We start from the raw sequence: 113,363 nt of genomic DNA, 5'->3' as shown, positions 1-113,363 counted from the left end.
TGGCCTCTCAGTCGCCATGGACGAAGCCAGCGAGGTGGACCGCCCGGACGGCGCCCGTTCACACCGCTGGCCGGGCCGTGGTCATGACGTCCGTTGGTGCAGATCGCCCGGCCGTTTTCAGGCGGCGTCGGTCGGCGCAGGGTTCAGGGGGAGCCGCCAGTTGCCGCCGCGGTCCTCCTTCGACAGGCGCGCGGCGAGGTCAGGGACGTGCAGGAAGCAGGCCAGCGCGGTGGTGGCCTGGAAGACATCGATCGCACGCTGGGTCATGGGCATGCCCAGGCGCAACAGGCGTGGGTTGACGTCGCCCTGGATCTCGTTGACGAAGGGCCGCAGCACGCGGTCGTAGTTCGCCAGCGCGGTGGGCAGGTCGCCCGGGTGCCGGTTGATCTCGCCGGCCAGGACGTGGGCGCCGACCAGGGCGCCGGAGATGCCCATGCCGCTGTAGGGGGAGGCGCAGTGCGCGGCGTCGCCGGCCAGGACCACGAGGCCTTTGGACCAGGTGTCGGTGCGGACCTGGACGATCTCCTGGGAGTAGAAGAACGGGCTGGTCTTCATGCCCTCGATGAAGCGCCCGGTCTGCCATCCGGCGTCGCGGAATCTGCTCGCCCAGAACTCCTGCTGGCGATCGACGGGCGCGCGGTGGATCGCGGAGGCTTCCTCGGAGTCCTCCCGCATCACGAAGTACACCTGGGTCTCGGTTGCATTGTGGCTGCGGCGCATGATCTGACGGCCGCCCGGGACCATGTAGGTGTCCCGGATGGCGCTGTCGGACGCGATGTGCGGAACGAACCAGTAGGCCATATGAATGCCGACGCGCCAGTACGGGTCGGAGCTCTGCGGCAGAAGCGCTCGCCGGATGCGTGATCCCTGCCCGTCCGCGCCGATCAGAAGGTCGAATGCGCCGGACGAGCCGTCGGAGAAGTGCGCGACGACGTTGTGTGCGTCCTGCTCGAAGCTGTCCACGCTCTTGCCGAAAACGTACTCGGTGTCGTCCCTCGTCGCGTCGTGCAGGATGCGCACCAGGTCCCCACGCATGATCTCGTACTCGGACGTGAGGGTCTGCCGGCCCTGCCCCGAGGTGTTGGCCATGATCGTCGCCTTGGCCTTGCCGCGGGAGTCGACGAAGGCGACGCCCTTCTCGTCCACGAGTTTGCCCCGGACGGCGTCGAGAAGCCCCATGCGCTCGACGGCTTCGATGCCCTGCCCTCGCAGATCGACCTGAGCCCCGGCGGCCCGCAGCGCCGGAAAGCGTTCGGCGACGCTCACCCGGTGGCCGCCCCGCGTGAGCCAGAAGGCCAGAGCCTGCCCCGCGACCCCACCACCGGCGACGAGGACCCGCAGGGGCTGCGCTCCCGATCCCTTTGTCATGCCCATCCCATCCCTTCAGAATCTATCAGTGAAAGATTCCTTTCCAGATTCATCTATCAGCGATAGATTGTCAACGTGGCCAAGATGAACCGTGAGACCGTCATCGCTGAGGCGCTCGGCCTGCTCGACGAGGTCGGGTTGGACGCCGTCAGCACGAGACGGCTGGCGAAGCGACTGAACGTGGAACAGCCCTCGCTCTACTGGTACTTCCGCACCAAGAAGGACCTCCTCGCCGCCATGGCGGAGGCGGCGATGGAACCCCATGCGACCGCGCCCCTGCCGACGCCCGACGACGACTGGCGCGACTGGTTCGCGGACAACACGCGCAGCTTCAGGCGCACCCTGCTGATGCGCCGGGACGGCGCCCGGCTCCACGCCGGCAGCACCCCCACCGGCGACCTCGACCGGATCCGCCGCAAGATGGACTTCCTCGTCGCCTCCGGCCTCCCCGAGCGGGAAGCGCAGATGGCGATGCTGGCCGCCGGCCGCTTCACGGTCGGCAGCGTCCTGGAGGAGCAGGCAGACACCGGCCCCGGTGACAGCGCGGATCTACCGGCCGACGTGCCGGTGATCGATCACGAGTCGGCGTTCGAAGCGGGCCTCGCCCTCATTCTGAACGGCCTGGTGCACCGAACCGGGGTGTAGGGAGTCGACTGCGCACCGGGCCGTCGAAGATTCGCCAGCCACATCCCCAGCGGCCGGTCCAGCACCGTGGGCGTGCGCGGAGCACGGTGCCGTCGAGCGCGTGCACCGACCCACCCGCACGCCTCGCCGGAACCGCTCGCCCCCTGCGCTCGTCTTGTGCGCTGACTGTGTACGAAACGGGCAAGTGGGGGACGACGTGACGCGGAATGTGACGAAGGCCGGTCTCATCGCGGTGGCCATGGTGACGGTGTTCGGGGCCTCGGCCTGCGGCGGGGAAGCCGGCGCTGCGGCCTCCGGGGGCGGGGCGCCGTCAAACTCGGCGGCGGTGCCCGACGCCGACCTGGAGAAGCTGGCCGCGGCGGCGCGAGTCACCCGGAACGTGCCGTGGAACCTGGACATCCTGGACCAGCGGTCGCGTCCACTGAACGGGAAGCTCACCACCACCGCCACGGGCAAGGGCGTGCACGTCTATGTGATCGACACGGGGATGGACATCGCCCACAAGGAGTTCGGCGGACGCGCCCACCTCGGCGCCGACTTCGTGGGCCCGAAAGACTCCGGTGACTGCTTCAGCGAGGAGGGGACCGGCCACGGCACGTTCGTCGCCGGCGTCATCGGCGGGACGAAGTACGGGGTGGCGCCCAAGGCGGAGCTCGTACGGGTCCAGGGCGTCCTGTGCGAGAGCGGGGGCGGCGGTTCGTCGGCGGCGGCCGAGGCGGCGCTCGTGAAGTCGGTCAAGTGGGTCACCGCGCACGCGCAGAAGCCGGCGGTGGTGAACATGTCGCTCAACCTCGACCACCGGTCGGCGGCGCTGGAGTCCGCCGTGAAGAAGATGGTCGATGCGGGGATCCCGACGGTGGTGTCGGCCGGCAATTTCCATGACGACGCCTGCAAGCACTCCCCGGCCGGCGTCCCCGGCACGATCGTCGTGGCGGCCTCCACCTCGAACGATCGGGCGTGGAGCGACGGCGGCTCCTACGGCTCGGGTTACGGACGATGCGTGGACCTGTACGCCCCCGGCCAGAAGGTGACCTCGGCCCTCGCCGACGGCGGTACGGTCACGGAGACCGGCGGCGCGACGTCCTGGGCCGCACCGCACGCGACCGGTGTGATCGCGCTGTACTTGTCGGCACACCCGCACGCCACGGCCGACCAAGTCCACGTCTGGCTCGACCACACGGCCACCCGCGGTGTCCTACGCGGTGTCCGCTCCGACACCCCCAACCGGCTGCTCAACACCGGCGGCCTCTGACCTGCCCCAGCCGCCCCGGCCGCACGGTCACCCAAGCGGCTGGCGTGGCCAATTAGCGCGCTCAGTCACACGGAGTTCTGGCTGGTGAACGTCGGATGGGGACTGGGCTGTCGGTATCCACTGCCAGGATGGACCGCATGCCGATCAACGAAGTGACCCCTCACGCCGTGACAGAGCAGCGCCTCGAGCAGGCCCTGGACGACATGTCCGGCCGGGCCTTCAGCCGGTGGCACGACATGGTCTGGACCGAAATGCCGCTGCGGCGCGGGCTCAGGGAACTCGGTGAAGAACTGGCCGATCACCTTGGGGCACGCACCGTGTCGGATCCCGCTCTGGAGATGCCTGACTCGCGCACCGCCCTGCTCACCGCCGCCGAGTGCGCCATGGGCGTGCTGAGCCTGTCCTGCTTCCCCGACGGCGACTTCGAGATCCCCCTCCCGCTGGCTACGGAGACCCTCAGCAATCAGGACCTGCATTACGAGGAGAGGTACGAGCCCACCCACCCACTGACCACGGCGCGGACGTGGACGGACGCGTTCGAGTGGTGCGTCATCAGCGGACTGATAGGCCACAAAGGCAGGTTCATCGGCCCCACACTTCTCCGGGACTACGCACCAGCCATCCGGGACGGCGTTCCCTACTCGGAGCGCGAGTCGGTCTCCGAACCCGCCGACCTCGCCGAGATGGACGCACTGTGCGGCTACCTCGACGTCCTTGAGGACGCCTACCCCTACCCGGCGCCGCTGGCCAAGCCGGACGCAGCCCACCGCACTCGCACGGCACAGCAACTCGACGCGGCCGGCACGCTCACCCCCGACCAGCGACTCCTGCGCGTTCTGCTCGACGACGATCAGACCGCCTTCGAGCAAGCCCTCCACGATCGGCTCGTCGCGCACCGCGAAAACGTCGGCGCCGATCCGGCGGCCAGGACCCTGCTGCCGGTGGGAGCCGTCACGCTGGCCGCCCTCGCCCACACCGCACACTGCTGGCAGCTCAGCGTCCGCTCCGCCTACCTGCCCCAAGCGCTGATGAGCGCCCCAGCGCAGTGAACTGCGTCGAGCACGCCGGATGAGCCGCCGTGCTCAGCACGACCTGATCCCACGGTTGGTCCTGACCGCCTTCTTGGCGGCCTTTGCAGGTGCGGCGGCCCGCTGTGCGGGTCGCCGTGGCCGCTCCTAAGCTGGTGATGCTCGGGGCCGTCGCGGAGGTCATCCATGCCCCGAACCATCTGGTCAGGTTCGATCAGCTTCGGCCTGGTCACCGTCCCGATCCATGTGCAGTCCGCCACCGAGAACCACTCGATCCAGTTCCACCAGTACCACCTGGAGGACATGGGTTCTCTGGGGCCGTACCCGTAGCGCGAGGCAGACTCATTCGGTTTTGCGCAGCTCAGCGTCGGTTTGGTAGACGCTAGCAGGTGCAACATGTGTGGTGGTATCGCCGTTTCAGGTGAAGCCTCGAGCGCCGACGGTGGGCGGGCAGCAACTCCTGGACAGTCTGCCCCGTCGTCGCGGACGGTTTCTCTGCCAAGTCCAGCTCGTTGAACTGGCGTTCCACCGTCGGCGCCTGCGCACGCTGCGCAACCCGGGACGTGCCGGAACTGAACGAAGACGACGACGGTGGCCAGGAATGACCTGGGGCTGCTCCGGCGGAGCGGCGAACAAGATACAGATCACCGAGCGCGCAGGCCGGGCACCTCCTCCCGGCGCAGCAGCCGGGGTCGCGGCGGGTGATCGCGTCGGCCTCAGGGGTGTCGGCGGTGATGGCGGAGCACTGGGCATGGAGGAGGGCGTTGCCGCCGACGTGGTCGGAGTGCCAGTCGGTGTTGACGACCAGGTCGACGTTTCTGGCGTGTGTGCGGGCCCAGGCAGCGGTTTCGTCGGCATGGCCGCCGAAACCGGTGTCGACCAGGGCCGGTTGCCGGCCGGGCAGCAGGAGGGTGGGAGCGTCGGGGAGGGGGCGCTGCCACCATGCAGCGAGGCCGGCCGTGCCCTTCTCAGCGGTGGCGCGGGCGAGGCAGCAAGGCGAACGCGCTCTCCGCTATCGAGGTCAGGCGGTCGGGGCTGTGGCCGTACGCGCCTACGACATCGCTCCCGCGGATGACGGTCAGCAGAAGGTACGCAAGGTCGTCGGGATCCGCGTCGGGGTCGATGTCGCCATTGCGCTGCGCCGCTCGCACACACTCGGCCACCGCCGTCCGGACCACGGAGAAGCAGTCGTTGGCCAGGCGTTTCACCTCGGCGTCGGAGGCGCCGAGCTCCAGGGCCATCTTGGCGGCGAAGCAGGCCGCCGACGCCCGGTCAGAGGCGGCGGGTACGTCGTCGGCGAGTGGCACCCCGTGGACGGCGCGGAGCAAGTACGCGTGCAGTCGTTCCAGGGCGTCCTCGTCCGGTCCGGCGAGCATCGTCCGCGGACCCTGCGCCAGCCGGGCGTAGTAGCCGGTCATCGCCTGCAGCAGCACGCCGTGCTTGCCGTCGAACGCGGCATAGAGGCTGCCGCGGCCCAGGCCGGTGGCGGCGCTGATGTCGTCGACGCTCGTGCCGTTGTAGCCCGAGGCGCGGAACTGCCGCTCGGCGGCATGGAGGACGTGGTCGCGGTCAAAGCTTCGTGGTCTCGCCATACATAGAAGGTACGGCCGACCCGCCGTAATTGACAACTCAGTACAGAACCATCTAGGTTTCGGACTGTTCAGTAAAAAACCAGCCTGAGCTCGCCGGACAGGGTGCGTGTACGCCTGGTGCGATGGAGAGCAACCCATGCCTTTGCGCTCCTCCGCGCCGCCCAACGTTGCGACGCCTTCCAGGCCGGCAAAGCCCGGTCTGATCCTCGCAATCCTGGCGACGGCGAGTTTCGTCGCCGAACTGGATCTGTGCATCACGAACGTCGGGCTGTCCTCGGCGCGGGGCACTTCCTGCACCTCGAACAGCCCAAGACGGTCGCCGACCACATCCTCAGGCTTCCTGAACAGCTGACCCCCTCCAACCACCCAGAACTCGAAGGGCTGACCGAACCATGACTGATAGGGAAACGCAGGAGGCCATGGCTGTGGCGACTCCTCCGTACGCGAGCGACGCACTGGCCGAGGGGACCGTCGACGCGGTGGTGATCGGCGGAGGCGCCGCGGGGCTGAACGGTGCACTGCTCCTCGCCCGCTCCCGCCGCTCGGTCGTCGTGATCGACAGCGGCTCCCCGCGCAACGCGCCCGCGGAGGCCGTGCACGGCTTCATCGTCTTCGACGGCATCCCGCCGTCCGAGATCCTTCGACGGGGCCGGGAGCAGGTGCGCCAGTACGGCGGACGCGTCGTGTCCGGCGAGGTGGTCTCGGCCGAGTCCGCCGCCCCGTCGGCGGACGGGGACCTGCGGTTCACCGTCACCCTGGCCGACGGCCGCAGCATCACCGCCCGCCGCATCCTGGTGGCCACCGGCCTGAAGGATGTCCTCCCGGAGGTGCCCGGGCTCGCCGAGCACTGGGGGCACAGTGTGGTGCACTGCCCGTACTGCCACGGCTGGGAGGTGCGCGACGAGCCCATCGGCATCCTCGCCACCGGCCTGCCTTCCATCGGCCACGCGTATCTGTTCCGTCAGCTGACCGAGGACCTGACCTACTTCACCCACGGCACCGACCTGGACGAGGACAGCCGCGCCCGCTTTGCCGCCCGCGGCATCCGCGTCATCGACACCCCGGTCACCGAGGTCGTCAACGACGAGGACGGTGCCCTCGCCGGGGTTCGCCTGGCCGACGGCCAGGTCGTGGCCCGCCGCGTCCTCGCGGTCGCCGCGCCGATGCAGGCCCGCACCCAGGGCCTGGAAGGTCTGGGCCTACCGGTGCGGGACGTGCCGAACATGGGCCGCGCTTTCGCCTCCGGCACGGCCGGCGCCACCGAGGTGCCGGGTGTGTGGGTGGCCGGCAACGTCACCGATCTGGTCGCCCAGGTCGGGGCCTCCGCAGCGGCCGGCGCACTGGCCGGCGCCGACATCAACAAGATGCTGGCCATCGCGGACGCCGACGCGGCCCTTCAGGGGATCACCGAGGGAAGCCCGCAAGGGGCCACAGGGTGATCTTGAAGCCCGGAGATCTCAGCCCGTCACCCGCTCGCCACACGGGCAATCAAGTGATTCCGCTCGTCTGCCGCGTCCCCCTCAGGAGCTACTGATGTCCTTCCTTGCGAACACCCCCGTGGAGAAAATGGCCGGGCCTTACGCGCGGCGCTGGTGGGCGCTGCTCGTGCTGTGCCTGAGCTTGCTGATCACGGTGATGGCGAACACGTCGCTGATCGTCGCCGCCCCCGACATGACCACCGACTTGGGCCTGAGCAGCAGCGATCTGCAGTGGGTCGTCGACAGCTACACCGTTCCGTACGCGGCGCTGATGCTGGTGCTGGGCGCGATCGGCGACAAGTACAGCCGGCGCGGCGCGCTGGTGCTGGGTCTGCTGATCTTCGCCGGCGGTTCGGTGATGGGGAGCATGGTCGACGAGACCTCGCTGGTCATCGTGGCCCGCGCGATCATGGGTGTCGGTGCCGCGGTCGTGATGCCGGCCACGCTGTCCCTGGTGGTCGCGACCTTCCCCCGGAGCGAGCGGGCCAAGGCCATCACCGCCTGGGCCGCGACCTCCGGGGTGGCGGTAGCCGTCGGCCCGCTGGTCTCCGGCTGGCTGCTCGAGGACCACGCCTGGGGCTCGACCTTCCTGATCAACGTGCCGATCGCCCTCGTCGCCGTGTTCGGCGCGCTCACCCTGGTACCGCCGTCCAAGGCGGAGGGCATGGGCCGGATCGACTACGTCGGTGGTCTGCTGTCGATCGCCACCGTCGGCTCCCTGATCTACGCCGCCATCGAGGGCCCGCACTCCGGCTGGGGCGTCGGCCCCGTCACCGCCGCCGTGGTCGCCGGTGCCGGTCTGGTCGCCTTCGTCGCCTGGGAGCTGCGCCACCCGCACCCGATGCTGAACGTCCGGATGTTCGCGCTGCGGCCCTTCACCGGCTCGATGCTCGCGGTGATGTTCTTCTTCTTCGGTATGTTCGCCGTGATCTACTACTCGACGCAGTTCCTGCAGTTCGTCCTCGGCTACGGCGCCCTGGACACGGGTGTACGGCTGCTGCCGCTGGGCGGTGCGGTGTTCCTCGGGTCCGCGCTGACCGGGATGCTCGCCCCGAAGCTGGGGGTGAGGGTGATGGCCGTGACCGGCATGACCATCGGCACGGCGGGCATGTTCCTGCTCACCCAGATCGACAACGGGTCGACGTACGGGGACTTCCTGACGCCGCTGATGATGCTGGGCCTCGCGCTCGGACTGGCCATCTCCCCGGCGACCGACACGATCATGGGCTCCTTCCCCGAGTCCGAGCTGGGCGTCGGCGGCGGTGTCAACGACACCGCGCTCGAGCTGGGCGGGGCGCTGGGCATCGCGGTGCTGGGCTCGCTGCTGGGCACGGCCTACCGGGACGAGCTGACCGACCTGGTGGGCAACCGGCTCCCGGCACAGGCGATGGAGAACGCCAAGGACTCGGTCGGCGCCGGCCTGGCCGTCGCCCAGCGGGTCGCGCAGGATCCCTCCGCCGGGCCCCAGCAGGCCCAGGCCGCCGTGGACGCCGTCCACCAGGCGTTCGCCCACGGAGTCGCCCAGACCAGCCTCATCGGCGGGATCATCATGGCCGCCGGAACACTGATCGTCCTCGCGGTCCTGCCGGGCCGGCGCGGCTTCGCGAAGCACAACGCCGAGCCGGGAGCCGGCACGACGGCGAACGAGGCGGCGACCGTGCGGGAGCACACCGGGACCACCCGCTAGATCGCCAGCGGGGCGTCCAGCGGATCGCCGGGGACGCGCCCGCCAGGCGCGTCGGGCAGGAGCCCGGCGGCGCGAGACGCGCAGGGCGCGGGCGTGGTCCAGACGAGGGTCTGCCCCCGCCGCTGCCGCTCACCGTCGGTCCGTCCGGGACCTGCGGGGAAGTCTTCTGGCCGCCCCTTTGCCGGGGCCGCACCCCCGATCGCCTGCCGCCCTCCATCTCGGAAAAGATGGCGGTCGCCGCGCCCGATGAAACCGGACATTTCGACTTCCTCCCGCGGGCGTTGTAGGTCACTCGCGCTGGTTTAAGGCGCGGGTCAGTTCGCGGTTAGCCGCTCGGGCAGCCTCCAGTTCGTCGTCGCGTTCATCGAGCTGACCTTGGATGTCGGCGAGGTTCTGTTCCAGCATGGTGATGCGTTGCTGAAGTTGGTCGGTGTCGGCTGGCGCCCCCAAGCCCGACTCGGCCCAGGCAGCCTCGCCGAGAGCCTGGGAGAGGCGCTTCTCCAACTGCCGGACCCGCATGGCAAGGCGTTTGTTCCGCTCCAGCGCGTTGGCCAGGTCGGCCTGGAGGGAGGCCCGGCTGACGGCCGCGATCCTCCCCTCCTGGGGAGGGGCGGCCGCGGCCGCGTGGATCCGTTGGAGCAGGTCGCGGTGTCGGTAGAGGAAGGTGCGGTCCACCCGCGCCGTGCGGGCGAGAGCCGAAACGGTGATGTCGGTGTCGCTTCGCAGCATTGCGTCGAGGGCCTTGAGAACGCGCTCCCGGCGCCGGGCCGAGTCGGCCCGGCGCCCGTCGCCCATGTTGGTCATGCTGTTCTGCCAGGGTGGAAGTCGGGGATGGGCGGTCCGACGCGGGGCATCCCGAGGGCGACGGCTTGCCGTCGGCTGCGGCGGAGGACGGTGGTGGCTTCCTTGATCTGCGTGCGGTCCTCGTCGGTGAGGCTGTCGAGGTCTTCTCGGACGCGCCGGACTAGGCGACGGACTCGGGTGATCTCCTCGTCGGAGGGTGCGGCCTCCGCTTTTGCCCAGTTGTCGGCGGAGCTGAACGCGGCCAGGCGTTCCCGGTTTCGCAGCAGGTCGGCGAGGTATGCCTCCAGATCGGGGAGGTAGGAGGCGTCGGTGCGGAAGTGGTCACAGCCGACGCAGCGGAATCGGACAGGGCAGGCGTGGCCGCCGGCCGCGACATTAGACGGCTCAACGCAGACGCCGTAAGGTGCCTGGACTTCGCCGACGGCGCGGCGGGCGTACTCGTCGTCCAGCAGTTCCTTGGCTTGCCGCCAGATGCGGTTGCCCTGGCGGTCGAACTGCATCGCTGAGACGCGGTCGACGGCCTCGCGTTTGCGCTGCTCACTGACCCGGTAGTAACGCTGAGTAGTGTCCAGTTGGCGATGGTCCATCAGACCTTGGAGTACGTCCGGCTGGATGCCCTGGTCAGCGTGCCGCTGGCAGTAGGTGTGCCGGTAGGCGTAGGGGAAAATCTTGGATTTGTCGAAGGGCAGCATTTCGGTGATCTGCTGCCCGTTGATCTCGACGCGGGTGGGAACCAGGAACTCGGGCAGCGACTGGATCCATTCGCGGTGGCGGCCGGACAGCCAGCCCGCGCCGATCGGCTTGCGGCCGTGGGGGTTGCCTACCCGTGTCGGCAGGAGCATCAGCTCAGCGGTGGGAGTCCGAGGGAAGTCGGTACGGATCAGACCCTGCTGCCTGGTGATCACTCCCGCGGTGGCCTGGGAGATCGGCAGTCGCCGTCCTTTGCGGCCGGACTTGTAGTTGTCGTAGATCAGGACGTTCTGGCCAGTGGTGTCCTGCTGGAGGCAATCCCACCGCAGTTGGCAGATCTCCGTGGGCCGCCTACCGGTGTCGATCAGCAGCTCTGTGGCCACCAGATTCTCGTTGCCGTTCCGCTTCGTGCCGGCCAGAGAGGGCAGGTGCTCGCAGATTTGCCGCATGACCTCGGGCGGGAGGTCTTTGCCTGCTTCGGAGTCCTCGGGGTCGTCGGGGATGTCCTCGACCAGGAGGGCGAAGTCGTCCGGCAGGCCGTGCAGCGGCTCGCCGGGCCGAGTCAGCCCCAGAGACCGCATCCGGGCCAGATTGCTGCGTACATAGCGGCTGATGACCACTGTTCTGCGCGCCGAGATGACACCGGTTTGGCACAGGTATCTCAGCCGGTTAGCGAAGGCGGTGATGTCTCTGCGGCCCACGGCCCGGATGTCGTTGCCGCAGTCCTCGCGCTGCAGCTGCAGGCTCTCGGAGAGGAGTGCGAAAGCGCTGACGACTTCTTGGCAGGTGGCGATGGCCTTGCCGCGGCGCTGAGGCAGGGAGAAGAACGCCCATTCTTTTGCGGCATTGCGGAGCCATGGTTGGTGGATCGCGGTGAAACGCAGATTGCCAGCATGGCCGAAGACGGCACCGTTCCACACGTCCTTGACACGTTCGCCCTCCGGAGTGAGCCCGAAGCGGCCGACATGGGTGACCAGGCTGCTGCAGAAACCCCGTTCGCCGCGGGATACCTGCTCCAGGTCTACTGCTGCCAGCGAGGGCAGTTCGAGCTCGCGCAGCCGGTTGGTGAGCGTCCGCAGCACGGGCTGCGTCGTGTGCAGCCCCTCTCGGGTACGGGCGTGGACGCCGTAGAGGATTTCCGCGACCACCCGGTCGGCCAGTCCACGGAGGCTGACCTCGCTATTCGCCGAGACAGGCGCGGCAGTACGCCGCCACCGCGCTTCGTCGTGTGTGCTCAGTCTGCGCTTGAGGGCCCAAGACCAGCGGACACGATGGCCATGACAGTACGGACTTTTGCCGTCTCGCTTGCGGTGGCAGGCCAGGACCTCGCAGTGCCCGAAGGCCTGCAGAGGGACAACGTCATCACGTTCGAGGAACTCCTCCAACGTCACCTGAAGCCGGGTGAGCTGGCCGAAGTGGGTCGAACAGATTGGATTCCTCCATGACCGGAACGGCCGCGGGCACCCCCTCACCGAGCAGTCAGCCACTCCGGTCCGGCGCGTACCGGGGTGGGCATGCTTCACGTACTCGTCCACGTCGGGCCTGCCTGCCTGCCTCCATCGCAGCCGGCACCCCTCGCAAAGTTGACGGGCGACACTGGCCTGCGAGCAGCCCCTCACCCTGCACTTCGGCATGCCCAGGAGGTCATGGTCGTAAGGGAAGAACAGCATCCCGACCTCATCGGACCAGCCCAGCAGATCCAGAAGTTCCTGATCCACCGCGGCCCGCAATTCTGCGGTCCTGCCGTCGTCCTCGTCCTCCTCTTGGCGCCCTGTGGGCCGGAGCGGAGCAGCGGTAACCGTCATCGGGCGCCCTCCCCGCCCAGCTCTCGCGGCGAGGGAACGCGGTTGACTGCCTCACGCAGCCGTGTTGCCGCCGGATGCAAGTAGGGGCGTGCGGATTCGGGATGCTTGTGCCCCAGGAGAATCTGCACCTCGTCCAACTTGCCGCCGGCGTCGACAACGTTGCTGGCCATCGCGTGCCGACACATCCGCGGCCCCACCCTGCGGCCCAGCCCCGCCCGCCGAGACAACGACTCGCACAGCTCCCCGATTGCGTCCGCAGAGACCGGCGCACCCAGAGGGTGACGGAAGAGGTTGACGAGCAGAAAGTCGCCGCCGTCGGACCCCAGACGCTCATGCCGTTCCAGCGCGTACTGGTCGAATGCCTGCACGACCAGGAAGTCCACAGGCATCACCCACGACTTCTTCGACTTCGACCACGCGTTGTTCTCGTTCTGACGCCGGACGACATGCACATGAGCGCCTTCGACGTGGCAGCCCAGCGACCGCGAGTCCGCCAGCAGGTGAGGATCACGGCGACGAAGGCCAGCGACCTGCCCAGGGCGCAGTCCGACGCGGGAGAGCAGGAGCATGATCAGCCGGTCGCGCGCTGAGCGGCATGCGAGGAACATCGCAATGACCTCTTCATCGCTGGCTCGGTCGACCTCCGTCTCGGGTTCCTGAAGCCGATGGTGGGCTCGCAGGCGGTGGCGCATCACGCTGCTCTCACCGCGGGCCGCCAAGGGCAGGTCGTGGTCGTCACTCAGTTCGTAGATCTGCTCCAACACCGAGGTCGGCGCAGCCCTGTTGATGACCGCGTGGACCAGGAACATCCGCACGGCTGTGAGCACTTTGTTGATCCGCGTGTCCCCGCGGACCGGCTTGCTCCCGGGTCCGGGCACTACGACCTGACGCTGCCCCCCGTTGCCGGGCGTCCACCTCAGCCAGAGGATGAACAGCCCCATCTCGCGAGCCGCCGTCCGCCAGTCCCGCTCTGTCCTCACACACCAGCGCAAGAACAAGGCAAGGCCCTGGGCGTATGCCTTCGTCGTCAGCTCCGCCCGCCCGCGCGCCAGCCGAATCTCCCGCAGAAAGCGATCAGCGTCCTCGACGACCTCAAGATCGTCATCCACCACGGTCCAATAACGGAGGCCCGAAGGTATCCGTACAGGAAATGCGCGCACTTGTACCCCTAGTCCACGAGTCGATCGCAACGATCCACCGCAGAGCCACACCCCCGGAGAACTCGTCCTACGACCTCAACGAGGAGATGCCGTACGACGTCACACCACGGCCCCGGAACCCCCAGAGAACATGGGCCGGATCCGCACCCGCAAGATCTGCGAGCTCGAGGACTGCGAGGTGGCGAACACCGAGATCGGCAAGGGCTACGAGTACGCCAAGGACCAGGTCGTCGCCATCAGCGACGAGGAACTGCGCGACCTGCCGCTGCCGACGGCGAAGGCCATCGAGATCGACGCCTTCGTCGCCGCGGACGACATCGACCCGATCCGGCTCGGCGAGGGCTACTACCTCTCCCCGACGGGCAGGTCGCGGCCAAGCCCTACAAGCTGCTCCGCGAGGCACTGTCCCGCTCGTCGAAGGTGGCCATCGCCAAATACGCGTGGTCCGGGCGTGAGCGGCTCGGCATGCTGCGGGTCCGCGGCGAGCCCATCGTCCTGCACGCGATGCGATGGCCCGACGAAATCCGCGACCCCACCGAGCTCCATTGGTGCCCGGCTTGCTCCGCTGATGGACTGACGTCCTACCGTGAGTCTGCCGCGTGACTGAGGTAGTGGTTGTGACAGGCTATGACGTGCTTGCCGAGGTGTACGAATGGCTCATCTCGGATGCAAAGTTGCCTCCAGCCGAGTTCGCTGCGTCGTTCGACGACGCCCTCAATCTCCTGCCGTCGAACGCTCACGTCCTCGACTGTTCGTGCGGAACCGGACAGTTGGCGGTTGGCCTCGCCGGTCGTGGCATGCAGGTTGTCGCAACTGACGCCGGCGAGGCGATGGTTCGTCGGACTGCAGAATTGTCTGAGGAGTTCGGAGCATCCGTCCGGGCCGTACGGGCGAACTGGGAAGAGTTGCCCGACCATTTCCAGGACAACACGTTCGACATGGTGTTCTGCGTTGGCAACTCGCTTCACCATGCCGCGGGCGCGACAGGCAGGGGTGCTGCTCTGGAGTCGATGTCACGGCTTCTGCGCCCAGGCGGGCGCTTGGTACTCACATGCCGCACTTGGGAACTCGTGAGGGCCAGAGGTTCCCGGCTGGAGATCAGTGACCGACTCGTCCGCCGGAACGGTCGCGATGCCGTCGTGGTCTACCGGTGGGAGATTGCTCCGCATTGGGAGGAGGAGCACCACATCGAGATAGCGATCGCGCAAGTTGATGCGACCGGGTTGGTTCTTGTCCGCTCGGAACTGCTGTCCTGCTGGCCCTACCGGTACGAGGAACTCGAAGTCGAGCTGCACCGGGTCGGCCTCCAGACGGCATTGAGCACGTTCGATCTTGAGGCCGAGAACTACATGGTGGTCGCGAGCAAGGTATAGACGGGGTTGCGGTGTCAAGCTGGATGTGCTCGGTAAAGGAGCACCCCCGATGCCGCCTGGCCAGTCGAAGGTCGGGTTGTACGCCGCGCTGCGGCGCGACTCGCGCGACGGCATGTCGAACCGGGCGTTGCAGTGCAACTACGGCGTCACCTGGAGCACGGTCACCGGACTCTCAGGCCCTGGCCGGATCGCGCGGTTGCTCGCAGGACGCTTGCTCCCTCTCATCAGTGCGGGTTCAGGTGGTCAGCGCAACGCCTCGGACGAGGAGTGCTCGTCGATCAGACAAACAGCGCCACACCGTCACGCCGGATCTACCGCCGCTTCGCGCGGCTGTCGAAGCTGGATCCGTTCACGCTGTGGTGACGTCAGAATTGGGCCCTGGTCCACTTCGTGTGGTCGCGTACGGAGGGTGACTGTTGATCTTCGCTCGCCTAATGGTGGTTTTAGTGGTCGTAGGCGGTCAGTGCGCGCATGACTGGCTGGCCGCGCATGAACCTGACTCCCCTCATCAGGACCCAGTTGGAATCGCTCATCTAGGGAACCGGGAGGCGGTCTACCGGCGGGCCGCCGAGATCAGTCCGCCGGGGCGCTCCTCGCGCTGCGGCGGGGTGCTGATCGGGCGGCCATAGGCGGCAGCGCGCTCGCGCAGGGTGTGGCTGTCGGCCGCCCAGCCGTGCCCGGCCAGCCAGCCCACCGGGTCGTCGGGCATCTCCGAGACCCACATGGACGCCGCCGATGCCGGCATGGCGTCCGCGCCGAAGCGCTCGATCACGCCGCGCGAGCCCAACGTCAGCCCCATCCGACTGCCGGCCGCCGACTGCGCGCTGATCCGGGCCAGCAGCAGCTCCACCGCGTCCTCGGGCAGATAGATCAGCAGTCCTTCGGCGATCCACACGGTCGGCACGGTCGGGTCGTGCCCTGCGGCGGCCAGCGCGCCTGGCCAGTCCTCACGCAGATCCACCGCGACGGTGATCCGCTCGCAGCGTGCGACGGCCCGCTCCTGGCGCAGCACCGAAGCCTTGAAGTCCAGTGGCGCGGCGGTGTCGACCTCGAACAGCCGGGTGCCCTTGGGCCAGTCCATCCGGAAGGCCCGGCTGTCCATGCCGGCGCCGAGCAGCACGACCTGCCGGACCCCGGACGCGGAGGCCTGCTGCAAAAGGTCGTCGAGGAACTTCGTCCTGATGACGATGGAGAACGACACGGCCAGCCGGCGGCGGCGCGCGGCCTCGTCATCGGGCAGCGGCGGTGAGGAGGGCCACATGCCTCCGGCGGCGGCGAAGGCCTGTGCCAGTGGGTCGCGGAACAGCGCGTTCTCCCGCTCGGTCTCCAGCGCCCGCACCCTGGCCACCCCCACCGCCGTGGCCCACACCCCCGACGGCTGCACCCACTCCTGCTCATCAGTCACCGCGCCAGCCTAGAAGATCGATTCCAAGGGGCCTGATGAGGGAGCCAGCTTCATGCGCGGCCAGCCAGTCATGCGCGCACTGACCGCCTACGACCACTATTAGACCGTGTCCTACGTGGTGAGGCGGACGAGTCGTTTGTAGCAGCACAGGGCGGCGGCGAGCCCGAGAACGGCCGGGTAATTGCGGGGATCGCGCTCGTAGCGAGGGTTCAGACGTCGGTAGCCGGACAGCCAGGACATGGTCCGCTCGATGACCCAGCGGCGGCGACTCAATCGCTCGCTGGACTCGATTCCCTTGCGCGCGATTCGCACTCCGATGCGCTTGCCGCGTAACCATTTCCGCAGATCAGTACGGTCATAGGCCTTGTCCGCGTGTAGGCGCTCGGGCTTTGAGTGCCGGCCGCGATCGGGGTCGTGTCTCGTCTGGTGACCCTCGGCCATGGGCTTCAGGCCTTCGCTGTCGTGCGTGTCGCCGGCCGAGACGCCGACGAGGAGGGGCAGTCAGAGGGCGCGAATCGAGCCGTTACTCCCGGATCGGACACTGCGGCGAGGCCCTCCCGGCAGGGCAATCCCGCGCGGCAGAAGTGTCACCCGGCGCTACGAGGTCCACGGCACCGGTACGCGATGCGCTGCATATCCCCGAGGAGGCGGGCCGGCTCCGTCGCGGACGATCCGGCCGTCGGCCGTGTAGCAGAAGCTCATGGCCTGCACCGAGATCTTGCTGCCGAAGTGTCACCTGCTGACCACCGGCTGACCGCCACCTGTCGGGCGCTCTGCCGGATCCTGGGAAACGATGGGAGACGTCACGGCGAGCAACCAGCAGCCCAAGCACCGCGCGAACACCCGAACCGCGCTGGAAGGACGTGCCATGACCGCCTCCGCTCCCAAGGCCCCGACCGCACCGGGGGTGCGGTCCTGGTGGGGGATTCCGTACGCCACTGCCGAGCGATACCGCCGCCCCGTACTGGCGGACTTCGATCCAGACCTGCCCTACGACCGCAAGGGTGTCGTCTCGATCCAGCCCGACAGCGGTGACTGGCTGGAAGCGGACAGCGGGATGGGCGAGGACTGCCTGAACCTGAACGTGTGGGCCCCTGAGCGGCCGGCCGTCAAGGCGCTGCCGGTGACCGTGTACATCCACGGCGGCGGATTCGAGTACGGCGCGAACACGCAGATCACCTCGAACGCCGCCGGGCTCGCCGCGACGGGGCGCGTGGTGGGCGTGTCGATCAACTACCGGCTCGGCGCCATGGGCACGCTCTCGCTCTCGCAATACGGCGGGAAGCTCGCCGAGGCCAGCAACCTCTTCCTCCAGGACATCATCGCCGCGCTCACCTGGATCCAGCGGAACATCGCCCACTTCGGCGGAGACCCCGACAACGTCACCGTCTACGGCCACAGCGGCGGCGCCTATTCCACCTTCGGGCTGCTCGGCGCCTCCTCCGCCGACGGCCTCTACCGGCGCCTGGCCGGATTCTCCGGCGGGCCCGCCCGCTCCATCCCGGCCTGGTGGGCCGAGGAGCTCGCGCACCTGTTCGTCACCGAACTCAGCGTCGCGGACAACCCGGAGAAGCTGCTCGACCTCGACCCGCTCTCCCTGCGGGACGCCCTGCGCAAGGTCCTCCCGACGGACCTCGGAGTCCGCGGCGGGGTGGACAACAAGGCCACCGGCGTCGTCCTGGACATCGGGCAGCCCGGCGCGGTGGTGCACGCCCACCCCATGGACGTCCTCGCCTCGGGCGCCCACCGCGACGTCGACATCCTGCTGAGCATGGCCAGCGACGACATGGGCTGGTGGGTCGCGAATGACCTCGACCGCTTCGACCCCGGCACCATCGACCGCGTCGTCGACGAGGTCACGGGGTGGCGTATCTCCCGCTCCCGCGCGCAGAAGATCGTCGACGCCTACGACCAGGGCGGCCGCACCCCGGCCGAGGTCCGCGCCGCGGTCATGGCGGACTACCTCTTCGCGATCCCCGCCGCCCGTGGCCCCCTGGCCCACGCCGCCGCCGGCGGCAACGCCCACCTCCTCCTGATCGGCCCCGCCGAGGGCGCGCCTGCGGTGCATGGCACCGAGATGTACGCCCTGGTCGGCCAGGAACAGCCGGGCCGCAGCGCGGAGCAGGCCGAGCGTGACACGCGTATCCGCGACATCGTGCTCGACTTCGCCACCGGCGAGCACTCCCGCATGTGGCCCGCCGTCACGGACCATCCCACCGCGGAAACCGTCGGCAACTCTCCCTTCGAGGGCACCGCCCACTACCAGCAGGTCCTCGACCTGTGGGAAGGCATCGACCGCCCCTGACGGCCGGCGGGCGATACGAAACAGCGCGCCAAGGGGGCGAAACAGAGTGAGGTACTCGGCATGAACCAACCGACAGCAGCCGGCGACGCCGTAGCGGCGACGATGCGGGCCGTCGTCGTCACCCGGCCCGGCGGCCTGGAGGCACTGGAGATCAAGGACGTCCCGGTGCCTGTCCGCAAGCCCGGCTGGGTGCGGATCAAGGTCAAGGCGTTCGGCGTCAATGAATCCGAGGTCACCACCCGCAAGGGAGAGTCGGACGCGGAGGTCACCTACCCGCGTGTCCCCGGCATCGAGGGCGTCGGCGTGGTCGATGAGGCCGACGAGGACAGCGGTTTGCGGCCGGGACAGCAGGTTGCCACGATGATGGGCGGCATGGGCCGCTCGTACGACGGCGCGTACGCCCAGTACGTGACCGTACCCGCGGCACAGGTCATCCCGTTCGAGACCGGCCTGCCGTGGGATGTCGTCGGCGCGCTGCCGGAGATGTTCCAAACCGCTTACGGGTCCCTGACCCGCGGCCTGGACCTCAAGGCCGGGCAGACGCTGCTGATCCGCGGCGGCACCTCCACGGTCGGGCTGAGCGCGGCCACCATCGCGAAGGACCTCGGAGCCACCGTGCTGTCCACCACCCGCAGCCCGGAGAGGGCGGCAGAACTGCGGGCCGCGGGTGTCGACCACCCCCTCGTCGACCACGGCACCCTCGCCGACCAGGTGCGCGAGCTGATCCCGGACGGCGTCGACGCAGCCCTGGAACTGGTCGGCTGTTCGGTCCTCGCCGACACCCTCCGCACCGTCCGCCGCCACGGCACGGTCTGCTTCACCGGAGCCCTGGCGGGCCAGTGGACGATCCCCGACTTCAGCCCGTTCATGATCCCGGGCGGGGTGCGGCTGACGTCCTACGGCGGTGAGGCCGCCGACCTCCCGGCCGACGTCCTCGCCCACCAGCTCCAGGCCATCGCCGCAGGGCGTCTCAACGTCCCGGTCGCGAAGGCCTACCACGGCCTGGAACAGGTCCGCGACGCCCAGGCCGATCTCGAATCCGGCACCACGCCGGGCAAGCACGTCGTCGTCCTGGACGACTGAGACCTGATCGCGGGGCGCGACAAGGTCATCGCACACAGCGTGCGCAGTGGATGGCTCGGCCCGACCGTGAGCTTCGGCGTTTCCGAAAGAGAGAACAGATGACGGACCAGACAGCAGCAGACTTTTTCGGTGCCACGACCGTCCGGCCCCCGTTGGACCCGGAGCTCGCGCCCGTCGAGGAGGCGCGGGGCGCTGTCTTTCCAGCCCTGACGGACGAGATCCTGCAGGAGATCCGACGGCAGATCGCCGCGGGTTGCCCCGCGTTGGATTCGGATGCTCTGACGGCGGGCGGCAGGGTGCGGGTGGAGGAGCGCCAGGTGCCGGGGCCGGAAGGCGCGCCGGACATCACTCTGCTGATCCTCAGCCCCGTCGAGGACCGAGGCCCCAAGGGAGGCATCCTCAGCCTCCACGGTGGCGGGATGATCATGGGGGGACGCCGGGACCACGTGAGTCATCTCCTCCCCCATGTGATCGACGGGAATGCGGTCGTCGTGTCGGTCGAATACCGACTGGCGCCGGATCACCCCGATCCCGCGCCGGTCGAGGACTGCTACGCGGGGCTGGTATGGATGGCGAAGAACGCGGCCGAGCTCGGTATCGACCCCGAGCGGCTCCTGATCGCCGGAGTCAGTGGTGGCGGCGGCCTCGCGGCGGGGACCGCGCTGCTCGCCCGCGACCGCGCCTTTCCCTCGCTCAGCCACCAGATCCTGATCTGCCCCATGCTCGACGACCGCTTCGAGACGCACAGCAGTCGCATGGTGGACCGCGAAGGCGTATGGGACCGCCACAGCAACCTGTACGCGTGGACCTCCCTGCTGGGCGAGCGGCGCGGCGGCCCGGACGTGTCGCAGTACGCCGCGCCGGCCCGCGCCGAGGACCTCAGCCGGCTGCCGCGCACCTACATCGACACCGGCTCGGCGGAGGGGTTCCGCGACGAGATCCTGAGCTACGCCGGCCGCCTCTCCGAGGCGGGCGTGAGCGTCGACTTCCACATGTGGGGCGGGGGTTTCCACGGGTTCGACATGACGGTGGATCATGCGGCTGTGTCGCGCGCTTCCAGCGCGACCCGTGAGGAGTTCATCGGGCGGGCTCTCAACAAGTGAGCGGTGGCGGCTCCGTGGCGCGATCCCATCGTCAAGGTGGAAGTCGTCGACGACCTTGCGGCCAGTGCGCTTCGCGTCATCGCGGCAGGCGGCGCGCCGCGCGCGCCACTGCCCGGCACCACAAGCAGCCGCCCCTCGAACAAGGGTGGCGGCTGCAGCAGCAGTACCCCCCGATCACCGCCGGGCGCCATCTCGACAAGACGCACTGGATCTCGCTGGGCGGCGGCCGGGGTATCACCGCGGCCCTGGTCGAGGACCGGGTCACCGACTCCTACGACCTGGCACTCGACTCGACGCCCCGCAGCCGGCGGCCCGCCCGCCCCTGACCGCCCGCCCGCTCCGACCACAGGCACCTACGCGAAAGCTCAGCCCCATGGACCACAGCGAACCCGCGCTCGCCCTGTTCGACGACGATCCCGGCCCCGACAGCACCGGAGCGAGCGACGTCACCGTGCCGGCCGTCGAAGACCTCTCACGTCCTCTCGCCGACCGGCTGCGCCCGCGCACCCTCGGCCAGGTGGTCGGCCAGGAGCACCTGCTGGGCGATGAGTCGCCGATCGGGCGGATGGTCGAGCGGCAGCATCTGGTGTCGATGGTCCTGTGGGGGCCGCCCGGCTGCGGGAAGACCACCATCGCCCGGCTACTCGCCGATGCCGCCGGTCTGGTCTTCGCCCCGCTGTCGGCGACCTTCTCCGGGGTTGCCGACCTGCGCCGGGTGTTCCGCGACGCCGAGCGGCACCGAGCCCGGGGGCGGGGGACGCTCCTGTTCGTCGACGAGATCCACCGCTTCAACCGCGCCCAGCAGGACAGCTTCCTGCCCTACGTGGAGGACGGCACGGTCGTCCTGGTCGGCGCGACCACCGAGAACCCGAGCTTCGAACTGAACGGCGCGCTGCTCTCGCGCAGTCAGGTATTCGTTCTCAAACGCCTCGACGACCAGGCTCTGCAGACCCTCACGACCCGCACCGAGGAGCTGACCGGGCGCCGGCTGCCGCTGACCGGCGAGGCCCGCCAGGCCCTGCTCGCCCTGGCCGACGGGGACGGCCGCTACCTGCTCAACATGGCCGAGCAGCTCCAGGCCCTCCCCACCGGCACCGGCCCGCTGGACGTGGCCGGGCTGGCCCGGCAGGTGCAGCAGCGGGCCCCGCAGTACGACAAGGCCCAGGAGGGCCACTACAACCTGATCTCCGCGCTGCACAAGGCGATGCGCGGCTGTGACCCGGACGCCGCCCTGTACTGGCTGGCGCGGATGTTGGAAGGCGGCGAGGACCCGCAGTTCATCGCCCGCCGGCTGGTCCGCTTCGCAGGCGAGGACGTCGGCATGGCCGACCCGAGCGCCGTCCAGCAGGCTCTCGTCGCGTGGGACGTGTACGAGCGGCTCGGCTCGCCCGAGGGGGAACTCGCCCTCGCCCAGGCCGTCGTCTATCTGGCCACCGCCCCGAAGTCCGTCGCCGTCTACCGCGGTTTCGGAGCCGCGGGTGAAAGCGCCCGCCGTACCGGCTCCCTCATGCCGCCGCCGCACATCCTCAACGCGCCCACCCGGCTGATGAAGAACCTCGGCTACGGCAAGGGCTACCAGTACGACCCGGACGCCCCCGACGGCTTCTCCGGCGCCGAATACTTCCCCGAGGACATGGCCCGCGAGACCTACTACCGTCCCACCGAACACGGCCATGAGGCCGAGGTCGGCCGCCGCCTGAAGCGCTGGGCCCGGCTGCGTGCCCAGCGGCGCCACCCGGACTCCGGCTGAGCCAGGATCAGCCGCCCACGGCCCAGCTGCACGCCATCACCGAAGGCCGCCTCCAGCGAGGAAGCCGATCCCGAGCGGCGTCGACCTCGCCGGCTGACACCCCCACCACCCGCAAGGAGCGCCGAGAAGGACTGAGCGGCAAAGCAGCCGGGGAGTCGGTGGAAGAGATCCTCCCCGATCTGTTCATCGCCTGTGTCGGCGCGGTCAGTCTGTGGTGAAGCTGGACAGTACGGCGGCCGGGAGGCGGCTGCCTGCCGAGCCGTGGGGAAGGATCTCCGTGATGCGGGCCAGATCGGCTGCGGAGAGCTGGATGTCGGCGACGCCCGCGTTCTCCTCGAGGCGCTTGGTGCTGCGGGTGCCGGGAATGGGCGCGACGTCCTCGCCCTGGGCGAGCAGCCAGGCCAGCGCGAGTTGGGCGGTGGTGATGCCCCTGGTGCCGGCCAGATCCTTGAGCTGTTCGGTGGCGTGCAGGTTGTACGTGTAGTTCTCGCCCTGCCAGCGCTCGTCCCAGCTGCGCATGTCGTCCGCGGCGTACTCGCTCGCGGGCTTGACCTGGCCGGTGAGGAATCCGCGGCCGAGCGGGGAGTAGGGCACCAGGCCGATGCCGAGTTCCCGCAGGACGGGAAGGATCTTCTCCTCGACCTCCCGCTCGAAGAGCGAGTACTCGTACTGGAGCACGGAGACCGGGGTGACGGCGTGGGCGCGGCGGATGTATTGGGGGCCGACGTTGCTCAGACCGAAGTACTTCACCTTGCCTTCGCTGATGAGTTCGCCGACCACGCCGGCGACCTCCTCGACCGGAATGTCGGGGTCGGAGATGTGCTGGTAGAAGAGGTCGATGTGGTCGCTCTGCAGGTAGCGCAGGCTGTTCTCGGCGACCTTGCGGATGTTTTCCGGGTGGCTGTCGAAGGCAGGGCTGATCGCTGGGGCGGTCATGTCGAAGCCGAACTTGGTGGCAAGGACCACCTCGTCGCGGAAGTCTTTGACCGCCTTGCCCAGGAGGATCTCGTTGCTGCCGGTACCGGCGCCGTACAGCTCGGCGGTGTCGAAGAAGTCGATCCCGAGTTCGTGGGCGCGGCGGATGGTCGCGATGCCCTCGTCGTCGTTCGAGGCGCCATAGGCCATGGACATGCCCATGATCCCCAGGCCGAGCGCCGAGACGCGCAGACCCTGAGAGCCCAGATTGCGGTGCTGCATGAGTTCACTCCCTGAGTGGTTCGCCGGCTTCACCCCCAGAGGTCAAACCGAACTGTTCCGTTTGACTGTACGCCCGAGCACCCGCGATGCCAAACCAAACGGTTTGGTGCTCTATCCTGGGGCCATGCCCCAGTCCCGCGACTCCGGCCGGACCGCAGCGTCCGTAGCCGCCGGCGACACGCGCGAGCGCGTCCTTACCGCTGCCATGGAGGAGTTCGCCCGCCATGGCATCGCCGGCGCCCGCGTGGACCGCATCGCCAAGCTCGCCAGGACCAGCAAAGAACGCGTCTACGCCTACTTCCGCAGCAAAGACGCGCTCTATGCCGACGTCGCCGCACGGGAGTACGTCGTCATCGCCGAGGCCACCCAGATGGACCCGTCCGACCTCCCTGGCTACGCGGGCCGCCTGTTCGACTACTTCGTCGCCCGTCCGGACCACTACCGCCTGATCGCCTGGGGCCGCCTCGAACTGCCGGGCACCACAGCCGTTGCCGACGATCCCGCCCAGGCAGTGCTCGCCCGCAAAATCGACCAGCTCCGCCAGGTGCAACAGGCCGGACAGCTCGCCCCCGCCTGGGACCCGGCCGACGTCCTCGCCCTGGTCAACCAGATCGCCATGACCTGGGCTTCGCAACCCGAACTCAGCGAGGCCGCCGCCGCACACGCCGTGGACCCCACCACCGCCGCCCGCCGCGCCGCAGTAGTGACCGCTGTCGAGCAGCTTTTCCCACGGGCGCGCTGACGTCCCCGGAACCCGCGGCAGCCCTGCCCGAACATTCCCCGAACGACGCCCGCGTCTGCCCGTAAGCAGGCTCCAGGCTCCGTGGAGAGGGTGGGCTGTTCACTGGAGCAAGGTGGGCGCCGACTTGGCGCTGCCCTGGGGGCGAACACTGCAGCTCTCGAACACCGACACTCCACCAGTGCGCCCATCGGGCGTTCACGCGGACCGCGACGGGGGTCATCGCCTCCCACGGGCACGGGGCCTCCGCCTTGTTTCCGTCACGCGTCGGTCCTCGCTGCGCGGGCGGCGAAGGTGGCCGGGGTGAGGCCGGTGCGGTCGCGGAAGAAGCGGCCGAAGTTCGCGGGGTCGGTGAAGCCGAGATGGGCGGCCACCGCCTGGGCATCCCACCGGGCAGCTCCCAGCAGGCGCCGGGCTTCCAGGAGGCGCCGCTCGTCGATGAGTTCGCGTACCCCCTTGCCGGTGGCGTCCCGGGCGGCGCGGCTGAGGGTGCGGACCGAGCAGTCGAGCAACTCGGCGTAGTCCGCGGCCTGGTGCAGTTCGCGAAAGTGCATTTCCAAGGCGTCCAGGAAGCGTCCGTATCTGTCGGCGCGGCCGGTGCCGGCCGTGGTCGTGGCTGTGGCGGTGGGGGCGATGCCCGGGGAGTTGGCCAGGCGCAGCAGCAGCGATTCGAGCAGGCTGCGCCGCAGGGCGTGGTGGACGGGGAGGGGGCGGCGCCCGAGTGCGCGGTGTTCGTCCAGGAGCTGGAGTGCCGTCAGCCGGAGCCAGGCGGCGTCGTCGGCGTGCGGGCTGAGCACGGCAGGGGCCTCGTGCGTGGTGAGTGGGGCCAGGAGACGGGCGAGATCGGGCCGCAGCACCTCTGGTTCGAACAGGATGAACGGGCCGCGGGCGGCGTCGGGCGGATGCCAGCACTGCGCGTGCCCGGGACGCACCCACAGCCACTGGCCGGGAGCGACGGTCCGCGTGATGTGGTCGACGTCGTGCCGCAGTTCACCCTCGGTGACGGCGATGAGGTAGTGGAAGGTGGCACGGCCCGGCCGGGGCGGGTTCCACGGCCAGTCGTCGTGCTGGGCGAAGAAGTCCTCGACGGTACTCACCTCGAGGCCGTACGGGGTACCGACCGGGGGCTGGAAACCGTACAGCGGAACCGCAGCCGGGCCGGCCTGTCCGCCCGGCCCTGGGTGTCGCTTACCGACCATCACGTGTCCGCAGCCTACCGCCTTTCCCGTCGGTTTCGACGGAAGGATGGGACGTGCCGCGGCGACCGCGTGGCGTGCCCTCCGCGTCCTTCGATGCCGCACCCCGTCACCACCTGAGAAAGGCAACGCCCCGTGAACGGATCGGCCTTGCACAAGACCGCCGCCGACTGCGCGGAGGAACTTCCCGGAACAGCGCTGGAGCATCCCTTCGGCCCGGACTGGGAGGTCTTCAAGGTGCGCGGCAAGGTGTTCATGCTGATGACCGACGTCCCCGGGCGTCCCGTCGTGATCCTCAAGGCGGACCCCGGCGACGCCCACGCCCTGCGGGAGCAGTACAGCCACATCACCCCCGGCTACCACATGAACAAGAAGCACTGGATCACCCTGGAGAGCGGAGAAGGCGTCGACGAGGAGCTCGTCAGGGAGCTCGTCACGGACTCCTATCTGCTCGTCGTCGCCCACCTGCCCAGGGCCGGGCGGCCCGTCGACCCGCGCACCTACGGCACCGGAACGCGGGCGGCCCGGTGAGCGCGGCCGGTGACCGGCTCCAGGACACCGCCCGCCAGGCGGCCCTGGCCCTCCCCGGCGTCAGCCACGGATACCCCTTCACCCCGGGACTCGACGTGTACAAGGTCGCGGGCAAGGTGTTCCTGATCGTCACCGACGACCCGGACGAGCAGATCATCACGGTCAAGTGCGAACCCGAACACGCCCGCGCACAAGAACGCGGCCACGCCTCGATCACCCCGGGCCGCTACCTCGACAAACGGCACTGGATCTCCCTGGGGCCGGGACTCGGCATCACCAAGCGCCTGGTCACCGACGCGGTCGAGGATTCCTACGACCTGGTCGCCGGGCGACTGCCGCGACGCGACCGCCCCGGCGCACGATGAGCACCGCGAGCTTCCCCGCGGACGGCGAGCCCTTTGCTGGGTGCGCAGGGTCGCCGAACCGCTCCAGGCGAAATGGTAAGTGGAGCGACTTGCCTTACGGCTGCCGCGGGAGCTACCTTCCCAAGTTGAGTCCATCGACTTACCTAACGCCTCGGCAAGGAACAATGAACATGAATCGTCTTGCGGGCAAGCGCGCCCTCGTCACCGGCGGCACGAGTGGGATCGGTCTGGAGACCGCGCAGCGATTTGTCGCGGAGGGGGCCGATGTACTGGTCACGGGGGTCACCCCGGCCAGCATCGAGAAGGCGCGGCAGGTCCTCGGGGACAAGGTGCCGGTGGTGCAGGCCGATGCGCGCGATCTCGATGCGCAGCGCGGCCTGGCGGAGCGGGTGCGTGAGCACTTCGGGGAGCTGGACGTGGCGTTCCTGAACGCGGGCGTCTCGGACTGGCGGCCGTTCGAGGACCACACGGAGGACAGCTACGACCGGCTCTTCGACATCAACGTCAAGAGCGTCTTCTTTCTCACGCAGGCCCTGGTGCCCGTGCTGGCCAACCCGTCATCGGTCGTCCTCAACGCGTCCAACAGCGCGCACGGCGGTTACGGGCAGTCGAACGCCTACGCCGCGACGAAGGCGGCCGTCGGCTCCCTGATGCGGTCGTGGAACGCGGACCTGCTCACATCGCACGGTATCCGGTTCAACGCGGTCAGCCCCGGCCCGGTGAACACCCCGCTGTACGCCAAGCTCGGGATCGAGGACCCCGCGGTGCAGGCGGCGGTCCTGGAAGGGATCAGCGCCGGCATCCCGCTGGGCCGCATGGGCATGCCCGAGGAGGTCGCGGAAGCCGTCGTGTACCTGGCCTCCGACGTCTCCGCCTTCGCCGTGGGCCAGGACCTTATCCTGGACGGCGGCCAGACCGTTCTCTGACAGCGAGGGTGCGGCTGGGAGACGGGCGAGGGGCGTGGGTATGTCGGTGGCGGACCGAGCGGAGACCGGTGGCGATACGTGCCAGGCCGGGTATCACGCGCAGATCAAAGCGGAGAACCGCGCGCGCATCATCCGCGCCGCCCGCGACCTCTTCCTCGCCCGGGGATACGACAAGACCTCCCTGGCTCAGATCGCCAGGGAGGCCAGCGTCTCCACCGGCACCCTCTTCAAGCGGTACCCCTCCAAAGCCGCGTTGTTCGCGGCCGTCACCTCCGAGCAGTGGCAGCTGGATGTGCAGTACGCCGCACCGCCCCCGGCCGGTGATCCCCGGTACGGTCTGGACCACATCGGCCGCGACTACGCCTGTCTGGTCTCGCGGCCCGGCACGGCGGCGCTGTGCCGCCTGATCATCACCGAGCTTCCGCAGATGCCGGAACTCGCCGACATCGTCGGCACCGGCTTCGCCATCGACCGCGGCCCCTTCTTCGACCGGCTCCGCGACTACCTGGAGGCCGAAGCACACGCCGGCACACTCGACTTCCGTTCGGCCGACGGACAGCCACAGCCGGCGTCCGCCGTGGCCGAACAGTTCCTCGGCATGATCTGCGGCCAGCTCCTGTGGCCCCAGCTCGTACGCACCGACTTCGTTCCGCCCGACCCCACCGACACCACGATCGTGGACGAAGCCGTCGCCCTCATGCTCACCCGCTATCGCACCGGAGCCTGAACCCGGGTCTACGAGTTCAGGTTGCCAGGACCCCGATACGTCACCCCTGCCGGGACAGGTGCAGGTAGGGCCGAATCGACCGACAACGAATACGGGCGAGCGCAACCGTCATCCCGGTCAGCAACGGCGGCCGACGGCTCACTTCCTGCTTCTCAAGGTGCTGCCCGAACGCGCAGGTCGCAGGACCGATTGTGAGAAGTGTTCCGGTGCCGAGCCGGCGGTGACGTCAGGCGGGAGAGAGGTCGGGGCACGGTGCCAGCGTGCGGGATGCCGCCACCGGCCGGAGGCGTCGCGGGCGACGTCGACGCCGACTTCCACCACCCAGCTCGGGTTCCACCAGCGTGACGTTCAGCTCATCCTGGCTGCCCGACACGGCGGAGAGTCTCGCCGCGGTCTCTTCACTGAGGTCTTTCAGCGTGGTCACTGATCGGGTGACGAAGTAGGCGTCCGCAACGGACAAGGCTCCCGTGCCGGTGAGCGAGGTGTTCGGCGTCTCAGCTCGCCAGCGCGGGAGCCTTGTTCGTTGTCTATCCTGCCGCACTCGACCTGCCCCATGCCCTGGTCGAGTGGGTCACCATGCTCATCGTCACCCGCGAGGGTGACCGCCGCCGCAAACTCCCACCGCACCAGCGCGCTCTGATCGGTCTGGTGTACCTGCGCCGGCACGACACTCTCGCGCAGCTTGCCGCCGGCTTCGGTATCTCCGTCGGCACCGCCCACGCCTACACGTCCGCAGTGATCGGTCTGCTCGCCGACCGCGCGCCCGGCCTGCTGCGCGCACCGCGCGAAGCCGACCCGGACTACGTCCTGCTGGACGGCACCCTTGCCGAGTGCGACCGGGTCGGCGACAGCCGGGCCGACTACTCCCACAAGCACCGTCGGCATGGAGTGAACGTACAGGTGGTGACCGACCCGGCGAGGCGGCTGCTGTGGCTGTCGCCTGCACTGCCCGGCCGCGCCCACGACCTGACGTCGGCCCGCACCCATCGGATCATCCGTATCCGTGAGCGCCAGGGCGTCCCAATCCTCGCCGACCGGGCCTGCAGGGGAGCCGGATCGTGGGTGACGACTTCCCTCAGGCGCCCGCCGGGCGGCGAGCTCACGCCGACGCAGCAAACCGTCAACCGTGCGTTGTCCGCAGCACGGGCACCGGTCGAACGAGGCGTGGCACGACTGAAGTCCTGGCGCATCCTCCGTAGCTCCCGGTGCAGCCCGAATCGCATGACGTCAATCGCCGCGGCCGTCCTCACCCTGGAGCGGCAACGCTGAAAGAGCTCAGTGAACTTTGACCGTTTGTCACTCAAAGTGGACCGGCAGTCTTCGGTGTTGAGCAGGAAGATCAGGACGGGCACCGCGCTTGTAATCTAAGGTGCATGGCTGAAGCGAGTAGCGGGGGGCAGCCTGTGCCCGACGGCGGCGATCCCAGTTCTGCGACTGGTTCCGACGGTGATGCCCCTGCGGACCGGACACCTCAACATCAGGCAAGCTCCTCCAGCGGCGACGCCCATGCTGACCCCACAGTGCCCGCGCCCACATGGGTGGAGATCGGCAGGGGAGCGGGCGCGGTGATCACCGTCATTGCCGCACTCGCGGGGCTGATTCTGGGGGTCAGAGCGGAGCAGCGCGCCGACAGGGAGGAGAAGCGAGCCGCTGAACTGAGCCAGAAAGCCTTCGCTGAACAGGTCGACTTCTACCGAACTCCGTCCGCGGTAGTCGTGATGAACGGCAACCCGCGCCCAGCGAAAATGCGCCTCCTCCTGTCAGGAAGGCATCTTTGGTGGGATTTGCGTTCGCTGGAGCCGTGCAAGCAGATCAAGATCCCCACTGACTCCCTGCGTGCCAGCTTGCGCATTCAGTTGCCATCGGTGCAGATCACCGACGAAGAGCTGCCGTCGCTATGGTTGGAGTTCCAGGACCCAGAAGGCAGGAGTTGGGTGCGTACCGGTGGGGGAGCGCTGGCCCCCTCTACATGGAAACCTGCACCGCTCGGAGTGCACATGGTCGACCTTCGAGAGACCTGGAACAAGGCCCCGGAGAACTCACCTATTTGCGGTGCCCCTTGAGAGCCCGCTTGCAGGCTGACAGAGCTCGGTGGCAATCGGTCAAAGTTGAGATGTGCACGGTGTCGCCGGGCCGCGCGTAGGTGAGCAGTTCGCGGAACTTCGGGCGCTGGGGCGGGTGGAGGCGGCTGGTGCCGGCTGCCTCCTCGGACGGGAGGGGGTCTTCGATCCCGGCCTCGTCCAGGACGAGGTTCTGCCGGGCGGTCGACTGCTGGTCCGTCGAGACCCGCCTGTAGACCAGGTTCGCCATCGAGAGGCCCCTTCCGTACGGAGGATCGGACACTATCTGTCATCAAACGCTGTCAGCAATCACCATCGGATCTGATTGGATTCGGGCCGCCGCGAACCCCTGGAGTGCACGGGTTCATTGGATGCGTCGGCCGCCTGTCGTCGAACGATCGTTTGACGGCAGGCGGGAACCCGGGGAAGACGACCTGACGGCTCGGATCACGGTCTGTCACAACTTCCGACAGCAATACCGGATTCCTGGTCAGCTCCTACTCGGACCCCGACACCGCCGCGGGGTTGCGTGATGCTGAGGGTTGCTCGCCGGAGCCGCCGCGGAGTAGGTACTGGGCCCTCATTGAGGGCTCCGCACCCGCCCGAGTCGGCGTCACCTGCGCTCAGTTCGAGCGCCGTTGCTCTCCATGCTGCTGGGGACGACATTGGGGAGGAGGACGACCTTGCCCAGAGGGTGGTCGTGTTCCAGGTGGGTGAAGGCCGCCCGGACCTCTCCCAGCGGGTGGGTCCGGCTGATCGGCACCTCGATTCGGCCGGCCGCCGTCAGCTCGGCCAACTCGGTCAGCACCGCCCGGCTGGTGCCCTCGGCACTGCCCTGTGCCCGGGCGCCGAGCGCGGCGGCGACGCCGTGGTCGAGCGTGTTGACCTTGCGGGGCAGCACCCCCAGGGAGAGCGCGATCCGCGGGTAGTCGCCGCCGTGGAAGTCGAGGAAGGCGTGCGCCGTGCCGGCCCCGTCGCCCTCAATCGCCCGGCGGAGGCGTTCGGTGACTCCACTCCCGTAGTGGACGAGGGTGGCGCCCTGGGACTCCAGCCAGTCCCGGTGCCGCGGGGAGGCGATCGCGACCACGTGCGCCCTGCGCAGGCGCAGGAGTTGGACGGCGATGGTGCCGACTCCGCCGGTGGCCCCGCTGACCACGACCGTCTTGCCGGCCCCCGGGTCGACAGCGGTGACTCCTGCCCAGGCGGTACTGCCCGCGACGTAGAGGGCGCCTGCGGCGGTCCAGGGGAGCCCGTCGGGCTTGCGGACGAGCTGGTCGTGCGGGACGACGACGTACTCGGCGTGGCTGGACCGCTCCCAGGACCAGCCGAGGACCGGGTCCCCGGGCGCCCAGCCGGTCACTGCGGCCCCGGTCGCGGCGACGGTGCCGGCGAGGTCGCTGCCCTGTCCGGAGGGGAACGTCGCGGGGAACCTCTCGTGCAGGGCACCGGTACGGATCTTGGCCTCGCCCGGGTTGATCCCGGCGGCCCGCACCTGTACCAGCACGTCGCGTGGGCCCAGTGGACGCGGTTCGACGTCCTCGACGCCGAGCACGTCGATGTCTCCGTAGCGGTGGAAGCGTACGGCTTTCACGGACGTCCCTCCGGCTGGATATGGCCGTTGATGAAGGCGGCGACCTGGTCGAGGGCCTGCGCCGGCTCGTCGACGAGCGGGGCGAAGCCCTGGAAGACGTGCGGCGCTCCGGGGAAGGTCCGCAGGGTGACCGGGACGTCGGCGTGGGCGGCCCGCGCGGCCAGCCGCAGGGCGTCGTCGAGCAGGATCTCCCGGCCGCCGGCCTGGATCAGCAGCGGTGGCAGTCCGCGCAGATCGGCATGGAGCGGGCTGGCCAGCGGGGTGCGTGGATCCGCCCCGGCGAGGTAGTCGGCGGCCCTGGTCTGAAGGGCCCGGCGGGTGAGCGCCGGATCCGCGTCGGCCCGGGTGGTCATGGTGCCGCCGGACTGGGTGAGGTCCGTCCATGGGGACAGGACGGTCGCGGACGACGGCTGCGGCAGTCCCGCGTCCCGGATCGCCAGCAGCAGGGCGAGGGCGAGGCCGCCGCCGGCCGACTCGCCGGTGACCGCGGTCGAGCCGGCCGGGACGCCTCGGTCGAGCAGCGCCCGGTAGGCGGCCAGCGCGTCGTCCACCGCGGCCGGGAAGGGATGTTCGGGGGCGAGCCGGTAGTCGACGGACAGCGCGGTGGCCGCGGTCCGCCGGGCGATCTCGGAGACCAGGCCGACGCTGGCGGCGGCGGAGCCGATCGCATAGGCGCCGCCGTGGAAGTACAGCACGGTGGCGGCCGTCGGCGCGGCGGCGCCGGCGCGCACCTCGACGGCGGGCACCCCGCCCAGGTCGGTGATCCGGGTGCGGACGTCGCCGGGCAGCGGCGCGGCGCCGAGTATCTCGTCGAAGACGCGGCGCATCTTCGCCACGTCGCCGCCCAGGTCCAGCGGCGACTTCAGCAAGAGGTCGGAGACGGAGTCCAGCTGACTGCGGGTCATGTCGTCGTTTCCTTGCGAGGGGAGGTGATGCGATCGGTGACGGAACGGGTGCGGGGGCGGCCTACGCCCGGGTGACGTGCAGGACATCCTCGAAGCCCATGCGCCGCACGAAGTCCGTGCGAGCCTCTAGCACCGCGGAGTTGGCCTGCTCGACCAGGGAGTTGGTCAGGTCCACCACGCTGCGGAAAGGGCGCTCGCCGAAGGGCAGGGACAGGATCCTGGTGATCTCCTTGGCGACGACCGAGGGGTCTGCCTGCATGCCCGGGGCGAACAGGCCTTCCGTGGCCTGTTCGTTGCGAGCGACCAGCGGGTCCAGGGCCCGGTAGCCGGCGCTGACACCGGCGGCGTCCGCGGGCCGTCCTGCGTTGGGAAAGTGGTCGGTGCCGTGGGTGAAGGCTCCCGGCATGACGATCACCGTCTCGATGCCGAGCGGGGCCACCTCGTAGGAGGTCACCAGGGCCAGCGCGTCCATCGCCGCCTTCGACACCACGTACGGACCGAGGAACGGCGGTGTGGTCACCGGGATGGTGCTGCCCACGTAGAGGAGGGTGCCGCCCCCCTGCCCGCGCAGGTGCGGCAGCGCGGCGCGGTTGAGCCGTTGGACGCCGAGGGTGTTGACGTCGACCAGGTGGGCGATCTCCTCGGCGGTGAACGCCTCGACGTAGCCGGTGACCAGGTGCCCGGCGTTGTGGATGACGACGTCGAGCGCTCCCGCGTTCTCGAGCACGGCCGCCACCGCGCGGTCGGCGGACTCCTGCGAGGTGACGTCAAGTTCGACCACGTACAGGTCGAGGTGTTCGGCCGTGGCCAGGCGGTGCAGTTCCTCGGCGCGGGCGCCGTTGCGGCCGCCGGGGGCCCGCATCGAGGCGTAGACGCGGTGACCGGCCCGGGCCAGGGCTCGCGCCGTGAGGTTGCCGATACCGGTGGCGGCACCCGTGATGAGCACAGTCGACATGGTGGTCTCCTATCGGAGGGGCGAAGGGGAGGAACGGAGACGAAGAAGAGAGGCGGAAGTGGTGGAGAGGGTCAGGCGATGCCGCCGTTGCTGTACAGCACCTGGCCGTTGATCCAGCGGCCGGCGGACCCGGACAGGAAGGCGACGGCCTCGGCGATGTCCTCGGGTGCGCCGAGCCGCTCCAGGGGTACGGCGGCGGCGACCGGGCGATCAGCTCCTCGCTCTTGCCCTCGGCGAAAAGCGGTGTCGCGGTCGGCCCGGGGGCCACCGCGTTGACGGTGACGTCCCGGCCACGCAGTTCGCGTGCCAGGTTCAGGGTCATGGCCTCGACCGCGCCCTTGGTCGCCGCGTAGCCGCCGTAGCCGGGCTGCTGGAGCCGGGTCACCGAGGTGGAGAAGTTGATCAGCGCGCCGCCGGGGCGCAGCCTGCGGGCCGCGAGCCGGGAGACCACGAAGGTCCCGCGGACGTTGACCCGGTGCATCCGGTCGAAGGCTTCCAGCTCCATCTCGGCGAGCGGGGCCAGGAGCATGATCCCCGCGGTGTTGACGACCACGTCGACGCCGCCGAAACGTTCTTCCACGGCGTCGAAGAGCCCGGTCATCTCCGTCGGCTCGGCGACGTCGCCAGGCAGGGCCACCGCCGTGCCGCCGGCTGCTATGACCGACTCGACGACCGCCTCGGCCTTCGTCGCGCTGCCCGCGTAGTGGACGACGACTGCCATGCCGTCCGCGGCCAGCCGGCGCGCGACCGCGCCCCCGATTCCGCCCGAGCCGCCGGTCACCACAGCCGTCCTGGGCCGGTTGGATCCGTGCCGCGATACCGCGCCGTTCATCACTGCTCCTGATCCGGCGTCCGGACGGACGCCTGGCACTGTGCTGGTTCGCGGGCGGTCCGCCCGTCGACTGGATCAACCCTCCGCCGCCTGCAATTATTTGTCCAATGCATCATCGAGATATAGATTATTCAGATGGCGCATATCGAACGGGTCGACCTCAATCTGCTGGCCCCGCTGGCCGCGCTGCTGGAGGAGCGGCATGTCTCGCGCGCCGCCGAAGTCGCCGGAATGAGCCAGCCTGCGATGAGCCGGGCCCTGCAGCGGCTGCGGGACACCCTCGGCGACGAGCTGCTGGTGCGCACGCCGGGCGGGTACCGGCTCACCCCGCGGGCCGAGCGCGTCCAGCGTCAGCTGCGGGCAGTCCTGCCGCGGCTGGAAAGCCTGTTCGCTCCGGAGGGGTTCGACCCCGCCGAGGCCGCCGAGACCTTCCGGGTCGCGGGGACCGACTTCACCCAGGTGTTCGCGCCCGCGGTCTTCCAGCGTGTGCTCCGGGAGTCGCCGCGCTCCACACTGCACTTCCGCACCTGGCACGACGCCATCTACGAGGACCTCGACCGGGGGGTCGTCGACCTGGTGTTCTTCGCCAGATCAACACCACTCCCCGCCCTGCACACCGAACATCTCCTCGACGACCGGTTCGTCTGCGTACTCTCCGCCGACCACCCGCTCGCCGAGCGTCCGGCGATCGCCCTGGAGGAGTACCTGGGCTCCACCCATGTCATCGTCGGCACCATCGGCGAGCGTCAGACCGCGATCGAGCAACGCCTGGAAGACCTCGGAGAGCACCGCCGGGCCGGACTGACCGTCCCCTACCATTCGCTGGCCCTGCGCTCGGTCCCAGGCACCCGGCTGATCCTCACACTGCCCGCGCGGCTACTCGCGCAGCAACGCCCGGACCCCGGCATCCGAATCCTGCCCGCTCCCGAGGAAATCCGCCCACTGGGCTACCTGATGGCCTGGCACCCCCGGCTCGACGGCGACCTGGGGCAGCGCTGGTTCCGGAACGCCATCCGCGCCGTCACCTCCGAACTGCCGGAGCCGACCCAGCACTAGGGTCCGTCTTCAAAGATCATCGGATAGTGGATCATGTTCGAGTGATACGCCGCCATGAACCCACCGATCTGGACTGGGAGTTACTCGCTCCGCTCATACCGCGTGCCGCAACGGGTCGTCCGCGAGTGCCGGACCGGCAGGTCATCAACGGGATGGTCTACAAGATCCGGACCGGGGTCTCCTGGTGTGACCTGCCGGAACGCTACGGGCCGTGGCAGACCGTTTACACCCGCTTTCGCCGTTACGCGTTGAACGGCGTGTTCACCCGGGCACTCCAGCGGATCCAGGCCGGCGCGGACGAGGTCGGCGACATCGACTGGCTCGTCCAGATCGACTCCACCATCGTCCGCGCCCACCAGCACGCCGCCGCCACCGACCGGAAGAGGATCCACCGGCCGGACGAACCGGACGATCACGCCCTCGGCCGATCCCGAGGCGGACTGAGCACCGAAATCCATCTCGCCTGCGACGGCCGCGGCAGGCCCCTGGCGGTCCTGCCGACACCCGGCCAACGCCACGACAGCATCTGCGCGCGTCCCCTCCTGGAACGCATTCGCGTCCCGCGCGTCGGACGTGGCAGAGCCCGTTGCCGGCCCGACCAGGTCGTCGCCGACAAGGCCTACAGCTCACGCGCAAACGCGGAATTGCCTGCACCGTCCCGGAGAAGACCGACCGGAAGCGGCACCGCTGCAACCGCGGCCACCGAGGAGGTCGGCCACCCGCATTCGACCCGCAGATCTACCGCCGGCGCAACACCGTCGAGCGCTGCTTCAACCAACTCAAAGGCTTCCGCGGCATCGCCACCAGATACGACAAGACCGCCACCTCCTACGAAGCAGCGGTCAGTCTCGCGTCATTCCTACTCTGGGCAAGATCCGTTTGAAGACGGACCCTAGCGGCCCGCGTCGACCAGCCGGTCCTGTCCGACGAACCGGTCCTCCAGCATGACCTTCAGCTGCCGGACTCCTGGTGGGAGGACCTTGCCGGGACGGTGGAGAAGGTGGCGGCCGTCAACACAGACCGCGTCGCCTTACGGCAGCAGTACATGGACCGGGCGATCCCCGAGTTCCTGGGGATCCCGGCCCCGGCCGCGGCCCGCCGGACCGCCGCCCACTCCGACCTGCACTGGGCGAACCTCACCGCGGCGCCCCTGCGGCTTCTGGACCGGGAGGGCTGGGGCGAGCTCCGGAGAGCTTCGACGCCGCCACGCTCTACGCCTACACGCTGCTCCAGGAGAACGTCGCCGCCCGAGTCTGCGCCGCCTTCCCTATCCTGGACAGTCCGGCCGGCCTCGCCGCCGAAGCCACCGTGTGCGCCCAGCTGCCGCTTCGTCGCCTCGCTGACACGCCGGCTCATCGCCTCGCCGATTCCATGACGTACCGGGACGGGGGGCGTCACGCCGCAGAACTACCCGCCCCGCGCAACGTCCGGCGGACAGCCTCCCGCAACCAGTGATGTCCCCCATCGGCCGCATTACGGGGATGCCACGCCATGCCGATGGTCAGCGGCGGCAACGGCAGAGGGATGTCGAGGACGCGCAGTCCCAGCGCGGAGGCGGCATCCGTCAGTGGCGAGGCGGCGGCGCCCGGGAGCGCCGTCGGGATGAGGCACACGATGTCGCTGCGCGCGGCCAGGGACATCGCGGCCAGGTGACCGGGCAGGACGACAACTACTCGCCGACGCAGGCCGTGTGCGGCCAGCGCGGTGTCCAAAGGGCCGGTGAACCGGCCCCGGCGGCTCACCACCACGTGGTCGGCGGCCGCGAGCCGGTCCGGCGTCAAGTCCCCCTCGGTGAGCGGGTGCCCGGCCCGGACGGCCGCCGCCATCCGCAGGGTGACCAGTTCCTCGACACGGGTCTCGGGATCGACATGGTCGATGGCCCCGACCTCCAGATCGATCCGACCCTCACGGAGCGCCGGTCCGGCCTCCCACTCCTCGGCCCGGAACCGCAACGAGACCGCCGGTGCCTCCTGGCCGGCCAGCCGCAACATGCCCGGAGCCAGCGCCGCGCCGACCACGTCGGCCACCTGAAGGGTGAACGTGCTGCGCAGGTCGGCGGGCTCGACACCGGCTCCGGGAGCCAGTAGCGCGCCCAGCCGCCGCACTACCGCGGCCGTCTCCTCACGCAGGGCCCGCGCACGAGGGGTAGGGACCATGGCCTGCCCGGCGCGGACCAGGAGGGGATCCTGCAGGATTCGCCGCAACCGGGCGAGCGTGCGGCTCATCGCGGCGGGTGACGTGTGCAGACAGGCAGCGGCACGAGTGACGCTCTCCTCGGCCAGCAAAGCGTCCAATGCCACGGCGAGATTGGCATCCATGACCGGCTCCGCACCGCTGCTCATGCCGCCGCTGTTCGTGCTCTTACTGCTGCTCATGCGCGTTATTCCATTCCAGGCAATGATCCTGTGCCGAAGTTCCCATTGTGGCAACACGGCGGGCCTCCGCAGGATGGGGGTCGTCCCGATCCGCCACAATCACGAGGCTTCCATGATCGTCATCACCGCTCCCACCGGGAACATCGGCCGCCACCTGCTGCCGCTGCTCCTGGACTCCGCTCCCGCCCACGACGAACGACTGCGCGTGGTCGTACGGGACCCGGCCCGACTGCCCGACGCGGTCCGCGACCAGGTCGAGGTGGTCACCGGCTCGCACGGCGACGCCGAGGTCGTCGGCCGCGCCTTCGAAGGCGCCGACGCCGTGTTCTGGCTCGTCCCCCCGGACGCGTCCCGGACCCCCGAGGACGCCTACCGAGGCTTCACCCGTCCCGCCGCCGAGGCCCTCGTCGCCCATGGTGTCGGCCATGTCGTCGGCGTCTCCGCGCTCGGCCGCGGCACCCCGGCCGCCGACCGCGCCGGACTCGTCACCGCCACCTTCGCCATGGACGACCTCCTCACCGACACAGGCGTCGCCTATCGCGCCCTGGCCAACCCGTCCTTCTTCGAGAACCTCCTGGAGGACGCCGACACGATCCGCGAGACAGGCGTCTTCACCGACGCGGTCGACGCCGACCGCCAGGCGCCTCTCGTCGCCGTCGCCGACATCGCGGCCGTCGCCGCCGACCTGCTGCTGAACCGCTCATGGTCCGGCAGCGACAGCGTCCCGGTCCTCGGCCCCCAGGACCTCTCCCCGAACGACCTGGCCCGCATCATGACCGGACAACTCGGCCGCCCCGTCCGCTACGAACGCCAGTCGCTGGACGACCTGCTCACCAGCCTCCTCGGCTACGGCCTCGACAAGGCATTCGCCCAGGGCATCGTCGACATGAAGCGGGCCAAGAACGAAGGCCTCGACGCAGGCGTCACCCGCACCCCGGCCACCAGCACCCCCACCACCTTCCACGACTGGTGCGCCCAGACTCTCAAGCCCGCGATCCTCAAGTAAGGCAGCCGTCATGACCACTGTTACTGAGAAAACCGCGCCCCCGGTCACCGCGTTCATGCTCATCAAGACCACACCCGAGTGGCTCGCCATGACCCCGCAGGAGCGCGTGCGTGCCTTCACCACCCAGGTCATCCCCGCGATCAGGGCCAAGACCACCGGCGTCCGCTCGCGCTTCTACGACACGGAGTTCTACTCCACCCGCGTCACCGACGTCTGGGTCTGGGAAGCCGATGACCACGATGCCTACCAGCTCCTCATCGACGCCCTGCGCGAAACCCCCTTCTGGGACCGCTACTTCACCGTCGTCGACCTCCTCGTAGGCACCGAGAACGGCTACGCCCGCACTTACGGCCTGGACGCCGTTGCCACCATCACGACCTGATCCTCCACCACCAGTCATCTACCTGATCCACCACCCGTCACCAGCGCGGACTGGGCTGATCGAGGTCGGCACGCCGCTTCGCGATGAGCCTCTGGCATGGTGGCGGGTGTTGGCGATCCGCATCCCCAGGACAACTGGCACTCCGTCCCTGGCGGGCCGCGGCCCGCCAGGGACGGATCCGGTGTTCTTGAGCGCTACGGACCCGGCGTCCTCCAGCGATACGAACTCGGAGTGCTTCCGCGGCACGCGCACACGAACAGTATGGACGGCTTCGCGGCGGGTTCAGACACGGGCGGGCCCTTCCTCGGCGGCAGCCACAGGGGCTGACGGGGGCTGGGAACAGGGCGAGTAACGGCGGGCGGCGAGGGCGACATCGACCAGGCCGATCAGCACCGGGACCTCGATGAGTGGGCCCACGACACCGGCCAGGGCTTGCCCGGACGTCGCCCCGAACGTCGCGATGGCCACGACGAAGGCGAGTTCGAAGTTGTTGCCCGCGGCGGTGAACGCCAGCGTCGTCGCCCGCTGACAGTCCAGGCCGATGGCCCTGGCCTTCGCCCGCACTGTCGCCCCTGGTCGCTGCGGACGACGGGCAGCCCCCTCGGCGTCGTACGTCAGCTCCGCGGCCCGGTGGCCCATGAGGTAGCGCGGGGAGTACGGCTCCGCCTGCGCGACGAGACCGTCCACCAGGTCACGGCTGCGCACCCGATGCCGGGAGCGATCGGGTTCACGCCTCCTGCTTGGCGTCGATCTCGGCGATGAGGGCCTCGATGCGGGTCTTGATCTCGTCGCGGATCGGGCGGACGGCCTCGACGCCCTTGCCGGCCGGATCCTCAAGAGCCCAGTCGAGGTACTTCTTGCCGGGGAAGATCGGACAGGCGTCGCCGCAGCCCATGGTGATGACGTAGTCGGACGCCTGGACTGCCTCGGTGGTGAGGGCCTTCGGCTCGGCGTCGGCGATGTCGATGCCGGCTTCCCTCATTGCCTCGACGGCTGAGGGGTTGATCTGGTCGCCGGGGATGGATCCGGCGGAGCGGACCTCGATCCGGCCGCCCGCGAGGTGGTTGAGGTATCCGGCGGCCATCTGGGAGCGGCCGGCGTTGTGGACGCAGACGAACAGTACGGAGGCGAGAGGGGTGGAGGACATCGTTCTTCCTTCACGAAGTGGTGTAGGCGGTGCGGGGTTCAGATGCTCGGCAGACTGGCGAGCAGGTCGGTGATGCGGGCGTCGATGTCGTCACGGATCCGGCGGACGGCTGCGATCGGGGCGCCGTCGGGATCGGCCACGGGCCAGTCCAGGTGGCGGCGGCCAGGCATGACGGGGCAGGCGTCCCCGCATCCCAGGGTGATGACGATGTCGGCGGCCCGCTCGACTTCGTCGGTCAGCGACTTGGGGAACGCTCCGGCCGGATCGGCGTCGGCTTCGGCGAGGACCAGGGCGACGTGCGGCTCGATCTCAGGACCCGGGTGGGTGCCCGCGGAGGAGACGGTGACCTTGCCCGCCGCCCGTTGCTGCAGGAGCGCGGCGGCGAGCTGGGAGCGGTCGGCGTTGCGGCTGCAGACGAACAGCACGCGCGGCAGCCCGGAAACCGGCGCGCCCTGGACGTGGGCGAGGGCGTCGAGGCGCTCGGCAGTCAGTCGCTCGGCCGGCAGGACCAGGTGCGTGGTGACCGACGCGGTCTGGGCCGGACGCCGGTGGGAGTCGTTGAGCAGGCCCTGCACGGTCTCGGCCGCGAAGCGGCCGGCGTGCCGGACGGAGAGGCGGGCCGCGCCGGCGGCCAGGCGTTCCTCGGGCAGGGCGGGGGTGGAAGCGGGAGACATGAGAAGACCCTTTCGACGGGCCCATAGGTCAGCCCTGGCTGATATCAGCGGCGGGTGATGTGACAGTATCAGCCCATGATGACGTCAGTCGACACTGACCTGATCCGGGTGCTGGCCGACCCGCTCAGGCTCCAGATCGTGACCCTGCTCGCCCGCGAGACGCTGTGCACCACCCACCTCGTCGAGGAGACCGGTGCCAGGCAGACCAACCTCTCCAACCACCTGAGAGTCCTGCGCGAGGCCGGGGTCGTCGAGACCGAGCCGTGCGGGCGCTGGACCTACTACAAGCTCCGCCCCGACGTCATCGCCCAGCTCGCCGGGCAGTTCGCCGACCTGGCTGAACGTGCCCGTGCCGCCGCCGACAACAAGAGGGCCTGCCCGTGACCCGCACCGAAGCGCCCGCGACGACGGACGCGTCCGTCGTCGCCAAGCTCTCCACGCTCGACCGCTGTCTCGCCGTGTGGATCCTCCTCGCCATGGCCGTCGGCCTCGGGCTCGGGCGGGTGATCCCCGGACTCAACGACGCGCTGGCGAAGGTGGAGATCGGCGGCATCTCCCTGCCGATCGCGCTCGGCCTGCTGATCATGATGTATCCGGTCCTGGCCAAGGTCCGCTACGACAAGCTCGACGCCGTCACCGGCGACCGCAAACTGATGATCTCCTCGCTGGTCATCAACTGGGTCCTGGGACCTGCGGTGATGTTCGCGCTCGCGTGGATTTTCCTGCCGGACCTGCCGGAGTACCGCACCGGCCTGGTCATCGTCGGCCTGGCCCGCTGCATTGCCATGGTCATCATCTGGAACGACCTCGCCTGCGGCGACCGTGAGGCCGCCGCCGTCCTGGTGGCCCTCAACAGCGTCTTTCAGGTCCTGACGTTCGGTCTGCTGGGATGGTTCTACCTCGACCTGCTGCCCGGCTGGCTGGGCCTGGACGACGGCGAGCACCTGGACATCTCGATGTGGAAGATCGCCCTGAACGTGGTCATCTTCCTCGGGGTCCCGCTGCTGGCCGGGTTCCTGACCCGCCGTATCGGCGAGAGGAAGCTCGGCCGCGAGAGCTACGAGAGCGCATTCCTGCCGAAGATCGGCCCGTGGGCGCTGTACGGGCTGCTGTTCACGATCGTGATTCTGTTCGCCCTGCAGGGCAAGACCATCACCTCCCAGCCGCTGGACGTCGCCCGGATCGCGCTGCCGCTTCTGGTCTACTTCGCGGTGATGTTCTTCGGTACCTTCGCGCTCGGCAAGGGCCTCGGCCTGGCCTACGACCGCACTACGACGCTGGCCTTCACCGCGGCGGGCAACAACTTCGAGCTGGCCATCGCGGTCGCCATCGCCACCTTCGGCGTGACGTCGGGCCAGGCCCTGTCCGGGGTCGTCGGCCCGCTCATCGAAGTACCCGTCCTGATCGGCCTGGTCTACGTGGCCCTGGCCTGGCGCAGGAAGTTCACCGTGACCGCACTGACCATCACGGGGCAAGCCCGCTGATGCACTGCCTTGACGGCCGCATCCAGGGAACCAACCACACGGCCGTCGCCGTCTGCCACGACTGCGGGGCCGCCGCCTGCGCGGAACATGTCCGCGTGACTGTGAACGAGGTCCATGGCAGATCGATGCTCAGTGCTCCGTACCATCCCTCGGCCCGTACGGTGCGATGCGCCACGTGCGCGACGGCGCGGGCGCACTGCGCACTGCACGTTGCCGCCGCCCGCAGGCGTCAGCCACCGGGCAGACACACATATGTGGGGGTCCCGCTGGATCGCAGTCTCAGGTCGGATATCCGGAGCTGCTTGTTCCATCCGGGCATGTCTGTGAACTGTCTTCACTGACCCGGCGGCCTGTTTCACACAAGGGCAGGCCGGGGGAGGGGGCGCTGTGGAGGCAGTTGCCAGACCACCTCATCGGTCTCCTGGGTCCGGTGCCAGGCGGCCAGCGTGCCTTGAGCCACCAGCCGATCCAGGAGCCCTCCTGTCTGGTGAGGGAATGGCCGCAGGCGGGCTAGGACTGTCATGCCAGTGTCGGGACTGCCGCGGCTGGACAGGCGTGCCTGCGCCACCCCGTGCTGCGCCTGACTGCCCTGGTGCTGGCGATCACCGTGTGGCCTTCTGGCACGTCGAGCCGCATAAGCAAGTTGCTGGCGTACACTTTTTGGCCCGGGCCTTCTAGGCGACGGGTGCCCGCGTGGGAGCCGGGACCGGGGCTGTGGGGCGGGCCGGGCGGGTAACAAAGAGCCAGACGCACAGGCCGAGGGCTGCGAAGAATCCGCAGAGCAGGACAGCGACCACGGCACCGACCGGTACGGAGCAGCCCGTGCCGGCGAGGCTCATCGTCGTCACGACGCTCAGCAGGCACGCGGTCACGATCGACAGTCCACTCACCGCGATTGTCCGGGCGGCCCCGCCACCGGTCACCCGGATCCCGTCCAGGCCGGGGCGGCCGTACGCCGCATAGCCGACGACCGACACGGCGAGCACTGAGAACAGCAGCAGGACGATCAGGACGCCCAGCCAGAAGGGGGACCGCCCGCCGTAGTACGCCTTGCCGTAGGCGTACTACGGCGTCGCACAGGAGCGCGAACACCGGAAGAGGCACGCACTGGCCGAGCAGGCGCCGTGCGTAGTGGATGGGGTCGTAGGGCAGCACACCCTCGATGAGCAGGACGGCGGCGAAGATGAGCAGTGCTCCGGCGACGGAGAAACCGACGCCGGCCACGACGTGCTCGAACAGCGCCCGGCCGCGGTCTTCTCCGTCGGCCGCGACGACGCAGTAGGTGAGCGAGCTGAGGACAAGCCCGAGGAGGGCCGCGAGTAGCGTGGGAAGGGCTTGGCCGAGCGCTTCTTCCCGGCGACCGGTCGGCGCGGCCTCGCCGAGAAAGTGCGTCACGACGATGAACACGGCCGCGAGCGCGAAGCCGGCCAGCGCTCCGGAGAGTTGTGAGTAGAGCTCGGCAACCGATGTATATCGAGGGGCAGCGGACTGCACGACATCGGCGGCTCCGGAATAGGCGACGAGACGTATCGTGCTGCTGTATGGGCCCCGCACCGCGAGGTTTGCAGGTTTCCGGCGCAGGTGAGGGGGAGGTGCGGTAGGACGCCGACAGCCCCGCATGGCCGAAGCTGCTGGGCGCGCCGACGCGAACACGGCGGCCCTCTGATCAGTGAAAAGGCCCCCACACCCGCAAGAGTGCAGGGGCGTCGCGTTGCCGTAGGCAAGCTGAAGGACCGCGCGGAGGCATGGCGGCCCTACCTCGCTACTGGTCGTAGGGCGACGGTTCCAGGAGGGCAGACAGGGCTTTGCCGTTCTCGAAATGCCTCATGTCCGGGCCCGAGGCGCGACGGGAACGGCGGCACCGAACGCGGTGCTCTGCAGCACCGTGATGCGCTCGATGACGAGGCCCATCAGCAGGGCCGCAGCGATCATGAGCGCCTCCGCCACCACGAGGACGGCCATAGATCCCGGGGCTGTCCGGCCCGCCATCACGAGTACCAGCGCGTGCGTGATCCAGGCGACCCACCACAGATTCACCAATGTCGTGTCTCGCTTCTCCTGGGGAATCGTGCAGATGAGCCAGGGGTGACGGCCCCCGTTTAGCCGGTCAGGACCCTTCCATTCACGCCAGACTCCTGGAGAGGGACGCTCCGGTGGAGCGTATGGGCGATATGGGGTGGGCGTGACCGAGCGCGGCAGGGCCGACCGTGCCGCTGCGGGGGAGACGGGGCTGGGTGTGAAGGACCAGGGCATCCAGCGCGCAGGCGCGGCGACGGGGAACCGGCCAAGCGGGCGACAGGACAGCGACGAGCAGCGGCGAGTCGACGGGCCGGTGCGTGCGGTGCCGCGGCACGTGGCCTGCGTGATGGACGGCAACGGCCGTTGGGCTCAGCGGCGCTCGCTTCCCCGGACGGCGGGCCATCGGGCAGCGGAGACCACCGTCATCGACATCATCGAGGCCGCCCGGGCGGCCGGCGTCGAGTGGCTCAGCTTGTACGCCTTCTCCACCGAGAACTGGAAGCGTCCTGGTTCCGAGGTCGACTACCTGATGCGTCTGGTCCGCCGGGTTGTGCGCAAGCACGCGCCGCTGCTGCTCGCCCGCGGCATCCGCTGCCGCTTCCTCGGGGCTTCGGACCCGCGCATCCCCCGTGAGCTGGCTCAGGATTTCGAGGATCTGGCGACGCTGACCGCCGACAGCCGGGGGATGACGCTGACTGTCGCCTTCGACCACGGCGGACGCCGGGACATCGTGGACGCCGCCAGGTCGCTGATCCGAAGCGGGACGCCCGCCGAGGAGGTGACCGAGCGGCTCTTCGCGGACCACCTGCCGTTCCCCGACACCCCCGACGTGGACCTCGTCATCCGCACCTCCGGCGAACAGCGCATCTCGAACTTCATGCTCTGGCAGGTCGCCTACGCCGAGTGGGTCTTCCCCGAGGCGCTCTGGCCGGACTTCCGGGCCCCGGACTTCCTCGCCTGCCTGCACACCTACCGGCGCCGTGACCGCCGCTTCGGCGGCGTGCCGCCCCAGACGAACGGAGACCCGTCATGACGACTGGAACCACCACAACGGCCGACGAAGCACCTCTGTTCGGGCCGGAGTCGCAGTTCCGCGCCTTCTTCGACGACCCGCGCTGGGCGCTGGCCATCATCCGCGCCACCGTGCTGGAGGCCGCCCACCCGCAGATCGGTGCCGCCCTCGCCGACAACTCCACCTTCGTCGCCCACCCCTGGCGCCGGCTGCGCAACACCTTCCTCAGCATGCGGCGCATGTTCGACGCCGATCCGGCGGTACGCGAACGGGAGGCCGCCCGCCTCAACAGGCTGCACGCCCGCATGAGCGGCTCCGACGCCCGCGGCCGCACCTACGACGCCATGGACCGCGCGACCCGCGCCTGGGTGGTCGCCACCCTCTTCGAGAGCGCTGTCACGATGTGCCGACTGAGCGGCCAGCCGCTCGACCAGGACACCATGGAGCGCATGTACGCCGAGTACCGCGCGTACCTCGCCGCGCTCGACGGTGACGCCGGAGAACTCCCCGACGACCTGGCCGACTTCTGGCGGTACTTCGACAGGGTCGTCGAGGAGGAGCTGGAGAACACCGAGGCGGCCCGCGTCATCCTCTACCGGCTCTTCGACCACCTGCCCGCCCCCGCGCTGCTCGCCGGCGCGCCGACCCTGTGGGCGGCGGGCCGGGCCGTCGTCGGTCCGCTTCTCGGCGCGATCACCGTCGCCTCGCTCCCCGAGCCCTACCGGCGCAGGGCCGGCCTGCCCGAGATGCCTGGCACCCCGACCCTCATGCAGGGCGCCTACCTGGCCGCCGGGCTCACCCGATTCCTGCCCGAGGGCTGGATCGACGCCGAAACCATCATCGAGACCCTCTCCCTCTCACCCGACAGCGACGACCCCCGCGCCCGGACCGTCACCGCGCTGCGCGCTCGCATGAAGCGGGCCTCGGCCCTGCTCCGCCTCCTCACACCACTGAGCGATGAGACAGGCCCCGACCCGGTCCCGGCCGCCTCGCGGATCACGGGAGAGGGCCGGCGCTCGGCGGAGGAGTTCTTCCGTCAGGTGCTGGACCAGACCGGCGACGGCCACCTTGACTGGCCCGACCTCGCCGCCATGGCACGCGAACTGGCCACCCGCCTCGACCTGGACGAACCCGAGGAGACCCGCCTCTACGACGCCTTCGCCGCCTGGTGGCGCGAACTCCAGGCCACCCTCGACACGGACGGCGACGGCCGCGTCAGCGCCGACGAGTACGCCGCCGCCGTACCCTCCCTCGCCGGGCCCGCGCTCATCCGCGTCGCCGAGGTGCTCTTCGACGCCACCGACAAGGACGGCAGCGGGACCATCGACGCGGACGAGCACCGGGCGCTCTTCCGCACCGCCTTCCATCGCGACCTCACCATCACCGACGGCACCTACGGCCGCAGCGCCTTCGTTGGCCAGTTCCTTTCCTTCATGGCAGGCCGTCGCACGAACACCCCGTATGACCCCCTCCTCGCCGACGCCTAGCAAACCCGTGGGGCGTGCCGTCACCGGGTACCAGCACTGGCCGAACGCGCCTGGGGCGGCTGGTGGCCCGCTGTGCAGCGCGGGCCGAGTTCGGCGCGGATCCGGGGCAGGACTTTGGTGCCGAGGAGTTCGATGGCGGCCATCATGCGGTGTTCGTACTGCAGGTAGGTGGCGCGGGCCTGGTCGTCGGTGTCGGCGACGAACCCGTGGACGGCGACCGCGATGTCGGTCTGCTCAGCGGGGTGGCCTGCCTCCCACGCAGCGCGGTAGGCGTGGCCGTACTTGTGGGTCTTGCGCTGGCAGGTGGCGCGGGGGCCGACCTGGCTGCCCGGACAGACGAATACGGACGGGTCAGGGTCTGAGACCGCGACGGGCGAGGTGGGCTGCTCATCGTGCTGGTGTCCTTGCGGCAGGGGACGGTGGGGGAAAGCCGGGGTGGTGCCGCGAGTAAGGCGGGGATGTCGAGCCGGGTGTCGGGGCGGCGCTGGGTGCAGGGCCGCAGGGCATGCCGAGCCGCTCACGCCCGGACCACGCGTACTTGGCGATGGCCACCGTGGACTGGAAGGCCGCCGCCGTGACCACCGTCGCGCTGATGCGCGCCGAAGCCGGGCGCGAACCCCGTGACCGGGCCCTGCGCGACCTCATCGGCGAACCCTCCACGCTCAGCACCCAGTTCCGCCCCACCGGGCCGCCGCAGACCTGTTCCCGATGCTCGCCGCAGCGGCTCCCCGGCTGAGCAAGACGCTCGTCGAGGAGGAGAGCTTGCCGAACCCCATGGAGGCTCGTGTCCGAGGTGGACAATGGACAGCAGCAAACCCTGTCCATATCTTCGGCTCCGCAGCACAGCCAGGCCGCAGATCGGGCACGGACACAGGGGTGGTCAGCATCGGCTCCGGCAGTGCGACCGGTGAGTGATCGAAGATCACAAAGTGCTGATTGACCTGTTGCGGACCTGTGACCGGCAGCCTGCCGTACCGCGTCGTCGATCTTCGCGGCGACGTCAACGCGGGCGTGCTTGCGGGCGCCGCGCCGGTACCTGTTCACGGAGTCGGCGGTGTGCCCCCCCTGCGCGACGGCGCGGGCGCTGCCCGGCTGCCTGAGCAGGCAGCCGACCTTGCTTTGAGGGTCTTGGGCGGCTGGCGGGTGAAGCTTTCGCGGTTGGCCCGCTCGAACGCATCGTCGATCTCGCCCACCGGTTACTCCCCTTCGTCAAGGACGGCGTCACCGCCCTTGATGTGACGAGCCGGATTCAGACCCTGCTGCGTGGTGGAGGGGTGGGTGTGGGCGGCTTGGAGGAGTTTGGCTGCGCCGCGCACTGCGGCGGTGTGGGGAGAGGGGACGGGCTGGACGGGGGTGTGCAGCCGGCCGGTGAGGCCGTAGGTGATGTCGGGTCGCAGTGCGCCCCCGCCGGCAAGGAGTGCGCCCCGCTGGAGGGCGTCGAGCGTCTGGGAGGTGTGGTCCTGGTCCAGCATGGCGGTCAGCATGGCGACGACCGCGTCGGTGATCTGCGCGGGCGGGGTGAGGCTGTCCAGGTCGCTGGTGCCCAGGGCGGTGTGGCGGGCGTCTGTCACCGCGCCGTCGGTGAGGAGCGTGACCTCGGTGAGGTGGGCGCCGATGTCGACGACGAGCAGGGGATGGGTGAGGTCGGCGTCCGCGGCCATCGCCACAGCACGGGCGGTGGGGACGGTCAGTACGGTGCGCGGGCGCAGGACGTCCACTGCGGTGCGGGCTTCGGCACGGTAGGTGACTCCGCCCAGGACGGGCGTGGTCAGGATGAGCAGCGGGCGGCCGAAGCGGGGCAGGCGGTGGCTGAGCAGCCGGTCGAGCATCCGAGCCGTTCCGGGGGTGTCGACGATCGCCCCGCGCTGGATGGGATACATGGCACCGGTGCCCGGGAAGGTCACCGTGGGCACGTCGAGGATCACGCGCCGTCCGGACGTCCAGGCGCGGGTACGGGCGCTGCCGAGATCGAGGGCGATGCCCGTGCACTGCCGGCACCAGGGCCACGAGCGGTGCCGGGCGGCCACGGGACTATCGGGGCTGGGGGCGGTGGTCACCGGTCGGCCTCCCTGACCTGCTGGCATCGGGCGCAGTAGCGGGCCTGCGGCACGATCATCAGTCGCTCGCGAGCGATGGGGCTGTGGCACAGGTGGCAGGTGCCGTAGCGGCCCTGGTCCATCCGTTCGAGGGCGGCTTCGACGTCGGCCAGAACCATGCGGGCGGAGGCGGCGAGTTTGACGCGGACCTCGATCTGGGACGCGGCTTGCCGGTCGCGGCGCGCGTCGGCGCGGGTCGTGGCGGCGGTGGAGAGCTGGTGCAGCTGTTCCTGGCGGAACAGGCGCTGTTCGTGCAGGTTCTCGCGCAGTGCGGCGAAGTCCTCGATCGACAGGTTGGTGTTGCGGTCGTCGATGATCTGGTGGTTCACCAAGTCACCCCCTGGACAGGGCGGGAGAGGGAGGTCGGACGGGTGGCTGTCAGGCGGAATAGCGCTGGCAGGGGACGCAGAACGGGGTGTAGGGCAGGATCTCGAGGCGTTCGACCGGGATCGGCCTGGCGCAGCCCTGGCAGATGCCGTAGCTGCCGTCCTGGACGCGGGCGAAAGCGGCCTCGACCTCGGCGAGGACTCGCTGGATGGTGTCTTTCTGCGTGGACATCACCTGTTCCTCCGCGTCAGCCCGGAGCTCGTCGATGGCCCGCAGTTGGGTGAGGCGGGAGGCCCGTTCGTGTTCGAGGCGCTGGAGGGCCTCGTGCGCCGTCAGTCGTTCAGGGCGGGTTTCGGTCTGGGGCGTATCGAGTGACATGGCGATTCCTTCTTTCCACGTGAGGTGAGGTACGCCGGGCGGGGTAGGCGTTGGGGCGAGGGCCGGGGGAGAGTCACGGGGGCTGGTCCATGCCTCTACCGTGGCCGCGATGCCGCACCAAGCCCATCGGGCGCGATACCCATCTATGGCATGGCGCAAGGCCCATCGCGGGATGGGGAGGCCACGAGCGGGAAATGGGCATTGGAGCCCATCGACGCCGGAACCGGCAAGCGGGCAGCCTGGACAGCAGGCCGGTCAGGACCAGTGGACGCAGCTCATGCTCGGAGTGCTTGGTGACCGACAGAAGAGACAAAGCCGTGTCACACATAGAGAGGCGTCATTCCGGTGTCCCTGTTCTGGCGGATTTTCGTGCTCAATGCGGTGGTGCTGGGAAGCGCCACCGCGCTGCTGCTGTGGGCACCGGTGACCGTCTCCGTGCCGGTGGTGCTGACCGAGGCGGTCATCCTCGTCTCCGGCCTGGTGGTCATGCTGGTTGCCAACGCCGCTCTGCTGCGGATCGGGCTGGCCCCGCTGGAGCGGCTCACGCGGCTGATGGCCACCGTCGATCTGCTGCGTCCCGGGCAACGGCTGCCGGAAGGGGGCCGTGGTGAGACCGCCGAACTGATCCGCACCTTCAACGCCATGCTCGAGCGCCTCGAGCACGAACGGGCCTCCAGCAGCGCCCGCGCCCTGTTCGCGCAGGAAGCGGAGCGGCGCCGCATCGCCCAGGAACTGCACGACGAGGTGGGCCAGAGCATGACCGCGATCCTGCTGTCGCTGGAGCGGGCCGCCGACGACGCCGACGAGCCCCTGCGCGGTGACCTGCGGCAAGTACAGGAGATCACCCGGGGGAGCCTGGACGAGGTACGGCGTCTGGTGCGTCGGCTACGGCCGGGCGTACTGGAGGATCTCGGTCTGGTCAGCGCGCTGACCTCGCTGACCAGCGAGTTCGCCACCCACGTAGGGCTGCGGGTGGTACGTCGCTTCGAGACCGGTCTGCCCGCGCTGGACCATCAGACGGAGCTGGTGCTGTACCGCGTCGCCCAGGAAGCCCTGACCAACGCGGCCCGTCATGCCGAGGCCGGCCAGGTCGAGGTGAGCCTGCGCCACACCGGCGAGGCGGTGGTGCTGGCCGTCATCGACGACGGCCGCGGCACCGGGGCTGCCCGCGAAGGGGCAGGAATGCGCGGAATGCGCGAGCGGGCCCTGCTGATCGGGGCCACTCTGGATGTCATCTCCCAGCCGCAGGCCGGTACGACGGTCCGGCTCACCGTGCCCCTCAGGAAGCAGCCATGACCACGCCGCACACATCCGTGATCCGTATCCTCCTCGCCGACGATCATGCGTTGGTACGTCGTGGGGTGCGGCTCATCCTCGACCGGGAACCGGACCTGGAGGTCGTCGCCGAGGCCGGGGACGGGGCGGAGGCCATCGAGCTGGCCCGCGCCCATGAGGTCGACCTGGCCGTGATGGACATCGCCATGCCCCGGATGACCGGCCTGCAGGCCACCCGGGAACTTCTCGCGCTCAAGCCCGGCGTGCGGGTGCTGATGCTGACGATGCATGACAACGAGCAGTACTTCTTCCAGGCGCTGAAGGCCGGCGCCAGCGGATATGTGCTCAAGTCCGTGGCCGACCGCGACCTGGTGGCCGCATGCCGCGCCGCCATGCGCGACGAGCCCTTCCTGTATCCGGGTGCGGTCACCGCGCTCATCCGCAACTACCTCGACCGGGTCCGCCACGGCGAGGAGCCGCCCGATCAGGTGCTGACCGCACGCGAGGAGGAGGTCCTCAAGCTCGTGGCCGAGGGGCACTCGTCGAAGGAGATCGCCGAGATGCTCTTCATCAGCATCAAGACCGTCCACCGGCATCGGGAGAACCTGCTGCACAAGCTCGGCCTGCGTGACCGGCTGGAACTCACCCGCTACGCGATCCGCGCGGGTCTCATCCAAGCCTGAGCCTGCTGTCTTCCTCACGGCTCCGGCAGCCCACTCCCCAGCCGGGGCCCGGAGACTCCGCGCTCTGCCGACCGGCGCCACCAAGGGGAAGGGAGAGGGGATGGCCCGCTTCGAGCGCACCGCTCCGCGCACGCGTGGATCTGGCTCGCCAGCGGTGTGGGCCGTCCTGCTCGCTGTTCTGGCCTCCCTGCTCGGCTCGTCTGCCCTGGGCAGTGAGGACCCCCGTGTATCGAGTGGCACGGTGGCCGCTGCCGAGGCCGCGTCGGCGCACAGCGAGTCCTACGCGGACAGGGCGGACCCTGCGGTCTGCACCGTTTCCGTTCGAAGCCATCGGGACGGCGCCGGCGAGCGTCATGCTCCGCCGGTCTCCACCCCGAGTGCGTCGCCTGGCATGGGGGCCGACCCGTTCCGGCTCGCACAGCCCCCGTTCTCGGCGATAGGCCCGCCTGAATCGGAGCAACCGGCACACCGCCATGGGGTGAGGGCACCACCCGTGCTCTCCGGCATCTGAACCCTTCACCTCTTCTCCCTTCTTGGCCGCGGCCACTGTCCTGGCCGTGGTGTGCCTGCCGGAGGCCCCCTGTGAACCGATCCCCGCACATCAGAGGGCTGATCGCCCTCGCTGCCGTCGTCCTGTCCCTGTACGTCGCGCTCACCGTGCCCGTCCACCTCGGACTCGATCTGCGAGGCGGCACCCAGCTCGTGCTGGAAACCCGCCCCACCGCCGCCGACACCGACGGCGAGGCCACGGACCGCACCGTAGAGGTGCTGCGCGGCCGCATCGACGCGCTCGGCGTCGTCGAACCCACCATCACCCGCTCCGGCAGCGACCGGATCGTCGTCGAACTGCCCGGCCTGCAAGATCCCCGCAAGGCGGCCGACGTGCTCGGCCGCACCGCCCAGCTCACCTTCCACCAGGTACTCGGCACGGCCGCTGGCGCCGACCACCTGCCCGAACCGCTGCCCAAACGGCCTCGTCAGCAGGTGCTGGCCGACGAGTCCGGCCAACATCTGCGTCTTCAGGCGGCTTCACTGACCGGCAAGGACGTCGAGAAGGCAACCGCCCGCTTCGACCAGCAGAGCGGCGGCGGATGGCACGTCACCGTCGACTTCAGGGGATCGGGCGAACAGGGGTGGGCCCGCCTGACCGGCGAGGCCGCCTGCCACGCGGCCGGAGACCCGGCCCGCCGGGTCGCCATCGTCCTGGACGACAAGATCATTTCTTCGCCGCAGGTCGACCCGTCCGTCGCCTGCCGGTCCGGCATCAGCGGCGGCTCCACCCAGATCACCGGCACGTTCGACGACAGCGAAGCAAAAGAGCTGGCCCTGCTCATCAACGGCGGCGCCCTGCCGGTGCCGGTCGAGACCGTCGAGCAGCGCACCGTCGGCCCCACCCTGGGCGCGGAAGCCATCAGGGCCAGCGCCTGGGCCGCCGTCATCGGCACCGCCCTGACCTCGCTGTTCATCATCACCGTCTACCGCCTCATGGGCGCCCTGGCCACCGTCGCCCTGGCCTGCTACGGCCTCATCTCCTACGCCGCCCTCGCCGCCCTCGGCGCCACCCTCACCCTGCCCGGCCTCGCCGGCTTCGTGCTGGCCATCGGCATGGCAGTCGACGCCAACGTGCTCGTCTTCGAACGCGCCCGCGAGGAGTACGCCTCTCGCCACCGCCCCACCCCACGGTCGTCCCTGACCGCCGGATTCCGCAGGGCCTTCAGCGCGATCGCCGACTCCAACATCACCACCCTCATCGCCGCCGGCCTGCTGTTCTTCCTCGCTTCCGGCCCTGTGCGCGGGTTCGGCGTCACGCTGGGCATCGGCGTCCTCGCCTCCATGCTCAGCGCTCTCGTCATCACCCGTGCCCTGGCCGACTACGCCGTCGCCCGCCCCCGCCTGCGCCGCCGCCCCCACCTCACCGGCATCGCCCACACCGGCACCGTCCGCGATCGCCTCACCCGTACCCACCCGGACCTGATGCGCCACCCGCGCCGGTGGCTGGCCGCCTCCGCCGCCGCCCTCATCCTCGCTGCCTCCGGCATCGCTGTGCGCGGCCTCGACTTCGGCATCGAATTCACCGGTGGCCGCCTCATCGAATACAGCACGGCCGCCCCCGTCGACGCCGACCGGGCCCGCACCGCGCTCGCCGACGCGGGATTCCCCCGGGCCGTCGTCCAGACCTCCGGCGAGAACCAGCTCACCGTCCGTACCCACCACTTGAGCAACATCCAGGCAGCGACCATCACCGACACCATCACCGACCTGACACACCAGGCCGACAAGATCCGCGACGAAGCCATCGGGCCCAGCCTCGGCAAGGAACTGCGCCAAGGCGCCCTCATCGCCCTCGCTGTCACCCTCGCCTCCCAGCTGATCTATCTCGCGGCACGCTTCCGCTGGCTGCTGGGCACCTCGGCGGTCGCCGCCCTCGCCCACGACGTTGTGATCCTCATCGGCATTTTCGCCTGGCTCGGCAAGCCCGTCGACGGCGTCTTCCTGGCCGCGCTGCTGACCGTCATCGGCTACTCCGTCAACGACTCCGTCGTCGTCTTCGACCGGATCAGGGAACTCGGCCGCCATGACCGCAAGACGCCCTTCGCCCGCATCGCCAACCAGGCGCTTCTGCAGACCCTGCCCCGCACCGTCAACACCGGCATGGGCGCCGCGTTCATCCTCACCGCGCTCGCCGTTCTCGGCGGCTACACCCTGACCGACTTCGCTCTCGCCCTCCTCATCGGCCTCGTGGTGGGCACCTACTCCTCGATGTTCACCGCCACACCGCTGGCCATCGAACTGCACCAGAGCGGCGGGGCCGGTCGCATCCCCGTGGTCAGGGGCAGCGCGCGGCGCTGAGGTTGGGGAGGTCCGGTCCTGTCGTCTGTGATGATCAGGCGACAGGCTCCAACCGGACACAGCACCGGCCCGGGCTGGGTGAGAGACAGGCTCCGACGGGACCGCCTGCGCTTGCGGACGCGACCTGACCGAAGTTCTGTTCCGTGGCGTCGGCGTCGTAGGCGACCTGTGAGACAGCGAGCGGACTCCGAACCTGCCCCGACGGCCCCCGCGTAGCGGACGTGCGGCCGGAGCGGAGGCCGCCCGTACGAAACTCAGTTCGTCAGCTCGGGACGGCGCGCGACGCACGTCCGGGTGGTACTTCCCCGCGCGCGTGCATTCCGGCCGTTCGGGTCCGGGCGAGCGGCAAGAGTTGGGTCATGATCATGGATCCCGCTGCCAACTCCGATACCTCCGAAGCTCCCGGAACCCCCGGCGGGCCCGCACCGGCGCCCTCCCGCCGTACCGTCATCGCCGGCGCGGCCGCCATCGCCGGAGCCGGCGGGCTGACGATCGCCGCCACCTCCGCCGAGACCTCGCAGGCCGCCCCCGCCACCGCGGTCGCCGACTGGGGCGCCTGCCTGACGATCGCCCGGGCCATCCTCGTACGGGACGACGAGGACCAGCCGCTCGTACCGCGCTACGCCGACATCCTCCTGAAGAACGGCCTGCCCCGCTCGCGCCGCCCCGGCAAGAAGGTGCTGATCGTCGGCGCCGGGCCGGCCGGCCTCACCGCCGCACACCTCCTGCGCGAGGCCGGCCACCAGGTCACCGTCATCGAGGCCAACGCCAACCGGGTGGGCGGCCGGATCAAGACCTTCCGCACCGGCGGCCACGAGAACGCCGCCCAGCCCTTTGCCGACCCGAAGCAGTACGCCGAAGCCGGCGCGATGCGCATCCCCGACAGCCACCCCCTGGTCACGGGACTGATGGACAGCCTCGGCCTCAAGCGCCGTCGCTTCCACCTGGTCGACGTGGACGGGGCCGGCCGCCCCGCCTACCGGACGTGGATCTACGTCAACGGCATCCGCGTCCGCCGCGCCGACTACGCGCGCGCCCCGCAGGCACTCAATCGTTCCTTCGGAGTGCCGCAGGCGTACGAGTCCGTCCCCGCCTCGCAGATCGTCCGCGACGCCTTCGCCCCCGTCCGCAAGGAGATCGAGGGCAAGAAGGACAAGGAACTCGTCGAGGGCTGGGCACGCGTCATCCAGCGGTACGGCCACATGTCGATGTACCGCTTCCTGACGGAAGAGGCAAGGCTCGACGAGCGGACCATCGACCTGATCGGAACCGTCGAGAACCTCACCTCCCGCCTGCACCTCGCCTTCGTACACAGCTTCATCGGCGCCTCCCTGATCAGCCCCGACACCGCCTTCTACGAACTGCCCGACGGCACCGCCACCCTGGCCGACGCGCTGTACGCCCGCGTGAAGGACCTCGTGCGGCTCGACCGCCGTGCCACCCGCATCTCCCACAGCGAGGGCAAGGTCACTGTCGAAACCGTCTCCGAGGGCCGCGGCGGCAGCCCCGTACGGCGCGAGACCTTCACCGCCGACACCGCCATCATCACCGTCCCCTTCTCCGGCCTGCGCCACATCCCCATCACCCCGGCGCTCTCCTACGGCAAGCGGCGCGCGGTCACCGAACTGCACTACGACGCCGCCACCAAGGTGCTGCTCGAATTCAGCCGCCGCTGGTGGGAGTTCGACGAGGCCGACTGGAAGCGCGCGCTCGAGGCCGTGCAGCCCGGCCTGTACCGGAAGTACCAGACCGGGCAGAGCCCGGCGAACGGAACCCTGCTGGGCGCCCACCCCTCCGTACCCGAGGGCCACATCTCCGCAGGCCAGCGTGCCCACTACACGGCCAGCCGCATCGTCACGCGCGACCAGCCCGAGGCGGCAGGCGTCATCGGTGGCGGCTCGGCCACCGACAACCCCAACCGCTTCATGTTCCAGCCTTCCTACCCCGTCGAAGGCAGCGCCGGCGGCGTCATCCTCGCCTCCTACAGCTGGTCGGACGACGCCCTGAAGTGGGACTCCCTGGACGACGAGGAGCGCTACCCCCGCGCCCTTGCCGGGGTCCAGGAGGTGTTCGGGCAGCGCATCGAGGTGTTCTACACCGGCGTCGGCCGCACCCAGTCCTGGATGCGCGACCCGTACGCCTACGGTGAGGCGTCCGTGCTGCTCCCCGGCCAGCACACCGAGCTCTTCGCCCACGTCCGAAAGGCCGAGGGCAACCTGCACTTCGCCGGGTGCCACACCTCCATCAAGCCCGCGTGGATCGAGGGAGCCCTGGAATCCGCGGTGCGGACCGCTCTGGAAGTGCACACGGCGTAGCGGCCGCCCAGGCGGCGCGCCGTCAGCTCTCGGCGAGCACGATCAGCCAGTCCTCCTCCAAGAACCGGACCCGCTGCCGCTTGTCGGGGTTGATCCGCACCCCGTAGTCGGGGCCCGTGGCACTCCGCGCGCGCAGCCGGTAGCCGACCGCGCATTCCCGGCGCCGCCGCGCCGACTCGACGGCGGTGGCGAAGAAGACCTCATGGCCGGCCCGGACGTAGTCCGCGGCCGGCTTGAGGTGGAACTCGTGGCCCTCCGCCGTGAACAACTCCTCGAAGACCGCGGCGAGATACGGGCTCTGTGAGATCTGGGTCATCAGAAGGCTGATCAGCCGGCCGCTCACGATGAAGTCGGCGCCGTCACGGGCGGGCGCGAGGAGCCGGTTGCCGTCGTCGGACAGCTCGGTGGTGAGCGCGAGTTCCCGTTGCGCGGCGTCCCCGACAGCCCGCAGATGCAGCAGGGTGACCAGTGTCCTGTCGTCCGCCCGCGCCTCCGGATCCGTCACCGGAGCGAGAGAGGCGACGGGCGTGCCCGAGGCCGAGCCGCAGGCCGGGGCCGCGAGTTCCGTCTCACCGATCACGATCACGCTGTCGTACGAGGGCACGTTCAGCTTGGCCAGGGTGAGCGGGTCGGTGATGTCGCCCTCACGGAAGGAGACTTCGAGGCGGGACCGCGCCGCCGTGAGAGCTCGCGCGCCACGCGTGGCCGCGTACTCGCCGAGCGCCACGACGTCCAGGGTGGTTCCCGGGCTCACGTACTGGTCGAACTGCTCGATGACGAGCGGGGCGCGGCGGTTCCAGCCGAGCAGGAGGAGGCGTTCGGCCTGGACGGTCCTGGGCCCGGCCGTCACGATCGCATCCTCCTCGACATGGGAGGCCACGTCCGCCCGCACGGCCGTGTCGTCGTCCTGGGAGATGACGATGATCCGGTCGCCCGGGACGATCGCCACCCCGGGATCCGGATTGAGGGTGACGCTCCCGTCGGTGTGCAGCAGGCCGACCGCCGAGGAGGTGGCGAACGACAGCAGCGCCTCGCCGAACGTTCGCCCCACCAGGCCCCCGGCGGCGACCGGGTAGAACTCGTCGCCCTCGAAATCGAGCAACTCCGAGTAGACGAGCGAGAGGCCGGGCTGCCGGGCGGTCTGGACGAGGAGCCGGGCGACGATGTCGTCGACGCACAGCACGTGTCCCGTGGGCCCGGCAGCCAGCCTGGCGGTCATGTGGTTGTGGGAGTCACGGACGGCGGCGACCACCACCGCTTCCCCCTGACCGGACCCGGGGACGGCCGCGTCGAGGGCGAGCAGCGTCTTCACCACGTGGGCGTCACCGGTGTCCCCGGTGGGAGGCAGCACCAGTACCGCCTTCGCGGTGCGCGGACTCACCCGGCACAGCTCGGTGGGGTCGGTGGTGCTCCCGTTGCGGCAGATGATCCGCGTCCTGCCACTGTCGCTGACGCGGGTGGAGATCTCGTCCTCCATCCACACCTTGTCCTGCGGGGCAAGCACGGCGACGGCGGAGCGGCGCTGGTTCGCGTGGGCGGCCACCAGCTCCCCGAGCACGGGAAAGACCTGGTCCGACCACCCCAGGACGACGGTGTGCCGCGTCTCCAGCACGGTGGAGTGGCCGAGGCGCAGCGACATGATGCGCCGGTTGATGCCCGTGGTGATCAGACTGACCAGGGTCGACACGAAGAGCAGCGCCACCAGCGCGAGCGATACGGAAGCCAGCACGTAGAGCGGTGAGCCGACGGCGCCCCCGATCTTCAGCGTCTGGCCGACGCTGACCCACACGGCGGTGAGCCGGCCGGAGAGCGTGGCCGGAGCGGCCCGGTCGGACCAGACGAGGACCATGCTCGCCGGAACGACGACGGCGAGGCAGGCCAGGGCGAGCCAGCCGATGAGCGCGGTCGTTCCCCCCGAGACCAGACGGTCGAAGCGGTACCGGAGACGGTGCCGGAGTGACGTCGTGTGCTGCTGCGCCACACAAGCTCCCGTACATGAGTCGATGCGCCGATCGGAGCGGCTGCCCGCCACCCCAGAATCACCCTAGGCAGATCCCTGCTCCCGCCCCCCTGGATCCGACCGACCTCACTCAGAGGTATGAACGCACCATGGAAGCCGGGCCGGGCGGGGTGTCGAGCGCGACGTTGGCGATCGGGTGCAGCACCGTGCCGGGGGGAAGGTCCGCGTGTCGAGAACCTCCCCACCGTGGTGCATGTTCGCACCGCTCGTGTGGGGTGAAAGCATGCCCGGCAACCTGAACCCGCCTGCCCCGCCGTGTGTGCTGTGCGGGCGTCCGGCCAGACAGCGTGTGGCCGGGTTCGCTCAGCATCTGGACCCCTCCGGCTGTCAGGCAACCCCTGCACAAACCCCGAAGTTCTCGCCCACCGCGCCATCTGCCCGGGCTCGAGTGCCGCGCACGGCGCGTCCTCCCCGTCCGGCCCGCGAGACAGGTGCAGTTCCGCGCGGGCGGGCGTTCCAGGAGCCGTCCGGACCCGTCGACTTGATCCACGAAGCGGTGCACGCTGTGCTCGCCGAGCACCAGGGCGACGTCGAAGCCGCAAGCGCCGTACTGCTGAAGCGGGCCATCCCGGACGCGATGCGCCTGCTCGTCGTAGGGGCGCCCTTGCGGGTCTCGAGTCGTGCACCGTCGTGCAGCTGAGGCCCTCGCCGAAGGCGAACGGCGGATCCTGTGCCAGAGCGGCGCATCGGCAGCCGTGCTGCCCCAGGGCCTGGTTGGTAGTGGACCGGCAGCCACCCGCTCGGCTCGATGCGCCCGAGCAAGAGCTCGGTGACCGCCCGACCGCCTGCATCCCCGGGGTGAAGGCCTGGACGATGGCGTCCGTGCCGAGTGCCCGGGCGGGCAGGATCGAGGGCTTGCCCTGGAGCAGGACGACGAAGGGCCGGTCGAGCTTCCAAAGGGTGTCGAGAAGTGCGATCTGACGTCCCATGAGCTCCAGTGTCGCCGTGGAGCGGCCTTCCCCGGTCGTGCCGACGGTGTTGCCGACGAGCGCCGCGAGCGCTGCACCAGATCCGCTGTGGGTGCAGGTGGGAGGTGCGCCGTACCGGTGGCCGGGGGGGCGGGGCTGAGGCGGGCGTCGTCGTGGTCCGCGGTGCGCACTCCGGCCCAGCCTCCGTCCTGAAATCCGGGGCACAGCCAGGCGTCGTCCTCACGCCGGGCATCGAAGTCCTGAAACCGTCGTACAGATCGTCGGCTGTCCCCGGTCCGGGGCCGGACGGCCACGGCTCGCCGGTCACGACCAGCGTCTCGTGGCCGCCGGCGTAGGTGAGCCGCTCCTGCCCTGGTGGTTCGCTGTGCTGGTGCACCCCGACGCCCGGGGAACCCGTGATTCCGCCGCTGTGCATCTCGTTCGGCCAGCCCCCTTGCCCCCTGATGAAATTATGGTCATACGTCAATGGTCGACGGGTTGTTCAGGGACCTGATCCAAGGGGTTTCCCACTTCCTCGGCCTCCTCTGACCGCCGACCCCGGACTGCAGCCGCAGCCGGGAGACCCGGGAACCGCTCTGCGCCCACCTGCGAGGAAGCAGAGGTCGGCGCACAGTGGCGGTAATCCTCACATCGAAGGGCACGACCGTGAACGCACGCGACACACGAGGTGACGGTGTGACGTCGTACAAGAACGCGCAGACCCGCACCGTCACCGCCGACGGAGTGACCTTCGCCTACCGCGACCTCGGCCCCCGGACCGGCATGCCGGTCATCTTCATCACCCACCTTGCCGCCGTCCTGGACAACTGGGACCCCCGGGTCGTGGACGGCATCGCCGCCAAGCACCGGGTGATCACGTTCGATCTCAGGGGTGTGGGCGCGTCGAGTGGCGTGACGCCGAAGACCATCGAGGAGATGGCCAGGGACTCCGTCACCTTCATCCGGGCGCTGGGCTTCGAGCAGGTGGACGTCCTCAGCTTCTCGATGGGCGGCATGATCGCCCAGGTGATCGCCCAGACCGACCCGCAGCTCATCCGCAGGCTGATCCTCGCGGGCACAGGTCCGGCCGGAGGCGAGGGCATCAAGAACGTGACCCGGATCTCCCACTACGACACCCTCCGGGCACTGCTCACCCTTCAGGACGTGAAGATGTTCCTCTTCTTCACCCGCACCGCGAACGGTCGCCGGGCCGGCAAGGAGTTCCTGGCCCGTCTGAAGGAGCGCACCAAGGACCGGGACAAGGCGATCGCTCTCAAGTCCTACTTCTCCCAGCTCAAGGCCATCCACCGCTGGGGGCTGGCACGGCCGCAGGATCTCTCCCGCATCCAGCAGCCCGTGCTCGTCGCCAACGGCGACAACGACAGGATGGTTCCGACGCCGAACTCGCACGACATGGCCGGGCGACTGCCGAACGCCGAACTGGTGATCTACCCCGACGGCGGCCACGGCGGCATCTTCCAGTACCACGAGCAGTTCGTGCCGACCGCTCTCGAGTTCTTCGGCCGGCCGTAGGGCCGCGGTGCGGTCTGCGTACGGGCCGAGGACGTGGGTCAGAGCCGTGACGCCCGGTGGGCGGGCGGCTCTGCCACCTGTTCGACGTAACTGGCCTGCTCACTTCTCGGTCAAACGGCGCCGAGCCGGTTGTCGTGCAGGATGGCGACGCGGAGACCGGTGTGGTCGGCGTCCCGTCCGCGCGCCAGGCCCAGGAGCGCGCTGCCGCTACGGCGCATGCCGAACCCGCGCGACGCCAGCCGCCGTACGAGCGGAGGACCGCCGCGTCGGTCGCTCCCGAGATCGCAGTCGCCCCGGGACCACCCGCTCAGGCTGAGCGCGGAAACGCGGGTGCACGGCGCCGGCGCCCCGGCACTTGCCAGGTGCTCACCCAGCCGGTCCTGACCGTCATCGCGCGAAGGCGAGGGCGTTCTCGATCCCCTGCTCGAGGACCTCGTCGGAGAAAGTCCGGTCGGAGAGCGCGCGGGAGAGCTGCAGCGTTCCCACCGCCATGGTGTAGAGCCCGATGGCCTTGCCGCGGGCGGACTGCGGATCCTCGGGTGCCAGACGGGCGGCGAGCTCGTCCAGGATGGCTTTCGCGCCGTCGGTGTAGGCATCCTTGGCCGCGTCACCGCAGCGGCCGATCTCGTCGAGCAGGGCTGCGGACGGGCAGCCGTCGCCGGGGTTGTCCCGGTGCTCGGGTGACAGATACGCGCGGATGAGATCCTCGAGTCCCTCACGGCCGGGCCGCAGCGTGCCGTACTGCTTGACCTGCGCGCGCAGCTGCTCGGCGACGACGTGGGCGACGAGGTCGTCCTTGGACTCGAAGTGGGCGTAGAAGGCCCCGTTGGTGAGCCCGGCGTCGGACATCAGCGTGGAGACGCCGGAGCCGTCGATCCCGTCCTGCTTGAACCGGTGGCCGGCCCGCTCGATGATCCGCTGCCGCGTGACCTGCTTGTGCTCCTTGGTGTAGCGCGCCACAGGGTTCCTCCCTCAACTCCGCCAGGCCCTTGCCTCGCATTCCATCCTAATCCGTGATCTGACGCATGTAATATTATGATCGACAGGTGATTTTGCGGCCGATCTGCTGCCCATCGGACGGCAGGCCATGGGCCCACGTGGCTGCCTCGGCCGTTGCCCGGCTCGACCGCCCCCACCCGCAGACCAGGAGAGCAATGATGCTCAGCCCGAGCCGCAACGTGTCACGACTGCTGACGGACACCGCGTCCCGACACCCGCGCATCATCCAGTTCGTCGACGAACTGCCCCTGACCTCCACCGGCAAGATCCTCAAGCGCCACCTCTCCTGAGCAGGCTGTGTCGGTTTGTTGTACGAGGTGAGCCACCCTCGTCCCGGCGACGAGGTCTGCGGATGGCTGAGCGTGGCGAACACGTCTTCGCTGTCGGTGGGGGTCGGCGCCTCCTGGAGGACGTCCTCGTGCTCGGCGATCCTTCCGTCCTGGAAGTGCCAAGATGCCGAAGACGGTGAGGCTGCCGACCTGGCCGGCCTCGTCGAAGGGGCTCGGTTTCGAGGAGGCCGCGGTGGTGGGTCACGACCGAGGCGCCCGCGTGGCACACAGGCGCAGTACATCGAGCACCCGCTTCCCGGCGCCACTGCAGCCGGAACGGCCACCGCCCGCCAGCGGGCCCTGGAACACCTCCAGGAACCGATGACCCTGGCCGGCATCTCAGTAATCGCAGGATCCGCGTCGACGCCGTTTCTGATCATGTCCGTCTGGATCAGAGAGAAGTAGGCGGTGGTGGCGGAGACGCCGTGGGGGCGAGTTCCACGCGCAGTCCGCGAGATCGCCTCGATAGTCGCCCAGCGCCAGTCGGGCGCCTTCTACGACTACTCTCTCGCCCCGACCCCCATACCGGAGTCGAGCCGGGTCACACCGGCCCAACCCGTGCGGCATGTCTCCGTCTACCCCGACCCGCGAGGGCGGCGATGCCGGTGTCGGCTCACACGGCGAACTGGCCGGGCCGGGCTGGCGCCGGCGGCCAAGCCGCAGCCTCCACCTGCAAGCGGAAGGAAGCAGCACCAACGCGGCCTGCAAAGCCCCAAGACGCTGACCCCGCATGGCGGTCAGGGGCGGCGACATCGACTCCCTGCGAGAGCCCTGTGATTACTGCACGCTCCAACCCGCTGGACATCGAGTGCCTCGTGGAGGCCTATTGCCGTCTACGATCGGCGCCGGGCAGTGAGGGGCTGCTGCCGCAGCCTGAGGGCCCAGCTCATCAGGCAGGCGCCCGCGCCGTACAGCAGGGCACTGGTGACGGAGGTGGGCGCCGATCGGACCATGCCCGTCAGGAGCGCAGCGAGCACCAGGACCGCCACGCCGCGGGACCCAGCGATCCCGCTCGGGCATGATCGCCCAGGGGCCCGTGTACGGCTGCCACAAGCGCCGGGTCCCAGCGGCCGCCGCCAGCACCACCACCCAGACGACCACGGTGATCAGGACCCAGGAGGGCCCGACGCCGCCGAGGACGTGGCCAGTCGCGACCGATGCGCTCAGCAGCACCGCCGTGGTGGGTTCGAGGGCGGCGACCCCCGCGCATGGTCCTCCTGCTGCACCTCTGCCCTATGCTGCTGGCGGCCAACCGGATGAACACCATTCCCCGGGCCGCGGACACCGAGTGGATCATCTGGAGCGCCTGGTCGCGGCAGTCTTCCCGGACTACCTCAGCCGGGAGCAGTGACCAGAGGTGCCGGGGCGGTCCTGCCCCGGCCCCTCGCGGTACGTCCTGCGGATGGACGGCTGTCCAGACGCGCCCAGGCTCGACGACCTTCCCGTGGGGGAGGAGCCGGCGTCCGGCCGAAGCATCGTGCGACAGGGCGGGCCGACGACGTCACCATGGCCGGCCTGGCGACGTGCTGCACTGCTCCCGCGGCCGGAGCAGCCGAAGAAGTAGCAGTGCACCGCACACCGGGCCGCGGTGTCCGTCGTGCTGGCCGGGGACGTCAGTTGACGGTCAGGACCGTCGTGTTGTTCGTGAGGTCCGGGTCGAAGGTGTTCTCGTACTCGCCGAACTCGCCGAACGGGGGGTGGATGCTCACGGCGCCGGTCTCGCCGGGCACCACCGTGTCGACGCGCACGGAGAAGGTGAACGTGCGCTTGGTGTCCTCCAGCACCCAATACGGCAGGTAGCAGTCGTAGCGCGGGGCGCCTGCCGGCCTCGGGTAGTAGCCGCCGTCGAGTGTGTGCGGGTAGCAGCCGGACGGCATACCGGTGACCTTGGTGCCCGCGGGGACGATCAGCCGGAGCACGGCGACCGGATCGCCGGAGCCGAGGTGTCCGACCCAGGCCGGCCCGTTGTTCTTGAACGTCAGCTCGGCCGTGGCCGTCTCGCCCGCGGCGCCGGAGATGGTGGCACCGGTCACGGAGAAGTCCGCGGTGTTCTCCGCGCGGATCTGGAGGGCCGTGTAGTCGTTCCGGGAGTCGAGGTCCTTGGCGCCGAAGCCTGGTTCGACATCGATGTCGAGCCGCTCGGCCAGTGCGTGCGGGGAGAGCCGCACCGTCAGCGGCTCGGGGAGCTCGAAGCTGTCGCCCGGGGCCAGCACCTGGTCGAACGTGCAGAGCGCCGTGGCCGTCGGTGGATAGGCGTTGTTTTCTGCCTCGGTGTAGGTGCAGGCGTCGTACCGCGTCAGATCCGTCAGCCCGTACGAGGTGGACGCCTTGACGGTGAACCCGTTCGCGCTCTCGTTGCCGTTGTTGGTGATCTTGAACGGGATTGTCTGCTCGTCGCCGGGCTGAGCGTTCTTGATGTCGGCGAGGGGGGCGATGGCGAGGTCGGGCCCGGATCCGACGGTGAGCGTGGTGGTGTAGCTGTCGTGCGGCGCGGTGAGCGTGCCATCGGGACCGCCGGTGGCCGTCGCTTCGTAGGTGATCCGGCCCTGTGCGCCGATTTCGGCGCCGTCGGCCGCGCGCACTCCCAGGAGCACCTGGTGGGCTCCCGTCGTGGGAATGACGGGGATGTCGCACACGGCGGTCGTGCCGCTTGGCGTGCAGCTGTCGGGCCAGGTGACCTCGGCGACCCCGGAGAGGCCGGAGGCGTCGATGGTGAGCCTGCCGTTGGTCACCGTGAAGTTCTCGTTGTCGTGGTAGATGCCCACGCCGAGGACGACGGACTGCGCCGGACCGCCGTCCGTGCCGAGCGGCAGTGCCTGATCGGTCGGCGCGCCGACCGACAACTGGTCGGTCTGCGCCGGATCGTCAGCGCCGAACGCGGGCGCGGTGAGACCGGCAGTGAGCAAACCGGCCAGCACCACGGCGGCACCGGATCTGAGGTGTAACGGGCGTCCAGCAGAGAACAGTCTCATTGCTACCCCCAAGGGTGTGTTCACACGGCCGACGCGCCGGCAACCCCGGCACGCCGGAGGGGATCATCACATGGCAGGGCAGCCTGCCGCGCCTTAGTTTTCCGGCCCTGTCGGAGAACGCGGCTGCTGGCCAACCCAGTCGCTACTCAAGCACTCGCAGCATCGTGCGGGCAGTACTGCCCGCACGGGTCCGGCAGCCGGGGCGCCCACTGCCAGCCCGCTGTCTCCTACGGCGGCACTGTGGCCTGTCGCCGGGGGCCCACCGAGGCCAATGCAGTTGCCTTTGAGTTGCGGGGATCGTTGCCCCGCGTGTGACGGAGTGGGGCGCGGGCCAGCGGGTGCGGATCGGGATCCTGACGAAGGTGTTCACCGCTGAGCTGGTGGACGCGGCGATAGCGAAACACGACCGTGCCGAGCGGCGGCGCCGCCTCCTGCCGACGCGACTGGTCGTGTACTTCGTCCTGGCCCCGTGCCTGTTCGCCCGGGAGCCGTACGAGGAGGTGCTGCGGGTACTGACCAGCGGCATCCCAGGCGGCCGGGCCCTCACGCAGGTGCACCGGTCGTCGTTGTGCCGGGCCCGCACCCGCCTCGGCGAGGACGTGCTGGAGGCCGTGTTCCGCCAGGTGACCGGCTCGCTCGCCACCCCGACCACGCCCGGCGCATGGTGGCGAGGTCTGCGGCTCCTCGCCCTGGACGGCAACCAGTTCGATCTCCCGGATTCGACGAGCAACGGCGACACCTTCGACGGCCCCTCCACCACCGGCGGTGTTCCCTTCGGCTTCCCCCAGCTGCCCATGCATGACGGCCCGACAGACGAATGATCCGCCGCGTCATCGCCGCCCTCTACGAGTACTGCGCCACGTGCGGCTGGTGGACCAACGACTGTGGCCACTGATCCGCCCGGGGCCCCCGTCGCGAATCCCTCCCGCGACGGGGCCCACCTACGCCACCAGGGACCCGTGCCGACATCACTCCGGGCCACCGGTGAAGCCAAGGACATGACCCTCGACGAGCTCGCGGCCTTCATCGAAGACGCGAGCAAGGCCGGCATCCCCGGCGACCGGAACATCCGCGCCGAGCTGTCATATAGCGGCAAAATCAAGGAAGTCGAGATCGTCCTCAGCGAGGATGATGACTGACCGTCCAAGGAGGCGTAGATGTGGTCCACGATCGTGGCCGTCCTGGGCACCCTCGCCGGTGTCGCCCTGGCTGGGTACACCCAACGGTCTGGCGATCGGCAGGCTCGGCAACACACGCACCGCCAAGAGGTGACGAACGCCGTCGCGGAACTGCTGGAGGCGATCGTCCGCCACCGCGAAGCGCACTGGTTATCCGTCGAGTCCCGGCGCGCTGGCGTCGCTGAGACGGCGGAGGAACGCACGGCTCTGGCCACCACCCGCAGTTCGGCCACGGTCGCCCGCGACCGGATCGGGCTCCTCGTTACATCAGAGCCTGCACTTCTGGGTGCCATGGAGACCGCATGGCGGACGGCTGTGGATCTGCCCAACGTAGTCCTAGGCCCGGCGAACGACGGCCGGTTCTCGCTCGAGGCGGAGGCGGCTCTGGACGCTGCCCGGGAACGGTGTCGAGGCGCCCATACGGCGCTCCGAATTGCGGGCTCCGCCTACGTGCATAGCCGCTGAACGAGAGGCTCCGGCAGTCATGGCCTGGCTACCTGACAGCCGCTATGAGTGAGTACCGGCAGGCGCCTCCTCTAAGTTCCCGTACAAGTCGAGCGACCAAGGGACTCTGGCTGCGACGAGTCTGGCTTTGTAGACCTGGACGACGTCCTCGGCGCCCACCGGTGACCGGTCAGCCGCGGACGGTGCGCCTGTCCCCACAGGCAGCGAAGGTGCTCACCGAGCTTCCCGTGCCCACCAAGGAGATGGTCCGCGACGTCCTGGACATTGCCGCGCGTTCCCCGTGGGGCTGGCCCCAGTGGAATGCCGGCGATCCGGAAGGCGAGGACGTCCGTGCCGCCTCCATCGGACAGCTGTCCGTCGTCTATGTGATCAACCGGCTGACCTGGCGCCTGTCCGTCCTGGATGTCGTCTGGATCGGGTTGCCGCCCGTGAGCACGTCCCGACCACTCCTGGCGATGCTGTGGGCGGTCGGCCTGATGGAGCAGGGGCTCAACCCCGACCGCCGCTTGCCGGCGCGGCGGACGTGGACCGAGCATCGTTGACTCCGGGCTACTCAGGACGATCTAGGTATGCGTGCCCAAGCGGAGCATGGCGCCTGTTGCCTAGTGCTGTGACCGCGTAGGTTCGCTGGGTTGGGTTGGTGGTTGGAGCAGTTGGATGGGCGGTGACGTCCGTTCCGATCGCTGGAGGTGTGGTGGCCGAGCCTGTGCGGGTGCGCCGACTTACCGATCAGGAGGGGCAGAAGCTGCAGCAGATCGTGCGCCGGGGCAGTACCAACTCGGTGCGTTATCGGCGGACGATGATGCTGCTGGCGTCGGCCGGCGTGAACCGGGTCCCGGTGATCGCGCAACTGGTCCAGGCCCACGAGGACACCGTCCGGGACGTGGTCCACCGGTTCAACGAGATCGGCCTGGCTTGCCTGGACCCTCAGTGGGCGGGAGGCCGTCCCTCGCCTGCTCAAGCCTGACGCCGAAGACTTCGTCATCGAGACGGCCACCACCCGCCCCACTAAACTCGGCCAGCCCTTCACCCGCTGGTCCATCCGCAAACTCGCCGCCTACCTGCGGAAAGTACACGGACGCGTCATACGGATCGGCCGGGAAGCGTTACGGTGCCTGCTCCGGCGTCGCGGGATCACCTTCCAGCGCACGAAGACCTGGAAGGAGTCGCCCGATCCCCAACGCGACGCCAAGCTCGACCGCATTAAGCACGTGCTGGAGCACTTTCCGGACCGCGTCTTCGCCTTCGACGAGTTCGGACGCCTGGGCATCCGCCCCACTGCGGGTTCGGGCTGGGCCAGGCAGGGCAAGCCCGACCGCCTGCCGGCGACCTACCGTCGCACCCACGGCGTCATTTACTTCCACGGCTGCTACTCCGTCGGCGACGACCGGTTGTGGGGCGTCAACCTCCGCCGCAAGGGCACCGCCAACACCCTGGCCGCGCTGAAGTCGATCCGGGCCGCCCGGCCCGACGGTGCCCCCGATGTACATCATCCCGACAACCTCTCCGCGCATGTCGGTGCGGACATCCGCCGCTGGGCGAAGAAGAACAAGGTCGAGCTGTGCTTCACCCCGACCTACGCCTCCTGGGCAACCCGATCAAGGCCCACTTCGGCCCGCTGCGGCAGTTCACCCTGGCCAACTCGAACCACTCCAACCACACCGTGCAGACCCGGGCCCTGTACGGCTACCTCCGCTGGCGCAACACCAATGCCCGCCACCCCGACGTCCTTGCAGCCCAGCACAGAGAACGCGTCCGTATCCGCAGCGTGTAGGGCATCCGCTGGGGCGTGACGCCCCCTCGCACCCGCAGTCTGAACACCGCCTGGCGGCCAATGACTCAGAAGCCTCGGAAAACGCCGTCGTCGCCGACAGCGTCGGCGAACTCCTCGAAGTCCATATTCGCCTCCGAGAGGTTGTTCTCGATGCTCCACAGCTCGGCTGCCACAACGCGGACACACCGCCCACGCTCACCCCGCAGGTCTATTACGAGAAGCGGCAGTTCAGCCGAGGCAACAGCGACGGAGTCCGCAAGGACAAGAAGTGGATGCCGATAATCCGCAGAGACGAGGTCGAGGGCCAGTTCGGGCGTCAAGCCCTCGTATCTCCGGTCATCGACGAGTGCGACGTTGGCCAAGAAGCCGTCCCTGCTGGGCAGGCACAGCGCCGAGCGCAGAGCATTCCAAGCATCGTCTGCCGAGAAGTCAGTACGCACAACGAGGGCTTCCAAAGTGCACGGGAGCTGCTGCATGCGCGGACAGTACCGCCAACCCGGTGAACCAATCCGGTCACAGCACTAGACATCGAGAGCCAGGACATGGTGATGCTCGATGCGGACGCCTTTGGCTATGCCCTCGGCGTCGTCAAAGGCCCGCTCAACGAACAACGCCGCGCGGGCCTGACGCGGCTGATGACCGTGTTCGAGCGAGTCCTTCCCGCGATCGACGACGAGTACGCGACCAGGTACTACACGCACGTGCGCGATATGGCTGCTATGGCCGCCGAAATCGAGGTCCAGCGCGACATGTAGTCCTCTGACATGGAACGTTCGGCGCGGCGATGATCGGGACGGTTGGATGGGCGGTGACGTCCGTTCCGATCGCTGGGGGTGTGGTGGCCGAGCCTGTCCGTGTGCGCAGACTGACCGACCAGGAGGGGCAGAAGCTGCAGCAGATCGTGCGCCGGGGCGGCACCAGCACGGTGCGTTACCGGAGGGCGATGATGCTGCTGGTCTCGGCCGGCGGCAACCGGGTCCCGGTGATCGCGCAACTGGTCCAGGCCCACGAGGACACCGTCCGGGACGTGGTCCACCGGTTCAACGAGATCGGCCTGGCTTGCCTGGACCCTCAGTGGGCGGGAGGCCGTCCCTCGCCTGCTCAAGCCTGACGCCGAAGACTTCGTCATCAAGACGGCCACCACCCGCCCCACTAAACTCGGCCAGCCCTTCACCCGCTGGTCCATCCGCAAACTCGCCGCCTACCTGCGCAAAGTTCACGGCCGCGTCATCCGTATAGGCCGCGAGACGTTACGCAGCCTGCTCGCCCGCCGCGGCGTCGCCTTCCAGCGCACAAAGACCTGGAAGGGATCCCCCGACCCGGAGCGGGAGGCGAAGCTGGACCGGATCGAGGAGGTCCTTCACCGCTTCCCGGACCGCGTGTTCGCCTTCGATGAGTTCGGCCCGCTCGGGATCCGGCCCACGATGGGCTCGGGCTGGGCCGCCTCCGGCCACCCCGAGCGGCACCCCGCCACCTACCACCGCACCCACGGAGTCCGGTACTTCCACGGCTGCTACTCGCTCGACGACGACACCTTGTGGGGCGTGAACCGCCGCAGGAAGGGCGCCGGGAACACGCTGGCCGCACTGAAGTCGATCCGCGCCGCACGGCCTGACGGCGCCCCGATCTACGTGATCCTCGACAACCTGTCCGCCCACAAAGGCGCCGGCATCCGCCGCTGGGCGAAGAAGAACAAGGTCGAGCTGTGCTTCACCCCGACCTACGCCTCCTGGACGAACCCCATCGAAGCCCACTTCGGACCGCTGCGGCAGTTCACCATCGCCAACTCCAACCACCCCAACCACACCCTGCAGACCCGGGCCCAACACGCCTACCTGCGGTGGCGCAACGCCAAGTCGTCACCGCGACGTCCTGGCCGCCGAACGCAAAGAACGCGCCCGGATCCGCAGCGAGAAAGGCATGCGCTGGGGCGGACGTCCCGTCGCGGCCGCGGCCTGAAAAACTTGGCGAACCTATGCGCTCACAGCACTAGCCAGCCGAACCGACCAAAGTCTCGAAGCCTGAGCTATCGCAGTAAGACACTGCACGACCCTCGGCCCCGACGTCGCCGCCGACCGCGTTGACGGTGTCATCGAGGATGTGGGTGACACCGTGTTCAAGGCCTTCCCGGTCAAGCCTTTTCGAGGCGTCGATGACCGCCTGCCCTGCCGATTCGGCGTTGTCGAATTCGGGCGACTGGACATTCTGTCCGTCACTGGCATCGGCGTCCGCCACGCCGGTCGTCGTGGCGTGCTTGGCGTCCTGCCAGGACCCCAGCTTGGTGCAGTAATCCCGCTGCCACTCCTTGGCCTGCGCTGGATCGCCTGACGAACAACTGCTCATCAGGACAGCGACAACCACAACGGACACTGCTCGCCTGGCTGCTCGTGTACTCCCACCGCTGTGCTGCATGGACATGCCCTCCCCGAAGCTGCCGACACAGAGTATGGATCACGAAGGTGTCACCTTGCGCCGATCTACGCGCAGGTCAGCGGTTCTACTCGCGCATCACCCCGTGTACGACAAGGACGGCGAGATCCTCGCCAACGCCAACTACTGACCGCCACCACGTCTCGTAGCACACTGACCACCAGGCCCCGCCGCGCGATCCCCCATCGCGGCGGGGCCCTTCACTACGCCCCTGATCTCGGCGGGTGGTGGCGCCGACGGAGGTCATACGCCCCGCCGGGCCGGGTGACGCACGGCCGGTGATGCGCCCTTCGGTGTTCCAAGTCCGGGGGACTGCTGTTCCTCGCCGGGGCGCACGGTTCCTACGAGAACGGTCGTGTCTCGCAGCGCAACGAACCGACCGCCACCTCGTGAGAGGCGGCGGTCGGTTCGTATAGCCCGTACCCGGGGCATCCGGCCCCGGTTGTTCAGGCGTTGACCGTGTGGGCCAGCTTGATGAGGGCGTCGGCCGCCGGGCCGGAGGACGCCGGGTTCTGGCCGGTGATCAGAAGGTCGTCCTGGACGACGTAGGGCTGCCAGTCGCCGCCCTTGGTGTAGACGCCGCCGAGCCGCTTGAGTTCGTCCTCGACGAGGAAGGGGACGATGTCGGTGAGCGCGACGCCTTCCTCCTCGGTGTTCGTGAAGCCGGTGACCTTCCTGCCCCGCACCAGCGGCGTGCCGTCCTCGTTGACCGTGTGGCGCAGGACGCCAGGGGCATGGCAGACCAGGGCGAGCGGCTTGCCCGAGCGCAGGGTCGTCTCGATGAGGCGTGCGGAGTCGGTGTCCTCGGCGAGGTCCCAGAGGGGGCCGTGTCCGCCGGGGTAGAAGACGGTGTCGAAGTCCGCCGCCAGGACGGAGTCCAGGCGGACGGTGTTCGTGAGTGCCGCGGTGGCCTCCGGGTCGGCTTCGAAGCGGCGGGTCTCCTCGGTCTGGAAGTCGGTCTCGTTGCTCTTGGGGTCCAGCGGCGGGCGACCGCCCTTGGGCGAGGCGAGCGTGATGTCCCAGCCGGCCTGCTTGAACCGGTAGTAGGGAGCGGCGAGTTCCTCAAGCCAGAACCCGGTCTTGCGGCCGGTGTCGCCGAGGGTGTCGTGCGAGGTGAGAACGATCAGGACCTTCATGGTGCTCTCCTATGAGTAGACCAGTCGTATATTGACCGGCGAGAAAATGTCCCCCTTCCGGTGGTTCGCCGGAGGGGGAGGCGTGCGTGGTGGCTACAGGTGCAGGAGTCGGCGAGTCACCGTCGTGGTGGCTTCGAGCGGCTCGAGGCTCCGATGGATCTTGGCCATGACGCTGGCACCCAACCACATGTCGTAGAGGACCTGTGCCGTCTCGTGCGGTGTGTCGTCGACCGCGATCGATCCATCCGTGAGGCCACTGGTGATGGTCCCCTCCAGGCGGCCGATGATCGCGCCCGTTCCCTCCTTGAGCGCCAGCCGCATCGGCTCGGACAGGTCGGAGACCTCGGCCCCGAGCTTCACGGCGAGGCACTTGCCCTGGCATTCGTCGAAGCTCTGCGTCTCCCGCCACAGCTGCCAGTAGGCCATCAGGCGCTCCGCGGCGGACTGGTCGGGCTGCGCGAGTACGCGGTCCATGTCGTCCAGGTACTCGGCGAAGTAGCTCTTCAGCAGGGCTTCGCCGAAGGCGTCCTTGGAGGAGAAATAGTGGTAGAAGGAACCCTTCGGTACGCCGGCCTCCGCGAGCACCTCGTTGAGACCGACCGCGGAGTAGCCCTTGTGGGCCATGATCCGCTGGGCGGCGTCGAGGATGTTCCGACGGGTGTCGGTGCTGCGTGCTGTGGTGGCTGGCATGCGTCCACCGTACTCCATGAATAGACCAGTCGTCTAGCCGTGGAACAAGGCCGCCTGGTCACGCCGGAAGCGGCGCCGGCCGGTCGGATGCCGCCGGCCCTATCGGCCGCGCCGATCGTGGGTGCCGTCGCGCGATCGCACCCAGATCCATGGCGGCCGGTCGCCGCGGGCGGGCGAGGTGCCGCAGGCAGGCGTACGGCCGGTCGTCGCCGTCCAGCCGTCGGTGCACCGACTGTGACCGTCGGCGTGTGCGAATCGGCTACCGCTGTCATCGCTGGCTCGGTCGCTCATCCGCTTCCTCGGCCGTTCTGTCAACTCCTGCTCCGAGGCGAGGCGTTGACGCTTGAGTAGACCAGTCGTATAGTGATCGACGTCGGAACGGAAGCAGTACATATCCGGAGGGTTCGAGGGTCATGGGACGCATCAAGGTCGGTACCGAGAACAGTGCGGACATCGAGGTCCACTACGAGGACAAGGGAACGGGTCGGCCCGTGGTGCTCATTCACGGTTATCCGCTGGACGGGAACTCGTGGGAGGGGCAGACGTCGGCGCTGCTGGACGCCGGCTACCGGGTCGTCACCTACGACCGGCGGGGCTTCGGCAAGTCCAGCCAGCCCTCGACCGGTTACGACTACGACACCTTCGCGGCCGACCTGCACACGGTGATGGAGACTCTCGATCTGAGGGAGGCGGTCCTGGTCGGATTCTCGATGGGGACCGGCGAGGTGGCCCGCTATCTGTCCACCTACGGTTCGGCGCGGGTCGCGAAGGCGGTGTTCCTGGCGTCGCTGGAGCCGTTCCTGCTCGTCACGGACGACAATCCCGAGGGCGCGGCGCCGTTGTCCTTCTTCGAGGGTGTCTCGGCAGCGGCGAAGAAGGACCGGTACGCGTTCTTCTCCGGGTTCTACAACGACTTCTTCAACCTCGACGAGAACCTGGGCACCCGAGTCAGTGAAGAGGCCGTCCGCAACGCGTGGAATGTCGCCGCGGGGTCGGGGGCGATCGCTTCGGTGGCCGCTCCTCTCGCCTGGCCGACCGACTTCCGAGCCGACATCCCCAAGATCGACGTCCCTGCCCTGATCGTGCACGGGACCGCCGACCGCACCCTGCCGATCGACGCCACCGGACGGCGCTTCGCCAAGGCCCTGCCCGCCGCGCAGTACACCGAGATAGAGGGCGCGCCGCACGGTCTGCTGACCACCCACACCGCCGAGGTCAACGAAATCCTGCTGGACTTCCTCAGCCGGTGAACCGGCGCAGCTGACGGCTCACAGCCGCGAGCCCCTTCGGTGGGGCCGCGGCTGTCGGCCGTCCGCCGTCCGCCGTCCCACTGTGCCGTCGGCCAGGCCGGATGCGCTCCCTTCATGGACGTCGGTCCGCCTGCGCGTCCCCCGGCGTCGAAGGCGGACCCACGCCAGGCCTCACAGAGTGAACAGCCAATCGGGGAAACCTGCTTGCGCAATGGTCAAGAAACGTTGACCATTGGAGCCATGCCTACCGATGAGCTACCCGAGACGTTCCACGTCACCACTGCCGAGCAGCTCCGCGCCGTTTCCAGCCTCACGCGTCACCGGATCATGGCCGTGCTCCGCTTCGAGCCCTCGACGATCACGCAGATCGCCGAGCGAGTGGGCCTCGCGAAGGGGAGTTCCAGCTACCACGTACGGCTGCTGGAGCGGGCCGGCCTGGTGAAGGTGGTACGGACGCGGAAGGTCCGGGGGGTCACCGAGCGGTACTACGCGATGGCCGCGCGGGCGATCGTGCTGCCGGATCCGGGCGAGGGAGGGCCGGATGTGCTGATGCGGCATGCGGTGGCGGACCTGGAGGCGGCGCCGGCGGACGGCGAACGGCACGTACGCATGGCGCATCTGCGGCTCACCGAGGAGCAGTTCGCCGAGCTCGGGGCGCGGCTGCAGGCACTGGCGGACGAGTACCGGGAGCTGTCCGACCCGTCGCTGCCCGACGCGTCACTCGTCTTCGCACTGTTCCACCCGGCGCGCGAGCAGGCCGAAGGAGACGCCAAGTGACCTCGGACCTCAGAAAGTTGCCGACCGGCTTCGGACGGCTGTGGACCGCGCAGACGGTGTCCTCGCTCGGTGACGGCGTCTCGCATGCCGCACTGCCGCTGCTCGCGCTGACCTTGACGCGCAATCCGATGGCGCTCGCCGTCGTCACGGCCGTCGGAACGCTGCCGTGGCTGCTCTTCGGGGTGCTCGGCGGTGCGCTGGTGGACCGCTGGGACCGTCGGCGCACGATGTGGGTCACGGACGCGGCGCGCGCCGTACTGCTCGCGATACCCGCGGCGGCGGCCGCGCTCGACGTGCTGAGCATTCCACTGCTCGCGGCCGTCGCCTTCCTGCTCGGCCTCGGCGGGCTCTTCTTCGACACGGCCGCCTCGGCCTATCTGCCGGATCTGCTCGGCCGCGACCCCGCGCTCCTGGAGCGCGCCAACTCCCGCCTGCGCGGCGCCCAGACCGCCGCGTCCGGTTTCGCGGGGCCGCCTGCGGGCAGCGCCCTGCTCGCACTCGGTCGGGCGGTTCCGCTGCTCGCCGACGCGGTGTCGTTCGCGATCTCCGCACTTCTCGTACGATCGCTGCCCGCCGCGCCCCTGCCCGCACCCCAGGCCCGTGAGTCGCTGCTGAAGCAGGCGCGGGCCGGCGCCTCGTACGTGTTCAAGGACCGGTTGCTGCTCGGGCTCGCGCTGCGTCCGGCGGTCGGCAACATCGCCTTCCTCGCCGTCGAGACCGTGCTCGCCCTCTTCGCCCACGACCGTCTCGGCATCGACACCTTCGGCTTCGGCCTGCTGCTCACGGCGGAGGCCACCGGCGGTCTGCTCGGCGCGGGCATCGCCTCCTTCCTCGGCCGGCGACTCGGCACCGGCACCGCACTGACCTGCACGGCCGCGGTCGAGGGACTCGCCATCCTGGGCCTTGCCGCCGCCCCGAACCCGTACGTCGCCGGCCTCGCGCTCGCCGTCTGCGGAGCGGGCATGGGCGCCACGATGGTCCTCGGCCCGTCCCTCCGGCAGACGATCGTCCCCGCCCACCTGATGGGCCGGGTCGCCTCCACCTCCCGCATGCTCGCCATGTGCGCCGCCCCGTTCGGCGCCTTCCTCGGCGGCTGGCTGGCCACCACCTACGACGTGCGCACCCCGCTCTACACCGCAGCCGGTCTCCTCCTCACCATGACCGCCGTCACGTCGACCATGACCAGCAACCGCCGGGTCGAGGCGGCGCTGCGTGCCGCCGCCCCGGCCGATGATCCAGATCGCCGGGAGTCCCTGGCTCCCGTTCAGCAGGGCGCCAAGTGAGGACGGCATGTTCGGCGGCCTCCTGACACCACGGCGCAGGCATCGACGACGCCGACCAGTGGGCGCCATGCGACAGGCCCTCTCGGGCTGCACCGACGGCGGGGGAGAGGAGGGGTGGGCGGCCGACGGCTGAGGGGGACAGGCCGTGCCGGGTAAGGCCGCAGAGCCTCGATACGGCAGCTCCGATACGGCAGCAGGGCCCAGACCGGGCGTCGCGGGTCCGGGCCCTGCCCCGTGCCTTGCGGTTGTCGCGTATGTCCCGGCGGGGCGGCCCGGGTGTCCTACGGCACCAGCTCCCACATCACGGCCGGCGGCAGCGACGGGTTGGCGGCAGCCGCTTCCACGACTTGCCAGTCGTCGTCGGCGAGCAGCTCGACTATGACCGGCGGCGGGAGGGCCGTGTGCCCGGCTGCTATGGGCCGTGCCTTCGTGTCCGCCAAACAGGCGAGCAACGCCGGTCCCGTCGCGTTGCTGTGCCGGGCGATCTCGCGGAGTGCCTTGCGCGCCGGCGGGACGTGTCGGGTCATGTCCTCCAGCAGTGCCGGCGATGCGTCCGGGTTGGTCGCCACCTTGGAGACGACCCGAAGCCCGTGCCGTTCGACCATGCCGCGCAGCTGCGCCTCCGACAGTCCCGGGTGGGGCGCGATGGACTTGACCACCTTCACGTCAGGGTCGGCGGCCAGCGCGTCGCGGATCATGGCCGGCAGATCGCGTCGTTCGGCCAAGAGCATCCGCAGAGCCGGATTCGACGAGCTGGACAGCTCCTCGACCTCGGTGGGAGAGGCGGCCGCAATCCTCGGCAGCAGGGCCGGGCCGATCTTGACGGTGCCGGCCAGGCGGGAAAGTACGTCGAGGGGCACGCGAGGGTTGTGCGCGAGCCTGCGCTGCACGTCATGGCCGTGATCGGTGGCCAACACGCGGATCAGGGCGTCCTCGATCCCAGGGTTCCCGGCGAGGTCGGCTCGCACCCCGGGCACGGGGTCACCGGCGAGCCGCGCCCCCACCTCCGGCGGCAGGTCGGGACGGGCGGCGAGTCGGCAGCGCAGCAGCATCGAGGGGTGGTCGGCGAACCGGACGACGGCCTCGGTAGGCGTGGCAGGGTTCTGCAACGCCAGCGCCGCCATCTCGAGAGAGGTGGACTCGTGGGATCCCGCGCACGCGGCACCGGGCCGCAGATCACAGTCGAGCCGAGGGCACTCCGGGTCGTGTACGAACGGTGTCTCCTCGCGGTCACAGACCAGGCACCGCTCCGCGGGAAGCAGCCCGTCGCCGGTGACCAGCATCGCCAGTACATCCGATGGCGTCGCCTCGTTGGCCGCCACCGCGCGACGGACTTCGGCGTGCGGATGCCGCGCGAGTCGGGCGGCCATGTCCGCCGTCGTCCACAACGCGAACTGCGCGACGACGCGGACGTCCGGGTCCGCAGCCAGCATCTCCCGCACATCGGGCGGGAGTCCGGGGCAGGCGGCCAGCTTCTCCCGACGCTCCACCTTCGGATCCGCCGCGAAAAGCCGCGCCCACTCCGGGGCACCGGCCTCCTCGTCAAGCAGGGCGAGCGCGGCCTGCGGCCGTACGACGGGATCGACGTCGGCGGCACTCAGCAGGCCCTCGTACGCGAGCGGCACGGCGATGTCCGCGAACCGTGAAACCAGGGCGACCGCCTGCTCGCGGCTGAGGTCGGCGCGACCCGCGAGGCCTTCTGCGATGTCGGCCTCCGCGACCGAGATCAGCCGGTCGACCAGCTCGTGGGGCAGAGCCGTATTGGCGGCGAGCCCGCACAGTACATGGTTCACAGGAAGACATCCTGCCCGGACTGTGCTCGAAGGGCCGGGGAATTTTCACGCCTATCGGCTCTTGCAGGCGCGCTACCGAGGCGCCGGCTCCGACGGCGGCGGTCAACGCTTCTCGCGTCGGCTGCGGATGCTCAGGGCGATGACGGAGACGAGGAACCAGAAGGCGCCGAACGCCGAGTATCCGGCCACGGTGGACAGGCTGCTCGTCGCCGAGGCGGACGTGGCGGCGATCGTGGCACCGGCGAGGACGGACTGTCCGCCGCTGACGGCCATGGGCCACTGGGCGCCGACGGTGCGTCGGCGCCGGATCGCCACGACGAGCTGGACGGCTCCGGACAGGAGGGCCCAGACGCCGAACACGAGGAGGGCCGTCCCGATGGTGGAGAAGACGGCGGCGATCATCCCGGCGGTGGCGGCGAGGCCGAGACCTGTGTTGATGGTGCCGACGCCGTTCGTGGAGCCGGTGCCGGTCAGGCGGCCCTCGACGAGGGTGGCGATGGCGTCCCACAGGGGATAGACGACGAGCAGCACGGCCGCGATCACGGTGGGCTCGTCCGTCGACACGAGCGAGGCGGACGTCGTGAAGACGAGCGTCACCCAGATCAGGGAGAAGGCGACTCGGATCAGGTGGAGCGATCGGAGCCCGGAGGACGTCGTCGTAGCCGTGGGCGGGGTCGAAGCGGTCGAAGTGGTCGACGTCGCGGTGGTCTGAGTCATCGGGTGTCCCGTGGTGGTCGTGACGGTGTGAGACGGTCGCCTCGATGAGGAGTCTCAGCGGCCTCGGGAGGGGCCGCGTACTTCGAACGAAGTACTTCTGCCCTCCACCTTCGACGGAATCGGTCCTGCCGTCCCCGTCGACAGAAGCGCTCGGTCGTCTACTTCGTTCGAAGTACACGGCCACCGCACACGTGAACGAGAATCGGCTCATGGCCAAGGCGCAGAACAGTCAGGACGGGCCGGCCGCACCCCTGTGGGTCCGCCACCCCGAGGTGCTGCACCGCGTCGCCTATGCGATGGCAGGCCTGGTGTTCACCGGGCAGATCGTGGCGGCGACAGTGAGGGGATCGGACTGGCCGACGGCCCTGTCCGTGCTCCTCGCCGGCGGCGGCGTAGCCCTCTCGTGGTGGAAGCCGTGGGCAGGACTGGTCGTGACGAGTGCGGCGTCCTTCGCCGTCACAGCGGTGGGTGACGACCCCCTGTCGGTGTGGATGATGGCGGTGCTCGTGCTGTTCTCGGTCACTCTCAGGGGAAAGCGGCCGCTGGCCGGGACCGGCATCGTGGCGGCGTTCTTCCTGGGGGCATTCATGACGGTCGGAGGGTTCCGTGGTGGTGCGGTCGTGGGAGCCGCCGCCCTCTTCTCGGCCATGGCGGGAGGCGCGACGGGGGCCGCGCTCCGTATCCATCGGGAGCACTGGTGGACCCTGGAGGAACGGGCCGAGATCGCCATCGCCACCCGCGAGATCGAAGCCATCCGACGGGTGACCGAGGAACGTCTCCGTATCGCCCGGGACCTCCACGACGTCATCGGCCACCAGGTCGCGATGCTGAGCGTGCACCTCGGTGCGGCGGAGATCGGGCTGCCCGAGGACGCCGATTCCTCCCGGCAGGCCCTCGTCTCGGCCAGGTCCAGCGCCCGTACCGTCGTCGTCGAGACGCAACGCATCCTCGCACTCCTCCGCCTCGGGGACGACGTCTCCGGCGACGAGGCGCTCCGGCCGACCCCGGCTCTGAGCGGCCTGGAAGGACTCGTAGCCTCGTTCGAAAGCATCGGCCTGGACGTCCGGCCCTCCATCGACGTCCCGGCCGGCTTCGTCGAGCCGAGCGTCGGCGTAACGGTCTACCGGGTCGTTCAGGAAGCGCTCACGAATGCCTACCGGCATGGAGAGGGGACGGCAACGGTGGAGGTGTGCGAGCACGACGGCAGGATCCGCGTCACCGTGGAGAACCGAGTCGGTCACTCACCTCACGGCTCCGACCCGGGCAGCGGACTCGGCCTGGTGGGAATGCGCGAACGCGTCGAGTCCTCCAGCGGGCGGCTGACCATCGACCGTCACGACGGGCGATTCCGGGTCCACGCGGAGTTCAGCCCGCTGGGAGAAGTCGTCCGATGACACGGATTCTGATCGTCGACGACCAGGACGAGATCCGAGCCGGGATCCGGGCGATGCTTCGGCTCGACCCGAGTCTCGTCGTCGCGGGGGATCTCTCCGACGGACTCCAGGTCGTCCCCTTCCTCCGGGACCACCCCGTCGACCTGGTGCTGATGGACATCCGGATGCCCGGCATCGACGGTGTCGAAGCCACGCGCAGGATCCGCGCGGAGCATCCACCCGAGAAGACGCGGGTGATCGTGCTGACCACTTTCGACCAGGACGACATCGTCCTCGCCGCCCTGCGCGCCGGCGCCAACGGCTTCCTGAGCAAGACCGTGAGCCCTGCTGAACTCGTCGCCGGAATCACCGAGGTCGTGGGCGGTGGCGGTGCGCTGTCGGCCGCGGCGACGGCCGCGCTCATCGGTCACATGACCGACAGTCCGCCCCCGCTGATCGACAAGGAACTGCTGCGACGCTTCAGCGCCCTGACCCCCAGGGAGCGGGACGTGGTCGTTCTGGTCGCAAGCGGTCTCGGCAACGACGAGATCGCGGCCCGGATGTCCGTGTCACCGTTCACCGTGAAGACGCATGCGGTCCGCGCCATGACGAAAGTCGGCGCCCGCGACCGGGCCCAGCTGGTCTCCTTCACCTTCCGGGCAGGCCTCTACCCCTGAACCCGCCGAGCGGGCTCCCGAGACAGGCGGCCGCCGTGGCGATGCCGAGCGGTCCGGCGGGCGAGACGGCATGGGCGCTTCCCTGGAAGACCTCGTCATCGCGCTGCGCGAGCGGCCCACCTGAGCGTGTGCCTGCGGAGAGGCCTCCCGCCACGGCAGGCAGACGAGCTGGGAGTCGGTCGGTAGCGGCGGCCGTCCTTCCCCGGGGCCCTTTGCCGGCGGTTGCCCATCGGCCCCAGGAGCCGGCCGGGCGGCTCATGGACGGCCTCAGCGGACGCGTCGTACCGCCCGGTGCTAAAGCGAGGTGGGCAGCTGCGGGGAGCGCAGCACGAGCAGGGTGATCTCGCTGGGGGCGAAGACGCGGAACGGCGGGCCCCAGAAGCCGGTGCCGCGGCTGGTGTACAGCAGCGTGCGGGGGCCGTGGTGGCTGAGACCGGCGACGGCGGGCTGGTCGATGCGGACCAAGTGGTGGAAGGGCCAGATCTGGCCGCCGTGGGTGTGGCCGGAGAGCTGAAGGTCGATGCCGGCGGCAGCCGCCCGGTCGATGAACTTGGGCTGGTGGGCCAGGAGCAGGACGGGCAGGTCGGGATCGGCGCCGTTCAGAGCTCCGGCGAGGTGGGCGCGGTGGCCCGCCAGGCCGGAGGACTCGGCGGTGACGTCGTCCACGCCTGCGACCACGAGGGTGTCGCCTCCGCGTTCGAGCAGTAGATGGCGGTTGCGGAGCGGCTCCCAGCCCAGCTCGTCCATCAGGTCGACCCAGCCCTGGGCCTCGCTGTAGTACTCGTGGTTGCCGGTCACGTATACGCGGGCCCGGGTCGCCCGCACGGTACCGAGCGGGACGGCCTGGGCACGGCGGCGTTCGGCCGTGCCGTCCGCGATGTCGCCGGTGTGGCAGACCAGGTCGGCTTCCAGGGTGTTCACCGTCTCGCACACCCGTGCCGACCAGCGAGCGCGATCGAGTGGGCCGTAATGGGTGTCGGTGATGAGGACGACCCGGGTGCCTTCCAACCCGGCCCCCAGTCGCGGGAGTTGCACGTCGAGGCGGCGTACGCGTGGCACACGGCGGGCCTCGGCGTACCCCCAGGCGAGCAGCACGGCGGCTGTGCCGAGCACGGCCCAGGTAACGATGCGGGCCCGGTCCTGACTCTCGCCGACGTCGGCCACGGTCAGGGCGACCCGCAAGAGGACGCCGAGCAGCACGGACCAGGTGAACAGCACCCAGCCGGTGCCCAGCAGGGTGTCGCCGATGATCGCCGCCCGGTCCTGCTGGCGCCGGCCGTGGCCGCGCACCATCGCGAGCGGCATACCGATGAGACCGAGAGCGAACAGAGCGGTACCGGCCAGCGTGACGGGCAGCGGCCAGTGCTGGCCGCTGTGCAGAAGCACCACACAGGGCACGGCCCACAGCAGAACGGGGGCGATCAGGGGGAGATAGCGCATCAGGCTGAGCAGTCGGCTCTGCCGGGGAGCTCGCGCCTCACCCTCGGCGGGCCGGGTGTTGCTGGTGTCGGTCACGCTTGCCCTCCCTGACCAGGCTGCCGTCTCGCGCACTGTATCCGGTCGCCCTCGGGGCGGCCGGACGGGCCTGCGTGGGGGACCTTCAGGGGGAGGCACGACGGTCCTCACGGCATCCTGACGACGACCTTGCCGGCCTTCGCCCGTCCTGCTTCGACGTACTCCAGCGCTTCTGGGGCAGACTCGAACGGGAACACGGAGTCGACGACGGGGCGGATCTTTCCTGCGTCGATGAGCGGCGTGAGTTCGCGCAGCTGGTCGCCGCTGGCCTTCATGAACAGGAACGAGTACTCCACGTCGCGGCGCCGGGCGCGTCGCCGGATCGGGAAGCTCAGTGCGGACATCACCAGCCGGACGACCGGATTGGCTCCGAGCTCCCTGGCGAAATCGGCGTCGGGCGGGCCCGCGACGCTGATGACCTTGCCGCCGGGCTTGAGCACGTCCAGGGACTTCAGAAGCGTCTCACCGCCGAGCGAGTCCAGGACGACGTCGTAGTCGTGCAGCAGCGTCTCGAACGCCTGCTTCTTGTAGTCGACGACAACGTCCGCGCCCAGGCGCTTCACCAGGTCGACGTTGGCCGTGCTCGTGGTGGTCGCCACGTGTGCGCCCAGCTGTTTGGCCAGCTGGATGGCGATGGTGCCCAGGCCTCCGGAGCCGGCGTGGACGAGGACCTTCTGACCTGGCTGGATGTGCGCCCGCTCGACCAGCACCTGCCACGAGGTCAGGGCGACCAGAGGCAGGGAGGCCGCCTCTTCCATCGTCAGAGTGGCAGGCTTCATCGCCACGTCGTCCTGATGTACCGCGATGAGTTCGGCGAACGTGCCGATCCGGTTCTTGTCGGGTCGTGAGAAGACCTCGTCGCCCACCGCGAACCGTGTGACGGCCGTACCTACTTCGACCACCACTCCGGCCAGGTCGTTGCCCAGGACGAACGGGACCTTGTACGGGAGGATCGTCTTCATTTCCCCGTCGCGGATCATACGGTCGAGCGGGTTGATGCTCGCGGCCCGGATCCGGACCAGCACGTCGTTCGCGCCCACGTCCGGATCCGGCACTTCGCCGGCGCGCACCCCTGCCTTGTCACCGTAGCGCTCTAGCGTGATGGCCCTCATCGTGGTCTCCATATCTCGTCCGCAGGGGGCGAGGATGCTGTTCATCCCGGGCTTCCCGAGGGGCGGTCGAAAGTAATTGAATTATGATCGTAATGTTACGGGCTCGGTCGGTGGACCGCAAGTCGGCTCACTCCTCTCGGGGTACCCCGCCCCGCCCGTGGCGTACGCAGGGCTGATCGGCGAGCCCCGGTCGTTGTGCCGAGTTGCCGCCTGTGAAGTCCGGCGGAGATGTCCCGCTTCTCGCAAGGGTGGCGCGGTGGGCTCAGGCAGTGTGCTGCTCGGATGTGACGGGGGGCCTGTGGTGACGGAGCCGCGACGTTGCGCGGCGGGGCCAGGCCGGTGCATGTCGGGATGTGGTGAGGCGGCGGCGGAGCCTTCCGTCAGGATGGGCCGTTCTCCTCAGGTCATGAGGCTGAGTGCGTTTGCGATTCCCTGCTCGAGGACGTCGTCTGTGAACTTCCGGTCGGAGAGGGCGCGGGAGAGTTGCAGCGTTCCCACCAGCATGGTGTAGAGCCCGATGGCCTTGCCGCGAGCGGACTGCGGGTCCTCGGGGGACAGGCGGGCGGCGATCTCTTCCAGGATGTCCCGCGCGCCGTCGGTGTAGGCGCCCTTGGCCCCGTCCCCGCAGCGGCCGAGCTCGTCGAGCAGGGCGGCGGAGGGGCATCCGGTACCGGGATGGTCGCGGTGTTCGGACGACAGATATCCGCGAATGAGGTCCTCGAGTCCCGGGCGCCCGGGCGCCCGGGCCGCAGGATGTCGTACGTGGCGACCTGGGTGCGCAGTTGGTCGGCCACGACATGCGCGACAAGGTCGTCCTTGGACGCGAAGTGGGCGTAGAAGGCTCCGTTGGTGAGTCCGGCTTCCGACATCAGCGTGGAGATGCCCGAGCCGTCTATGCCGTCCTGCTTGAATCGCCGCCCTGCCGTTTCGATGATCCGTTGCCGGGTCACCTGCTTGTGCTCCTTGGCGTAGCGCACCACGAGCGTCCTCCACTGTTTCGATGGGGCCGTTGTCTCGCACCCAAGCCCGATCTATGGTCTGACATGCGTAATATAATCATCGGCGGACGGGCCGTTGCGATCGTCAACACCTCCCTGCTCCACGAGTACGACGTCCTCGGGAGGAAGACGGGGGAGTGGAGCGGGTCCAAGACCGACGCCGACAAGCTGACCGCCTGGGCGTACGACACCCTCTACAAGGGCCAGTTGGACTCCACGACCCGCTACGTGAGCGGCGTGGGCGGCTCGGCTCGTTCTTCGATCGACACGTCGTGCTCTCGTGCGTCGCGCATCCGACAGGCCGGGAGTGGGCGAAGTGTGGGGTGCGGCAGGACCGAGCGAGAGCCGGCGAAGGAGGAGATCATGGCCAGGTGGACTCTGCGTGCCGATGGTGGCCGGCCGGAGGGGCGCGCATGCGCACACCTCGAAACGCCTGAACCGGAGCACGCGTCGCAGAGCGGCGTATGCCGCCAGTGCGTAGCTCTCGGCCACGACTGGGTGGCCCTGCGGGTATGCCTCTCCTGCGGCCACGTGGGCTGTTGCGACAGCTCGCGCCACGCCCACGCCACCGCCCACTTCGAGTCCAGCGGGCACCCCCTGATGCGCTCCGCCGAAGCCGGCGACGAATGGGCCTGGTGCTTTGTCGATGAGGTGTACCTCCAGCCCCGCGACGACGGCTGATCGGCCGTGTGGGGCTGCCGCACACCCACACTCGTCGGTGCCGAGGCGCTGCGCCACCCCGGTGATCTGGACGCCGGAGCCGCAATCAGCCGGCGATCGCCGTCCGGGGCTGTCTAGGCTTTCCGGGCCAGTCCGGCGGCGATGAGGTGCTCCCAGACCGTGAGCTCCCGTGGTTCGCCGCCGTTCCACGGGTTGTCGGTCTCGTCGGGATGCCACAGGGAGGCGGGGACGATCCCGGGGTCGAGGATCTCCAGGCCGTCCAGCAGGGAGGCGATCTCCTCGTCGGTGCGCCACCGGCCGCGGCCGAACGTCTGCTGGAGGACCTTCTCGGCCTGTACCGTCTCCGGGTTGTGGCCGGAGCGGAAGTGGCTGATGAAGAAGTAGCTTCCGGAAGGGACTTGGTCGCGCCAGTAGCGGACGATGCCGGCGGGGTCCTCGTCGTCGTTGACGTGGTGGAGGATCGCGCTGAGGATGACGGCGACCGGACGAGTGAAGTCGATGATCTCCTGGGTGTCGGGGTGAGAGCGGATGCCTTCGGGATCGCGCACGTCGACCCCGACGACCCGGGTCCGGTCGTTGTTCTCCAGCAGAGCGCGGCCGTGGACCAATACCTGGAGGTCTGTGTCGACGTAGACGACCCGCGACTCGGGTGCGTGCCGTTGTGCGACCTGGTGGACGTTGTCCGCGGTCGGCAGGCCGCTGCCGAGGTCGATGAACTGCCGAACGCCGGTGGTCTTCGCGATCTCCCTGACCGCCCGGGTGAGGGCCGCGCGGTTGGCGAAGGCGATGGCCACCGAACCGGGCAGGTCGCGTTTGAACACGTCACCGATCTCGCGGTCCACGGCGTAGTTGTCCTTGCCGCCGAGCAGGTAGTCGTAGACGCGCGCGATGCTGGGCTTGGTCGGATCGATGGAGGAGCCTTCGTACGTCATGGCAGCCATTCTTCCCCGCAACATCGCCTGCGCACCCTCGTTTTGTCACCCTCCAGGCGGTCGGGGCGCCCAGCTGCCGCCCACCCCGGCATTCATCGGCGTGCCCGAGGGCAAGACCGCCAAGAACCGGCTTCACCTCGACGTCGGCCCGATCGACGGAAACACCCGGGACGAGGTGACCCGACCGCTCGGTCTGGGCGCCGTCAAGGTGGGCGTGGGCCAGGGCCCGGACGGGAATCGGGTCGTCATGGCCGGCCGACCCCGGGGCACCCGGCTGCCCGAGGCGGCCCAACCGTCCGGCCATGACGGCCATGTCCCCTGGGTAGGCAGCGACTTGAGGAGTCTGGCGGCTCAGGGGGTCGGTGACGCACCGCCGACCTGTGCGGTGAGGGCGAAGGCCAGGAGGGCGGTCGTGGTGAAGTCCAGTGCGGGCTCCACCGTCTGCCAGGCGCCCACGTCGTCGACATACCGTGCGCCCTTGCCGTCGAAGTCGGTCCAGGCTCCGGTCGGCGGGGAGGCCGTGCACTTCTTCATGCTCGGGAAGCCGTTCGACTCCTCCAGTTTCCCGGCGGCGTTGGGGCCGTTGACGACGGCGCCCCGCAGGATGGCGCCCTTGCCGTCATGGCTGCCCCCGAGGTTGGCGAGCTGGTGTTCCGGGCAGTGCGGGTAGACCTCACCCGCGCCGATGACGAAGCTGGTGCCCCAGGCGTTGGCGCCGAGGGCCCAGCCTCGCTGCCGACCGGCGAATGCCGCGTAACGGGTGTCTCCGGTGGCCTCGGCGTAGAGACGGGCGGTGGCCACGAGCCCGAAGGTGTGCGGTACGGCGTCGAAGTCGTCGTAGACGGCGCCCGCTCCGAACGGGTCGCGCCCGGCGCGGTCGACACCGTCGTCCAGCTGGCGGCGCAGGTCCGCGTACAGCTCTTCGGCCCCGATGCCGTTCGTCCGGGCGCCGTCCAGGACCGTGGCCAGGTCGACGTGGGCGAGAGCACTGACGTCCGCGACATTGAGGGTGCCCCGGACGTCGGAGGCGAGATAATCCCCGGCCCAGCCGGCCGCGGCGTCCGCCCAGTCGTGCTCCCGGTCGTCCCCGAGTTCCCGTGCGGCCAGGGCCAGTTCGGCGCCGCCGAACTCCATGTCGTCCTGCCACGAGTCCTCGGGGTAGAAGGCGCCCGGGAACGCGGTCACGAGCTGATCCTCGGGGTCGTGATCGGTGTCGGCCAGGTCGTAGACGGCGGCGGCCTTGTCCAGCCAGTCCTGGGCCTCCTCCGGATCGACGGCGGCCGCCCGCTGTGCCGCGAGGGCGAAGACCGCGGCCACGCGTCCCGCCAGATTGGGGCTGATCGCCTCACCCGGTGCGGCGGCGCGGAAGACCGGCCGGTGCTTGATCGTGTAGTCGGGGTCACCCGGTGACACGTCGAGTGGGTCGTCGGCCTCCGGCAGCCGCCACACGTCGTGATCCGTCCGTACGGCCTCGTTGCCCACGCCGATGCCGACCTGCGCGTAGAGGGTCTCGCTGTCCTCGTCCCACATCTTGTCCAGCCAGGCCAGTCCGTGCGAGGCCTCGGTCGACAGCTCCGCCAGCTCCGGCAGGCCGCGCTGGGCGAGCAGGAGTTCCGCGACCGAGTAGGAGGTGGTGCCGGTGAACTTGAGGAAGTCTCCCGCGTCGAACCAGCCGCCCGAGACGTCGACCCGGTCACCCGTCGGGGTCAGTCCCTCGTCGAGCAGCTCGTCGCCCTCCTCGTCGTAGACGGGGTCGTCGTAGACGGTCGCGTCCTGGTCGGTCAGATGTGAGGGCCCGCGCCGCAGAGCGCCGGGAAGCACGTCCGCTCCGTCGCGTTGTGCTTGCATGAACCGGACGTTGTCCTGGACGAGCGGGGTCATCAGCTCGCGGGCACCGGCGATCCGGAACGCCGGCGAGCGGCCGGCCGCGGTGCCGGTAAGGACGACGCGGTAGGTGCCAGGGGTGTCGAGCGCGGAGAGGTCGATGGCACGCACCGAGGGATACCCGGCGTTCCAGCGCCCGGTGACGGCGCCGACTCGCCCCGCCAGGACGACGTCGTTCTCCGCGTCGACGACCTCGAAGCGCGCTCCGGCGAGGACGCCCGTGGGCCCCATGACGTAGGCCTGCTTCGCCTCGCCGCGTACATAGCCGACCTGGTCGACCCGGATGGCCACCTCGGCCGGGTCGGACGTGCCGTCCCCAGCGAAGGGCAGGCCATGCAGGGCCAGGGCGAGCAGAAGGGTGCCGATTCCCGCGGCGCTGCCGACCAGCAGCCGGGGCCTGCGCAGAGCCTTCATGCGCCCACCGTGCCGGTGTCCCCATGAGAGGAGGTCACACTCCACCGCCGGCCGCCAGCTCTCCGGCGGACGGGCGGCGAGCCCGCCACCCGCTTCGGCCGGAGTCCGCGCGAGGCCCACCGCACACCCCTCGCAGGCAGCTGAGCAGCGACGACGGGCCCCGACTCGGGAGCGTCCTCGAAGACCGGTATACGCATGATCTCGACCTTAGACGGTGCGGTTGCCGGGACCTTTCGGCGCCCCGGGTCGAGGCGCGGCCACCGACCCACCGACTCACCGCCCCACCGAACCGGGCCACGGGACCCGCCGCACCTGGCGACGACGGAGGCCGGCGTACCCGGCCCGGCCTGCGATCAAGGGCACCTGGGCCTGTGGCTGACGACCGCTCGGGACCTGCGCGGCACGCGACGGCCCGGCAGGACGTGAACCTCCGGCAGGGGGCGGTTTTAATGACAAAACATGGGTAACCGGAAGGAACAGGAATATATGGCGAGCCCGTGAGGGGGTTCTGCCCATGTCGACAGGGACACTTCTGGCCATCATCATTCCCGTCGTGGTGGTGATCGGCCTGGTCACCGCGGCCATCGTGCTCCTCATGCGCCGTCGGAAGCTGCGTGAGCGCTTCGGCCCGGAGTACACGCGCACGGTGGAGGACGCCGACAGCCGTAAGGCCGGCGAGCGTGAGCTCCGAGCCCGCGAGAAGCGGCATGACTCACTCGACATCAAGCCGCTGGACAGCACTGTCAGGGATCGGTACACGCGGGACTGGACTCATGTGCAGGACGAGTTCGTGGACCGCCCGGAAGACGCCGTGCACGACGCCGACCGCCTGGTGACCTCGCTGATGCACGAGCGCGGTTACCCGACCCAGGACTTCGAGCAACGGCTCAAAGACCTCTCGGTCGAGCACGGCCGTACGCTCGAGCACTATCGGGCCGCCCACGACGTCGACGTGCTCAGCACCCGCCACGAGGCCACCACCGAACAGCTGCGGGGCGCCATGGTGCACTACCGCGCCCTGTTCGACGAGCTGCTTGCCGACGGCGGACAACCGCACCACGCCCGGGCCTGAACGGCGCGGCGATCAGCCCGCCACCCGAACCGTGACGCCGCCGAAGGCGTCCGGGAACGGAGGAGACATGCGACGCGAAGACACACCAGGCGCCGTCGGCGCGAGCGGTCTGTCCACCGACGACCTCGCCCAGCCTCGCGGTCGGCCCATCCAGGAAAGCCCGGCCGGCCCGCAGTCCGACGTACCGACCTTTCCCGGCGAGAGCACGGACACGCCGAGCAAGCCCGCTGAAGAGGAGTCCGTGAACGCCGACGCGGCCACTCCCGCCGACACGAACCGGGACGCCCGAGCCGAGGACGACACACCGCAGCTCCTCACCGCAGAGGACGAGGAAGGCTTCCGCACCCGCTGGCAGGAGGTGCAGAACAAGTTCGTGGACGACCCGCGCGACGCCGTGCACACAGCCGACGCCCTCGTCGCCGATGTGATGCAGAAGCTGGCCGCCACCTTCGCCGACCACAAACAGGAACTGGAAGGACAGTGGAACAGGGGCGAGCAGGCCGACACCGAAGACCTGCGCCAGGCACTTCGCCACTACCGTTCCTTCTTCAACCGCCTGCTGGTCACCTGACACAACGCGCCTGACAAAACACGGCGTAGCGAGGATGACGGGTCGTGAGGTCGTCGCGGTTGAAAGCCGTGCCGGTGACGTCGGCCCCCCACGAGGAGGGGGCCGACCCCGAATCCCCGAGTGAGCCAGCCGCCGCACCCCTCTGTCCCTTCGTCGCCTATGAAGATCCGCTGCTCGCCAGGGGCAGCCATCACTCCCCGAAGGGGAACGTCATGATCATCCTGGGTGTCATTCTGCTCGTCATCGGCCTCGTCGCCGGCATAGCTTTCCTCTGGACCATCGGGGTCATCCTGGTGGCCATCGGAGTTGTCCTGTGGATCCTCGGCGCGATGGGGCACGCCGTCGCCGGACGACGCCACTACTGGTGACCGGTCCCGGGCCCCGTGACCGACCGGCGGCGGCCCGGGGCTTCGCCCGCTGTCTCGCGAGCACCGATGCGGACCCCGTCGGCCCGCTGAGCCGCGCCGATCACGGCGTCCACGACCCCGATCACCGGCTCGGACGCATCGATGATCGTCGCGCCATGCCTTCCGTAGATGGCTCGCATCCGAGGATTCCACCTCAGGGCCGCCGCGAGTTCTTCGGGGTGTTGACCGAAGTGTTCGTGGTGCGGGTCGCGAGCCGGCGGCGGAGGGTGCCCTCGTCGATCACCAGGCACACCACGACGTCGAAGAGATCGCGGACCTCTGCCTCGTTCTCCGCCGACTTGGGGCCACCTGGCGCTCGACGCCGACGACGGCTTCAGTCACTGGATTGACCGAGCTACGGGCGAGGTCGTGGTAGATCCGCCGTCTCCGGTCCTTTGAGGGCCGGCTCGACCGATAGGGGTGGGCGATCGTCCTACGTTGGGAAGCGCGACATTGGTGTGGGGGACGGGCAATTCGGGGGCTGGTAAGTCCACGGTCTGCGGGGAGTTGCGAGCGCGTGGAGGGAGAGCCTTCGCCGACGTCGCGACACCGGACAGGGACGGCGGGTCGGCTTCGTCCTGGGTGTCAGCCTGCGACGTGGATGCCGGGGCGGCGGGCGGGGTCGGGTTGATGTTGGCGGATGATCTCACGGGTGACGGGGGCGGTGTCGCCGCGGCCGAGGAGGAAGTAGCGGAACATGTGGGTCAGCGGACTGCCTTCGGCCCAGGCGAAGTAGCAGTGCGGCTGGACGCCCGTGGTGTCGTGCAGGGTGAGAAGGATCGCGGCGATGGCGTTGGGCGCGGCGGGGGCTTCGGCTCGCAGGATCCGGTAATCGTCGACCTCGACGCCGCGGACGGTGAGGGTGTCGCTGAAGTCGGAGGGGTCGACGACGTCGATCTCCAGGAAAAGGATGTCGGCAAGGCCGGGCACCGGGTTGGCGGCACGTTGCTCGCGCTCCTTGTCGGCGTACTCGGCGCCGTCGCCGGCCTGGCGGCGATTGGTGATGATGTTGATGGCGTTGTCGTGCGCGAGCGTGTCGGTGATGAACCGGCGGGCGGCTTCGTCGAACACGATTTTGTCGGCGCGCAGTTCGGTGGTGCGTGAGATGCGGGAGACCAGCGAGATGGTGATGATGCCGACGATGAACATCGCGGAGATGGTGATGCCGTCCGGCTTGTCGACGATGTTGGCCACCAGCGCGTAGAGCAGTACCGCGGTGAGCACGGCGAAACCCCCGCACAGGGTGCGCTGTCGGCGGCGCAGCGCGGAGACGGTGACGGCGAAGGCACCGGAGACCATCATGGCGAGGATGCCGGTGGCGTAGGCGCCCGCCTGGGCGTCGATGTCGGCGTCGAAGGCGATGGTGATGATGACGCACAGCGCTGTGTAGACCAGGACGACCGGGCGTACCGCGCGCCCCCATTCGGGGGCCATGCCGTAGCCGGGAAGGTAGCGCGGAACGATGTTGACCAGTCCGGCCATCGCGGAGGCGCCCGCGAACCAGAGGATCAGGATGGTGCTGATGTCGTACGCGGTGCCGAAGGCCTCTCCGACGTGTTCGTGGGCCAGCCAGGCCAGGGCCCGGCCGTTGGCCGCACCGCCCGCCTCGAACTCCTTGTGCGGTATGAGGACGGTGGTCACGAAACTGGCGGCCAGCAGGTAGACGCTCATGACGAGCGCTGCCGTCGTGAGCAGCCTGCGGGCGTTGCGGATGCGGGACTTCAGCCGCTGCTCGCCGGTCTCGCCCTTCGCGGAGATGAGCGGCATCATGCTCACCCCGGTCTCGAATCCGGACAGGCCCAGCACCAGCAGCGGGAAGGCCAGCAGAGCGGGCCCGGCCAGGTCACCGAATCCCCGGCCCTCGGTGAGCGCGCCGGTCCATGACGAGAAGGCGGTCGGGCTGGTGAACACATCCACCAGGCCGACGCCGATGGTCACGGCGTTGAGCACGAGGAAGACGGCGACCAACGGGATGGCCACGCTCACGGCTTCGCTGAACCCGAGCAGGAACACTCCGCCGAGGAGCACCAGGAGCGCCACGGTGATGACGACCTCATGCCCTTGCAGAGCATGCGGGGCGTAGGAGCTCTCCACCAGATGCACGGAGGCATCGGCCGCGGACAAGGTGATCGTGATGATCCACGAGGTCACCACGAAGCCGAGCAGGACCAGGACGAACAGTTTGCCCCGCCAGAACGGCAGCAGGTCCTCGAGCATCGCCACCGATCCCGCTCCGTGCGGACTCTCGCCGGCCACCCGCCGGTACATCGGCAGCATCCCCACAAGGGTCAGCACCACGAGCAGAAGCGTGGCCAGCGGCGAGACCGCACCGGCCGCGAGGGCCGCGATCGCCGGCACGTAGGCCAGGCTGGAGAAGTAGTCGACGCCGGTCAGACACATCACCTTCCACCAGGCGTGGGACTCGCCGGCGCTTGTCTCCGCCGCGGGATTGACCGCCTGCACCCGGTGTCGCAGCAACCACCGCCCCAGAGCACTACCGTGGCGCTCCGGTGCGGCAGGATGCTCCACCACGTCCACCGTGGCCGGATCGTTCACGTCGGTCATACCCCCACACCCTTCAACCTGCCCAGCGGGCAGGGCTGCACAGCCCCGCGACGATCATCGAGTATGCGGCCTCCCGGTGCCTCCGCCCTACCAGGACGACAACCTGCCGAGCTGCGCGCTTCCCCACCCTTCTGCCCCAGCCACTGCCAGGTGTGCGTGTTGGGCAAGGTGCAATACCCGAGGGCGTTGGAGGGCGTTGGAGGGCGCTGGAGGCCGGCGGTGGACGGTGAGGGACGGCGGTGGACGAAAGCCGGTGAGTGGCGCAGGAATTGAGTCACCGATGATCGACGGTGCGCGGGGAGGAGGGGCCGGTGTGATCCTCAAGCCTCGCGAGATGGTGGCCTACGCGGCAGCGTGAGCGTCCACAACGGGACTACTCCGTGCCGCGCGCCGGCAGGCGCTCCGGCAGCCCGAGCCGCGGGAACCGGTCGCCGTGGAACGTGACGATCTCGGAGATCGCCCCGCCGGTGACGCGCAGGACGTCGATCGTCAGCGGCAGGTAGGCGCCCTCCTGCTTCCGCCACAGGTAGAACGCGACGGCCGGCTGCCGATTCACGGAGGTGATGACGGCACGCAGGCCCTTCATGCCCTCGAAACCGCTCTCGACCCAGTCGTTCACCACAGTGTCGCGGCCGACGTACAGGCCCGGTGTGGGCGGCATCGAGCAGCGGACGTCGTCCCGCAGCAGTGTGGCGAGCCGACGGACGTCCGTGGCCACGCTGGCGTCCGTATAACGGCGCACCAACTCGCTTGTCCCGGCGTCCTGTTCGCCGCCGGTCCAGTCCTGCCGCTCGGACGGAAGGTGCTCGCGCATGCCGGCGTGGGCCCGCTGGAGCGCGCTGTTCACGGAATTGACGGAGTCCCCGAGGAGCTCCGCGACGTCCTTCGCCGGCCAGCCGACCACGTCCCTGAGGATCAGCACGGCCCGTGGTCGCGGCGCGAGGTGCTGCGCCGCGACCAGGTACGCCAGCTCGATCGTCTCCCGCGCGACGGCGGCGGTCTCCGGATCGTCCGCATCGCCCGCGGGCAGCTCGTCGAGCAGCTGGTCCGGGTAGGGCTGAAGCCACGGCACCTCGCCGCCGGTGGCGGGTTCCGGGCGGCACTTGGCGAGCAGGTCCAGACAGGCGTTGGTGGCGATCCGGTACAGCCAGGCGCGGAACGTCGACCGCCCCTCGAAGGTCTCCCGCCGCCGCCAGGCACGGAGGAACGTTTCCTGCACGGTGTCCTCGGCGTCCTCGAACGACCCGAGCATCCGGTAGCAGTGCACGTGCAGCTCCCGCCGGTGCCGCTCCGCCAGCCTCGAGAACTCCGGCTCGTCGACCTCGGCAGGCCCGCTCACGCCCATCTCCTCCAGCCGCGTGTCCACGCTCATCACGTCATCCTTCCGCCTCGTCGTGTCCCGTCATAGGTGTGACGGGTGTGGACGCGGAAACTCATCACCGGGGCTCCGATTCCCCGCTGTTCACGCCTGGCAGCCGGGTGAGGGCGCGCCCGGCACCGCCGCCGAGGCTGCGGAGAAATTGCCGGCCCAGGCGGTCGCGGGACGCACGGACACCACATCGTCGGAGGGCACCGATGAGTTTCGCTGCTCCCGGCTGTCTACCTCGTTGTAAGCATCAGAAGCGAAGCCCAGCGGCCACCCAGGAAGGGTGAGAAACATGAAGTACATGATCCAGATGAACGTGCCTGCCGCCGAGTGGGACACCATCATGTCGTCATACTCCAAGGACGACATGGAAGCCATGTTCGCTCACATGAACTCTCTCAACGCCGACCTCACGTCCGCCGGTGAATGGGTCGACGGGCAAGGCCTCGGAGGCCCTTCGCAGGTCAAGACGGTACGGGCCGGCAGCGACGGTCGCCCGCAGGTGACTGACGGGCCGGCCCAGGCGGGCCCCATCCTGGCCGGGTACTGGGTGGTTGACGTCAAGACCGAGGGCAGGGCCCTGGAGATCGCCGCACGAGCGTCGGCGTGTCCTGGACCGGGCGGAAAGCCCGGCAACGACCCGGTTGAGGTGCACGCGATCCCCGAAGGCCCGCCGGAGGCCTGACCGGCCGTCCGTGGCAGCGCCTGGACAGGGCGAGCCGAGAGCCGCCGTCACCGACTTGCAAGAGCATCTCGCCCAAAAGGCGCGACACCCCAGAGGCAGGTGACCTGGCCATCGACAGTGCCATCTACACCTACGAGGACGGCACCCCCGCGCTTGTGCCCGCACGTGCGCCGCTGTTGCGCGTGGGCACCCGCCTCGGGTGGCGTGAGCGGTACAGACTGGTCAGAGCGCTGGTTCCGGGAGCTGTCCAGGCTCGACGACGACAACTTCGACACGCGTACAGCCGACCGCTTCCAGAGCACGCCGTCGCTTCGTGGCGGAGCGTTTGTCGTACCGGCTGCCGGAAGCCTGTGGGGCACCATCCGGGTCGGTCCACGTCAGGCCGTAGCGGCGCTTGGCGGTAGTCATGCGGTCATCCTCTCTGGCGTCACCGTCCGTGCGGGCGACCCGTGGGCAGGGGACACTCCGTTCGGCCCAGTAGCTTCACATGCACTGGTCCATCGAAGAAAGACTGCAACGCGCAGTGAGTAGCCGCCAGGGAGCGGCGGAGGCCACAGCCTCGGGCCGCAGATCGGCTAGGTGTGGCACTGCGCCGGCTGAGGCGATGCGCTCCCGCGTCGCGGATGCAGTCCGTTATTCGCGATGGCACCGTCTTCTGAACGCATGCCTGGTGCCCGAGCGGGCGACAGCGGAGACCACCACACTCCGGTGCGCGTGGCGCATGACCGGAAGGTGACCGACTACAGCAGGCCGGTGGCGTGCTCTCGCAGGAATGCTCCGGCATGAGCGGCGGCCTCTTCCTTCGTCGCGTACCAGGTGTTGTCCCCGGCGGCGGCGCGCGTTTCGTCCGCGCCCTCGCCGGTCCAGGTCCACCGGCCGGATGACGGATCCTGGGTCAGTTCGGCGGTGCCGCCGAAGAGTCCGAGGGCCGTACCCGTATGCGCCGCCGCGGGCACGTTGCGGGGGACCGAGTTGGGCCACTTCTTGCGCGCGCCTTGGCGGGTGATGCCCCAGACGGTGCCCATCTGCTCATAGCTCGCACCGTAGGAGCCGGCGGTCGTCGCGGCGACCGCCGTCAGCCGCTTGACTTCGGTATCCACCACTTTCCACGCGGCGAGGACGGACAGGGCCACCTCAACCGGGTCCGCCTCCCACATGCGGGACTCCGGCAGCCCCGACGTGCGGGAGCGTATGGCGGCAGCAAGCGGGGTGAGGGCATCGGTAAGAGCCTTGCCCAGCTCGGCGTGTTCTTCGGGGGTGATCTCCATCGAAGTCATGCGACAACTGTAGTTACCCTTGAGCGCCCTTGACAACTTTTGTTTGCATCGTCGGGTTCGTGTTGCCGAAACTGCAGAGGTCGTCGCCGGCTTCAGTCGGCCGCGGTCCCGGTTCGAGTCACGCGACGACCGCTGTTGTTGAAGGCGGCGGCAGTGATCGGAAGGTGGCTTGTGGGACGAGCGCACGCGAAACGGCTGGTATTACTGGGGCATGCAGGAAGAGACCGCACGCTCCGCGATCGACACGTTCATCTCCGCGTTCAACGCCTCGGACGACAGCCATGTGACGGCCCTGCTCTCTCAGGCCCTGACCTCGGACGTGGTCTTCTGGGGACCGTTGGGTCGCAGCGAAGGAATCGCGGCCGTTGAGCGGTTCGTGCTGGACATCCGGCGCCACCCGGCAGGAACCGGCACGATGGTGCGCTGCTCAGCGGTGGACATGCCCGACGAATGGGCCCGGTACCAGTGGGTCTTCACCACGCCTGACGGAGGCCCCCGCCTGGCGGGAACGGACGTCGTCCATCTGCGACGGAGCCTCATCGATCAGGTCATCGTCTTCGCGGGGGAGATCGAGCCGTTCGCCTCCTGAGTCGCCCTTCTGTCGCTGTCCTTCTCCTGGACCTGCCCCTCCGGCGCTCGGGAGCTGCGGTTCGCGGTCGGTCAGGCTGCGGCGTTGAGGGGGCGTCCGCTCCAGCGGATGCCCTTTTCGCTGCGAGTGCGTGCGCGTTCCCTGCGTTGGGCGGCGGCTCGTTGAAGCCGAGGCAGACGCAAGTCGGCGATGCACTTCGGAAACAGACCGGCAGGGCTTCCTGGGCGTGGCCTGCTTGACCCGCCAGGCCGTCACCTGCACAGTCGGGATGCGGCACCGTGGCGGCGCCGCATCCCTCTGCCGGCCGGCCCCCAGTCGATGGGCGGCGGACGGCTCTGACGCCCAGGAGCGACTGGTCCGATGGTCCTCGACCTGGTGGTGATCGGAACGGCCATCACCCTGGGGCCCTTGCACAACAGCGCCTTCATCCTGCTGCTCTCCTCGCGGCGCGGCGCCCGGCAGGGGCTGGCATTCCTGTTGTCGTGGCTGGCCGACCTGATCGCCGTGATTGCCGTCGTGGTGCTGCTGACCGGTGGTCAGCCCCCGGCCCGCCACAGCGCGCCCTCGACCGCCGTGATCGCCGCGAAACTCGCCATCGGTCTGATGCTGGTGGTGTACGGCGCACACCGGCGACACCGGCCGCCCCGCCCGCACGGCCCACCGCGCTGGGCCGCCCGGGTCGACAATGCTTCCTGGGTTACGGCAGCCGGTCTGGCGTGGCTGCTGCAGCCCTGGGGACTGGTCGGCGCCGGTGCTGCGACGGCTCTCGAGGCGGACCTCTCCACCGCCGGCGACTGGTTCGCGTTGACCGGCTATTGCCTGCTGGCCACCCTCAGCCTCATCGTCATGGAGATGTACGCAGTCTGGGCCCCTGCGGCCGCGGAAGCCCGGCTGAATGCCCTGCGGAACTGGTTGGGCCGGAACCAGGAGCAGCTGATTGTCACGCTGTCCCTCGTCGTCGGCCTGTGGCTGACTGCCGTGAGCATCTACGAGCTGGTCGCCTGACGCAGGCTGCCCAGCCCCGCGATCACCACCCTCGTCGCACTCGACAGTGATCGACAAATCCTTCGGGGAGGTTCCAGGTCCTGCGTGTCCTGAGGGGTCAGCCGTCGAGCGGAGCCTCCAGCCCCCCAAGGCGCATCGGTGTTTGACCTCGACCATGGTCGAGGTTCTAGGTTCGTTCCAGAGCCGCAGGGGCAGACCGGCGGTGCCTTTGAAGGAGGTTCGTCATGGCTGAGAGCACAGCTGGCATCGAGATTCCCGACCGTTACCGCTACGCCGTGATCCCGCACATCATGGTCGATGACGCCGCCGCGGCGATCGACTTCTACCGGCGGGCGTTCGGTGCTCGTGAGGAGTTCAGGGTCGATGCTCCGGGCGGCGGGATTCTGCACGCCGAGATCACCATCGGACGGTCGGTGCTGATGCTGGGCGACGCCGGCGTGGAAGAGGCCGGGACCGGCTCCTTCGCCGCGCCCGCCTCGCTTGGTGGAGGCACGTCCGTCACGCTGCATGTCTTCGTGCCGGACGTCGACAGCTTGGCGAAGCGCGCAGAGGCTGCCGGTGCCGAGGTCCTCCAGCCGCCGACAGACATGTTCCATGGCGACCGCACCGTCATCCTCAAGGATCCTTCGGGTCACCTGTGGGTGTTTCTGACCCACGTGGAAGACGTCTCGGAGGAGGAGCTCCGACGTCGGCTGTCCGCCGCCGGGTGACCGCTCGCAGTTGCACACAGTGACCGCCACCTCGCGCGCCGACGGGGTGTGTCAGAAACTTCCTGTTCACGGCGGGCGGAGCCAAGTAGACAGAGGACGCTTCCTCGGCGAGCGGCGGTTGTCGACAGCTCCGAGAACACGGCCCGGCCGGGGCGATCTTCCGGCGCTTCCGCCGCCCGCGCGATCACACGTCCTACTCTCCGGCGAGCAGGTGTGCCGGTGAGGTGCGGTGCAGTGTGCGCACGCTGAGCGCGAGGACCCCGCAGACCAGGCCGACGCCCGCCAGCGTGGACAGCAGCGCTGCGCCGGTCATCGTCAGAAACCTTCCGTCCCACAGCCCTTGGCCCACCGCGAGGACGGTGGCCAGTCCCACGACAGATCCCGTAAGGCCGCCCAGCAGCGCCAGCCCTGCCCCTTCGTACAGTGCGAGGCGGCCGAGTTCCCGCCTCGACCAGCCGGAAGCGCTCAGCACGGCGAGATCGGCGGCTCGTTCGCGCAGGGAGAGGAGCAGGACGTCCACGGCGCCGGCGGCGCCGAGCAGCAAGGTCAGGGCGACGCTGAGGTAGTCGGCCGTACGGGCCTGCGCGACGACCGCGTTGCCCAGCAACGAGCCCGCGATCTCGCCCTGGAAAGCGAGCGTCAGGGTGAGCAGCACGGTGAACGCGGCGACGCCGAGCGCGAGTCCGGCCGCGCCCAGCACCGTCCGACCGGGAACGCGCAGCAGGTTGTTCAGCGCGAGGCCGGCGATGGAACGGGCGGTGGCTGCGCGGCGGGCGCCGGTGACCGGGGCGGTGACGGCGTCCAGCGGCTGGACGCGGGTGGCCCGCCAGGCAGGCGGCAGCCCGGCGCTCAGCGCGAGCAACAGGGCGACGGGCAGCACGGCAGCCGCCTTGGCCGCGGAGACGGACAGGTCGAGCGAGGCTCCCAGGCCGTAGGCGAGAAGGGCGCCCAACGTGCCCGCACCGAGTCCGATCACCGCGAGCTCGCCGAGGATGAGCCGGAGGATCTCCGGGGCACTCCAACCGACGCAGCGCAGAGTTCCGATCTCGGTGCGGCGCGACCGTACGGAGGCCAGGGCGGCCTGTCCGATGAACAGTGCGCAGACCACCAGGACCAGTGCGAACAGGACGGCGCTCTTGCCGTCCACGGCTTTGAGGATCCGCAGGGCGACGCCCTTGGCGACCCAGTACTCGGTGATCTTCACGCCGTGCGGCAGGGCGACCGTCTGCGGAGCAGGGGAGCTGCCGACGGTCACGTCGACCTGGAGTTCGGGGTAGGCGGCGCGGATCTGTCCTGCGACGGAGGCGACGCGGGCGCGGGAAGCGGCGTCCACGCCGCTGACTCCGGCCACCCTGATACGGACTGCACTGACCGGCGCCTTCTCCTGCGCGGTGGGTGTCCTGCGGCTGTGGGTGATGACGGAGAGGGAATCGAGGGTGGTGAGCAAGGTGGGCGGCGGGCTGAGGTAGCCGCCGAGGTTCCGGTCGGGACGCAGCGGCTGGTCGCCGAGCGCGGAGCGGGACGCCTTGTCCGCGCCGGTGACCTGAGGCGAACGGTAGGTCTCCAGAGGGACCTGGGAGAGCGTGGAGAACCCACGGAGCTGGTCGGTGTCGTAGCGGCCGACGATGTTCAGGATCGGGGTCGCGCCGCGCCCGGCGTTCTCATAGTCGCAGTTCCGGGTGTTCATGCAGGTGGTGGAGGTGTGAGCGGTGACCTCGCGGTACTGGGTTCCCTGGTTCTCCTCCGGGACGTTGGGTACCAGCTCGTCCTCCCAGTTGGTCTTCCACAGGTCGGACGACTGGGCGGGCCGGGTCCGTGCCGTGAGACCGTCCTTCGTGGCGGTGTAGTCGACGGGGCCGACGGTCCAGTACACGGGTAGCTCGAAGTCGTCGGCGGTGGTGACGGTGCGCAGACCTGTGCCGAGGTCGGCGCTCGCCCGGCCCACGTCCGTCCCCTTCAAGGAGTTCACGAAGTCGTGGGCCTGCGGGCTGCTCAGCTTCGCGGCGAGGGTCGTCGGGTCGCCGACGTCGAGTTGCTGCACGGTGGCCTTCAGCGTGCCGGCGGTCAGGGCCTGGCTGCTGAGCACCACCGGGACCTGCCAGTCGTGCTGGCGCTGCGACTCCACGGGGTTCAGGTCGAAGGCGTCCGGTCCCCAGAAGGGCCTGTCCTTCGTGGTGAGCATCCGGCCGGAGGTGACCGCCGAGCCCAGGCCCACCAGGGCGTCCTCCGCGCTCGGATCGACGGCCGACAGCAGTACCGGGTAGGCGACCGGTATCTGCGCGACGGCCTTGCCGTCGCCCGGTACACATGTCATGCGTGAGCGCGCGTCTGGGGTGTAGGCGGTCTTTGGCACGGGGTTCCACTCGAAGAGCGGCTGGGGCAGTGGCTCGCCCTGGGTGTCGTGGGTGTCGCCGTTCTTGTCCTCGTTGTAGAACCAGCACACCGCGTACCGGTCGGCGCCGTCGATCTCGTGCTGGAGACCGGGCCAGAGGGTCTCGTCCTTGTTCCACTTCTGGTGGGTGACGATGGGGTTACGGGTGAGGTAGACGTACTGGTCGGCGGCCGGATAGGTGCCGAGGCCCGCCGTCAACTGGGGTGTGAGGCGCAGGAGCTGGGCGGGCTTGCCGCTGTCGCGGAACGCGGACACGTCGACGGGGACGGTGCTCTGCACCATCAGGTAGCCGACATTGGCGACGGGCGCGGCCGTCTCGACACCGGCGAGATGCTTGATCCGCTCGTACTGGGCGAGGGTGATGCCGCCGAAGATGCCCGACAGGAAATTCGCCTCCACCAGGCCCTGTTCGCGTTCGACGGCGGTGCCGGTGCCCGGCGGCCGGACCAGGATGTCGTAGGCGGAGCGGGAGCTGTCCTCGACGAGGCCGGTGGTACGGGCCTGGCTGGTGGTGACGGTCGAGGTGAGCAGGGTGAAACCGGTGGCGGCGACCAGGATGCCCGAGGCGAGCGCCAGGGCGCGCGAGCGCCGGCGCCGCAGCTGGGAAAGGATCATGGCGATCACGGGCGCAGGCCTCCGAGCCGGTCGAGCACGTCAGCCGCAGGAGTCACCTGTTCGTCGGCGACGACACGGCCGTCGCGCAGCCGGACGATCCGGTCACAGCTGACGGCGACCTCGGGATCATGCGTGCTCAGCAGCAGGGTCATGCCGTAACGCTCGCGCAGGGAGAACAGCAGATCGACGATCTCCCGGCCGGTCGTACTGTCGAGGTTGCCGGTCGGCTCGTCCGCGAGCAGCAGCCCCGGCCGCCCGATCAGCGCACGGGAGATGGCCACCCGCTGCTGCTGGCCGCCCGAAAGCTCGGACGGCAGCGCGTCGGCGCGGGACGCCAGACCCACCGCCTCCAGCAGTTCCATCGCCCGGGCCCTGCGGTCGAAGTCCACCCGGCGCGGCAGGACCGGAGCGAGCACGTTGTCCAGCACCGTGAGGGCGGACAGCAGATGGAAGCGCTGGAACACAAACCCGGTACGGCGTCGGTGCGCGTCCAGCCGACGGGGTGTCAACTCCTGCCCGTCGACCTCGATCGTCCCCTCGTCAGGCCGGTCCATGCCGCCGATGAGGTGCAGCACAGTGGACTTCCCCGACCCCGACGGGCCAGTGATCGCGACCGCCTCGCCGTCCCCGATCTCCAGATCGACCCTGTCCAGGGCAACCAGCCCCGGATAGCGGCGGGTCACGCTCTTTAACCTCACACCCACGGTCCGCTCCTCCTACATTGCCACAATCCACCGGTACATTGTCACAATCCAGGAGGTGTGTACATTGCCGCTGCACCACGCCGTGCTCGCCCTGCTGACAGAAGGCGACAGCCACGGCTACGAAATCAAGGGACACTTCGAGAAGGCCATCGGCCCCCAGTGGGGCGGCCTCAACATCGGCCACCTCTACCAGATCCTCGACCGGCTGGTACGCGACGGATTCGTCACCCGCTCGCAGGTGACCCAGTCGGACCGGCCCGACAAAACCCTCTACCGCCTCACACCGGCCGGCCGGGAGGAAGTGCACGAGTGGGCCACGACCGCCTGGATGCGCACGGGCGGGTTCCGCGACGAACTCTTCCTCAAACTGTTCGGCGCCTCCACACTCGGCGCCGACACGCTGAACACCTTCGTCGAAGCGCAGCGCCGGACCTACCTCTCCGAACTCGCCGGACTGACCCGACAGCGCCGCACCCACACCGACGACCCGCTGATCTGTCTGCTGCTCGACGCGGCCATCGCCCACACCAAGGCCGACCTGGGCCTGATCGAAGGAGCCGTCGACAGGCTCTCACCGCCCGCCGGAACGAACGCCGGCGAACCGGGTCGGGAGATCCCCCACGAAAGCCATGACCAGCCGCAGGAACGAACACTGCGCGAAGCGGGCGGCTGACGACCCGCCCTGCCCACCCTCCTGCGGCCGACCAAGGCCGATCGCTGCTGCCGGCCGACGCGAAAAACACGCCCACCGGACCAAGCCGCCTCTCCGACGAGCTGTCCGCTCAACTCGCCACGCAGCAGCCGGCCTTGGGCCACTCTACGGCGACGCCAGGCACGCGTCGGCAACCGCATGACCGATGTGCACGTCGGGCGTGACCGACCGGTGGGCCGCAACCGGGCTGCCTGCCGTGGAATCCTCCAGGATGCAGGTCACGAGGTGATGGTGAGGGCTGTCAGTGCGGTACGGCCTTCGGCCGGGGCGGTGACTCGGAGTGCCACATAGCGGGCCGTGCTGTCGGTGCGCAACACTCCCCGGGCCGTCAGTCGTGCCGCTCCGGAGTATGTACGGCCGTCCTTGCTGAACTCGGCCTGGGCTGCCGGGATGCGCCCGCCCCGCCATTGGGTGCGGATCTCCGTGATGTGCCGCTCGGCGCCCAGGTCTACGACCATCCGACCGTCCGGGCCGGGGGTCCACGCCGTGCCTTCGTCTCCGTCGACCGCGGCATGCGGGTCCGTCATGCCGGGCGGCAACGGCGTGGTCGGGAACGTGGGACGGCCGAGTGCGAGATCGGCAAGAGGGTACGCCGTGGCGCGCGGCACGGTGACCGTGGTCGTTCGGCCCGCACGGACCGTGGCGCCGAGGCTCCTGCCCTGCGCGGACACAGTGACGTGGCAGGAGGGTCCGCCAAGTCGCAGCGTGCGGCCGTCGATCACCTCGGCGCGCAGACCCACGGGAACGCGATCTCCGGACAGGACGAAGCGCGCAGGCATCAGCACGGCGGAAGCGGCGGACAGTTCGGCTCGATAAGCCGTGCCCGATTCGGTGACGGTCTGGAGCCCCGCGTACAGGCGGATTCCGTCGGAGCGCGAGCCCGGGATCGCCACGGTGGTGGTCACGGGATCCGATGAGAGGTTGAACAGGCTCAGGTAGGCGTCGGTGAGAGCGGCCTTCACCTGGGGGGACTGCGCCGAGGGGCTCTTCCGGGCGGCCGCGGTGCGCAGTCGCTCGGGCGTCGCGCCCGGGAGGCCCTCGACCAGAAGGCCCTCGGCCGGTCCGTCGGAGAGGACGACCGTGTCGCCGTACACCGAGATCGGGTTGGCGGCGCCGCGCACGACGAGACCGGCACGGCCGTCGATGTCCAGCCAGCCGCCGCGGCTGGTGAGGTCCGCCCGCGGCCAGACGACCAGGTCGGTCCACTTCTGTCCGTCGACCGACCCCTGCATCCGGTACCCGCGGGCTGCCGCGGTCTCCCAGCGCAGCGTCACCCGGTCCACGTCCAGGGCCGTTCCCAGATCGACAGTGATCCAACTGTCCACGCGGGGACGGTCCGCACGGGACACCGCCCAACGGGTCGAGCCGTCGCCGTCGACCGCGAACGCGGGTGCCCTGCCCGGGTCGAAGGAGGACGCGGAGGCCGTCGCCGCGGCGCCGCGCGCCAGGTCGGCGCCCGTGGCTCCGTCGCGTATCTCGAAGGCGTACAGCGAGTACCCGTACGAGGGGTCGGGGCGTGTCCCGAGCATCCGCAGATGGCGGAACTTTCCGCGCGGGAAGGTGAGTTCGTCGACGCGGGGTCCGGCCTGGGTCGAGGTGTCGGCCTGTGCCGCGACCGTCGTGCTTCCCTCGGCCGTCCGGTACGTGCGGTTTCCGTCCAGCCCCGGCATTCCGGGCATGTTCAGGTTGTGCACCTCGATATGGCCTTCCCCGGCGGCGGTACCGGAGGTCGCGTACACGACGGCGCCGGACGGCAGAGTGGTGAACCCCGCGTACCCGGCGTCCAGCGTGAGCAGGCTCGCGCTGCCGTCGAAGCCGTCCCGCAGCCGGGAGTACGCGACGACCGACCGTCCGGTGACCTTGGCGCCGGTGGTCGGCAGGAACATCGGAGTCGTACCGCTGAGCGCGAACAGCCAGTCCTCATGCGCCGGTTGCCAGGCGAACTTCACGAAACCGGCCTTGCTGACCACGCCGGCCCACGCGTTCGGCGACTGGTGGGAGACGAGACCGGGAGCCGAGCCGTAGTCGGCGACGCCGCTCGCCTGCTCGAAGAGCTCACGCTGTGACACGGGACGCACGGGTGCTCGCCCCGACCGGGCCCGCCACTCGTGGAGCAGATAACTGATGGCCAGTTCGGCACGTGCCTCGGGTTCGTACTTGGCCTCGCCCGAGAACTTGGCCATGCGGTACTGCGGCGGGTAGGCCTGGTAGGCCTCCAGACGTTCGGCCAGGGCGAGTTCGCAGCGGGCGGCGGCGCGGTCTCCGGCCACCTGCGCGAGGAAGGCGAGCGGGATGACGTCGCGGCCGTAGAGGTGTTCGCGGTCGGCGACCATCGGCATCAGGGGCTCTCCCGCATCGCTCATCACCCCGAGCAGGGTGCGCCACAAAGCCGCGGCATTCGGCTGCGCTGTGAACACCTCGGGCAGGGGGCGGCCCGCGACGAGGAAGTGGGCGCTGTTGCGTCCCGAAGTCCGCCAGAGTTCTTCCTGGTAGTGCGGGCCGAACGAGCCATGGTTCTCGACGATGAACGTGTCGTAGAGGTTCTGCGCGGTGTTCGCGCTGACGGCGATCCCGTCCACACGGGCCGGGTTGGCGAGATCGGCGGCCGGCAGGCCCGCCTCGTTGCGGCTCCACCGGCCGAAGGCCGCGCGCCATGCCTCGTAGCGGGGGTCGTCGCCCGCCCAGGCCAGGCCAGGGGCCAGAGCCTGGGTGTAGACCCCCATCTCCTCCAACTTGGTGTCGCCTTCGAAGCCCCCATCCAATCCGTGCGGGGTCCAGCCGCCGGAGCCGGGGTCGTCGGCCGTGCCCAACTGGGTTGTGAACTGCGCCTGTTCGCGAGCGATGGTGTCGACGTTCCGGCGCGTCGCCTCATCGAGGTCGTCCCACAACAGACGGGCCGCGAGGACGAAGTACGACTGGAACGTGGTGTCCCAGAACAGCTTGCGTCCCCACTGGCTCCCGCCGGTCAGCCGGTTGGATGCCGCGAAGTGCTTCAAGGTGGCGAGAGTGTGGGCGCGCAGGGTGTCCTTGTCGACTCCGGCTCGCTCGGCGTCGTAGGGACCCCGGGTCAGCAGGACGGCATTGCCGAGCACGACCGCGAAGCCGAAGTCCTTCTCGGTGTAGTGGCCTTGAGCCGCATCCCACTGCTGTTCCGACCAGCGGGTGTGGCTGAGGAGGACGCGGTAGTACGTGTCGGAGACGGGGTCCGTTCCCGGAGTGGACGTGGTGGTCGCGGCGGAAGCCCGGGCCGAACCCAGGGCGAGCGGGAAGGCGGTCACGGTGCCGGTTGCGCCGATCAGTTGCAAGGCCTGACGGCGAGTGAACCCCACGAAGTGCTGCGGCATCGACGAACCCCTTAGACAACGTTGTCAGAGCGTGCGGTCATTCTGTGGCCACATCGTGTGCACGTCAAGGCTCGCGAAAGCCAACCGGACGAGGCGGCCCTGCGCAGGTAAGGCCGGTGCCGGTCCTCCTTGTGGCCCGGCACCGCACCCGTGGGCATCGGGGTGCCGCCGAACGACGCAGCTGAACGGCCGTGCGGGGCGTATCGCGAAAGAACTCGGGCGTCGCTGTCGATCCGGCCACGTCCCGTTCGACATCCTGATGTACGACGCCTCGTAACAGGAGGAGGCGACAGGATCTGATGAGGGAACACATGGATCAGCTGCTGCGAGTGCAGAACTTCACCATCTCGAGCGACGGCGTCGCCGCAGGGGAGGACCAGAGCCTGGAGCGGCCTTTCGGCCACGCCATCGATCCGGGAAGGCTCTTCGCCTGGGCAGGCGCCACGGCGAGCTGGCCCAACCGTACCGAGCCCGGGGGAAGCCGGGGCCTCGACGACTACTTCACCCGGGATTTCAGCCACAACATCGGCGCCGAGATCATGGGCCGTAACAAGTTCGGCCCCCAGCGCGGCCCGTGGCGCGACGACGAGTGGCGCGGCTGGTGGGGTGACGAGCCCCCCTTCCACACGCCGGTGTTCGTCCTGACCCACCACAAGCGTCCATCCTTCACGCTCGGCGACACCACCTTCCATTTCGTGGACGGCGACCCTGCCACCGTTCTCGCGCAGGCGCGGGAGGCCGCGCAGGGCAAGGACGTCCGGCTCGGCGGCGGCGTGACCACCGTCCGGGAGTTCCTCGACGCCGGTCTCGTCGACACCATGCACGTGGCCGTCGCACCGGTGAAGCTCGGGGCCGGTCTGCGCCTCTGGGACTCGCCCGACCAACTGCTGGACCGGTTCCACATGGACGTCGTGCCCAGCGCGAGCGGCGTGATTCACCACCTCTTCTGGCGGAAATGACCGCCGGCCAGGCATTCTGGTGGTCGCTGTGACCGGGCGCTTCACGGAGACGCCGGTAGCGCCTCGCGGGTGGGCGCCCGGCGTCCTGCGGGCGGGCCCGGAGGGCGCTTTCGGAAGCGGCACGGCGCCGCACGGACCGGCAGGCTCTCACCGGTCGGGGACCAAGAGTGAGAAATGCCAGGCCATCGGGTGCGGCGCCGGGCGGCCGGCGTGCAGCGGGGGCAACGGCGGCGTCAACTGACTCCGGTCACGGCTCGGGGTGGGCGTCGACGAGTTCGGGCTCCAGCCCGTCGCTCACCTCGGCATGGCCCCGGCCGGCCTCGGCGCGCCAGGCCTCGAAGGCCCAGGCGGTGAGGGCGACGACGGCCAGGCCCAGCAGCCAGCCGCCCACCACGTCGCTGAACCAGTGCACGCCGAGCGCGACCCGGGTGAATCCGACCCCGATCACCGACACCACCGCGACGCACCAGGACAGGGGCCGCCAGGCGCGCGGCACCAAGGGCAGCAGAACCAGCAGCAGTACGGCGAACGACGTGGTGGCCGTCATCGCGTGCCCCGAAGGGAAGGAGAATCCCGGAGCGTGTGCCACCGGATCCTCCAGGGACGGCCTGGCCCGCTCGACCACCGTCTTGACCAGGAGCCCGATCAGCCCGCCGGCCACGGCCGTCACGGCGGACCAGGCCGCCAGCCGCCACGCCCCGCGGTACAGCAGCCACACGGTCAGCAGCGCGACCGCGGTCCGCAGGACCGCCGGGTCCCAGACCCAGTCGGACAGGAAACGCAGCACACCGGTCCACGCCGGATGGGCCACGGCCGTCTGATGCAGTCGTTCGGCGGCGCCCGAGTCCAGGCGGCGCAGTGGCCGCCACCGGCCCTCGACGAGGACGAGCAGCAGGGCGAAGGGCACGGCGGCGACGGCGGCGACGACAGCCGCACCGAACAGCCGGGCGCCGAATCTGCGGTCGGCCGCACGGCGACGACGGTCTCGCAGATGCCGGACGGCGGCTCGCACAACCATTCAGACTCCCGGGTCGGGTTCGATCGGACTGGGCCGCAGAGCCCGCGCGGCCTCCAACTGCGCGGCGAACGCCAGCCCGAGGAAGAGGGCGATGGAGGTCAGATAGGCCCAGAGCAGCAGCGACATGAAGGCGCTGAGCGGGCCGTAAACCGTGTCGAACGAGCCGCTGATCCCGAGGTACAGGCTCAGCAGCCAGGTCAGGGCCGTCCACAGCACCAGGTACACGGCGGCACCGAACGCCAGCCAGGTGTATCCGGGTTGTCTGCGCCGGGGTGCCCGCCGGAAGATCACGCTGGCCGAGATGAGCGCGAGCAGCAGCCCGAAGGGCCAGCGCATTATCTCCCAGGCGGTCTGGGCGTCGCCGTCGAGCCGGTAGACGCTCACCGCCGCGGAGGCCAGATCGCCGCCGGCCACCATGACGATGAAACCGAGCCCGAGGGGCAGCCCGGCGCTGACGGACATCACCAGGCCACGCAGGTACTTGTGCCCGAAGGGGCGGTCGCGCTCGTTGCCGTAGATCCGGTTGGCGCCCCGCTCCACCTGGCACATCGCGGTGGTGGTGTTGACCAGCGAGAAGAGCAGACCGAACCAGAGCGCGACCTGCGCGCCGTCGCCCGCCTTCCGTCGGCTGCGCTCCAGCGCGTCGTCGACCACGTCGGCGCTGGGCCCCTCGGAGAGCCGGTGGATCGTCAGCTCGGCCAGCCGGCCGATGTTCTCGGTGTGCAGCGTGGTGGAGAGCCCCACGAACGCGATGGCCAGCGGGATCACCGCCAGGACCGTCTGCAGGGCGAGCGCGCGGGAATGGGTGAAGCCGTCGGCGTACCGGAAGCGGACGAAGGAGTCGCGCAGCAGGGCCCAGCGGCCGTAGCGGCGCAACGATGCCAGCGCCTCGTCGGCGGACAGCTCGTCGCCGGTCATGTCACGCGTCTCGGGGACTTTGGTCGCGGTACCCATGTCACTCACCTCCAGCGGGCAGCAGCACCGTCAGCGCCCCCGGTCTGACCTCGGCGGTGAACCGGCGGCCCGGCGCCACCGGATCGCCGTCGAGTTCCCGGGACTGCGTGGAGTCGAAGGTCAGTTCGGCCCGGCGGAACGTGAAGAACTCCACCGGAATGCCGCTGCGGTCGCCGTCCCGTGTCGTGAGGGTGTCCACGTCCGAGGGGCGGGGCCGCTTCGCACCACCGCGCAGCAGGGTCGCCAGCGCTCGTACCCAGCCGCCGACACCGCGCGGGTCGAGGATCAGCAGATCGAGCAGTCCGTCGTCGGGGCGGGCGGCCGGCAGGAGCGTCGTCCCGCCCTGCACGGTCCCGACATTGCCGACGAGCACCATCCGGGCTGTGCGGCGCAGGGCGGGCGCGTCGTCGAGCCGGACGCTCAGGCGCATCCTCGGTGTGCGCAGGGCGCCGACGCCGGCCAGCACATAGGCGGGCCAGCCCAGGACGGACTTGGCGCGGTCGTCGGTGTGCTCCATGATCTCGGCGTCCAGACCGGCCCCGGACATCGCGGCGAAGTGGGTGGCGGTGAGACCGTCCCCCTCGACGCGGCCGAGGTCGAGGCGGTGCGGGGCGCCCCGCAGGGCGGCGGCGAGCGCCTCGGTGGGGGACAAAGGCAGGCCGAGGTTGCGGGCCAGCAGATTACCGGTGCCACAGGGCACGACGGCCAGCGGTACGCCGCTGCCGGCCAGGGCGTCCGCCGCCGCCCGCAGGGTGCCGTCACCGCCGCAGACCACGACCAGCCGAGCCCTGTCCCGGACCGCGCCGGCCGTCTGACCCGTGCCCGGGTCCTCCGCCGTGGTCTCGACGAACACCGGTGCTGGGTGCCCGTGCCGTTCCAGGACCTCGCGCAGCGCCTCACAGTCGGCTTCGCCGGTCACCGTCGGGTTGAAGACGACCACGGTCCGGCCCGGGGCCGTCGCATGCCCGTCGGCCCCCGCGTCCGCGACGGACGTCATGGGGTTCGCTCCGACCGGGGCGGTCACGGCCCCGTCGGTGAACAGCGCCCGGCCGACGATCAGCAGGGACAGGCCGCCGTTGACCAGCCCGCCGATGACGTCTGTGGGGTGGTGCATGCCCCGGTAGAGGCGGGCGACGGCCACCATCACCGGTACCAGAAGCAGCAGACCGCCCACGATCCGGCGCCACGGCCCGCGGAGCCGGGACAGGGCGAGCACCGCCAGTCCGCCGTAGAGCGCGGCGGCCGCCCCGGTGTGGCCGGACGTGTAACTGGAGGTGGGCGGGGAGGCGTCCAGGCGGTGAACCTCGGGGCGGTGGCGGTCCACCGACTCGGTGATGACCAGGAACACCAGCGACTGGAGCGACACCGCGACGGCGAGGAAGGCCGTCTGACGCCACATCGGCAGCCGGGGGAGCAGGACGAGGCCCGTGGACGCCAGCACGGTGACGGCGATCACCGTGAGGGTGTTGCCGGCCTCCGAGCCGAGGAACGACAGGGTGTTCAGAGTGCCGGTCCGGGCGTGTTCGAAGCCCTCGTCGACCTCGTCCTCGACCGTCATCGGCCACAGCCCACGGGCGGGCCCGGTGATCAGCAGCCCGAGTCCCACCATCAGCGCGCCCTGACAGACCGTCAGGGACGCGATACGTGCGGCGGCGCGGCCGGTACCTCGAGGCAGGGCGAACGAACGGCCGCTCCGGGCGGCCCCGATCTGCCCGTCGGGCAGTTCGGCCGGTCTTTCCGCTGCGGCGGTCGGCATCAGGTCTCCTCCGGGTCGGCGCGATACGGCGATGTCGGCCAAAGGCGTTGGGGCCGTTGCACCGCCGACTGCCCGCGATGTGCCGGCGCAGACCTGCCACTGGTCGGGAGATCCACTCCGCCGAAGCCCTCATCCGCCTCCCGCGCACCTCCGCACTACCCCGGCCGCAGTGCGTGGGGCCGACGCCAACCTGCGCGTTTCGCCCCGTCGATCACCCGGTACTCCTCGCCGAACAGGGGAGCGGAAGGGCGGCCGCACGGGCAGTGCGTCGACCGGGAATCGTTCGCGCTGCGCCTCCAAGGACGTGATTCGACCAAGGACGTGTTTCGACAGCGTGTGCGGCGACCGAGGTGGCGTAGTACTTGTGGGGAGACATCACGTCCGCTTCGTTCTCGTGGGGAGTCAACGATGGCCGTTCGCCGTGTCATGCCGATCATCCGGTCGGAGGCCGCGCAGGAAAGCCGGGAGTTCTACGGACTGCTGGGCTTCGAGGAGGTCATGAACCACGGCTGGATCGTGACGCTCGCCTCCCCGTCCAGCCCGGCGGCACAGCTCAGCGTCATGACCGGCGACAAGACCGCGCCCGTCACCCCCGACATGAGTATCGAGGTGGACGACGTCGACGCGGCCTACGCGGTGATGAGGGAGAGCGGCGCCGAGATCGTTCACCCGTTGCAGGACGAGGAGTGGGGCGTACGGCGGTTCTTCGTCCGTGACCCCAGCGGACGGGTGGTCAACGTGCTGAGCCACCGCTGAGGGCCCGAAGAAGCAACGGGTCAGAAGGTCAGCGGGGCAGTTCGACCGTGTGCGGTCGATCGGCGGGGGCGGGGGCGGGGGTCCGCGGGATTCCGGCGGCCGCCGCCGACGTACCGTCGGGGCCGTCCGTGGAGGGGCCGGCGCGGCGGACCGCCGCGCCGCTTCGCCGGGGTGCTCGGCTCCGGTAGCCGGTCACACCGCCGCGATGCCCTCCATCCCGGACTCGCCGAAGGCGGGCAGGCCGTCGGCCGTGGTCACCTTGGTGAGCAGGCCGTCCTCGCCGACCCGGAAGCCGTCCACCGTGCCGGACGTTGCGTTCTGGACGTAGACGAACTCGGCGTCCCGCGTCACGGCTATGTCGATCACGCCCCGGGAGTTCTCCGAGGGCTCCGCGGCCAGACCGTTCTCGCTGGTGAGGACGAGTTCGCCGTGTTCGTCCCTGGTGTAGCCGGAGAGCGTCGAGCTGCCGGTGCTGCCGCCGAAGAAGAAGTCCCCCGCGCGTTCGAGCCAGCACAGCGTGTCCTGACCGTTGGCCAGAGGTGTCTGAACGGGTTCCACCGTGCCGTCCTCGGCCACCTCGTACACGCTGACCGTCGACTTCTCGGCCTCGGCGACGAGCATGCGCCCGTCCTCGTCGAAGGTGACCGCGAACGGCACGCCGCCGGCGGACTTGCTGACGACCGGTTCCTGGACGGCCGGGGTGCCGTCGTCGTTCATCGGGAACACTTCGAGGGTGTTCGCCGACTTCGTGGTGACGACCAGAGCGGCGCCGTCCGGGGTGAACTCCACCTCGCCCGGCGAACTGGAGAACAGCGGCACGTCCTCGTTCTCCAGGCCCAGGGAGCGGTGGGTGCCCTCCAGCGGCGTGAGTCCGGCGCCGGTGATCTCGAAGCCCTGGACACTGCCCTCCCCGCCCGCGTTCATCACGTACGCGATGTTCCCCGACAC

At 69.6% G+C, this 113,363-nt stretch carries 99 protein-coding genes and 12 pseudogenes (1 of these 111 cut by a window edge); 62 read left to right on the top strand and 49 right to left on the bottom strand.

The window, feature by feature from the left end:
* Positions 1-117: 117 nt before the first annotated feature.
* Positions 118-1,368 carry an FAD-dependent monooxygenase gene (locus OG440_RS01005; RefSeq protein ID WP_406004896.1) on the bottom strand — a complete coding sequence of 417 codons (1,251 nt, stop codon included), beginning with the start codon at positions 1,366-1,368 and terminating at the stop codon, positions 118-120.
* 84 nt (positions 1,369-1,452) lie between these two features.
* Between OG440_RS01005 and OG440_RS01000 the strand changes: the two genes are divergently transcribed.
* The 4 genes and pseudogenes from OG440_RS01000 to OG440_RS00985 form a co-directional block, all read left to right on the top strand.
* A complete protein-coding gene (locus OG440_RS01000) occupies positions 1,453-2,013 on the top strand; it encodes a TetR/AcrR family transcriptional regulator C-terminal domain-containing protein (RefSeq protein WP_406011215.1) in 561 nt (186 codons plus the stop codon).
* Between the two features lie 196 nt (positions 2,014-2,209).
* Positions 2,210-3,265, top strand: a complete 1,056-nt coding sequence (locus tag OG440_RS00995) for a S8 family peptidase (RefSeq protein WP_406004895.1) — start codon at positions 2,210-2,212, stop codon at positions 3,263-3,265.
* A 137-nt stretch (positions 3,266-3,402) separates the two neighbouring features.
* Positions 3,403-4,314: an immunity 49 family protein gene (locus tag OG440_RS00990; RefSeq protein ID WP_406004894.1), complete on the top strand. Its 912-nt coding sequence runs from the start codon at positions 3,403-3,405 to the stop codon at positions 4,312-4,314.
* Between the two features lie 165 nt (positions 4,315-4,479).
* Positions 4,480-4,602: pseudogene (locus OG440_RS00985) on the top strand (Ku protein); the annotation flags it as partial.
* Positions 4,603-4,675: 73 nt separating this feature from the next.
* On the opposite strand, the gene OG440_RS00980 reads toward OG440_RS00985, so the two are convergent.
* Both OG440_RS00980 and OG440_RS00975 read right to left on the bottom strand, forming a co-directional pair.
* On the bottom strand, positions 4,676-5,197 hold the full coding sequence (locus tag OG440_RS00980; protein ID WP_406011214.1) for an MBL fold metallo-hydrolase: 522 nt from the start codon (positions 5,195-5,197) through the stop codon (positions 4,676-4,678).
* Between the two features lie 64 nt (positions 5,198-5,261).
* On the bottom strand, positions 5,262-5,885 hold the full coding sequence (locus OG440_RS00975) for a TetR/AcrR family transcriptional regulator (protein WP_406004893.1): 624 nt from the start codon (positions 5,883-5,885) through the stop codon (positions 5,262-5,264).
* A gap of 249 nt (positions 5,886-6,134) precedes the next feature.
* On the opposite strand from OG440_RS00975, the gene OG440_RS00970 reads away from it, so the two are divergent.
* The 3 genes from OG440_RS00970 to OG440_RS00960 all read left to right on the top strand — a co-directional run bounded on the left by OG440_RS00970 (position 6,135) and on the right by OG440_RS00960 (position 9,050).
* Positions 6,135-6,281, top strand: a complete 147-nt coding sequence (locus tag OG440_RS00970; protein WP_406004892.1) for a hypothetical protein — start codon at positions 6,135-6,137, stop codon at positions 6,279-6,281.
* Between the two features lie 23 nt (positions 6,282-6,304).
* Complete coding sequence (locus OG440_RS00965; RefSeq protein WP_406004891.1) at positions 6,305-7,324, top strand: NAD(P)/FAD-dependent oxidoreductase; 1,020 nt, start codon at positions 6,305-6,307, stop codon at positions 7,322-7,324.
* Between the two features lie 94 nt (positions 7,325-7,418).
* Entirely contained in the window at positions 7,419-9,050 is a 1,632-nt protein-coding gene (locus OG440_RS00960) for an MFS transporter (RefSeq protein ID WP_406004890.1), read from the top strand.
* 288 nt (positions 9,051-9,338) lie between these two features.
* Here OG440_RS00960 and OG440_RS00955 read toward each other — a convergent pair whose 3' ends face one another.
* The 3 genes from OG440_RS00955 to OG440_RS00945 are packed head-to-tail and all read right to left on the bottom strand — an operon-like array spanning position 9,339 to position 13,458.
* On the bottom strand, positions 9,339-9,854 hold the full coding sequence (locus OG440_RS00955; RefSeq protein ID WP_406004889.1) for a DUF6262 family protein: 516 nt from the start codon (positions 9,852-9,854) through the stop codon (positions 9,339-9,341).
* Positions 9,851-12,349, bottom strand: coding sequence for a tyrosine-type recombinase/integrase (locus OG440_RS00950; RefSeq protein ID WP_406004888.1), 2,499 nt, complete (start codon positions 12,347-12,349; stop codon positions 9,851-9,853). The genes OG440_RS00955 and OG440_RS00950 overlap by 4 nt, the downstream gene beginning before the upstream one ends.
* Complete coding sequence (locus tag OG440_RS00945; RefSeq protein WP_406004887.1) at positions 12,346-13,458, bottom strand: tyrosine-type recombinase/integrase; 1,113 nt, start codon at positions 13,456-13,458, stop codon at positions 12,346-12,348. The genes OG440_RS00950 and OG440_RS00945 overlap by 4 nt, the downstream gene beginning before the upstream one ends.
* Positions 13,459-13,633: 175 nt before the next feature.
* Between OG440_RS00945 and OG440_RS00940 the strand changes: the two are divergent.
* Positions 13,634-14,052 (top strand): annotated as a pseudogene (locus OG440_RS00940) (Ku protein); the annotation flags it as partial.
* A 74-nt stretch (positions 14,053-14,126) separates the two neighbouring features.
* Positions 14,127-14,882, top strand: a complete 756-nt coding sequence (locus OG440_RS00935; protein ID WP_406011213.1) for a class I SAM-dependent methyltransferase — start codon at positions 14,127-14,129, stop codon at positions 14,880-14,882.
* Between the two features lie 553 nt (positions 14,883-15,435).
* Here the strand turns inward: OG440_RS00935 and OG440_RS00930 are convergent.
* Both OG440_RS00930 and OG440_RS00925 read right to left on the bottom strand, forming a co-directional pair.
* Positions 15,436-16,251 carry a class I SAM-dependent methyltransferase gene (locus OG440_RS00930; protein WP_406011212.1) on the bottom strand — a complete coding sequence of 272 codons (816 nt, stop codon included), beginning with the start codon at positions 16,249-16,251 and terminating at the stop codon, positions 15,436-15,438.
* Between the two features lie 147 nt (positions 16,252-16,398).
* Positions 16,399-16,788: pseudogene (locus OG440_RS00925) on the bottom strand (transposase); the annotation flags it as partial.
* Positions 16,789-17,155: 367 nt separating this feature from the next.
* Here OG440_RS00925 and OG440_RS00920 point away from each other — a divergent pair.
* From OG440_RS00920 to OG440_RS00900, 5 genes are all read left to right on the top strand, one after another.
* Positions 17,156-18,592 (top strand): carboxylesterase family protein, encoded by a 1,437-nt coding sequence (locus OG440_RS00920; protein ID WP_406011211.1) that lies wholly within the window; start codon positions 17,156-17,158, stop codon positions 18,590-18,592.
* A gap of 60 nt (positions 18,593-18,652) precedes the next feature.
* Entirely contained in the window at positions 18,653-19,675 is a 1,023-nt protein-coding gene (locus tag OG440_RS00915; RefSeq protein ID WP_406004886.1) for an alcohol dehydrogenase catalytic domain-containing protein, read from the top strand.
* Between the two features lie 98 nt (positions 19,676-19,773).
* The gene (locus OG440_RS00910; protein WP_406004885.1) at positions 19,774-20,778 is read left to right on the top strand and encodes an alpha/beta hydrolase fold domain-containing protein; all 1,005 of its coding nucleotides are present in this window, start codon (positions 19,774-19,776) and stop codon (positions 20,776-20,778) included.
* A 14-nt stretch (positions 20,779-20,792) separates the two neighbouring features.
* The gene (locus tag OG440_RS00905; protein ID WP_406004884.1) at positions 20,793-21,104 is read left to right on the top strand and encodes an MmcQ/YjbR family DNA-binding protein; all 312 of its coding nucleotides are present in this window, start codon (positions 20,793-20,795) and stop codon (positions 21,102-21,104) included.
* Positions 21,105-21,151: 47 nt separating this feature from the next.
* Positions 21,152-22,528, top strand: a complete 1,377-nt coding sequence (locus OG440_RS00900) for a replication-associated recombination protein A (protein WP_406004883.1) — start codon at positions 21,152-21,154, stop codon at positions 22,526-22,528.
* A gap of 204 nt (positions 22,529-22,732) precedes the next feature.
* On the opposite strand, the gene OG440_RS00895 is transcribed toward OG440_RS00900, so the two are convergent.
* Positions 22,733-23,725 (bottom strand): aldo/keto reductase, encoded by a 993-nt coding sequence (locus tag OG440_RS00895; protein WP_406004882.1) that lies wholly within the window; start codon positions 23,723-23,725, stop codon positions 22,733-22,735.
* A gap of 124 nt (positions 23,726-23,849) precedes the next feature.
* Here OG440_RS00895 and OG440_RS00890 point away from each other — a divergent pair, with 124 nt between their 5' ends.
* Positions 23,850-24,467 carry a TetR family transcriptional regulator gene (locus tag OG440_RS00890; RefSeq protein WP_406004881.1) on the top strand — a complete coding sequence of 206 codons (618 nt, stop codon included), beginning with the start codon at positions 23,850-23,852 and terminating at the stop codon, positions 24,465-24,467.
* A gap of 257 nt (positions 24,468-24,724) precedes the next feature.
* On the opposite strand, the gene OG440_RS00885 is transcribed toward OG440_RS00890, so the two are convergent.
* Positions 24,725-25,561 (bottom strand): helix-turn-helix domain-containing protein, encoded by an 837-nt coding sequence (locus OG440_RS00885; RefSeq protein ID WP_406004880.1) that lies wholly within the window; start codon positions 25,559-25,561, stop codon positions 24,725-24,727.
* A 234-nt stretch (positions 25,562-25,795) separates the two neighbouring features.
* On the opposite strand from OG440_RS00885, the gene OG440_RS00880 reads away from it, so the two are divergent.
* The 6 genes from OG440_RS00880 (at position 25,796) to OG440_RS00855 (ending at position 30,272) form a co-directional block, all read left to right on the top strand.
* Positions 25,796-26,191, top strand: coding sequence for an MmcQ/YjbR family DNA-binding protein (locus OG440_RS00880; protein WP_406004879.1), 396 nt, complete (start codon positions 25,796-25,798; stop codon positions 26,189-26,191).
* On the top strand, positions 26,188-26,556 hold the full coding sequence (locus tag OG440_RS00875; protein WP_406004878.1) for an MmcQ/YjbR family DNA-binding protein: 369 nt from the start codon (positions 26,188-26,190) through the stop codon (positions 26,554-26,556). Before OG440_RS00880 ends, OG440_RS00875 begins: the two co-directional genes overlap by 4 nt.
* 170 nt (positions 26,557-26,726) lie before the next feature.
* Positions 26,727-27,482: an SDR family oxidoreductase gene (locus tag OG440_RS00870; RefSeq protein ID WP_406004877.1), complete on the top strand. Its 756-nt coding sequence runs from the start codon at positions 26,727-26,729 to the stop codon at positions 27,480-27,482.
* A 40-nt stretch (positions 27,483-27,522) separates the two neighbouring features.
* Complete coding sequence (locus tag OG440_RS00865) at positions 27,523-28,209, top strand: TetR/AcrR family transcriptional regulator (protein ID WP_406004876.1); 687 nt, start codon at positions 27,523-27,525, stop codon at positions 28,207-28,209.
* A 576-nt stretch (positions 28,210-28,785) separates the two neighbouring features.
* Positions 28,786-29,478, top strand: coding sequence for a transposase family protein (locus OG440_RS00860; protein WP_406011210.1), 693 nt, complete (start codon positions 28,786-28,788; stop codon positions 29,476-29,478).
* Between the two features lie 296 nt (positions 29,479-29,774).
* Positions 29,775-30,272, top strand: coding sequence for a hypothetical protein (locus OG440_RS00855; protein ID WP_406004875.1), 498 nt, complete (start codon positions 29,775-29,777; stop codon positions 30,270-30,272).
* Here OG440_RS00855 and OG440_RS00850 read toward each other — a convergent pair.
* The 5 genes and pseudogenes from OG440_RS00850 to OG440_RS00830 all read right to left on the bottom strand — a co-directional run bounded on the left by OG440_RS00850 (position 30,253) and on the right by OG440_RS00830 (position 34,552).
* Positions 30,253-30,519: a recombinase family protein gene (locus tag OG440_RS00850; RefSeq protein ID WP_406004874.1), complete on the bottom strand. Its 267-nt coding sequence runs from the start codon at positions 30,517-30,519 to the stop codon at positions 30,253-30,255. The two genes, OG440_RS00855 and OG440_RS00850, sit on opposite strands and share 20 nt — an antisense overlap.
* 363 nt (positions 30,520-30,882) lie before the next feature.
* Entirely contained in the window at positions 30,883-31,860 is a 978-nt protein-coding gene (locus OG440_RS00845) for an NADP-dependent oxidoreductase (RefSeq protein WP_406004873.1), read from the bottom strand.
* A complete protein-coding gene (locus OG440_RS00840) occupies positions 31,857-32,765 on the bottom strand; it encodes an alpha/beta hydrolase (RefSeq protein WP_406004872.1) in 909 nt (302 codons plus the stop codon). Before OG440_RS00840 ends, OG440_RS00845 begins: the two co-directional genes overlap by 4 nt.
* Positions 32,766-32,826: 61 nt before the next feature.
* Positions 32,827-33,720 carry an SDR family oxidoreductase gene (locus OG440_RS00835; protein ID WP_406004871.1) on the bottom strand — a complete coding sequence of 298 codons (894 nt, stop codon included), beginning with the start codon at positions 33,718-33,720 and terminating at the stop codon, positions 32,827-32,829.
* Between the two features lie 71 nt (positions 33,721-33,791).
* Positions 33,792-34,552 (bottom strand): annotated as a pseudogene (locus OG440_RS00830) (SDR family oxidoreductase).
* A 135-nt stretch (positions 34,553-34,687) separates the two neighbouring features.
* Between OG440_RS00830 and OG440_RS00825 the strand changes: the two are divergent.
* Positions 34,688-35,608, top strand: a complete 921-nt coding sequence (locus tag OG440_RS00825) for a LysR family transcriptional regulator (RefSeq protein WP_406004870.1) — start codon at positions 34,688-34,690, stop codon at positions 35,606-35,608.
* Between the two features lie 41 nt (positions 35,609-35,649).
* Positions 35,650-36,491 (top strand): annotated as a pseudogene (locus OG440_RS00820) (IS5 family transposase).
* 511 nt (positions 36,492-37,002) lie between these two features.
* On the opposite strand, the gene OG440_RS00815 reads toward OG440_RS00820, so the two are convergent.
* The gene (locus tag OG440_RS00815) at positions 37,003-37,983 is read right to left on the bottom strand and encodes a LysR family transcriptional regulator (RefSeq protein WP_406004869.1); all 981 of its coding nucleotides are present in this window, start codon (positions 37,981-37,983) and stop codon (positions 37,003-37,005) included.
* A 112-nt stretch (positions 37,984-38,095) separates the two neighbouring features.
* Here OG440_RS00815 and OG440_RS00810 point away from each other — a divergent pair, with 112 nt between their 5' ends.
* Together OG440_RS00810 and OG440_RS00805 are read left to right on the top strand one after the other, a co-directional pair.
* Positions 38,096-38,989, top strand: a complete 894-nt coding sequence (locus tag OG440_RS00810) for an NAD(P)H-binding protein (protein WP_406004868.1) — start codon at positions 38,096-38,098, stop codon at positions 38,987-38,989.
* 10 nt (positions 38,990-38,999) lie between these two features.
* Positions 39,000-39,371, top strand: a complete 372-nt coding sequence (locus OG440_RS00805) for a darcynin family protein (protein WP_406004867.1) — start codon at positions 39,000-39,002, stop codon at positions 39,369-39,371.
* A 282-nt stretch (positions 39,372-39,653) separates the two neighbouring features.
* On the opposite strand, the pseudogene OG440_RS00800 reads toward OG440_RS00805, so the two are convergent.
* The 3 genes and pseudogenes from OG440_RS00800 to OG440_RS00790 all read right to left on the bottom strand — a co-directional run.
* Positions 39,654-39,929, bottom strand: a pseudogene (locus OG440_RS00800) (arsenic resistance protein); the annotation flags it as partial.
* Positions 39,930-40,098: 169 nt separating this feature from the next.
* Positions 40,099-40,518 carry an arsenate reductase ArsC gene (locus OG440_RS00795; protein WP_406004866.1) on the bottom strand — a complete coding sequence of 140 codons (420 nt, stop codon included), beginning with the start codon at positions 40,516-40,518 and terminating at the stop codon, positions 40,099-40,101.
* A 38-nt stretch (positions 40,519-40,556) separates the two neighbouring features.
* On the bottom strand, positions 40,557-41,192 hold the full coding sequence (locus OG440_RS00790; RefSeq protein ID WP_406004865.1) for a low molecular weight phosphatase family protein: 636 nt from the start codon (positions 41,190-41,192) through the stop codon (positions 40,557-40,559).
* Between the two features lie 75 nt (positions 41,193-41,267).
* Between OG440_RS00790 and OG440_RS00785 the strand changes: the two genes are divergently transcribed.
* Both OG440_RS00785 and arsB read left to right on the top strand, forming a co-directional pair.
* On the top strand, positions 41,268-41,576 hold the full coding sequence (locus OG440_RS00785; RefSeq protein ID WP_406004864.1) for an ArsR/SmtB family transcription factor: 309 nt from the start codon (positions 41,268-41,270) through the stop codon (positions 41,574-41,576).
* Positions 41,573-42,676, top strand: a complete 1,104-nt coding sequence (gene arsB, locus OG440_RS00780; protein WP_406004863.1) for an ACR3 family arsenite efflux transporter — start codon at positions 41,573-41,575, stop codon at positions 42,674-42,676. Before OG440_RS00785 ends, arsB begins: the two co-directional genes overlap by 4 nt.
* A gap of 674 nt (positions 42,677-43,350) precedes the next feature.
* Here the strand turns inward: arsB and OG440_RS00775 are convergent.
* Positions 43,351-43,662: a hypothetical protein gene (locus OG440_RS00775; RefSeq protein WP_406004862.1), complete on the bottom strand. Its 312-nt coding sequence runs from the start codon at positions 43,660-43,662 to the stop codon at positions 43,351-43,353.
* 145 nt (positions 43,663-43,807) lie between these two features.
* On the opposite strand from OG440_RS00775, the gene OG440_RS00770 reads away from it, so the two are divergent.
* The 3 genes from OG440_RS00770 to OG440_RS00760 all read left to right on the top strand — a co-directional run bounded on the left by OG440_RS00770 (position 43,808) and on the right by OG440_RS00760 (position 47,194).
* Positions 43,808-43,999, top strand: coding sequence for a hypothetical protein (locus OG440_RS00770; protein WP_406004861.1), 192 nt, complete (start codon positions 43,808-43,810; stop codon positions 43,997-43,999).
* A 1,009-nt stretch (positions 44,000-45,008) separates the two neighbouring features.
* Positions 45,009-45,728, top strand: coding sequence for a polyprenyl diphosphate synthase (gene uppS / locus OG440_RS00765; protein WP_406011209.1), 720 nt, complete (start codon positions 45,009-45,011; stop codon positions 45,726-45,728).
* Entirely contained in the window at positions 45,725-47,194 is a 1,470-nt protein-coding gene (locus OG440_RS00760) for an oxygenase MpaB family protein (RefSeq protein ID WP_406004860.1), read from the top strand. The genes uppS and OG440_RS00760 overlap by 4 nt, the downstream gene beginning before the upstream one ends.
* Before the next feature lie 20 nt (positions 47,195-47,214).
* Here OG440_RS00760 and OG440_RS00755 read toward each other — a convergent pair whose 3' ends face one another.
* A complete protein-coding gene (locus tag OG440_RS00755; protein ID WP_406004859.1) occupies positions 47,215-47,715 on the bottom strand; it encodes a hypothetical protein in 501 nt (166 codons plus the stop codon).
* 23 nt (positions 47,716-47,738) lie between these two features.
* Between OG440_RS00755 and OG440_RS00750 the strand changes: the two genes are divergently transcribed.
* Entirely contained in the window at positions 47,739-47,930 is a 192-nt protein-coding gene (locus OG440_RS00750) for a hypothetical protein (RefSeq protein ID WP_406011208.1), read from the top strand.
* A gap of 460 nt (positions 47,931-48,390) precedes the next feature.
* Here the strand turns inward: OG440_RS00750 and OG440_RS00745 are convergent, their stop codons facing one another.
* Genes OG440_RS00745 through OG440_RS00735 form a run of 3 tightly spaced genes read right to left on the bottom strand, consistent with a single transcriptional unit; the run spans position 48,391 to position 49,995 of the window.
* Positions 48,391-49,278 carry a rod shape-determining protein gene (locus OG440_RS00745; RefSeq protein WP_406004858.1) on the bottom strand — a complete coding sequence of 296 codons (888 nt, stop codon included), beginning with the start codon at positions 49,276-49,278 and terminating at the stop codon, positions 48,391-48,393.
* Positions 49,248-49,622, bottom strand: a complete 375-nt coding sequence (locus OG440_RS00740; protein WP_406004857.1) for a TraR/DksA family transcriptional regulator — start codon at positions 49,620-49,622, stop codon at positions 49,248-49,250. The genes OG440_RS00745 and OG440_RS00740 overlap by 31 nt, the downstream gene beginning before the upstream one ends.
* A 46-nt stretch (positions 49,623-49,668) precedes the next feature.
* Positions 49,669-49,995, bottom strand: a complete 327-nt coding sequence (locus OG440_RS00735) for a TraR/DksA family transcriptional regulator (RefSeq protein WP_406004856.1) — start codon at positions 49,993-49,995, stop codon at positions 49,669-49,671.
* Between the two features lie 345 nt (positions 49,996-50,340).
* Here OG440_RS00735 and OG440_RS00730 point away from each other — a divergent pair, with 345 nt between their 5' ends.
* The 4 genes from OG440_RS00730 (at position 50,341) to OG440_RS00715 (ending at position 57,118) form a co-directional block, all read left to right on the top strand.
* Positions 50,341-51,291: a HAMP domain-containing sensor histidine kinase gene (locus tag OG440_RS00730; RefSeq protein ID WP_406004855.1), complete on the top strand. Its 951-nt coding sequence runs from the start codon at positions 50,341-50,343 to the stop codon at positions 51,289-51,291.
* Entirely contained in the window at positions 51,288-51,953 is a 666-nt protein-coding gene (locus OG440_RS00725; RefSeq protein WP_406004854.1) for a response regulator, read from the top strand. The genes OG440_RS00730 and OG440_RS00725 overlap by 4 nt, the downstream gene beginning before the upstream one ends.
* Positions 51,954-52,535: 582 nt before the next feature.
* The gene (gene secD, locus OG440_RS00720; RefSeq protein ID WP_406004853.1) at positions 52,536-54,803 is read left to right on the top strand and encodes a protein translocase subunit SecD; all 2,268 of its coding nucleotides are present in this window, start codon (positions 52,536-52,538) and stop codon (positions 54,801-54,803) included.
* A 365-nt stretch (positions 54,804-55,168) separates the two neighbouring features.
* The gene (locus OG440_RS00715; RefSeq protein ID WP_406011207.1) at positions 55,169-57,118 is read left to right on the top strand and encodes a flavin monoamine oxidase family protein; all 1,950 of its coding nucleotides are present in this window, start codon (positions 55,169-55,171) and stop codon (positions 57,116-57,118) included.
* 22 nt (positions 57,119-57,140) lie between these two features.
* On the opposite strand, the gene OG440_RS00710 is transcribed toward OG440_RS00715, so the two are convergent.
* The gene (locus OG440_RS00710) at positions 57,141-59,099 is read right to left on the bottom strand and encodes a CASTOR/POLLUX-related putative ion channel (RefSeq protein WP_406004852.1); all 1,959 of its coding nucleotides are present in this window, start codon (positions 59,097-59,099) and stop codon (positions 57,141-57,143) included.
* A gap of 292 nt (positions 59,100-59,391) precedes the next feature.
* Between OG440_RS00710 and OG440_RS00705 the strand changes: the two are divergent.
* Both OG440_RS00705 and OG440_RS00700 read left to right on the top strand, forming a co-directional pair.
* A pseudogene (locus tag OG440_RS00705) lies at positions 59,392-59,727 on the top strand (transcriptional regulator); the annotation flags it as partial.
* Positions 59,728-60,742: 1,015 nt separating this feature from the next.
* Positions 60,743-61,579: an alpha/beta fold hydrolase gene (locus OG440_RS00700; protein ID WP_406004851.1), complete on the top strand. Its 837-nt coding sequence runs from the start codon at positions 60,743-60,745 to the stop codon at positions 61,577-61,579.
* Positions 61,580-61,966: 387 nt separating this feature from the next.
* On the opposite strand, the gene OG440_RS00695 is transcribed toward OG440_RS00700, so the two are convergent.
* The gene (locus OG440_RS00695; protein ID WP_406004850.1) at positions 61,967-62,539 is read right to left on the bottom strand and encodes a TetR/AcrR family transcriptional regulator; all 573 of its coding nucleotides are present in this window, start codon (positions 62,537-62,539) and stop codon (positions 61,967-61,969) included.
* Between the two features lie 197 nt (positions 62,540-62,736).
* Here OG440_RS00695 and OG440_RS00690 point away from each other — a divergent pair, with 197 nt between their 5' ends.
* Entirely contained in the window at positions 62,737-62,868 is a 132-nt protein-coding gene (locus OG440_RS00690) for a hypothetical protein (RefSeq protein WP_406004849.1), read from the top strand.
* Between the two features lie 1,652 nt (positions 62,869-64,520).
* Here OG440_RS00690 and OG440_RS00685 read toward each other — a convergent pair.
* Positions 64,521-65,813 carry a hypothetical protein gene (locus OG440_RS00685; RefSeq protein WP_406004848.1) on the bottom strand — a complete coding sequence of 431 codons (1,293 nt, stop codon included), beginning with the start codon at positions 65,811-65,813 and terminating at the stop codon, positions 64,521-64,523.
* 377 nt (positions 65,814-66,190) lie between these two features.
* Here OG440_RS00685 and OG440_RS00680 point away from each other — a divergent pair, with 377 nt between their 5' ends.
* From OG440_RS00680 to OG440_RS00660, 5 genes and pseudogenes are all read left to right on the top strand, one after another.
* Positions 66,191-66,700 (top strand): transposase domain-containing protein, encoded by a 510-nt coding sequence (locus tag OG440_RS00680; RefSeq protein WP_406004847.1) that lies wholly within the window; start codon positions 66,191-66,193, stop codon positions 66,698-66,700.
* A 177-nt stretch (positions 66,701-66,877) separates the two neighbouring features.
* Complete coding sequence (locus OG440_RS00675) at positions 66,878-67,018, top strand: hypothetical protein (protein ID WP_406004846.1); 141 nt, start codon at positions 66,878-66,880, stop codon at positions 67,016-67,018.
* A gap of 18 nt (positions 67,019-67,036) precedes the next feature.
* Positions 67,037-67,522, top strand: coding sequence for a hypothetical protein (locus OG440_RS00670; protein ID WP_406004845.1), 486 nt, complete (start codon positions 67,037-67,039; stop codon positions 67,520-67,522).
* Between the two features lie 227 nt (positions 67,523-67,749).
* A complete protein-coding gene (locus OG440_RS00665) occupies positions 67,750-68,064 on the top strand; it encodes a hypothetical protein (protein ID WP_406004844.1) in 315 nt (104 codons plus the stop codon).
* A gap of 152 nt (positions 68,065-68,216) precedes the next feature.
* Positions 68,217-69,296, top strand: a pseudogene (locus OG440_RS00660) (IS630 family transposase).
* Positions 69,297-69,361: 65 nt separating this feature from the next.
* Here the strand turns inward: OG440_RS00660 and OG440_RS00655 are convergent.
* A complete protein-coding gene (locus OG440_RS00655) occupies positions 69,362-69,772 on the bottom strand; it encodes a DUF6924 domain-containing protein (RefSeq protein WP_406004843.1) in 411 nt (136 codons plus the stop codon).
* Positions 69,773-69,838: 66 nt separating this feature from the next.
* Here OG440_RS00655 and OG440_RS00650 point away from each other — a divergent pair, with 66 nt between their 5' ends.
* Together OG440_RS00650 and OG440_RS00645 are read left to right on the top strand one after the other, a co-directional pair.
* Entirely contained in the window at positions 69,839-70,051 is a 213-nt protein-coding gene (locus OG440_RS00650; protein WP_406004842.1) for a hypothetical protein, read from the top strand.
* Between the two features lie 83 nt (positions 70,052-70,134).
* Positions 70,135-71,255 (top strand): annotated as a pseudogene (locus OG440_RS00645) (IS630 family transposase).
* A gap of 30 nt (positions 71,256-71,285) precedes the next feature.
* Here OG440_RS00645 and OG440_RS00640 read toward each other — a convergent pair.
* The 3 genes from OG440_RS00640 to OG440_RS00630 all read right to left on the bottom strand — a co-directional run bounded on the left by OG440_RS00640 (position 71,286) and on the right by OG440_RS00630 (position 73,552).
* Entirely contained in the window at positions 71,286-71,639 is a 354-nt protein-coding gene (locus OG440_RS00640) for a hypothetical protein (protein ID WP_406004841.1), read from the bottom strand.
* Positions 71,640-72,172: 533 nt separating this feature from the next.
* The gene (locus OG440_RS00635; RefSeq protein WP_406004840.1) at positions 72,173-72,862 is read right to left on the bottom strand and encodes a type 1 glutamine amidotransferase domain-containing protein; all 690 of its coding nucleotides are present in this window, start codon (positions 72,860-72,862) and stop codon (positions 72,173-72,175) included.
* Between the two features lie 93 nt (positions 72,863-72,955).
* Entirely contained in the window at positions 72,956-73,552 is a 597-nt protein-coding gene (locus tag OG440_RS00630) for a TetR/AcrR family transcriptional regulator (protein WP_406004839.1), read from the bottom strand.
* 413 nt (positions 73,553-73,965) lie between these two features.
* Between OG440_RS00630 and OG440_RS00625 the strand changes: the two genes are divergently transcribed.
* The 3 genes from OG440_RS00625 (at position 73,966) to OG440_RS00615 (ending at position 76,862) form a co-directional block, all read left to right on the top strand.
* Complete coding sequence (locus OG440_RS00625) at positions 73,966-74,802, top strand: alpha/beta fold hydrolase (RefSeq protein ID WP_406004838.1); 837 nt, start codon at positions 73,966-73,968, stop codon at positions 74,800-74,802.
* Between the two features lie 240 nt (positions 74,803-75,042).
* The gene (locus tag OG440_RS00620; RefSeq protein ID WP_406004837.1) at positions 75,043-75,579 is read left to right on the top strand and encodes an ArsR/SmtB family transcription factor; all 537 of its coding nucleotides are present in this window, start codon (positions 75,043-75,045) and stop codon (positions 75,577-75,579) included.
* On the top strand, positions 75,576-76,862 hold the full coding sequence (locus OG440_RS00615) for an MFS transporter (protein WP_406004836.1): 1,287 nt from the start codon (positions 75,576-75,578) through the stop codon (positions 76,860-76,862). Before OG440_RS00620 ends, OG440_RS00615 begins: the two co-directional genes overlap by 4 nt.
* A gap of 281 nt (positions 76,863-77,143) precedes the next feature.
* Here OG440_RS00615 and OG440_RS00610 read toward each other — a convergent pair whose 3' ends face one another.
* Entirely contained in the window at positions 77,144-78,655 is a 1,512-nt protein-coding gene (locus OG440_RS00610) for a hypothetical protein (protein ID WP_406004835.1), read from the bottom strand.
* A gap of 102 nt (positions 78,656-78,757) precedes the next feature.
* Entirely contained in the window at positions 78,758-79,372 is a 615-nt protein-coding gene (locus OG440_RS00605) for a DUF308 domain-containing protein (protein ID WP_406004834.1), read from the bottom strand.
* A gap of 209 nt (positions 79,373-79,581) precedes the next feature.
* On the opposite strand from OG440_RS00605, the gene OG440_RS00600 reads away from it, so the two are divergent.
* Together OG440_RS00600 and OG440_RS00595 are read left to right on the top strand one after the other, a co-directional pair.
* A complete protein-coding gene (locus OG440_RS00600; protein WP_406004833.1) occupies positions 79,582-80,766 on the top strand; it encodes a sensor histidine kinase in 1,185 nt (394 codons plus the stop codon).
* Positions 80,763-81,422 (top strand): response regulator, encoded by a 660-nt coding sequence (locus OG440_RS00595; protein WP_406004832.1) that lies wholly within the window; start codon positions 80,763-80,765, stop codon positions 81,420-81,422. Before OG440_RS00600 ends, OG440_RS00595 begins: the two co-directional genes overlap by 4 nt.
* A 294-nt stretch (positions 81,423-81,716) precedes the next feature.
* Here the strand turns inward: OG440_RS00595 and OG440_RS00590 are convergent, their stop codons facing one another.
* The 3 genes and pseudogenes from OG440_RS00590 to OG440_RS00580 form a co-directional block, all read right to left on the bottom strand.
* Positions 81,717-82,937: a metallophosphoesterase gene (locus tag OG440_RS00590; RefSeq protein WP_406004831.1), complete on the bottom strand. Its 1,221-nt coding sequence runs from the start codon at positions 82,935-82,937 to the stop codon at positions 81,717-81,719.
* Positions 82,938-83,044: 107 nt separating this feature from the next.
* Positions 83,045-84,049 carry an NADP-dependent oxidoreductase gene (locus OG440_RS00585; RefSeq protein WP_406004830.1) on the bottom strand — a complete coding sequence of 335 codons (1,005 nt, stop codon included), beginning with the start codon at positions 84,047-84,049 and terminating at the stop codon, positions 83,045-83,047.
* Positions 84,050-84,448: 399 nt separating this feature from the next.
* Positions 84,449-85,029, bottom strand: a pseudogene (locus OG440_RS00580) (TetR/AcrR family transcriptional regulator).
* A gap of 63 nt (positions 85,030-85,092) precedes the next feature.
* On the opposite strand from OG440_RS00580, the gene OG440_RS00575 reads away from it, so the two are divergent.
* A complete protein-coding gene (locus OG440_RS00575) occupies positions 85,093-85,728 on the top strand; it encodes a UBP-type zinc finger domain-containing protein (RefSeq protein ID WP_406004829.1) in 636 nt (211 codons plus the stop codon).
* 113 nt (positions 85,729-85,841) lie between these two features.
* Here the strand turns inward: OG440_RS00575 and OG440_RS00570 are convergent, their stop codons facing one another.
* The gene (locus OG440_RS00570) at positions 85,842-86,660 is read right to left on the bottom strand and encodes an SAM-dependent methyltransferase (RefSeq protein ID WP_406004828.1); all 819 of its coding nucleotides are present in this window, start codon (positions 86,658-86,660) and stop codon (positions 85,842-85,844) included.
* A gap of 61 nt (positions 86,661-86,721) precedes the next feature.
* Here OG440_RS00570 and OG440_RS00565 point away from each other — a divergent pair.
* Positions 86,722-86,913, top strand: a pseudogene (locus tag OG440_RS00565) (VOC family protein); the annotation flags it as partial.
* Positions 86,914-87,011: 98 nt separating this feature from the next.
* Here OG440_RS00565 and OG440_RS00560 read toward each other — a convergent pair.
* Entirely contained in the window at positions 87,012-88,958 is a 1,947-nt protein-coding gene (locus OG440_RS00560) for a glycoside hydrolase family 9 protein (protein WP_406004827.1), read from the bottom strand.
* Positions 88,959-89,472: 514 nt separating this feature from the next.
* On the opposite strand from OG440_RS00560, the gene OG440_RS00555 reads away from it, so the two are divergent.
* The 3 genes from OG440_RS00555 (at position 89,473) to OG440_RS00545 (ending at position 90,969) form a co-directional block, all read left to right on the top strand.
* The gene (locus OG440_RS00555; protein ID WP_406004826.1) at positions 89,473-90,030 is read left to right on the top strand and encodes a hypothetical protein; all 558 of its coding nucleotides are present in this window, start codon (positions 89,473-89,475) and stop codon (positions 90,028-90,030) included.
* Positions 90,031-90,097: 67 nt separating this feature from the next.
* Positions 90,098-90,601: a hypothetical protein gene (locus OG440_RS00550; protein ID WP_406004825.1), complete on the top strand. Its 504-nt coding sequence runs from the start codon at positions 90,098-90,100 to the stop codon at positions 90,599-90,601.
* Positions 90,602-90,813: 212 nt separating this feature from the next.
* A complete protein-coding gene (locus OG440_RS00545) occupies positions 90,814-90,969 on the top strand; it encodes a DUF6131 family protein (protein ID WP_406004824.1) in 156 nt (51 codons plus the stop codon).
* Between the two features lie 624 nt (positions 90,970-91,593).
* On the opposite strand, the gene OG440_RS00540 is transcribed toward OG440_RS00545, so the two are convergent.
* Both OG440_RS00540 and OG440_RS00535 read right to left on the bottom strand, forming a co-directional pair.
* Complete coding sequence (locus tag OG440_RS00540; RefSeq protein WP_406004823.1) at positions 91,594-93,573, bottom strand: amino acid transporter; 1,980 nt, start codon at positions 93,571-93,573, stop codon at positions 91,594-91,596.
* 373 nt (positions 93,574-93,946) lie between these two features.
* A complete protein-coding gene (locus OG440_RS00535; RefSeq protein WP_406004822.1) occupies positions 93,947-94,945 on the bottom strand; it encodes an RNA polymerase subunit sigma-70 in 999 nt (332 codons plus the stop codon).
* Positions 94,946-95,231: 286 nt separating this feature from the next.
* Between OG440_RS00535 and OG440_RS00530 the strand changes: the two genes are divergently transcribed.
* Entirely contained in the window at positions 95,232-95,624 is a 393-nt protein-coding gene (locus OG440_RS00530; protein WP_406004821.1) for a YciI family protein, read from the top strand.
* A 740-nt stretch (positions 95,625-96,364) separates the two neighbouring features.
* Here OG440_RS00530 and OG440_RS00525 read toward each other — a convergent pair.
* Positions 96,365-96,901: a hypothetical protein gene (locus OG440_RS00525; protein WP_406004820.1), complete on the bottom strand. Its 537-nt coding sequence runs from the start codon at positions 96,899-96,901 to the stop codon at positions 96,365-96,367.
* Positions 96,902-97,112: 211 nt separating this feature from the next.
* Between OG440_RS00525 and OG440_RS00520 the strand changes: the two genes are divergently transcribed.
* Positions 97,113-97,490, top strand: coding sequence for a nuclear transport factor 2 family protein (locus tag OG440_RS00520; RefSeq protein ID WP_406004819.1), 378 nt, complete (start codon positions 97,113-97,115; stop codon positions 97,488-97,490).
* A gap of 71 nt (positions 97,491-97,561) precedes the next feature.
* On the opposite strand, the pseudogene OG440_RS00515 reads toward OG440_RS00520, so the two are convergent.
* Positions 97,562-97,645: pseudogene (locus OG440_RS00515) on the bottom strand (IS630 family transposase); the annotation flags it as partial.
* 205 nt (positions 97,646-97,850) lie between these two features.
* Between OG440_RS00515 and OG440_RS00510 the strand changes: the two are divergent.
* Complete coding sequence (locus tag OG440_RS00510; protein ID WP_406004818.1) at positions 97,851-98,495, top strand: GAP family protein; 645 nt, start codon at positions 97,851-97,853, stop codon at positions 98,493-98,495.
* 224 nt (positions 98,496-98,719) lie between these two features.
* The gene (locus OG440_RS00505; RefSeq protein WP_406004817.1) at positions 98,720-99,205 is read left to right on the top strand and encodes a VOC family protein; all 486 of its coding nucleotides are present in this window, start codon (positions 98,720-98,722) and stop codon (positions 99,203-99,205) included.
* Between the two features lie 193 nt (positions 99,206-99,398).
* Here OG440_RS00505 and OG440_RS00500 read toward each other — a convergent pair whose 3' ends face one another.
* Positions 99,399-102,212 carry an FtsX-like permease family protein gene (locus OG440_RS00500; RefSeq protein WP_406004816.1) on the bottom strand — a complete coding sequence of 938 codons (2,814 nt, stop codon included), beginning with the start codon at positions 102,210-102,212 and terminating at the stop codon, positions 99,399-99,401.
* Between the two features lie 5 nt (positions 102,213-102,217).
* On the bottom strand, positions 102,218-102,916 hold the full coding sequence (locus tag OG440_RS00495) for an ABC transporter ATP-binding protein (RefSeq protein WP_406004815.1): 699 nt from the start codon (positions 102,914-102,916) through the stop codon (positions 102,218-102,220).
* 55 nt (positions 102,917-102,971) lie between these two features.
* Between OG440_RS00495 and OG440_RS00490 the strand changes: the two genes are divergently transcribed.
* Positions 102,972-103,589: a PadR family transcriptional regulator gene (locus tag OG440_RS00490; RefSeq protein WP_406004814.1), complete on the top strand. Its 618-nt coding sequence runs from the start codon at positions 102,972-102,974 to the stop codon at positions 103,587-103,589.
* Positions 103,590-103,846: 257 nt separating this feature from the next.
* Here OG440_RS00490 and OG440_RS00485 read toward each other — a convergent pair whose 3' ends face one another.
* Complete coding sequence (locus OG440_RS00485) at positions 103,847-106,972, bottom strand: discoidin domain-containing protein (RefSeq protein ID WP_406004813.1); 3,126 nt, start codon at positions 106,970-106,972, stop codon at positions 103,847-103,849.
* 311 nt (positions 106,973-107,283) lie between these two features.
* On the opposite strand from OG440_RS00485, the gene OG440_RS00480 reads away from it, so the two are divergent.
* Entirely contained in the window at positions 107,284-107,931 is a 648-nt protein-coding gene (locus OG440_RS00480) for a dihydrofolate reductase family protein (RefSeq protein ID WP_406004812.1), read from the top strand.
* 247 nt (positions 107,932-108,178) lie between these two features.
* Here OG440_RS00480 and OG440_RS00475 read toward each other — a convergent pair whose 3' ends face one another.
* Genes OG440_RS00475 through OG440_RS00465 form a run of 3 tightly spaced genes read right to left on the bottom strand, consistent with a single transcriptional unit; the run spans position 108,179 to position 111,659 of the window.
* Entirely contained in the window at positions 108,179-108,949 is a 771-nt protein-coding gene (locus tag OG440_RS00475; protein WP_406004811.1) for a phosphatase PAP2 family protein, read from the bottom strand.
* Positions 108,950-109,903, bottom strand: a complete 954-nt coding sequence (locus tag OG440_RS00470; protein ID WP_406004810.1) for a YihY/virulence factor BrkB family protein — start codon at positions 109,901-109,903, stop codon at positions 108,950-108,952.
* Position 109,904: 1 nt separating this feature from the next.
* Positions 109,905-111,659: a diacylglycerol kinase family protein gene (locus tag OG440_RS00465; protein ID WP_406004809.1), complete on the bottom strand. Its 1,755-nt coding sequence runs from the start codon at positions 111,657-111,659 to the stop codon at positions 109,905-109,907.
* A gap of 408 nt (positions 111,660-112,067) precedes the next feature.
* On the opposite strand from OG440_RS00465, the gene OG440_RS00460 reads away from it, so the two are divergent.
* The gene (locus OG440_RS00460) at positions 112,068-112,415 is read left to right on the top strand and encodes a VOC family protein (RefSeq protein WP_406004808.1); all 348 of its coding nucleotides are present in this window, start codon (positions 112,068-112,070) and stop codon (positions 112,413-112,415) included.
* A gap of 192 nt (positions 112,416-112,607) precedes the next feature.
* Here the strand turns inward: OG440_RS00460 and OG440_RS00455 are convergent, their stop codons facing one another.
* A protein-coding gene (locus tag OG440_RS00455) for a lactonase family protein (protein WP_406004807.1) crosses the window boundary here: on the bottom strand, positions 112,608-113,363 show its 3' portion. The gene runs 504 nt beyond the window's last position; 756 of the gene's 1,260 nt are visible here — the last part of the coding sequence; its start codon lies off the right edge, out of view; its stop codon occupies positions 112,608-112,610.

Source organism: Streptomyces sp. NBC_00637 (genome assembly GCF_045161545.1).
GTDB lineage: Bacteria > Actinomycetota > Actinomycetes > Streptomycetales > Streptomycetaceae > Streptomyces.
The sequence above is the reverse complement of the archived record's forward strand: the minus strand, read 5'-3'. Positions and strand labels throughout refer to the sequence as shown.

Coding starts and splice junctions, on each gene's coding strand:
- OG440_RS01005 (WP_406004896.1), bottom strand. CDS start 1,368: ATGACAAAGGGATCGGGAGCGCAGCCCCTGCGGGTCCTCGTCGCCGGT.
- OG440_RS01000 (WP_406011215.1), top strand. CDS start 1,453: ATGAACCGTGAGACCGTCATCGCTGAGGCGCTCGGCCTGCTCGACGAG.
- OG440_RS00990 (WP_406004894.1), top strand. CDS start 3,403: ATGCCGATCAACGAAGTGACCCCTCACGCCGTGACAGAGCAGCGCCTC.
- OG440_RS00975 (WP_406004893.1), bottom strand. CDS start 5,885: ATGGCGAGACCACGAAGCTTTGACCGCGACCACGTCCTCCATGCCGCC.
- OG440_RS00965 (WP_406004891.1), top strand. CDS start 6,305: ATGGCTGTGGCGACTCCTCCGTACGCGAGCGACGCACTGGCCGAGGGG.
- OG440_RS00960 (WP_406004890.1), top strand. CDS start 7,419: ATGTCCTTCCTTGCGAACACCCCCGTGGAGAAAATGGCCGGGCCTTAC.
- OG440_RS00955 (WP_406004889.1), bottom strand. CDS start 9,854: ATGACCAACATGGGCGACGGGCGCCGGGCCGACTCGGCCCGGCGCCGG.
- OG440_RS00950 (WP_406004888.1), bottom strand. CDS start 12,349: ATGACGGTTACCGCTGCTCCGCTCCGGCCCACAGGGCGCCAAGAGGAG.
- OG440_RS00920 (WP_406011211.1), top strand. CDS start 17,156: ATGACCGCCTCCGCTCCCAAGGCCCCGACCGCACCGGGGGTGCGGTCC.
- OG440_RS00915 (WP_406004886.1), top strand. CDS start 18,653: ATGAACCAACCGACAGCAGCCGGCGACGCCGTAGCGGCGACGATGCGG.
- OG440_RS00910 (WP_406004885.1), top strand. CDS start 19,774: ATGACGGACCAGACAGCAGCAGACTTTTTCGGTGCCACGACCGTCCGG.
- OG440_RS00900 (WP_406004883.1), top strand. CDS start 21,152: ATGGACCACAGCGAACCCGCGCTCGCCCTGTTCGACGACGATCCCGGC.
- OG440_RS00895 (WP_406004882.1), bottom strand. CDS start 23,725: ATGCAGCACCGCAATCTGGGCTCTCAGGGTCTGCGCGTCTCGGCGCTC.
- OG440_RS00890 (WP_406004881.1), top strand. CDS start 23,850: ATGCCCCAGTCCCGCGACTCCGGCCGGACCGCAGCGTCCGTAGCCGCC.
- OG440_RS00870 (WP_406004877.1), top strand. CDS start 26,727: ATGAATCGTCTTGCGGGCAAGCGCGCCCTCGTCACCGGCGGCACGAGT.
- OG440_RS00865 (WP_406004876.1), top strand. CDS start 27,523: ATGTCGGTGGCGGACCGAGCGGAGACCGGTGGCGATACGTGCCAGGCC.
- OG440_RS00860 (WP_406011210.1), top strand. CDS start 28,786: ATGCTCATCGTCACCCGCGAGGGTGACCGCCGCCGCAAACTCCCACCG.
- OG440_RS00850 (WP_406004874.1), bottom strand. CDS start 30,519: ATGGCGAACCTGGTCTACAGGCGGGTCTCGACGGACCAGCAGTCGACC.
- OG440_RS00840 (WP_406004872.1), bottom strand. CDS start 32,765: ATGACCCGCAGTCAGCTGGACTCCGTCTCCGACCTCTTGCTGAAGTCG.
- OG440_RS00835 (WP_406004871.1), bottom strand. CDS start 33,720: ATGTCGACTGTGCTCATCACGGGTGCCGCCACCGGTATCGGCAACCTC.
- OG440_RS00825 (WP_406004870.1), top strand. CDS start 34,688: ATGGCGCATATCGAACGGGTCGACCTCAATCTGCTGGCCCCGCTGGCC.
- OG440_RS00815 (WP_406004869.1), bottom strand. CDS start 37,983: ATGAGCAGCAGTAAGAGCACGAACAGCGGCGGCATGAGCAGCGGTGCG.
- OG440_RS00810 (WP_406004868.1), top strand. CDS start 38,096: ATGATCGTCATCACCGCTCCCACCGGGAACATCGGCCGCCACCTGCTG.
- OG440_RS00805 (WP_406004867.1), top strand. CDS start 39,000: ATGACCACTGTTACTGAGAAAACCGCGCCCCCGGTCACCGCGTTCATG.
- OG440_RS00795 (WP_406004866.1), bottom strand. CDS start 40,518: ATGTCCTCCACCCCTCTCGCCTCCGTACTGTTCGTCTGCGTCCACAAC.
- OG440_RS00790 (WP_406004865.1), bottom strand. CDS start 41,192: ATGTCTCCCGCTTCCACCCCCGCCCTGCCCGAGGAACGCCTGGCCGCC.
- OG440_RS00785 (WP_406004864.1), top strand. CDS start 41,268: ATGATGACGTCAGTCGACACTGACCTGATCCGGGTGCTGGCCGACCCG.
- OG440_RS00760 (WP_406004860.1), top strand. CDS start 45,725: ATGACGACTGGAACCACCACAACGGCCGACGAAGCACCTCTGTTCGGG.
- OG440_RS00750 (WP_406011208.1), top strand. CDS start 47,739: ATGGCCACCGTGGACTGGAAGGCCGCCGCCGTGACCACCGTCGCGCTG.
- OG440_RS00745 (WP_406004858.1), bottom strand. CDS start 49,278: ATGCCAGCAGGTCAGGGAGGCCGACCGGTGACCACCGCCCCCAGCCCC.
- OG440_RS00735 (WP_406004856.1), bottom strand. CDS start 49,995: ATGTCACTCGATACGCCCCAGACCGAAACCCGCCCTGAACGACTGACG.
- OG440_RS00725 (WP_406004854.1), top strand. CDS start 51,288: ATGACCACGCCGCACACATCCGTGATCCGTATCCTCCTCGCCGACGAT.
- OG440_RS00715 (WP_406011207.1), top strand. CDS start 55,169: ATGGATCCCGCTGCCAACTCCGATACCTCCGAAGCTCCCGGAACCCCC.
- OG440_RS00690 (WP_406004849.1), top strand. CDS start 62,737: ATGCTCAGCCCGAGCCGCAACGTGTCACGACTGCTGACGGACACCGCG.
- OG440_RS00675 (WP_406004846.1), top strand. CDS start 66,878: ATGACCCTCGACGAGCTCGCGGCCTTCATCGAAGACGCGAGCAAGGCC.
- OG440_RS00670 (WP_406004845.1), top strand. CDS start 67,037: ATGTGGTCCACGATCGTGGCCGTCCTGGGCACCCTCGCCGGTGTCGCC.
- OG440_RS00655 (WP_406004843.1), bottom strand. CDS start 69,772: ATGCAGCAGCTCCCGTGCACTTTGGAAGCCCTCGTTGTGCGTACTGAC.
- OG440_RS00650 (WP_406004842.1), top strand. CDS start 69,839: ATGGTGATGCTCGATGCGGACGCCTTTGGCTATGCCCTCGGCGTCGTC.
- OG440_RS00640 (WP_406004841.1), bottom strand. CDS start 71,639: ATGAGCAGTTGTTCGTCAGGCGATCCAGCGCAGGCCAAGGAGTGGCAG.
- OG440_RS00635 (WP_406004840.1), bottom strand. CDS start 72,862: ATGAAGGTCCTGATCGTTCTCACCTCGCACGACACCCTCGGCGACACC.
- OG440_RS00630 (WP_406004839.1), bottom strand. CDS start 73,552: ATGCCAGCCACCACAGCACGCAGCACCGACACCCGTCGGAACATCCTC.
- OG440_RS00625 (WP_406004838.1), top strand. CDS start 73,966: ATGGGACGCATCAAGGTCGGTACCGAGAACAGTGCGGACATCGAGGTC.
- OG440_RS00620 (WP_406004837.1), top strand. CDS start 75,043: ATGCCTACCGATGAGCTACCCGAGACGTTCCACGTCACCACTGCCGAG.
- OG440_RS00605 (WP_406004834.1), bottom strand. CDS start 79,372: ATGACTCAGACCACCGCGACGTCGACCACTTCGACCGCTTCGACCCCG.
- OG440_RS00600 (WP_406004833.1), top strand. CDS start 79,582: ATGGCCAAGGCGCAGAACAGTCAGGACGGGCCGGCCGCACCCCTGTGG.
- OG440_RS00595 (WP_406004832.1), top strand. CDS start 80,763: ATGACACGGATTCTGATCGTCGACGACCAGGACGAGATCCGAGCCGGG.
- OG440_RS00585 (WP_406004830.1), bottom strand. CDS start 84,049: ATGAGGGCCATCACGCTAGAGCGCTACGGTGACAAGGCAGGGGTGCGC.
- OG440_RS00575 (WP_406004829.1), top strand. CDS start 85,093: ATGCGTAATATAATCATCGGCGGACGGGCCGTTGCGATCGTCAACACC.
- OG440_RS00570 (WP_406004828.1), bottom strand. CDS start 86,660: ATGACGTACGAAGGCTCCTCCATCGATCCGACCAAGCCCAGCATCGCG.
- OG440_RS00560 (WP_406004827.1), bottom strand. CDS start 88,958: ATGAAGGCTCTGCGCAGGCCCCGGCTGCTGGTCGGCAGCGCCGCGGGA.
- OG440_RS00555 (WP_406004826.1), top strand. CDS start 89,473: ATGTCGACAGGGACACTTCTGGCCATCATCATTCCCGTCGTGGTGGTG.
- OG440_RS00550 (WP_406004825.1), top strand. CDS start 90,098: ATGCGACGCGAAGACACACCAGGCGCCGTCGGCGCGAGCGGTCTGTCC.
- OG440_RS00545 (WP_406004824.1), top strand. CDS start 90,814: ATGATCATCCTGGGTGTCATTCTGCTCGTCATCGGCCTCGTCGCCGGC.
- OG440_RS00540 (WP_406004823.1), bottom strand. CDS start 93,573: ATGACCGACGTGAACGATCCGGCCACGGTGGACGTGGTGGAGCATCCT.
- OG440_RS00535 (WP_406004822.1), bottom strand. CDS start 94,945: ATGAGCGTGGACACGCGGCTGGAGGAGATGGGCGTGAGCGGGCCTGCC.
- OG440_RS00530 (WP_406004821.1), top strand. CDS start 95,232: ATGAAGTACATGATCCAGATGAACGTGCCTGCCGCCGAGTGGGACACC.
- OG440_RS00525 (WP_406004820.1), bottom strand. CDS start 96,901: ATGACTTCGATGGAGATCACCCCCGAAGAACACGCCGAGCTGGGCAAG.
- OG440_RS00520 (WP_406004819.1), top strand. CDS start 97,113: ATGCAGGAAGAGACCGCACGCTCCGCGATCGACACGTTCATCTCCGCG.
- OG440_RS00510 (WP_406004818.1), top strand. CDS start 97,851: ATGGTCCTCGACCTGGTGGTGATCGGAACGGCCATCACCCTGGGGCCC.
- OG440_RS00505 (WP_406004817.1), top strand. CDS start 98,720: ATGGCTGAGAGCACAGCTGGCATCGAGATTCCCGACCGTTACCGCTAC.
- OG440_RS00500 (WP_406004816.1), bottom strand. CDS start 102,212: ATGATCCTTTCCCAGCTGCGGCGCCGGCGCTCGCGCGCCCTGGCGCTC.
- OG440_RS00485 (WP_406004813.1), bottom strand. CDS start 106,972: ATGCCGCAGCACTTCGTGGGGTTCACTCGCCGTCAGGCCTTGCAACTG.
- OG440_RS00480 (WP_406004812.1), top strand. CDS start 107,284: ATGGATCAGCTGCTGCGAGTGCAGAACTTCACCATCTCGAGCGACGGC.
- OG440_RS00475 (WP_406004811.1), bottom strand. CDS start 108,949: ATGGTTGTGCGAGCCGCCGTCCGGCATCTGCGAGACCGTCGTCGCCGT.
- OG440_RS00470 (WP_406004810.1), bottom strand. CDS start 109,903: ATGGGTACCGCGACCAAAGTCCCCGAGACGCGTGACATGACCGGCGAC.
- OG440_RS00465 (WP_406004809.1), bottom strand. CDS start 111,659: ATGCCGACCGCCGCAGCGGAAAGACCGGCCGAACTGCCCGACGGGCAG.
- OG440_RS00460 (WP_406004808.1), top strand. CDS start 112,068: ATGGCCGTTCGCCGTGTCATGCCGATCATCCGGTCGGAGGCCGCGCAG.